The sequence below is a fragment of the Halorhabdus sp. SVX81 genome (assembly GCF_029207715.1).
Taxonomy (GTDB): domain Archaea; phylum Halobacteriota; class Halobacteria; order Halobacteriales; family Haloarculaceae; genus Halorhabdus.
On sequence record NZ_CP104322.1, the window covers coordinates 2,696,686 to 2,812,028 of the forward strand.

At 60.1% G+C, this 115,343-nt stretch carries 97 protein-coding genes, 2 tRNA genes and 1 pseudogene (2 of these 100 only partly in view); 51 read left to right on the forward strand and 49 right to left on the reverse strand.

The window, feature by feature from the left end; genetic code table 11:
- The 4 genes from SVXhr_RS13575 to SVXhr_RS13590 all read left to right on the forward strand — a co-directional run.
- Positions 1-1,316, forward strand: the 3' portion of a protein-coding gene (locus SVXhr_RS13575) for a 2Fe-2S iron-sulfur cluster-binding protein (RefSeq protein WP_275737927.1). The gene continues 535 nt to the left of window position 1, outside the view; the window shows 1,316 of its 1,851 coding nt (coding positions 536-1,851); its start codon lies beyond the left edge, outside the window; the stop codon is at positions 1,314-1,316.
- Positions 1,313-1,888: an NADH:ubiquinone oxidoreductase gene (locus SVXhr_RS13580; RefSeq protein ID WP_275737929.1), complete on the forward strand. Its 576-nt coding sequence runs from the start codon at positions 1,313-1,315 to the stop codon at positions 1,886-1,888. Before SVXhr_RS13575 ends, SVXhr_RS13580 begins: the two co-directional genes overlap by 4 nt.
- 10 nt (positions 1,889-1,898) lie before the next feature.
- A complete protein-coding gene (locus SVXhr_RS13585; RefSeq protein ID WP_275737930.1) occupies positions 1,899-3,317 on the forward strand; it encodes a Ni/Fe hydrogenase subunit alpha in 1,419 nt (472 codons plus the stop codon).
- Positions 3,318-3,381: 64 nt separating this feature from the next.
- On the forward strand, positions 3,382-3,861 hold the full coding sequence (locus tag SVXhr_RS13590; RefSeq protein WP_275737932.1) for a hydrogenase maturation protease: 480 nt from the start codon (positions 3,382-3,384) through the stop codon (positions 3,859-3,861).
- A gap of 17 nt (positions 3,862-3,878) precedes the next feature.
- On the opposite strand, the gene SVXhr_RS13595 is transcribed toward SVXhr_RS13590, so the two are convergent.
- Positions 3,879-4,415, reverse strand: a complete 537-nt coding sequence (locus SVXhr_RS13595) for an Rrf2 family transcriptional regulator (RefSeq protein WP_275737934.1) — start codon at positions 4,413-4,415, stop codon at positions 3,879-3,881.
- 67 nt (positions 4,416-4,482) lie between these two features.
- Positions 4,483-5,493, reverse strand: coding sequence for an NAD-dependent epimerase/dehydratase family protein (locus SVXhr_RS13600; protein WP_275737936.1), 1,011 nt, complete (start codon positions 5,491-5,493; stop codon positions 4,483-4,485).
- 1,040 nt (positions 5,494-6,533) lie between these two features.
- On the opposite strand from SVXhr_RS13600, the gene SVXhr_RS13605 reads away from it, so the two are divergent.
- From SVXhr_RS13605 to SVXhr_RS13630, 6 genes and pseudogenes are all read left to right on the forward strand, one after another.
- Entirely contained in the window at positions 6,534-6,878 is a 345-nt protein-coding gene (locus SVXhr_RS13605; protein ID WP_275737938.1) for a carboxymuconolactone decarboxylase family protein, read from the forward strand.
- 22 nt (positions 6,879-6,900) lie between these two features.
- A pseudogene (locus SVXhr_RS13610) lies at positions 6,901-7,113 on the forward strand (biotin/lipoyl-containing protein); the annotation flags it as partial.
- Between the two features lie 264 nt (positions 7,114-7,377).
- Positions 7,378-8,751 (forward strand): dihydrolipoyl dehydrogenase, encoded by a 1,374-nt coding sequence (lpdA, locus tag SVXhr_RS13615; protein ID WP_275740956.1) that lies wholly within the window; start codon positions 7,378-7,380, stop codon positions 8,749-8,751.
- 25 nt (positions 8,752-8,776) lie between these two features.
- On the forward strand, positions 8,777-9,049 hold the full coding sequence (locus tag SVXhr_RS13620; RefSeq protein WP_275737940.1) for a hypothetical protein: 273 nt from the start codon (positions 8,777-8,779) through the stop codon (positions 9,047-9,049).
- Complete coding sequence (locus SVXhr_RS13625; RefSeq protein WP_275737942.1) at positions 9,042-9,827, forward strand: biotin/lipoate A/B protein ligase family protein; 786 nt, start codon at positions 9,042-9,044, stop codon at positions 9,825-9,827. The genes SVXhr_RS13620 and SVXhr_RS13625 overlap by 8 nt, the downstream gene beginning before the upstream one ends.
- Positions 9,828-10,295: 468 nt before the next feature.
- Positions 10,296-11,546 carry an MFS transporter gene (locus SVXhr_RS13630; protein ID WP_275737944.1) on the forward strand — a complete coding sequence of 417 codons (1,251 nt, stop codon included), beginning with the start codon at positions 10,296-10,298 and terminating at the stop codon, positions 11,544-11,546.
- 218 nt (positions 11,547-11,764) lie between these two features.
- Here the strand turns inward: SVXhr_RS13630 and SVXhr_RS13635 are convergent, their stop codons facing one another.
- Positions 11,765-13,738 carry an aconitate hydratase gene (locus SVXhr_RS13635; protein WP_275737945.1) on the reverse strand — a complete coding sequence of 658 codons (1,974 nt, stop codon included), beginning with the start codon at positions 13,736-13,738 and terminating at the stop codon, positions 11,765-11,767.
- 223 nt (positions 13,739-13,961) lie between these two features.
- Here SVXhr_RS13635 and SVXhr_RS13640 point away from each other — a divergent pair, with 223 nt between their 5' ends.
- The 14 genes from SVXhr_RS13640 (at position 13,962) to SVXhr_RS13705 (ending at position 31,488) form a co-directional block, all read left to right on the forward strand.
- A complete protein-coding gene (locus SVXhr_RS13640) occupies positions 13,962-14,426 on the forward strand; it encodes a deoxyuridine 5'-triphosphate nucleotidohydrolase (protein WP_275737947.1) in 465 nt (154 codons plus the stop codon).
- 385 nt (positions 14,427-14,811) lie between these two features.
- The gene (locus tag SVXhr_RS13645; RefSeq protein ID WP_275737949.1) at positions 14,812-15,480 is read left to right on the forward strand and encodes a helix-turn-helix domain-containing protein; all 669 of its coding nucleotides are present in this window, start codon (positions 14,812-14,814) and stop codon (positions 15,478-15,480) included.
- A gap of 185 nt (positions 15,481-15,665) precedes the next feature.
- A complete protein-coding gene (locus tag SVXhr_RS13650; protein ID WP_275737951.1) occupies positions 15,666-15,941 on the forward strand; it encodes a HalOD1 output domain-containing protein in 276 nt (91 codons plus the stop codon).
- Between the two features lie 62 nt (positions 15,942-16,003).
- On the forward strand, positions 16,004-16,375 hold the full coding sequence (locus SVXhr_RS13655) for a methylglyoxal synthase (RefSeq protein WP_275737953.1): 372 nt from the start codon (positions 16,004-16,006) through the stop codon (positions 16,373-16,375).
- Positions 16,376-16,432: 57 nt separating this feature from the next.
- Positions 16,433-16,506 (forward strand) — tRNA-Phe (locus SVXhr_RS13660).
- A 367-nt stretch (positions 16,507-16,873) separates the two neighbouring features.
- Positions 16,874-17,752, forward strand: coding sequence for a hypothetical protein (locus tag SVXhr_RS13665; RefSeq protein ID WP_275737955.1), 879 nt, complete (start codon positions 16,874-16,876; stop codon positions 17,750-17,752).
- A 196-nt stretch (positions 17,753-17,948) separates the two neighbouring features.
- Entirely contained in the window at positions 17,949-18,359 is a 411-nt protein-coding gene (locus SVXhr_RS13670) for a hypothetical protein (protein ID WP_275737957.1), read from the forward strand.
- Entirely contained in the window at positions 18,349-20,040 is a 1,692-nt protein-coding gene (locus tag SVXhr_RS13675) for a hypothetical protein (RefSeq protein WP_275737959.1), read from the forward strand. The genes SVXhr_RS13670 and SVXhr_RS13675 overlap by 11 nt, the downstream gene beginning before the upstream one ends.
- Positions 20,037-21,617, forward strand: coding sequence for a hypothetical protein (locus SVXhr_RS13680; RefSeq protein WP_275737960.1), 1,581 nt, complete (start codon positions 20,037-20,039; stop codon positions 21,615-21,617). The genes SVXhr_RS13675 and SVXhr_RS13680 overlap by 4 nt, the downstream gene beginning before the upstream one ends.
- The gene (locus SVXhr_RS13685) at positions 21,610-22,629 is read left to right on the forward strand and encodes a hypothetical protein (protein WP_275737962.1); all 1,020 of its coding nucleotides are present in this window, start codon (positions 21,610-21,612) and stop codon (positions 22,627-22,629) included. Before SVXhr_RS13680 ends, SVXhr_RS13685 begins: the two co-directional genes overlap by 8 nt.
- The gene (locus tag SVXhr_RS13690; protein ID WP_275737964.1) at positions 22,626-24,623 is read left to right on the forward strand and encodes a transfer complex protein; all 1,998 of its coding nucleotides are present in this window, start codon (positions 22,626-22,628) and stop codon (positions 24,621-24,623) included. The genes SVXhr_RS13685 and SVXhr_RS13690 overlap by 4 nt, the downstream gene beginning before the upstream one ends.
- A complete protein-coding gene (locus tag SVXhr_RS13695; RefSeq protein WP_275737967.1) occupies positions 24,620-28,645 on the forward strand; it encodes a conjugal transfer protein in 4,026 nt (1,341 codons plus the stop codon). Before SVXhr_RS13690 ends, SVXhr_RS13695 begins: the two co-directional genes overlap by 4 nt.
- Before the next feature lie 318 nt (positions 28,646-28,963).
- Complete coding sequence (locus SVXhr_RS13700; RefSeq protein WP_275737969.1) at positions 28,964-30,097, forward strand: hypothetical protein; 1,134 nt, start codon at positions 28,964-28,966, stop codon at positions 30,095-30,097.
- A 542-nt stretch (positions 30,098-30,639) separates the two neighbouring features.
- Positions 30,640-31,488, forward strand: a complete 849-nt coding sequence (locus SVXhr_RS13705; protein ID WP_275737971.1) for a DNA-binding protein — start codon at positions 30,640-30,642, stop codon at positions 31,486-31,488.
- 295 nt (positions 31,489-31,783) lie between these two features.
- On the opposite strand, the gene SVXhr_RS13710 is transcribed toward SVXhr_RS13705, so the two are convergent.
- Complete coding sequence (locus tag SVXhr_RS13710) at positions 31,784-33,535, reverse strand: MBL fold metallo-hydrolase (protein ID WP_275737973.1); 1,752 nt, start codon at positions 33,533-33,535, stop codon at positions 31,784-31,786.
- Between the two features lie 83 nt (positions 33,536-33,618).
- Positions 33,619-34,053 (reverse strand): hypothetical protein, encoded by a 435-nt coding sequence (locus tag SVXhr_RS13715; RefSeq protein WP_275737975.1) that lies wholly within the window; start codon positions 34,051-34,053, stop codon positions 33,619-33,621.
- 137 nt (positions 34,054-34,190) lie between these two features.
- Between SVXhr_RS13715 and SVXhr_RS13720 the strand changes: the two genes are divergently transcribed.
- Positions 34,191-35,117, forward strand: a complete 927-nt coding sequence (locus SVXhr_RS13720; RefSeq protein ID WP_275737977.1) for a transcription initiation factor IIB family protein — start codon at positions 34,191-34,193, stop codon at positions 35,115-35,117.
- Between the two features lie 131 nt (positions 35,118-35,248).
- The gene (locus SVXhr_RS13725; RefSeq protein ID WP_275737978.1) at positions 35,249-36,412 is read left to right on the forward strand and encodes a hypothetical protein; all 1,164 of its coding nucleotides are present in this window, start codon (positions 35,249-35,251) and stop codon (positions 36,410-36,412) included.
- A gap of 52 nt (positions 36,413-36,464) precedes the next feature.
- Here SVXhr_RS13725 and SVXhr_RS13730 read toward each other — a convergent pair whose 3' ends face one another.
- The 5 genes from SVXhr_RS13730 to SVXhr_RS13750 form a co-directional block, all read right to left on the reverse strand.
- Positions 36,465-38,426 carry a phospholipase D-like domain-containing protein gene (locus SVXhr_RS13730; RefSeq protein WP_275737980.1) on the reverse strand — a complete coding sequence of 654 codons (1,962 nt, stop codon included), beginning with the start codon at positions 38,424-38,426 and terminating at the stop codon, positions 36,465-36,467.
- A 64-nt stretch (positions 38,427-38,490) separates the two neighbouring features.
- Positions 38,491-44,097 (reverse strand): DEAD/DEAH box helicase, encoded by a 5,607-nt coding sequence (locus SVXhr_RS13735; RefSeq protein ID WP_275737982.1) that lies wholly within the window; start codon positions 44,095-44,097, stop codon positions 38,491-38,493.
- Positions 44,098-44,868, reverse strand: coding sequence for a hypothetical protein (locus tag SVXhr_RS13740; protein ID WP_275737984.1), 771 nt, complete (start codon positions 44,866-44,868; stop codon positions 44,098-44,100).
- Complete coding sequence (locus SVXhr_RS13745) at positions 44,865-47,927, reverse strand: hypothetical protein (RefSeq protein ID WP_275737986.1); 3,063 nt, start codon at positions 47,925-47,927, stop codon at positions 44,865-44,867. Before SVXhr_RS13745 ends, SVXhr_RS13740 begins: the two co-directional genes overlap by 4 nt.
- Positions 47,920-48,684: a hypothetical protein gene (locus SVXhr_RS13750; RefSeq protein WP_275737988.1), complete on the reverse strand. Its 765-nt coding sequence runs from the start codon at positions 48,682-48,684 to the stop codon at positions 47,920-47,922. The genes SVXhr_RS13745 and SVXhr_RS13750 overlap by 8 nt, the downstream gene beginning before the upstream one ends.
- A gap of 362 nt (positions 48,685-49,046) precedes the next feature.
- Between SVXhr_RS13750 and csa3 the strand changes: the two genes are divergently transcribed.
- On the forward strand, positions 49,047-49,706 hold the full coding sequence (gene csa3, locus SVXhr_RS13755; RefSeq protein WP_275737990.1) for a CRISPR-associated CARF protein Csa3: 660 nt from the start codon (positions 49,047-49,049) through the stop codon (positions 49,704-49,706).
- Here csa3 and SVXhr_RS13760 read toward each other — a convergent pair.
- Together SVXhr_RS13760 and SVXhr_RS13765 are read right to left on the reverse strand one after the other, a co-directional pair.
- Positions 49,703-50,587, reverse strand: coding sequence for a hypothetical protein (locus SVXhr_RS13760; protein ID WP_275737992.1), 885 nt, complete (start codon positions 50,585-50,587; stop codon positions 49,703-49,705). The two genes, csa3 and SVXhr_RS13760, sit on opposite strands and share 4 nt — an antisense overlap.
- A gap of 97 nt (positions 50,588-50,684) precedes the next feature.
- Entirely contained in the window at positions 50,685-51,437 is a 753-nt protein-coding gene (locus tag SVXhr_RS13765; RefSeq protein ID WP_275737994.1) for a hypothetical protein, read from the reverse strand.
- Positions 51,438-51,529: 92 nt separating this feature from the next.
- On the opposite strand from SVXhr_RS13765, the gene SVXhr_RS13770 reads away from it, so the two are divergent.
- Entirely contained in the window at positions 51,530-52,186 is a 657-nt protein-coding gene (locus SVXhr_RS13770; protein WP_275737996.1) for a hypothetical protein, read from the forward strand.
- 58 nt (positions 52,187-52,244) lie between these two features.
- Here the strand turns inward: SVXhr_RS13770 and SVXhr_RS13775 are convergent, their stop codons facing one another.
- The 5 genes from SVXhr_RS13775 to SVXhr_RS13795 form a co-directional block, all read right to left on the reverse strand.
- On the reverse strand, positions 52,245-53,402 hold the full coding sequence (locus SVXhr_RS13775; RefSeq protein WP_275737998.1) for a BREX system ATP-binding domain-containing protein: 1,158 nt from the start codon (positions 53,400-53,402) through the stop codon (positions 52,245-52,247).
- On the reverse strand, positions 53,395-54,294 hold the full coding sequence (locus SVXhr_RS13780) for a hypothetical protein (protein ID WP_275738000.1): 900 nt from the start codon (positions 54,292-54,294) through the stop codon (positions 53,395-53,397). Before SVXhr_RS13780 ends, SVXhr_RS13775 begins: the two co-directional genes overlap by 8 nt.
- The gene (locus SVXhr_RS13785; protein WP_275738002.1) at positions 54,291-55,325 is read right to left on the reverse strand and encodes a tRNA-guanine transglycosylase; all 1,035 of its coding nucleotides are present in this window, start codon (positions 55,323-55,325) and stop codon (positions 54,291-54,293) included. The genes SVXhr_RS13780 and SVXhr_RS13785 overlap by 4 nt, the downstream gene beginning before the upstream one ends.
- A 62-nt stretch (positions 55,326-55,387) precedes the next feature.
- Positions 55,388-56,092: a hypothetical protein gene (locus SVXhr_RS13790; RefSeq protein ID WP_275738004.1), complete on the reverse strand. Its 705-nt coding sequence runs from the start codon at positions 56,090-56,092 to the stop codon at positions 55,388-55,390.
- A 2-nt stretch (positions 56,093-56,094) separates the two neighbouring features.
- Positions 56,095-58,377, reverse strand: coding sequence for a queuine tRNA-ribosyltransferase tRNA-guanine transglycosylase (locus SVXhr_RS13795; RefSeq protein WP_275738006.1), 2,283 nt, complete (start codon positions 58,375-58,377; stop codon positions 56,095-56,097).
- 153 nt (positions 58,378-58,530) lie between these two features.
- Here SVXhr_RS13795 and SVXhr_RS13800 point away from each other — a divergent pair, with 153 nt between their 5' ends.
- The 9 genes from SVXhr_RS13800 (at position 58,531) to SVXhr_RS13840 (ending at position 65,086) form a co-directional block, all read left to right on the forward strand.
- On the forward strand, positions 58,531-58,983 hold the full coding sequence (locus SVXhr_RS13800; RefSeq protein WP_275738008.1) for a 6-pyruvoyl tetrahydropterin synthase family protein: 453 nt from the start codon (positions 58,531-58,533) through the stop codon (positions 58,981-58,983).
- Positions 58,984-58,985: 2 nt separating this feature from the next.
- Positions 58,986-59,762: a 7-carboxy-7-deazaguanine synthase QueE gene (locus SVXhr_RS13805; RefSeq protein WP_275738010.1), complete on the forward strand. Its 777-nt coding sequence runs from the start codon at positions 58,986-58,988 to the stop codon at positions 59,760-59,762.
- A gap of 88 nt (positions 59,763-59,850) precedes the next feature.
- Positions 59,851-60,546, forward strand: a complete 696-nt coding sequence (queC, locus tag SVXhr_RS13810; RefSeq protein WP_275738012.1) for a 7-cyano-7-deazaguanine synthase QueC — start codon at positions 59,851-59,853, stop codon at positions 60,544-60,546.
- A 50-nt stretch (positions 60,547-60,596) separates the two neighbouring features.
- On the forward strand, positions 60,597-60,887 hold the full coding sequence (locus SVXhr_RS13815; RefSeq protein ID WP_275738015.1) for a hypothetical protein: 291 nt from the start codon (positions 60,597-60,599) through the stop codon (positions 60,885-60,887).
- 108 nt (positions 60,888-60,995) lie between these two features.
- Complete coding sequence (locus SVXhr_RS13820; protein ID WP_275738016.1) at positions 60,996-62,015, forward strand: Cdc6/Cdc18 family protein; 1,020 nt, start codon at positions 60,996-60,998, stop codon at positions 62,013-62,015.
- 532 nt (positions 62,016-62,547) lie between these two features.
- Positions 62,548-63,213 (forward strand): RNA polymerase subunit sigma-70, encoded by a 666-nt coding sequence (locus SVXhr_RS13825; protein ID WP_275738018.1) that lies wholly within the window; start codon positions 62,548-62,550, stop codon positions 63,211-63,213.
- A complete protein-coding gene (locus SVXhr_RS13830) occupies positions 63,210-63,905 on the forward strand; it encodes a hypothetical protein (protein WP_275738020.1) in 696 nt (231 codons plus the stop codon). Before SVXhr_RS13825 ends, SVXhr_RS13830 begins: the two co-directional genes overlap by 4 nt.
- Before the next feature lie 534 nt (positions 63,906-64,439).
- Positions 64,440-64,589: a hypothetical protein gene (locus tag SVXhr_RS13835; RefSeq protein ID WP_275738022.1), complete on the forward strand. Its 150-nt coding sequence runs from the start codon at positions 64,440-64,442 to the stop codon at positions 64,587-64,589.
- A gap of 14 nt (positions 64,590-64,603) precedes the next feature.
- Positions 64,604-65,086, forward strand: a complete 483-nt coding sequence (locus SVXhr_RS13840; protein WP_275738024.1) for a hypothetical protein — start codon at positions 64,604-64,606, stop codon at positions 65,084-65,086.
- Positions 65,087-65,257: 171 nt separating this feature from the next.
- Here the strand turns inward: SVXhr_RS13840 and SVXhr_RS13845 are convergent, their stop codons facing one another.
- The 4 genes from SVXhr_RS13845 to SVXhr_RS13860 all read right to left on the reverse strand — a co-directional run bounded on the left by SVXhr_RS13845 (position 65,258) and on the right by SVXhr_RS13860 (position 70,281).
- Positions 65,258-66,451: a hypothetical protein gene (locus tag SVXhr_RS13845; RefSeq protein ID WP_275738026.1), complete on the reverse strand. Its 1,194-nt coding sequence runs from the start codon at positions 66,449-66,451 to the stop codon at positions 65,258-65,260.
- A gap of 4 nt (positions 66,452-66,455) precedes the next feature.
- Complete coding sequence (locus tag SVXhr_RS13850) at positions 66,456-68,159, reverse strand: hypothetical protein (RefSeq protein WP_275738028.1); 1,704 nt, start codon at positions 68,157-68,159, stop codon at positions 66,456-66,458.
- Positions 68,160-68,795: 636 nt separating this feature from the next.
- Positions 68,796-69,692 carry a hypothetical protein gene (locus SVXhr_RS13855; RefSeq protein ID WP_275738030.1) on the reverse strand — a complete coding sequence of 299 codons (897 nt, stop codon included), beginning with the start codon at positions 69,690-69,692 and terminating at the stop codon, positions 68,796-68,798.
- Positions 69,685-70,281, reverse strand: coding sequence for a hypothetical protein (locus tag SVXhr_RS13860; RefSeq protein ID WP_275738032.1), 597 nt, complete (start codon positions 70,279-70,281; stop codon positions 69,685-69,687). The genes SVXhr_RS13855 and SVXhr_RS13860 overlap by 8 nt, the downstream gene beginning before the upstream one ends.
- Positions 70,282-70,787: 506 nt before the next feature.
- Between SVXhr_RS13860 and SVXhr_RS13865 the strand changes: the two genes are divergently transcribed.
- The 5 genes from SVXhr_RS13865 to SVXhr_RS13885 all read left to right on the forward strand — a co-directional run bounded on the left by SVXhr_RS13865 (position 70,788) and on the right by SVXhr_RS13885 (position 76,975).
- Positions 70,788-73,538, forward strand: a complete 2,751-nt coding sequence (locus tag SVXhr_RS13865) for a UvrD-helicase domain-containing protein (RefSeq protein WP_275738034.1) — start codon at positions 70,788-70,790, stop codon at positions 73,536-73,538.
- 70 nt (positions 73,539-73,608) lie between these two features.
- A complete protein-coding gene (locus SVXhr_RS13870; protein WP_275738036.1) occupies positions 73,609-74,535 on the forward strand; it encodes an ADP-ribosylglycohydrolase family protein in 927 nt (308 codons plus the stop codon).
- Between the two features lie 347 nt (positions 74,536-74,882).
- Entirely contained in the window at positions 74,883-75,077 is a 195-nt protein-coding gene (locus SVXhr_RS13875) for a hypothetical protein (protein WP_275738038.1), read from the forward strand.
- Between the two features lie 364 nt (positions 75,078-75,441).
- Positions 75,442-76,413 carry a hypothetical protein gene (locus SVXhr_RS13880; RefSeq protein ID WP_275738040.1) on the forward strand — a complete coding sequence of 324 codons (972 nt, stop codon included), beginning with the start codon at positions 75,442-75,444 and terminating at the stop codon, positions 76,411-76,413.
- Complete coding sequence (locus SVXhr_RS13885; RefSeq protein ID WP_275738042.1) at positions 76,406-76,975, forward strand: hypothetical protein; 570 nt, start codon at positions 76,406-76,408, stop codon at positions 76,973-76,975. The genes SVXhr_RS13880 and SVXhr_RS13885 overlap by 8 nt, the downstream gene beginning before the upstream one ends.
- A gap of 95 nt (positions 76,976-77,070) precedes the next feature.
- On the opposite strand, the gene SVXhr_RS13890 is transcribed toward SVXhr_RS13885, so the two are convergent.
- Together SVXhr_RS13890 and SVXhr_RS13895 are read right to left on the reverse strand one after the other, a co-directional pair.
- Positions 77,071-78,321 (reverse strand): tyrosine-type recombinase/integrase, encoded by a 1,251-nt coding sequence (locus SVXhr_RS13890; protein ID WP_275738044.1) that lies wholly within the window; start codon positions 78,319-78,321, stop codon positions 77,071-77,073.
- 253 nt (positions 78,322-78,574) lie between these two features.
- The gene (locus SVXhr_RS13895; protein WP_275738046.1) at positions 78,575-80,695 is read right to left on the reverse strand and encodes a hypothetical protein; all 2,121 of its coding nucleotides are present in this window, start codon (positions 80,693-80,695) and stop codon (positions 78,575-78,577) included.
- A gap of 447 nt (positions 80,696-81,142) precedes the next feature.
- Here SVXhr_RS13895 and SVXhr_RS13900 point away from each other — a divergent pair, with 447 nt between their 5' ends.
- The gene (locus SVXhr_RS13900; protein WP_275738048.1) at positions 81,143-82,393 is read left to right on the forward strand and encodes a hypothetical protein; all 1,251 of its coding nucleotides are present in this window, start codon (positions 81,143-81,145) and stop codon (positions 82,391-82,393) included.
- A gap of 118 nt (positions 82,394-82,511) precedes the next feature.
- Positions 82,512-83,789: a protoporphyrinogen oxidase gene (gene hemG, locus SVXhr_RS13905; protein WP_275738050.1), complete on the forward strand. Its 1,278-nt coding sequence runs from the start codon at positions 82,512-82,514 to the stop codon at positions 83,787-83,789.
- Positions 83,790-83,795: 6 nt separating this feature from the next.
- Here hemG and SVXhr_RS13910 read toward each other — a convergent pair whose 3' ends face one another.
- The 4 genes from SVXhr_RS13910 to SVXhr_RS13925 form a co-directional block, all read right to left on the reverse strand.
- Positions 83,796-84,455 (reverse strand): metallophosphoesterase family protein, encoded by a 660-nt coding sequence (locus SVXhr_RS13910; RefSeq protein ID WP_275738052.1) that lies wholly within the window; start codon positions 84,453-84,455, stop codon positions 83,796-83,798.
- A 120-nt stretch (positions 84,456-84,575) separates the two neighbouring features.
- Positions 84,576-85,106 carry a hypothetical protein gene (locus SVXhr_RS13915; RefSeq protein WP_275738054.1) on the reverse strand — a complete coding sequence of 177 codons (531 nt, stop codon included), beginning with the start codon at positions 85,104-85,106 and terminating at the stop codon, positions 84,576-84,578.
- 31 nt (positions 85,107-85,137) lie between these two features.
- The gene (locus SVXhr_RS13920; protein WP_275738056.1) at positions 85,138-85,908 is read right to left on the reverse strand and encodes a 23S rRNA (uridine(2552)-2'-O)-methyltransferase; all 771 of its coding nucleotides are present in this window, start codon (positions 85,906-85,908) and stop codon (positions 85,138-85,140) included.
- Positions 85,909-86,051: 143 nt separating this feature from the next.
- Positions 86,052-87,317 carry a tRNA(Ile)(2)-agmatinylcytidine synthase gene (locus tag SVXhr_RS13925; RefSeq protein WP_275738058.1) on the reverse strand — a complete coding sequence of 422 codons (1,266 nt, stop codon included), beginning with the start codon at positions 87,315-87,317 and terminating at the stop codon, positions 86,052-86,054.
- A gap of 182 nt (positions 87,318-87,499) precedes the next feature.
- Between SVXhr_RS13925 and SVXhr_RS13930 the strand changes: the two genes are divergently transcribed.
- The 3 genes from SVXhr_RS13930 to SVXhr_RS13940 all read left to right on the forward strand — a co-directional run bounded on the left by SVXhr_RS13930 (position 87,500) and on the right by SVXhr_RS13940 (position 90,963).
- Positions 87,500-88,465, forward strand: a complete 966-nt coding sequence (locus tag SVXhr_RS13930; RefSeq protein ID WP_275738060.1) for a transcriptional regulator — start codon at positions 87,500-87,502, stop codon at positions 88,463-88,465.
- Positions 88,466-88,534: 69 nt separating this feature from the next.
- Entirely contained in the window at positions 88,535-89,911 is a 1,377-nt protein-coding gene (locus SVXhr_RS13935) for a UDP-N-acetylglucosamine 2-epimerase (RefSeq protein WP_275738062.1), read from the forward strand.
- Between the two features lie 77 nt (positions 89,912-89,988).
- On the forward strand, positions 89,989-90,963 hold the full coding sequence (locus SVXhr_RS13940; RefSeq protein ID WP_275738065.1) for an AAA family ATPase: 975 nt from the start codon (positions 89,989-89,991) through the stop codon (positions 90,961-90,963).
- Here SVXhr_RS13940 and SVXhr_RS13945 read toward each other — a convergent pair whose 3' ends face one another.
- The 12 genes from SVXhr_RS13945 to SVXhr_RS14000 form a co-directional block, all read right to left on the reverse strand.
- Positions 90,964-92,493: a hypothetical protein gene (locus tag SVXhr_RS13945; RefSeq protein ID WP_275738067.1), complete on the reverse strand. Its 1,530-nt coding sequence runs from the start codon at positions 92,491-92,493 to the stop codon at positions 90,964-90,966.
- On the reverse strand, positions 92,493-93,821 hold the full coding sequence (locus SVXhr_RS13950; protein WP_275738068.1) for a DUF58 domain-containing protein: 1,329 nt from the start codon (positions 93,819-93,821) through the stop codon (positions 92,493-92,495). The genes SVXhr_RS13945 and SVXhr_RS13950 overlap by 1 nt, the downstream gene beginning before the upstream one ends.
- The gene (locus SVXhr_RS13955; RefSeq protein WP_275738070.1) at positions 93,818-94,501 is read right to left on the reverse strand and encodes a hypothetical protein; all 684 of its coding nucleotides are present in this window, start codon (positions 94,499-94,501) and stop codon (positions 93,818-93,820) included. Before SVXhr_RS13955 ends, SVXhr_RS13950 begins: the two co-directional genes overlap by 4 nt.
- Positions 94,498-97,281 (reverse strand): transglutaminase domain-containing protein, encoded by a 2,784-nt coding sequence (locus SVXhr_RS13960; protein ID WP_275738072.1) that lies wholly within the window; start codon positions 97,279-97,281, stop codon positions 94,498-94,500. Before SVXhr_RS13960 ends, SVXhr_RS13955 begins: the two co-directional genes overlap by 4 nt.
- Positions 97,282-97,476: 195 nt before the next feature.
- Positions 97,477-97,731, reverse strand: a complete 255-nt coding sequence (locus SVXhr_RS13965; protein ID WP_275738074.1) for a glutathione S-transferase N-terminal domain-containing protein — start codon at positions 97,729-97,731, stop codon at positions 97,477-97,479.
- 101 nt (positions 97,732-97,832) lie between these two features.
- Positions 97,833-99,233 carry an NCS2 family permease gene (locus tag SVXhr_RS13970; RefSeq protein ID WP_275738076.1) on the reverse strand — a complete coding sequence of 467 codons (1,401 nt, stop codon included), beginning with the start codon at positions 99,231-99,233 and terminating at the stop codon, positions 97,833-97,835.
- A gap of 68 nt (positions 99,234-99,301) precedes the next feature.
- On the reverse strand, positions 99,302-100,048 hold the full coding sequence (locus SVXhr_RS13975) for a phosphoribosyltransferase family protein (RefSeq protein ID WP_275738078.1): 747 nt from the start codon (positions 100,046-100,048) through the stop codon (positions 99,302-99,304).
- Between the two features lie 116 nt (positions 100,049-100,164).
- Positions 100,165-100,695 (reverse strand): orotate phosphoribosyltransferase, encoded by a 531-nt coding sequence (gene pyrE, locus SVXhr_RS13980; RefSeq protein ID WP_275738080.1) that lies wholly within the window; start codon positions 100,693-100,695, stop codon positions 100,165-100,167.
- Positions 100,696-100,770: 75 nt separating this feature from the next.
- The gene (locus SVXhr_RS13985) at positions 100,771-101,349 is read right to left on the reverse strand and encodes a PH domain-containing protein (protein WP_275738082.1); all 579 of its coding nucleotides are present in this window, start codon (positions 101,347-101,349) and stop codon (positions 100,771-100,773) included.
- Between the two features lie 56 nt (positions 101,350-101,405).
- The gene (locus tag SVXhr_RS13990; RefSeq protein WP_275738084.1) at positions 101,406-102,575 is read right to left on the reverse strand and encodes a hypothetical protein; all 1,170 of its coding nucleotides are present in this window, start codon (positions 102,573-102,575) and stop codon (positions 101,406-101,408) included.
- Complete coding sequence (gene hisI, locus SVXhr_RS13995) at positions 102,572-102,988, reverse strand: phosphoribosyl-AMP cyclohydrolase (RefSeq protein WP_275738086.1); 417 nt, start codon at positions 102,986-102,988, stop codon at positions 102,572-102,574. The genes SVXhr_RS13990 and hisI overlap by 4 nt, the downstream gene beginning before the upstream one ends.
- A 78-nt stretch (positions 102,989-103,066) precedes the next feature.
- Positions 103,067-104,095 carry an A24 family peptidase gene (locus tag SVXhr_RS14000; protein WP_275738088.1) on the reverse strand — a complete coding sequence of 343 codons (1,029 nt, stop codon included), beginning with the start codon at positions 104,093-104,095 and terminating at the stop codon, positions 103,067-103,069.
- A 135-nt stretch (positions 104,096-104,230) separates the two neighbouring features.
- On the opposite strand from SVXhr_RS14000, the gene SVXhr_RS14005 reads away from it, so the two are divergent.
- A complete protein-coding gene (locus tag SVXhr_RS14005) occupies positions 104,231-105,997 on the forward strand; it encodes a histidine kinase N-terminal 7TM domain-containing protein (protein ID WP_275738090.1) in 1,767 nt (588 codons plus the stop codon).
- 112 nt (positions 105,998-106,109) lie between these two features.
- Here the strand turns inward: SVXhr_RS14005 and fer are convergent, their stop codons facing one another.
- The 5 genes from fer to SVXhr_RS14030 all read right to left on the reverse strand — a co-directional run bounded on the left by fer (position 106,110) and on the right by SVXhr_RS14030 (position 108,390).
- On the reverse strand, positions 106,110-106,499 hold the full coding sequence (gene fer / locus SVXhr_RS14010) for a ferredoxin Fer (protein ID WP_275738092.1): 390 nt from the start codon (positions 106,497-106,499) through the stop codon (positions 106,110-106,112).
- A gap of 353 nt (positions 106,500-106,852) precedes the next feature.
- Complete coding sequence (locus tag SVXhr_RS14015) at positions 106,853-107,248, reverse strand: hypothetical protein (RefSeq protein WP_275738094.1); 396 nt, start codon at positions 107,246-107,248, stop codon at positions 106,853-106,855.
- 410 nt (positions 107,249-107,658) lie between these two features.
- Positions 107,659-107,740, reverse strand: a tRNA-Ser gene (locus SVXhr_RS14020).
- 64 nt (positions 107,741-107,804) lie between these two features.
- Entirely contained in the window at positions 107,805-108,011 is a 207-nt protein-coding gene (locus SVXhr_RS14025) for a hypothetical protein (RefSeq protein WP_275738096.1), read from the reverse strand.
- Between the two features lies 1 nt (position 108,012).
- The gene (locus SVXhr_RS14030) at positions 108,013-108,390 is read right to left on the reverse strand and encodes a Rid family detoxifying hydrolase (RefSeq protein WP_275738099.1); all 378 of its coding nucleotides are present in this window, start codon (positions 108,388-108,390) and stop codon (positions 108,013-108,015) included.
- 82 nt (positions 108,391-108,472) lie between these two features.
- Here SVXhr_RS14030 and SVXhr_RS14035 point away from each other — a divergent pair, with 82 nt between their 5' ends.
- Positions 108,473-108,763 carry a hypothetical protein gene (locus SVXhr_RS14035; protein WP_275738101.1) on the forward strand — a complete coding sequence of 97 codons (291 nt, stop codon included), beginning with the start codon at positions 108,473-108,475 and terminating at the stop codon, positions 108,761-108,763.
- Between the two features lie 18 nt (positions 108,764-108,781).
- Here SVXhr_RS14035 and hisH read toward each other — a convergent pair whose 3' ends face one another.
- Positions 108,782-109,432, reverse strand: a complete 651-nt coding sequence (gene hisH / locus SVXhr_RS14040; protein WP_275738103.1) for an imidazole glycerol phosphate synthase subunit HisH — start codon at positions 109,430-109,432, stop codon at positions 108,782-108,784.
- Between the two features lie 186 nt (positions 109,433-109,618).
- Between hisH and SVXhr_RS14045 the strand changes: the two genes are divergently transcribed.
- On the forward strand, positions 109,619-111,178 hold the full coding sequence (locus SVXhr_RS14045; RefSeq protein ID WP_275738105.1) for a PAS domain-containing protein: 1,560 nt from the start codon (positions 109,619-109,621) through the stop codon (positions 111,176-111,178).
- Here the strand turns inward: SVXhr_RS14045 and SVXhr_RS14050 are convergent.
- From SVXhr_RS14050 to SVXhr_RS14060, 3 genes are all read right to left on the reverse strand, one after another.
- Positions 111,169-111,777, reverse strand: a complete 609-nt coding sequence (locus tag SVXhr_RS14050; protein WP_275738107.1) for a response regulator — start codon at positions 111,775-111,777, stop codon at positions 111,169-111,171. The two genes, SVXhr_RS14045 and SVXhr_RS14050, sit on opposite strands and share 10 nt — an antisense overlap.
- 36 nt (positions 111,778-111,813) lie before the next feature.
- Complete coding sequence (locus SVXhr_RS14055; RefSeq protein WP_275738109.1) at positions 111,814-112,284, reverse strand: CBS domain-containing protein; 471 nt, start codon at positions 112,282-112,284, stop codon at positions 111,814-111,816.
- A 133-nt stretch (positions 112,285-112,417) separates the two neighbouring features.
- Positions 112,418-114,421, reverse strand: coding sequence for a PAS domain S-box protein (locus tag SVXhr_RS14060; protein ID WP_275738111.1), 2,004 nt, complete (start codon positions 114,419-114,421; stop codon positions 112,418-112,420).
- A gap of 185 nt (positions 114,422-114,606) precedes the next feature.
- Between SVXhr_RS14060 and SVXhr_RS14065 the strand changes: the two genes are divergently transcribed.
- Complete coding sequence (locus tag SVXhr_RS14065; protein ID WP_275738114.1) at positions 114,607-115,158, forward strand: response regulator; 552 nt, start codon at positions 114,607-114,609, stop codon at positions 115,156-115,158.
- A 69-nt stretch (positions 115,159-115,227) separates the two neighbouring features.
- On the opposite strand, the gene SVXhr_RS14070 is transcribed toward SVXhr_RS14065, so the two are convergent.
- Positions 115,228-115,343, reverse strand: the end of a protein-coding gene (locus tag SVXhr_RS14070; RefSeq protein ID WP_275738116.1) for a DNA-directed RNA polymerase subunit epsilon. It continues 676 nt past the right edge of the window; only the last 116 of its 792 coding nucleotides appear in the window; the start codon falls outside the window, past its right edge; the stop codon is at positions 115,228-115,230.

A 115,343-nucleotide genomic window follows, 5' to 3' on the forward strand; every position in this document is an offset into this window, starting at 1 on the left:
ACCGGGGCCGGGAGACGACGATCGTCGCCGACGACGACGTCCCGCTTGGCGAGTCAAGTTGTATCTCCTGTGGGTCATGCGTCCAGGCGTGTCCGACCGGCGCGCTGTACAGCCCACTCAGCGCCTACAAGGGCCGGGAACGGGACTGCGAGGTCGAGACGACGACCTGCAGCGAGTGCTCGGTCGGCTGTGAGCTCGAGGTCTTCACTAACTCCGGGCGGATCGTCAAGATCGAGGGCAACGAGGACGGCCCGGCCGGGGGGCAGCTGTGTGAGATGGGGCGCTTTGAGTTGCTCGCCGACGGCCGCGAGCGGATCACCGAGCCGCGGGTTGACGGCGAGACGGTCGACCTCGCGGACGCGATCGACCGTGCCAGGACGGCCCTGACCGAGGCCAACGGCGTCAACGCGTTCGCCTCCGATCGCCTGCCGCGTGAGACCCTGGAGGCGCTGTCCGAGACGCTTTCCGAATACGACGCCAGCGTGGAGATTCCGGGGGCCGAACGCGCCGCACTCGAATCGGACGTCCTCGCGGCCCTCGAAGCGGAACTCGACGTCGAGACGGCCGATCTCCTCGTCGACTCGCTGCACGACATCGAGGACAGCGACACGTTGGTCGTCTACGACACGGGGATCGTCGAAACCCATCCGGTCGTCGCTTCCTACGTCCGCCGGGCGGCCAACGGCGAGACGACGCTGGTTACGATCGACGACGGGACGGATCGCCTCGAACGGTTCGCGGATCACTCGATCGAACTCGATGCCCCGACCGCGACGGTCACCGAGCAGGTGACCGATGTCTTCGAGGCGGGGACCGAGGCGCTTGCGGACGCGGCTATCGAGGATGTCGTCGACGTGTCCCTGGAACTGTCCGGGGATGCGACGTTTGTCCTCGGGCCGGATGTCGACGACGCCGAGACGATGGTCGACGTCTTCGGACTCGCGGCGACCAGCGACAACGATGTCCTCAGCCTCGGGCCGGGGCGTAACCGCGCGGTCGCGGACGTCCCGACTGACGACCTCGAAGCCGACGCCGAGGTCGCGTACCTGTTGGCCGCCGACGACCGTGGCGAGGATCTTGACCGTCAGATCGAACTCGCCCGGGGGGCCGAGACGGTGATCGTCCAGGCCACTCGTGAGTCGGCGCTGACGGAGATTGCCGATATCGTCCTTCCCGCGCTGGACTGGTTCGAGCGTGAGGGGACGACCGTCGACGCCGACGACGACCAGCGCGCGGTCGAGCGCGTTCTCGACCCGCGGGGGGAGATCGATTCCGACCGTGAGATCATCGCGGAACTACAGGAGGTGGCCGCATGAGCGCACAGACTGACGCGGAAGCCCAGGACAACGACCGGACGACCGTCGCGACGGTGTGTCTCGGCGGCTGTTCGGGCTGTCACATGGAGTTTCTGAACATCGACCACGGTCTCGTGGATCTGGTCGAGGACGTCGACATCGTCGCCAGCCACATGATCGTCGACGAGAAAGGCGTCCCGGAGGCCGACATCGGCATCGCCGAGGGCGTCGTGACCAACGAGGAGAACGTCGAGGTCGCCGAGGAACTCCGGGAACACTGTGACACCGTCGTCGCCTGGGGGGACTGTGCGGCACTCCGTGGCATCATGTCCCTGCGAAACTATCAGGATCGCGACGAGATGCTCGAAGAGACCTTCATGGGCGAGGCCGACGACGAGAGCGAGGTGCCCTTCGGAGATGACGAAGGCATTCCGAAACTCCTCGAAGACGCCCGACCGTTGGACGAGTACATCGACGTGGACGTCTACGTCCCCGGGTGTCCGCCCGACGCTGACGTCATGAAAGAGAGCCTCGAAGCACTGGCACGTGGGGAAACCCCCGAGATCGAAGGCGACAAACTGCAGTACGACTAACGAGGAAAACATGAGCAAGAAGGAAGTAATCGATCCGGTCACGCGCGTCGAGGGGCACGGCAAGATCACCATCCACCTCGACGACGAGGGGAGCGTCGAGGACGCACAGTTCCACGTCACGGAGTTCCGTGGCTTCGAGGAGTTCGTCGAGGGCCGTCCCATCTGGGAGATGCCCGAGATCACGGCCCGCATCTGTGGCATCTGCCCGGTCAGCCACCAACTGGCCGCGGCGAAGGCCGCCGACGACGTCATGGATGCCGACGTCCCCGAGAGCGCCCACAAGCTTCGGGAGTTGCTCCACATGGGGCAGGTACTCCAGAGTCACGCCCTGAGTTTCTTCTACCTCTCCAGTCCGGACCTGGTGCTTGGCTACGACGCCGACCCCGCCGAGCGTAACATCGAGGGCGTGTTGAACGAGAATCCACAGCTGGCCGAACGCGGGATCGACCTGCGGAGCTTCGGCCAGAACGTCATCGCCGCGCTGGGCGAGAAGAAGGTCCACCCCGACTTCGCGGTGGCTGGGGGCGTTTCGAACACGCTCGACCGCGAAGACGGCGAGGAATTGCTCGAAGAGAGCCAGCCCCTCCCCGAATACCTTCGGGAGACGATCGACCTCCTGAAAGGGATCTTCGAGGACATGGACGACGACACGCTGGATTATGCCACCTACCCGACGGGCTATATGGGCCTCGTGACTGAGGAGGGTGGCCTCGAACACTACGACGGCGACATCCGGCTCGTCGACGAGGGTGGTGACCAACTCGAAGAGATCGACGACGGCGCGTACCGGGACATCATCGCCGAGCGCTCCAAGGAGTGGAGCTACCTCAAGTTCCCCTACTACAAGGAGCGCGGGTTCGAGGACGGCCAGTACCGCGTCGGGCCGCTGGCTCGCCTGAACGCCGTCGACGACATCGCGACCCCGCAGGCCCGCGAGGAGTGGGTCGAGTTCATGGACGCGGCCGAGGGGGCCGTCCACGAACGCTCGACGTACTACCACTGGGCGCGGCTCATCGAGATGCTCTATTGCGTCGAGCGCATCCAGGAGCTCCTCGAAGACGATGATGTCTACGAGGGCGCGACGAACGTCCCGACCAAGCCCAAAGCGGGCACGGGCGTCGGCGTCATCGAGGCTCCACGGGGGACGCTCATCCACGAGTTCACGATCGACGACGGCGGGATCGTCGAGGACGCCAACTTCATCGTCGCCACCACGCACAACAACGGGGCGATGAACCGCGGCGTGCTCTCGGCCGCCGAGAAGTTTGTCGAGGGCCCCGAAATCCCGGAGGACATTCTCAACAAGATGGAGAGCGTCATCCGATGTTACGACCCGTGTCTGTCGTGTTCGACCCACGCCATCGGCGAAATGCCTCTGGAACTCGAACTCGAACAGGGAGGCGAGACGGTCGCCTCGACGAGTCGCTGAGAACGGCGGACACGACACCACGACACCGTCCCACGACACGACACCACAACACCGCATCCCCATCATGAACGCACTCTTACTCGGCCTGGGCAACGATATCAAGCGCGACGACGTGGTCGGTCTGGACGTCACGGAAGCGCTCGGTGAGCGATTCGGCGACCGGCTGGACGTCGAGACCTACACCTCCGGCCGGCTCATGCTCATCCAGGAACTCAGCGGGTACGACCGGGTGTTCCTCGTCGACGCGATCAAGACTGACGGCGGAACTCCCGGCGATTACTACGAGTTCTCCCCGAGCGAGGTCGAGCCGGGCGATGACTCGGGTGGGCTGGCAACCCACAACGTCGGGCTGGGGACACTCCAGACGCTCGGCGAGGCGATGGGGCAATCCATGCCCGAGATCACGATCTTCGCGATCGAGGTCGAGAACCCATTCGAGTACGGCGAGGGGATGACCGACGCCGTGAGCGAGGCTGTGCCGGCGCTCGTCGACGAAATCGGTGACGACATCGAGAAAGCGCTCGCGGCAACCGCGACGGCCTGACTGTTCCGGCGACCCTCTTATAGCCCCTCGTCGACGAACGGTGCTTCCATCTTGCCGATTTCGAGGATCACCTCGTCACCGGTGCCGAGTATCTCGATCACCTCGCCGACCACGACGAGGTCGAACTCGGGCGTCGGGCCGACGGCGAGGGCGTCGCCGATCTCGATCTCCTCGAGAATACTCTGGAAGTGCACCCGGGCACGACAGTCGGTCGGGTGGTGGACGTTCGTGAGCGTGACCTCGTCGACAGTGACGTCGACGCGCTCGTAGTTCTGGGCGACGACGACCTTCTCGCCGTCGGCCTCCTGGTCGCGCTCGAGCGCCTGGAAGGCCATCTCGGTTGGCTTGTATCCGCCACGTGGCCCCGGGACGCTATCCACGAGTCCGAGCGCTGACAGCTTCCGCATCTGATTTTTGACCGACCCTTCCGTTCGGTTTACCTTCTCGGCTATCCGGGCACTTTTGACCGGCGACTCGGACTCCGAATACTCGTTGACCAGGGTCGTCAACGCGCTCTGGTGTGGCGGGGACAGATCGAGCGTGTTCGAATCCATCAGTGATGAGTAATAATGATAGACAGCTATTTATAGGGTTCGACATGCGACATTCTGGCGCTGTCTTTCACTCGAAGTTGGCGAGGAAGTCCTCAGCCGACGCCCGCCATGCCTCGACAAGTTCGTCCTCGAAGGCGTCGCCCTCCCCGACCTCGATCCCGTCGTGGTCGTCGAGCCATTCGACGGTCCGTTCGACGCCCTCCTCAAAGGAAACCGTGTACTCGAAGTCCAGATCGCGTTTGGCCTTGCTGTTGTCGAAGACGGTGCTGTACTGGAAGTGATCCCGGAGCATCTCCGTGCGGTCGGGCGCAACCTCCCGGAGGACGTCAGTCGGGATGTGGACGAGGTCGGGTTCCGGTGCGTCGAGCGCGGCCGCGACCCGGCGGTGATACTGGTTCCAGGTGATGACTTCCTCGCTGGTGACGTGATAGGTCTCTCCGTAGGCCGTCTCGTTGCCGACGGCGTTGACGTACGCCGCGGCGACGTCGTCGCGGTGACACGAGCCCCACAGCGAGGTGCCGTCGCCGTGGACGACGATGGGTTTGCCCTGGCGGATGCGCTCAAGATAGTAGGTGTCACCGCCGAAGGTGTGGAAGATGGCCCCGCCCTCGCCGTAGGTACTCCACGGGCGGATGATCGTCACGTCGAAGGCTCCTTCGGCCTCTGCCTCCCGGAAGCGATCTTCGGCGGCGGCCTTGCCCTCGGCGTAGTCGCTGACCGGCGGCTCGCGGGCCGCGTCTTCGGTGACCGGATTGCGCTCGGGCGGCCGGTGATAGACGTCGACCGTACTGGTGAAGATGAACTGCTCGATCTCCCCGGAGAAGGCCCGGATATCGCTCTCGGCGTCCTCGCTCCCGAAACACATCATGTCGATGACGACGTCGACCTCGACGTCCGCGACTGTGGATTCGAACGCATCGTGATCGAAGCGATCACCGTGGATCTCTGCGACTGCATCGGGGATGTCGATGTCAGTCTCTCCGCGGTTGAAGATCGTCACGCCGTGGCCTGCCTCGACGAGCTGTCGCGTGATGCCGGTCGAGATGACGCCAGTACCGCCGATAATCAGTACGTCCATAACTCGGGTCCGGGCGGGAGCTACATGACGGTTTGGCCTCGGTTGGTCGTAGCGTTTAGTTTAGCAGGAATGGAATGTGAGAGCCAGAAAGCCCCGAGTGGCTCCGGTCGAAGGTAGCGAGGGACCGCCGGTCCCTCGGACAGTCGGACGGCGACGCCGTCCGACGACCTCGCTGTCTCCGGAAATCGAAGATTTTCGGGCGACCAGAAGACTGCGTCTTCTGGTAAAATGAAAGGGCGAGCCACGCGTGGCGGCTGCGAGGCGGTTGCACCGCCTCGAATGGAGACGGCGACGCCGTCTCCCTGCCGCCACGGTTTGAGGAGGTCGGCGTCGCCGACCTCCCTTTTCGGGAACCCCGACGAAGTAAGCACTGCAGGCCGCAACGCGGCCGAAGAGCGTGGTCCGAAAGAGCGTAGCTCTTTCGTCATCTCGGAAATCTTTGATTTCCGGCGACAGCGAGGCGCGGGATCGAAACTGGCGAGGGCTTTCAGGGCAGTCTCACTCTGGTTAGATCCTTATTTGAACACTACCCACCGCACCGGGCGCGAGCGTCGGAATACCACCAGTTTCCGAGCCTGGCTGTTGTACGTATGTCACAAGGATACGCAGGACCCTGTCACCAAGAGTAGCTATTTTGAGGGCGTCCTAACGGTGTTACGCCTATATTTATACGTATCCAACCCATAGTAATGGTCGAATAAGACAAGACCGGCGAAGGCAACCCTACCGGCATGCGCCGTCGCGTCCACGACTGAGACGTGGGATAGCAAGCGCGACCTCTCCCACCAGAGAAGAGAGCGGGCAATCGATACCGCGGCCAATGTGATCGTCACGCCGGACGACGGGTCCAAGTCCGACGGCGAATTGCTGGTCGCGACCAGTGGGATGGCGTCGGCGTGGGAGTGCCCCCGCGGATCGAACGCGATATCGTCGATCGGGACGGGGCCAACAGTCACCAGTATGTGCCGATTTCATGCGTTTTAGGCGCTCTAACGCCATATTTCGAGTAATTTATGCCGCTACAGTCGAATATATATGTGATGTCGAAATCCGACGAACTCGCCGAGATGAAGCAAAGTCTCCACCAACTCGTTGGCGAAGCCGAGAACCTCGAAGGGTTCGCCGGCTACGTCGAAGCCACAGAGAGCCCGGGGGCGCTCGATACGAAGACCAAGGAACTCATGTCCCTGGCTGTCGGGTGCGTGGCGCGGTGTGAACACTGTGTCCTCTGGCACATGGACGGCGCACTCGAGGCCGGTGCGACCCGCGAGGAGGTCATCGAGACGCTCGAAGTCGCCGTCCTGATGGGCGGCGGTCCGGCGATGACCTACGCGATCGAGGCCTACGAGATCCTCGAGGAACTAGAAGCCGAAAAGGACGCCTGAGGACTCCCCTCCATTATTTCAGATGTCAACAGCCTTTGCAGTCCCTGATCTCGGTGACGGGGCCACGGAGGGCCGACTCGTCGCCCTCGAGGTCGCGGCCGGCGAGACGGTCGCCGAGGGCACGCTTCTCGCCGAGGTCGAGACCGACAAGTCGATCGTCGAGGTGACCGCCCCTGAGACGATGGCGATCGAAGCGTGCGCCGCCGCGGAGGGCGAGGACGTCGAAGTCGGCGAGACGCTGTTCACCTACGAGGCCGCCGATCCCGACGACGTCCCCGAGAGTGGAGACGCCGAGGGTGGCGAACCCACCGAACCGCCGGAACCCACCGAGGACAGACCGTCGGAACCCGACGACGACTCCGCCGACGCTGTCGGTGGGGCCACCCAGCCGACAGGCGGGGCGTCCGAACGGACGGTCCGACCCGTCGGCGAGGGCACCCCGGCGGACGTCCCGAGTCCGGGCAGCGTCGAGGGCGTCCCCGAACAGACCGACGTCCTCATCATCGGGGCCGGTCCCGGCGGCTACGTCGCGGCAATTCGGGCCGGCCAGCTCGGCCTGGACGTGACGCTGGTCGAAGACGACGCCGTCGGCGGGACCTGCCTCAACTACGGATGTATCCCGTCGAAGGCGCTCATCCACGGTGCAGACATCGCCTACGAGGCCGCAAACGCCGAACACCTCGGGGTCAGCGCCGACCCGACCGTGGACGTCGAGCAGCTGACGGGCTGGAAGGACGACGTCGTCGACCAGCTCACCGGTGGCGTCGAGCAACTCTGTCACGCACAGGGCGTTACCGTCGTCGATGGCGTCGCCGAGTTCGTCAACAACCGGCGGGCGAAGATCACGACCGACGACGGCGAGACGGCCATCGACTTCGGGAACGCGATCGTCGCGACGGGGAGCCGCCCGATCGAGATCCCCGACTTCCCCTTCGACAGCGAGTACGTCCTCAATTCGCGTGACGCCCTCGCCCTGGACGAGCGGCCCGATTCGCTGGTCGTGATCGGCGCTGGCTACATCGGGATGGAACTCTCGACGGTCTTCGAAAAACTCGGGACCGACGTCACGGTCGTCGAGATGTTCGACGACGTGCTCAGCGGCTACGACGACGACATCTCCCGGCTCGTCCGGGAGCGCGCCGTCGAGTTCGGCATCGACTTCCGGTTCGGCGAGATGGCCGAGTCCTGGGACGAAGCCGACGACGGTATCGTCGTCCATACGGAGGACGAGGACGGCACCCGCAACGCGCTCGAAGCCGAGAAGGTCTTCGTCGTCGGCGGTCGCGAACCCGTTACCGACACCGCGAACCTCCAAGCGGCCGGGATCGAACTCGACGACGACGGCTTCGTCAAGACCGACGCCCAGGGCCGGACGACCTGCGAGCGCATCTTCGCGATCGGCGACGTCGTCGGCGAGCCCATGTTGGCCCACAAAGCCAGCCGGGAGGGCGAAGTCGCCGCCGAGGCCATCGCCGGTGAGCCGTCCGTCCTGGACTACCAGGCGATGCCCGCGGTCGTCTTCACCGACCCCGAGGTCGCGACCGTCGGGATGACCGAGGCCCAGGCCCGCGACGACGGGTACTACCCGGTCGTCGGCCGGATGCCCCTCGCGAGCAACGGCCGGGCGCTGACGCTTGGCGACACCGAAGGCTTCGTCCGCATCGTCGCCGACCGACGCACGGAATTGATCCTGGGCGCACAGATCGTCGGCCCGAACGCCTCCGAGTTGATCGCCGAGGTCTCCCTCGCCATCGAGATGGACGCCCGCCTGTCCGACATCGCCGAGACCGTCCACACTCACCCGACGCTCTCGGAGGCCGTCATGGAGGCCGCCGCGAACGCCCGTGGCGAGGCGATCCACACCGCGAACTGACTCTGCCCACGTCACTCTCCCCACTATGCCACCACGAGCTTCGAAGAAAGTACCCGACGGCAAACTCGTCCGCGTCGACGTCGCGGCCGAGAACCGGATCGACGACGTCCGACTCACCGGCGACTTCTTCGTCGAACCGGCCGCGGCGCGCGCCGACATCGAAACCGCGATCGAGGGACATGCCGTCGACGTCGACCGCGAGACGATCCTGGCGGCCGTCGAGGACATCGACGCGACGCTGATCGGCTTCTCGGCCGCTGACGTCGCCGACCTGACGATGGAGGCTCTCGATGACTGAGGAATCTACGGCTGGGGCACGCCAGACCGACGAGCCCTGGACGATTATCGACTCGGGGACCTACAGCGAGGCCACCCAGCAGGCGCTCGAACGCGTCCTGCTCGACCGCGTCGCGAACGGCGAGATCGGGCCGACGCTGCGGATCTGGTACCGCGAATCGTCGGCGGTCGCGCTGGGTCGCTTCCAGGCCTACGCCGACGAGGTCGCCCCCACGTACGTCGAACGCGAGGGAATCGACGTCGTCCGGCGGATCACTGGCGGCGGCGCGATGTTCGTCCAGCCGGGGGCGGTCGTCACCTTCTCGCTGTACCTGCCTGCCGGGATGGTGAGCGACGACATCCGCCAGAGCTACGCCGACCTCGATCAGTGGGCCATCGAGGCGCTTCGGGATCTGGGCGTCGATGTCGCCCACGAGCCACTGAACGACATCGCTCACGCCGAGGGCAAGATCGGTGGGTCAGCACAGCGTCGCACCGATGGCGCGGTCCTCCATCACACGACGATGAGTTACGACCTGGACATCGCGGAGATGTTGCGGGTTCTGCGCGTCGGCGAGGAGAAAGTCTCGGACAAGGCGATCGCGTCCGCCGAAAAGCGAGTCGCCCGGATCGCCGATCACGTCGAAGCCTCCCGATCAGCCGTCATCGATGCGCTGAAACGCGGGGTTCGCGAGCGGGCGGGCGCGACCGAGCGCTCGCTCACTGACGACGAACGTGCGAGCGCTCAGGTACTCGTGAAGGATCGATTCGGGACCGCAGCGTGGAACCGACAGCTCTGAGACCATGTTCTATCCGCGGTAACCGGAGGGTCGAAAGCCCCTCGGACGACCAGGCAAGGACGGCAGAACCAGTCCAATCAATACGGCAACACGGCCGCGAAAATGGTCGCATCCACGGGACCATTCTGACCGCCGACGCTACGGGTTCGTGTCCGAACGTGTCGTATCACCAGTTCGATAGATAGAGGCGCTTGGCTGTTCGACCCGGGGTACCACCGTTTTGGCGATAAACAATCGTGGACATTGCGGCAATCGTTGCCGTTTTCCGGGCCCAGCGACGACTCAGCAGTAATGACCGCCCACAGCGAGTGTCGACCGACGACAAGCCCCCGAGAGGGGGGCCACCGGCCGTGCGGACACCCCATTTTGAGTCGACCCGAGCGAATGTGGGACGCGGTCGATCGAACAGGAGTGTGACCGGGACATGAAAGCGACTCGGCCCGTCGAATCCGTCGGAAGTGAACGGCAATGACCGAGCGCGGTGGATCGGGCCGTGGGCTGATTCTCCTGAGCGTCGCCGCTGGGTGGCTGTTCGCCCAGGGGTTGCGCTTTGTCCTACCGGGGATTCTGCCGACGATCACGGCGTCGTTCCCGTCCACGAGTGATACCCAGGCCGGGATCGCCATCACGGTGCTGTGGGCGACGTACGGCATCATGCAGTTTCCCGCCGGCATCGCGGCCGACCGGCTCGGCGAGGCGCGGGTGCTGACGGCGAGTTTGCTCCTGGGAGCGGCCAGTCTGATCGCGTTCACGTTCACCCCAGTGTTCGGGCTGTTCGTGGTCGCGACCGGGCTCTTCGGGGGGGCGACCGGACTCTACGGCCCGCCACGGGGAACCTTGCTCGCCCGCGTCTTCGCCGATCGAGCCGACCGGGCGATCGGGCTGACGCTCGCGGCCGGCAGCCTGGGGGCGGCCGTCCTGCCTGCACTCGCCTCGCTCGTGGTCGACGGATTCGGCTGGCGGGCGACGCTCGGCCTCGCGGCCCCCGGTTTCGCTCTGGCTGGCATCGCGGTCCATCTCACGGCCGGGCGTGCCGAGAGCGAACGCGAAAGTGAGACGGAAGATGTCGACGACACCAGTGACACTACCGACGATTCGGCTGCCACACAGTCGATCGGAGCGTCGCTGTCGGTCGCCGCGAAATCGATCTGGAATCGCCAGGCGGGGCTGGCGACGCTCGCGGCGATCGTGATGTACTTCGGGTATCAGGGGATCACCGCCCTCGTCACCACGTATCTCGTCGATCACAAGGGCTTCGTCCAGTCCGAGGCCGGCGTGCTGTTCGGTGGCCTGTTTCTCGTGGGCGCACTCTCCCAGTGGCTGGCCGGCCGGATCGCCACGAACCGCCGGTCCGCGCGGGTGTTGGCCGGGATCGCCGCCGTCAGCGTCCTGCCGCTGGTCGGACTCGTGGTCTTCGATCACCGCCTGCTCGTCGCGGGGAGTGTGCTCCTGATCGGCGTTCGGATGGGCTTTGCACCCGTCTCGAACGCGTTCATCATCCGGTGTCTCCCGCCCGACGTCGAGGGGACCGCCTGGGGCGTCGTCCGAACGGCGCTGTTCGTCGTGAGTTCGCTCGCCTCGACCATGGTAGGCGTGTTCGCCGACGCCGGCCAGTTCGACGGCGCGATCCTGGGGCTCGCGGGACTCACCGGCGTGGCCGCGATGCTCTATCTCGGGTTGCCGTCGTGTCAGGCTCGCCGCCTGCTCGATCGCGTCTAGTGGAACGCCACCGCGACGCTCATGTGGTAGCAACCGACGGACGAATCACCGGTGGGTGACTGACTTGGGTCCACCCTATCGAGGGCGACGATCGACTCGCCGTCTTCGAAGACGGCGAGCCCCGAAAAGCGACTTGGCGTCGGCTGTGTCACCGGAGTGATGAATCGAGGCGGCCGAGCGGTGAATCGAGCCGGGCGAAAAACAGGGCAGCGACGCGTTCAGTCGTCGGCCGGCGTCGCGTCGCTCGCGTCGTCGGCGTACTTCATTTTCGTGTGTGGCAGCTTGCCACCGTCGGCCAGAATCTCACGTTCGCGGTCGGAGGCGTCGAGCGTCGCCGTGGCCTCCCACTCGTCGTTGACGCGAACCGTGAACTCCTCGGCACCCGACCGGACGGCAGCGGCGACGTCCTCGACGATCTCGATGTCGTCGCCCTGATCGATTTTCTCGTAAGTTTCCTCGTCGATCTCTAAGGGCAGGAGCCCGAAGTTGAACAGGTTCGCCTTGTGGATTCGCGCGAAGCTCTGGGCGAGGACGCCCTCGACGCCGAGATACATCGGGCAGAGAGCGGCGTGCTCACGTGAGGAGCCCTGTCCGTAGTTCTCGCCGGCGACGAGGAAGCCGCCGTCGGCTTCCAGGGCGCGGTCGGCGAAGGTCTCGTCGACCCGCGAGAGGGTGAACTCCGAGAGCTTCGGGACGTTCGACCGGTACATCAGGATGTCCTGGGTCGCCGGGATGATGTGGTCGGTCGTGATGTTGTCGTCCATCTTGAGCAGCGCCGACCCTTCGAGCCGTTCGTCCATCGGATCCTTCAGCGGCACCTCGCCGATGTTCGGCCCCTTGATGAGTTCGTCGTCGACCGCGTTCTCGGGCTCGATGATGTCCGTGTCCGCACCGTAGTACTCATCGGGGAGTTCGAAGCCGGGGTAGTCCATGTCGAGTTCGTCAGCCAGGTCGCGCGGATCGATGATCTCGCCGGCGATGGCCGCCGCGGTGGCGACCTCGGGCGAACAGAGGTAGACCTTGTCGTCCTCTAAGCCCGACCGTCCCTCGAAGTTGCGGTTGAACGTCCGCAGGCTGACCGAATCGCTCGCGGGGACGTGGCCGATCCCGATACAGGCCCCGCAGGTCGATTCGGAGAAGTTGACCCCGGCGGCCATCATCTCGGAGGCCCAGCCCTCGCGGGCAAGCATCTCGGAAGCCTGTTTGGAGCCGGGTGCGACGATCATCTCCGTGGTCGGGTCGATCTCGCGACCCTCCAGCATCTTCGCCGACGGAAGGATGTCCTCGTAGGCCCCGTTAGTACACGACCCGATGATGACCTGCTCGACGTCCTCGCCCGCGACCTCACGCACCGGGACGATGTTGTCGGGCATCGACGGCGTCGCGATCAGCGGTTCGAGTTCGGAAAGGTCGACGACGATCTGGTCCGCGTATTCGGCGTCCTCGTCCGGGCCGATCTCGACGTAGTCCTCGCCGCGACCGAGGCGTTCGAGGTAATCCTTGGTCTCCTCGTCGGTCGGGAAAATCGATGTCGTCGCGCCGAGTTCCGTCCCCATGTTGGTGATCGTCGTCCGCTCGGGCACCGTCAGCGACTCGACGCCCGGCCCGGAGAACTCCAGGACCTTGCCGACGCCGCCCTTGACCGTCAGTCGGCGAAGGAGTTCGAGGATGACGTCCTTGGCGGTCGCCCACGCGGGCAACTCGCCCTCCAGGCGGACGTTGACGATTTCGGGCATCTCGATGTAATAGGCCCCGCCTCCCATCGCGACCGCCAGATCGAGCCCGCCGGCACCGATCGCCAGTTCGCCCAGCCCGCCGGGCGTCGGCGTGTGGCTGTCCGAGCCCAGCATCGTCTTGCCGGGCTTGGCGAAGTGTTCCTTGTGAACCTGGTGGCAGATGCCGTTACCCGGCCGCGAGAAGTACGCGCCGTACTTGCCGGCCGCAGACCGCAGGAATCGGTGGTCGTCGGTGTTCTTAAAGTCGAACTGATAGGTCTGGTGATCACAGTATTGGGCGGCAAGCTCGGTCTGGGCCTCCTCTAGATCCAACGCCTCGAACTGCAGCCAGACGAGCGTCCCCGTCGTGTCCTGTGTGAGTGCCTGATCGATCTCGATCCCGATCTCCTCGCCGGGGGTGAGGTCCCCGTCGACGAGGTGATCGTCGAGAATCTTCTCTGTGAGCGTCTGTCCCATATCGTCCGGAGACAGGCCACGCATGGACATAAATCCCCGGTGTTGGCGCGAATGCTGCGGGTTCGCCGTCCGGCGGTTTTCCGAACCCCGGTGATCGACCGTGAAAATCGAGTGCGGGCGCACGATCACGGGACTGGAACCGCCGCGGCATGGTAGCACAGGGGTCGTCGTTGTGTCCGTGGGCCCGGAACGTTCTTTGTCGTCGTCCCCGATTCCGAAGACGATGTTCAAGAGCGGCCACTTCGTCGCTGCACAGCTCGGCGAGCTCCGGGACGACCAGTGCCAGCCCAACGGCGTCGACCTCACCCTGGACGCCGTCTTCGAGCAAACATCGCCGGGTCGGATCGGCCGGGACGGCAAGTCGATCGGCGAACGCGAGCCGGTCGAATCCGCGGACGGCTGGTATCACCTCCCGCCGGGTGGGTACGTGGTCCGGTACGCCGAGACCGTCCGGATCCCCGAGAACCACGTCGGCTTTTTGCTCCCCCGCTCGTCGCTGCTGCGCAATTCCTGCATGCTCGACACCGCCGTCTGGGACGCCGGCTACGAGGGCCGTGGCGAGGGACTGCTCGAAGTCCACCACGAGATCGAGCTGGAAGAAGGCGCTCGCATCGCCCAGCTCGTCCTCGCCGACGCTGCCCACTCAGGCACCTACGAGGGCGACTATCAGGGCGAACACCTCTCGTGAACGACCGCTGGCGTACCCCAGGAACGCTCTTCGGGGCGAATCGGCGCCACCGCCGTCAGTCCTGATCGTGACAGGCGGCTGTGAGCCCACCACCACCTTATATAGTGCATGAATACACAAGTATCATCATTATATTCCAGGGCGCTGGAGTAAGCGTACGGTGTCGGCACAGTTCGGGACCGACCGGAGCTCGTGCCTCTGACATATTCACCTGCTCCGGCAGTCGACACCGTTTGGGAAAGGGGGGAACCCTGAACGCGGTCCTACCCTTCAGGGATGACAACTGGCCAGCGATGCGGTCGTCCGCCGGACGTATGTTCGTTCGAACCGCGCGTTTTATGCCTCATCGATACGACCAGCCGACACGAATGAGGGCCCACCTCGAATGATCGCGTGTTGTACGTTCGACGCTGAGTTGCTGGGGCCGACGTTCGAACAGCATCCGGAGCTCTCGGTAGATGTCGAAGGGATCGACGCGGGTCTGTCGGTCCCCCTGCGGCTCTTCTTCTGGGCCCGTGGCGTCGCCGGGGACGAACTCCGGGCGGCGCTCCGATCGGACCGGACTGTCTCGGCAGTAGAACAGCTGTCATCGACACCGTCCGGGACGCTGTACCGATCGATCCACGACGCGAGCCTGCCGACAGTCGCGGTATACAATGCCGCGATCGAACACGACGCCCTCTTGCTCGCCGCCACGAGCGAGGGTGACGGCTGGAACGTCCGGTTTCGGATCCCCGATCGGAACAAGCTGTCGGCGTTCTGTTCGCACTGTGAGCAGATCGGCGTCGACGTCACTGTCGCCTCGATCCGTGACCACGACGCGGCCGCACTCGATGACGAGTTCGGATTGACGCCATCACAACGGGAACTCCTCATGCTCGCCTGGGACCGTGGCTACTTTTCGATCCCGCGGGACACGTCGCTGTCCGAACTCGCTGCCGAGTTCGACATCTCACAGCAAGCCGCGTCCGAACGACTCCGTCGTGGCCTCTGGACGCTCGTCTCGAAAACAGTCTGTGAGGACAATGCGATCGCGGACTGTGAGTCCTGCTGAAACGACACGAGACCGGAGAACAGTGGATGGGAAGAGAAGTCACGGAGAGCAAGCCCACAAGCCAAACGAAGTGAATTCACGGTCCCGGGCCCGCCACGATCCCACGGCCGTGGTACGGGGACGTTCTTTCAGGGCGCGAAACTGGTGGGTGTTCCTTTATACGCGAGGCCCATCCGGACCAATATATGAGTATGGGAGACCGCTATATCATTCCCGAAAGTGCGGGCGACGAATGGGTGCGCCCACAGCCCGTCGACGAACTCGTCGTCGACGCCGTCCTCGAAAACACTGACTACGACGAAGACGACCTGGACTCGCTCTCGTCGTACGTCGACATCGAAGCGCTAGTCGAGCTGTTCGACGACGACGACACCGACGCGACTGACCTCTCCTTTAGCGTCGAGGACCACGAAGTGACTGTCCATCACACCGGCGACGTCGACGTCCACGCCCAATCCTGAATCGGTGCCCGCGCGCCGTCGATTTCCTCAACGTCTTTACCCCAGGACATCGAGGATAGGGTATGACCCGAATCGCACTCATCGCCCACGACGACGAAAAGCCCGAGATGATCGACTTCGTTCAAGAGCACGAACCTCAACTCTCGGAATACGAACTCGTCTGTACGGGGACGACCGGCAAGCGAATCATGGAAGAGACCGATCTCTCCGTCGAACGCAAACAATCCGGTCCACTCGGCGGCGACACCCAGATCGGTGCCGAGGTCGCCGCTGACCGACTCGACGGCATTATCTTCCTTCGTGACCCGCTGACCGCCCAACCCCACGAACCCGACATTACGGCACTGCTACGTATCTGTGACGTCCACGACACGCCCATGGCCACGACGCGAACCTCCGCCGAGTTCCTGGTTGAAGGGCTGGCGAGCGCGTAACGGACCGCCGCCGGCTTTCGAAATCCTTTTTTCGCCCCTCGTCGTCTCTGGATATGCGCCGCCTTAGCTCAGACTGGGAGAGCACTCGACTGAAGATCGAGCTGTCCCCGGTTCAAATCCGGGAGGCGGCATGTTACTAATATTACACATTCCCACTTGAAAAGGGTGGGGTGTGCCTTAAAATCGACACCCGTGAGCGGGAGGTGTCAGGTGTGACGGCCCACTGTCCCCCGTGAGGAGTCTTGGAGGTTTGTACCAATCATGACGCTCGTCGCATACAGGCACGTTAGTCATGGTTGAGGAGTAGATACCAACCTCATTAATTCAAACGACAAATACCCTGAGCAGATTCAAATGCAGTCTGGGGATTTGACTTGGAGAGGAACCATTCGCTGAGCGTCTGGCCGTCCTTTCGGATCAGTCATGGTATGATTTGGCAAGGTCGAATTAATTGGCTGAGTACAGTTTAAGTAGGGCGAGACGGATTTAAAAACCAGTATGGTTGAAGCCGAGGGTGTCAGAGAGTTTTCGGACAACAAGTTACTCCGGAAGATAACTCTGTATCTTGTTATTATATCGATCATTGTAGGTGTTGCCTGGGCAATCACCGGGCATTACTTTGAACCCACACTCCAATTTGAGGTCCTTGGGATAGTCACAAACCTCCTTCTCACAGTCGCTTTAATTTCTATATACGCGATAATTGCAGATAATGAATCGGTCCAATCAATAGAGGCGCAAAAGCAAACGGATTTCCAAGAGAAGCAAACCACACTTAACGAAAAAGTCGCAACTATTCAAGAGCGACAGAATGAATTGATCGAAGCAAATCACATGCCCGAGCTCACGCCGCTTGAATTATATGCTAAAGAGACGACAAACGGGGACGACGTGCTAGTTGTGGTTTTAAAAAATGAAGGTAATGGATTGGCAAAGAAATTAGCTTTATCAACAAAATTATGCGTACGTCAGAAGTACCAAGATATAGAACTGAGTCTCCCCATTAATCAATATCTGAAAAAGTCATTTAGACAGGTACCAGAGGGTATAAACCCAAAATGGACGGCATTGGTTAGCCATACAACTATAGACACAGGGAAAGGCTCCGAACCGCTCCAAGCTGGCGAACAAAAAGAGTACGAAGCAAAAGCTGAATTTAATGAAGACGCTATTGATATGGGCCAGGGTTTAGTTACAGTTGACACTCATGCCTTTAGTGACGTGCTTTCACGAGTAGAATCCGGTAACACGTTAGAACTAACCCTAACAATATATTATGAAGATATTCTCGGAGAAGACTATAATGTAAAAATATATGAAGGAGAATTTGAAGCTGAAAAGAGAATGAGCTTGAAAGAAGCTTTGGATGTGCCATAAACTCTGCTTACTATCGTGTCTGGACCAATTGAACCCAACTGAATAGTAACTGAGCATTATCATAGAGGATTCTTCTAACAACTCTCGAATTTCCGGAATCACCACGCGCTCGCTTACGGTCATCCCGTGCTCAGTCCCGAGTGCATCGTTCGGCGGGCCCCTCCGCCGGACGTGCAAGGAGACGACTGATCCACCGATGACCGACGACACGCACCCCTCGACAGAGGCATCGCTTTCGATGACCGACCGACTCGTCCGCCATCTCCCGTTTCGGCGCCTGGCGATTGCCGCTATCGCCCTGTTCGTGCTGGCCGAGCCAGCGGCCGCTCAGGGGTCCGGCCAGGCCTTTTGCAACACGCCGATGGCAGACACGATTCAGAACGTCTTCACGCTGATCCAGTTCGGCGGGCCGATGCTCGGTGGCGTCCTCGCGCTCGGCGCGACGGTCGCCCTGCCCTTTGTCCGTCGGTCGGACTGGAAGAAGGAGATGAAGGGCATCCGGAATCAGGGCCTGCTCTGGGGCGTCATCGTCGCGCCGCTCGGGACCGAGATTATCACGTTCATCCTGAACAACGTCGTCGCCGGAGGGAGCGCGTGTGCGTTCTGAGCGGCGAGCAGGACTCCTCGCGATGATCGCCCTCGTTGCGCTGACCGCGCTGGCGGGGTCGGCGCTGGCCGATCCACCCTCCGAGCCCGACCACGGCGTCAACGAGACGCGATTCCCGATCCTGTGGTCCGGCGACGAGGACGGCACTGTCAGCACCTACGACGAGGGCGGACAGGACGTTGCGCTCCGGCAACTCGCCAACGGGACCGACCTGCCGCTGAACGCGCCGCCCCGTGACGTCGAGCGCTGGAATGCGGGCGACATCGAAGAGTTCCCCGAGACGAACCGGAGCGTCTCGATCCAGCCGAGCCACGCCGATACGAGCGACGGTGAGTTCGTGAAGGACGCCCACGCAACGCTGTTCGCCATCCAGCCTTCGACAATGCTCCGGCTGTCGGCTTCCCGGCAACCGCTGTACGTCGGGCGGTCGGGCGAGGTGCTCGCGACCACTGACTATCGCGTGCGCGTTCCCGAAGACGACACCACGGGCGACCGGCAGGTCTACTGGTCGCTGGAGACCCACCGGATCGAGGAGACCCGGCTGACGATCGACGGCGAGACCGTCGCAAGTGACGGCGGGAGCCACACGCCGCGCTTCGCGTTCGACGACCTCGCTGGAGGGCCCCATCGCATCTCAGTCGAGACGGAGGTGTTCGTCCGCCTCGAAAAGCACGTCCGGACCGAGGAGACCGACTGCTGGCAGAACGGCACCACGACGCGCTGTCAGACCGATGTCGATCATAACTACACCTATCCGACGGAGACGGTCACGGTCGAGGACGACCGGCGCGTCGTCGTGGAGGACCTCCAGATCACCGGGAAGCGCGCGGAATATCCGGACGGGAGCAGTGCGCTCGCGGTGACGGCGAACCGGCCCTGGCTGGGATACAGCACGGACCAGGGGAACGTAACGGGGACCTGGCGACTCTATTCGGCGCGCGATCCGTCGTGGGACACCCTCGTTTACGCTCAGCAGAACACCACCACACAACGGTACTCGCCCCTGCATCCGTTGCAGGTCAACGCCTTCCCGATAGCAACGGGTGCGTCGGCCGCGGAGCCGACGACTCGCGTTCTCGCCACGGACGGCCAGCGTTACGAGGCGCCGACGCTCCCCGAGAACGTCGAGTTGGGCGTCCCGAACGGCACCTACACGGGCAGCCGAACCATCGTCACACGCTTTCCCGAGCAGGTATCGGAGATCCGCGCCCGGGGATTCGTTCGCGGGCGTTCGACGACGGTCGATACGGGGGACTTCGACACCGTCCCGATTCACCGGAGCAATCTGACGCTCGCGGTCCGCAACGATTCCCAATTGACGACCAGGATCGAGATCCGCCTGCGTGACGCGGCGACGGGCGACCCCATCGACACCGCCGATCGGGACGGCGTCGTCGTGATCGACGGCGAGCGGGTCAACACCACCGACGACGGCACCGCGCTGGTCACGCTCGACGATGCTGGAACGTTCGTGTCGGCGCGATACGAACCCGGCGACTGGTGGCACCACGACCGAGGCTATGTCGAAGATAGCGTGACGCTCAGCCTCGGCGGGCCGTCCCTGCAGGTGCTCGCGGCCGTCTTCCGGTTCGCAGTCCCGGTTGGCCTGCTCCTGCTGGCGGTATACCTGATCGACCGGATCACGACGTGGCACCTCTGGCCGCCGTGGAGGGGACTGTGACCCGGACGCGAACCGACGGCGGTCGCGACCGGGCGGTGGACCTGCGGCCCGCTCTCGGTGTCCTGACGCTGATCGCCGCCCTCGGCGGGTCCGGTCGCCAGGCTGGCGTCCAACGCATGGGCCTGCTCGACGGTCTCGGCGACATCATCGTCGGCGCGCTCCAGGAACTCCTGCGGATCCTGTTCAGCCCGATCGAGACTGCGATCCAGAACCACGGCGACGCGCTGCTGGAGGTCGTGGTGCAGACACCACATCCCGACGCGGTGTTCGCTGCCCCGACGAACGGCCCGTGGCCGGCGGTCCATGGCTACTACTGGGAGACGATCGTGCCGCTCTCGCTGTCGCTGTGGGGCCTCGCGGTTGGGGTGGTCATCCTGCTGGAATCGACGAGCCACCTGTTCAGCAACTACCACCGCTCGAAGCTCAAGAAGCGGGCCTTCTCCGGGCTGATCGGGATTCTCTCGTGGTGGTGGCTCGCGGCGTTCTCGTTGCGGTTCATGGACGCGCTGGCGAAGTTCCTGCTGCCCTCGCTGGAGGAAATCGCGCTGTTCGAGACCATGTCCTTCGCGGCCATCGGCGTGATCGGCCTGGTCATCTCGCTGACGGTCGATCTCGCCCTCTTCGTCATCATCGGGCTGATCTACCTGATTCGCCAGCTGGTCCTGTACCTGTTCGTCCTGCTGATGCCGATCCTGATCGTGCTCTGGATCCCCGGCGTCGGGCCGTTCACGCTGGTCTCGCGGTTCATGAAGAAACTCGCGGGATTTTACGTGCCCTTCCTGTTCATGTCGGTCCCGGTCGCGTTGCTCTTTCGCGTCGGGGGCCTGCTCGGCCAGAGCGCGGGGCTCTCGGCCGGCGGAATCGGCACCTGGCTGACGGCGCTGGTCGTACCGTTCGCGGCGGTGCTCTCGCCGTTCGTGCTGTTCTGGCAGGCCGGTGCGATCATGTTCATGGCCGATCGGGCGGCCCGCCACGTCTCGGCGCAGCGCGCCCGCCGGCGGACGACGACCGGCAAGGAGCAGGTCCAGCGCGCCGGCCACGCCGGACGCAACTTCGCCCGTGGCGTCCGTGACAAACCGGCAGTCCGGAGCGACGGCCAGACCGTCTTCGGTTCGGGCGACTCGACGGCCCACGCGGCCGGTCGGCGGGTGAATCGTACTGGTTCGCGACTCGGCGATCGGTTCCGTCGTGGCGGTGACGACGGCGGTGGCGGCGGATCCGGCGGATCGAACCGGCAGGGCAACGGCGGATCTGATCGACGAAGCAACGGCGGAACCCGCGAGTCGGGAACTGGCGACTCCGCACGAAGTGGTGACGCTGGTTCTGGAAGAAGCGACGCCGATCGCTCGACGACCACGGACACCAGTCGAAGCGACCGAAGCGATCGGAGCGGCGATCGGTCCAGTCGTAGTTCCGACGACAGTGGCAGGAGCGATTCCAGAAGTGAGACGAGTCGAGACGCCAACAGGGGTCGGAGCGAAACGAGTCGCGACACCCTGCGCGACAGCGACACCACGAGCGAATCGAACGGCGACGCGAGCGATGACAGCAGTTCTGCAGGTGAGAGCAATGAGTAACGGAACGGATCCATCCAAACGCATTCCGAAGTCACTCGGTACCGACACGCAACTCCTCGGGCAGTACTCGCTGACCGACCTCATCGTCGCCGGCATGCCTGGCGTGATCGTCATCCTGCTGACGCAGGTCGTCCTGCCGTCGGACCTCGCGGTCGCCGGCGTCTCGGTGACCGTGCTCACGATCCCGCTCGCGGTCGTCGGGATCGCCGTCGGCGCGACGTTCGTCTACCTGACGCCCGGGTACACCAACAGTCTCGACTGGCTGGAGCAGTTCGTCGGCTTCCACCAAAGCGAGTCGAACCTCGATCACGAGCAGGCGAAGGCGTACACCCGCGTCGAGCGCGTCCTGCCCGAGCACGACGCCGTCGTGCGGACTGACGGCGCGATCGTGGGCGCGGTCCACGTCGAACCGGCGACGATGGCGCTGGCGACCGACGACCAGTGGCAGGCCAAGGCCGAGGCGTTCCAGGATTTCGTCAACACGACCGTCGAGTTCCCGGTGCAGTTCTACTCGACGACCCAATCGTTCCCCGCTGACGAGTACCTCGACGCCTACGAGTCCCGACTCGGAGATCCTGACGTCGAGGCGAATCCCAAACTGGAGGCGCTGATCGAGCATTACGTCGCCTGGTACGAGGACGAACTCGTCCGCCGGCAGATGACGATCCGGGACCACTACGTCGTCGTGCCGGTGACGCCGGCGGAGGTCCGCTTCGAGCGCGACGGCCTAATCCAGAAGATCGCCGACCTGCGCGTGATCGGGACGCTCGTCAGGGCGGCGACCTCGCCGCCAAAGGCCGCCGAGCGCGCCGCGATGGCGGAGGAACTCGACGAGCGTCTCCGGCGCGTCGAGCGTGGCCTGCGCGGGATCGAGGACGTGAACGCCAACCGGATCGACGCGACGGAGTTCACCCGCGTCATCGGCGAGTTCTGGGCCGGTCGCGACCTCGAACACGGTGATCTGGCCCACCGCATTCGAACCACGCCCCTCGTTGGAGGGGCCGACTCATGATTCGCGAGAAACTTCCATTCCCACGAATCGACGACGAACAGTCAAACGAGAACGATCACGGTGCCCCTGCCAGCGACGACGGCGACGAAAGCCACGAGACGCGAGAGGTCGCCGTCGAGTACGACCAGTCGGACGAAGAGATCGGCACCATCCCGGAAATCCACCAGTCGCTGGTCGCACCCTCAGCCATCGAGCGGACGCCCGCCGCGATCCGGACCGGCGATCGGTGGGCGAAGACGCTGTGGGCCGGCGAGTATCCCGACGCGCCGATTGACGGCTTCCTCGAGGAGGTCTACGCGGCCGCCGAAACGCGAAGTACCGACGTGAGTATCCACCTCGATCCGCGCGACACGCAGGCGACGCTGGACACGCTCGAAAACCGGATCGAGGACCTCCAGGCCGACCTCGAATACCTCACTGAGAAGCACCGGGCGAGTTCCCGCGGCGTCGAGAAGGACCTCGCCGACCACGAGGAGATGTACGACGTCCTCCGGAACACACCGATGGAAGCCTTCGACGTCTCGACGTATCTCGCCGTCCGGGGCGAGGACCGCGACGACGCGGACGCCAGCGACGTGATCACGACTGCGCGGCGGGCCCCGGCGAACCTCACGCCAGTCGCACCGCGCTGGTCACAGTTGGACGCACTCACCGCGGCGAGTCCGGTCGCGACCGACGAGTTCGACGAGACGCTCGACGCGACGACGCCAATGCTCGGCGGCGCGGTCGGCGCGATGTTCCCCTTCGTTTCCGGTGCGTTCGCCGAGCCAGGGATCGAATACGGTACCTACGCGCTCAACGAGAGCCCGCTGATCCTCGATCGCTTCGCGCGGGAAACCGGCTACTGTACCATGATTATCGGCCGCCTCGGCGCGGGGAAGTCCTTCGCCACGAAATTGCGCCTGGTCCGGCGGGCGATGTACGACGAGGATACGATCGTCGTCATGCTCGACCCGATGCGGGGGTTCGCGGGCGTCAGCGAGGCCCTCGGCGGCGAGCAGATCACCGTCGGCGGGACGCGCGGATTGAACCCGCTGGAGATCAAGCCGACGCCCGAGCACGTCCTCGACGCGGTGGAGGACCTCGACCCGTGGGGCGAGCAGATCACGTGGGTGATGACCTTCTTCGGGACGTTCTTCGAGCACGTCGCCGACAACCCGCTCGGCGAGCGCAGCCAGACGCTCCGACGGGCGACGCAAGCGGCCTATCGCCAGCAGGGGATCACGCGCGATCCGGCGACCCACGCGAAAGAGTCGCCGACGATCCGGGACGTGATCGCCGTGCTGGAGGAGTTCGCCGCCGACCCCGGCGAGTTCGGCTACGAGACCGACGGCGAGAAGCAGGCCGTCCGGGAGGACGCCGAGTCGCTGCTGAAGGACCTCCGACCCTCGTTCCGTGACGAGGGTGCGCTGGCCAACCTCGCGAAGCCCACCGAGTTCGACCTCGATTCGAAGGTCATCTACCTGGATCTCCACCAGGAGGAGGGCGCGCAGGGCCGAGCGGAGACGACGCTGACCATGCAGGTGCTGTTCAACAGCGTCTACGAGCGCGTCAAGCAGACCGAGAAGAAGGTCGTGTTCACCATCGACGAGGCTCACTACCTGATGAACGACGCCTCCTCACTGGACTTCCTCGAGACGGCCGTCCGGCACAGCCGCCACTTCGATCTGAGCCTCGAGTTCGTCACCCAGACCGGCGGCGAGTTCGCGCTCACGCCGGAGGCCCGCACCATCGCGAACCTCTGTTCGATCACGCTGCTCCACCGCGTGAACGAGGAGGACGACAAGATCGCACAGTGGTTCGACCTGAACGATCGGCAGGTGAGTTGGGTCACGTCGGCAAAGGCCGGCGAGGACGAGGACGGCTATTCGGAGGCGCTGATCGGGATCGATCAGGAGGGCTGGTTCCCGCTGCGGATCCGCGCGAGCGACTACGAGGCGAGCGTGATCGACGGCGGCGGGGACTTCGACGGAGGTGGCGAGTCGGGGACATGACGCGGGAGTACGTCCAGGTCACGCCCTCCCGGAGCGACCTCGCACCCGGGACGGTCGTCGAACAACTCGGCGCGCTGCATGCGCTCGATTCGGGCGGCGGTTTGCTTTCCGGTCTCGACTCGCTCGGAGACGGCGGGCCGCCGACCTTCGAGTTCCTCGCGATTAGCGCCGGCAGCGACGAGCCGGTCGAGTTCTACTACGGCGCCGACCGGCGTCTCGACGCGTTCGAGGAGCGCCTCCGGACGCTGTATCCCTCGACGTTCGTCGTCGAACGCGAGCAGGTCGATCCGGTGACCCAACTCGTTCCAGAGGACGGTATCGAGGTCCCCGAGAGCGACGTGATCGACGAGTTCGCACCACGGGGTGTCCGGTGGGTCGGCGACGCGATACGCACGCGGGACTGGATGACGACGATTCCGACGTTCACGGACACGGTCGGGCAGGGCGACGATCACTCCCGCGCACCGCTGGCGCCGTTGATCGATCGGCTCACCGCCGCCGACCATCCGATCGCGTTTCAGGTGCTCTTCGAGCGCAAGCCCGACTGGACGGCAGACGCCCGGGCCCGCGAACGACGCCTGCGCGACGGCGAGGATCGCCTCCTGGATCGTGCCCTGAGCGAACTCTTCGTCGGGGCCGAGACCGACGGCGCTGCAGTCGATGCGGACGAGTTCCAGGACCCTGGCGGTCGCGAACGCGTGGCCTCGATCGAGAACAAACGGCCCGGGCGGACGTTCACCGCGAACCTGCGAGCGCTCGCCCTCGTTCCCGACGAGAGGGATGAGGACGAGGAGGACGACGAAGCACTCGATCGATTGCTCGACGACCTCGTACCCATCTTCGATCACCTTTCCGGAACGCACTACGGCGTGACGGGGCGGCGGCTCCGTAGCGGGTGGTTGGAGGAGCGCCGCGCTACCCGCGCATTCGATCGCTTTCGCGAGCGCGAGATCACCACCAGTCGATGGGGATCGATCCGTCCCGACCTCGTGCTCAACGCCGACGAACTCGCGAACGTGACGGTCGTCCCGCCCGCATCGCAACTCACGACCGAGGGTGGCCGTGGCGCCGAGGCGAACCCCGAGAGTCGCTCGCCGCTACCCCGGCCGACGACCGATCACATGGACCAGTTCCGCGAGGGGATGGCGATCGGGTACGCCCTCGACGAGAACGGCGAGCCAGAGGACGACCCGACGCGCGTCCCGCCCGGGTTACTCACGACGCACTATCTACGGGCGGCGACGACCGGCGCCGGCAAGTCCAAGGCCTTGGTCAACGACGCGCTTTCGCTATACGAGGCAACCGACGGCCCAGTCGTGCTGATCGACCCGAAGGGCGACGGCATGAGCGAGAACTACATGCGCGCCCACGCCGCCCGCTTTGGGGCCGATGACCTCGCGGCGAACGTCCTGCACTTCCCTGTGCCGGAGGTGCTGCCGGGCTTCTCGTTTTTCAACGTCGAGCGTGACCTTGCTGCCGGCCGAGCGCGGGTGGACGCCGTCCAGAACGTCGCCGATCACTACGAGGAAATCCTGAAACTCGCGATGGGCGAGGATCGCTACGAGCAGGCCATCGTCGCGCCGAACCTGATCAAGTACCTCGTCAAGGCGCTGTTCGACGAGGAGTACGGCCGGGAGAACGGCCTGTACCGCGAATCCGTCGATTTCTTCGCCCACACGCAACTCGAACACGTCCTCGATCAACTGTGGGCTGCCGGCCCGCCGGACGGCGACGTCACCGAGGCGCCGCAGGCCAGCCAGAACGAGGTCCAGCGGAAGATCAATCGCCAACTCGAACTCGATTCGAACACCTTCGCGACGGTCATGGGCGGGGTGAGCAATCGCCTCGATTACGTCACGCAGGACGCCCATCTCCGGCGGATCTTCGACAACACTGAGCCCCGGTTCGACTTCCGGGACGTGCTCGACGAGAACACGGTCGTTCTCTTCGACCTCGGCGACCTCCGGGACGAGGCCGCTCGACTGATGACCGGCGTAATCCTGACGAACCTCGAGGACGCCCTGGAGACCCGCGATCGGACCGTCGAAGAGCTGCCCGACGACTACGTCGTCAATTTGCTCGTGGACGAGGCGGCGTCGGTCGTCGTCTCGGACGTGATGAACGACCTGCTGGAGAAGGGCCGGAGTTTCGGGCTCTCGGTCGGCCTCTCCCTGCAGTTCCCCGAGCAGATCGAGGCCGAGGGCGACCACCAGGTGTATCTCAACGTGCTCAACGACGTGGCGACGACGCTCGTCGGCAAGATCGCCGTCGATCGCGAGATCGCACGGGCCATGGCCCACGAGGAGATGGACCCCGCGGCGTTCGCCAACCGGATCCGGTCGCTCCCGCGCGGGGAGTGGATCGCCCAACTGCCGAGTCCGACGTTCGGCGAGACCGGGCCAGAACCGTTCAGTCTCGAACCGCTACCGATTCCAGACGGTCATCCCGAGAGCGACGACCCGCTCGATCATCGCCAGGAGCGGCAGTTCGCGGACGCTCTTGATCAGGTCCACGAGCGAACGGCGGGCGAGTACGGCGTGCCCGAGGATAGCGATCTGCCGGTCGATCGAACGCCCGACGCCGTTCGGGAGATCCTCGGCGCGGACGATGGCGGTCTGGATCGGGCGCTGGCGAGCGCGATCCGGATCGTCCAGATCCGGACTGGCGAGCACGAAACCAACGGCTGGGTGCCGGTCGCCGACGTGGACGACGAACTCCGGGGGTGTTACGACGCCGCCGACATCGAGGAGCCACCGCCGGAGTACGAGACGCTCGCCGACGTGCGCGAGCGCTCCCGACTGATCGACGTGGATCTCGACGAGTCGGGCGAGACGGTCGTTGCCCGGTTGACCGACGCGGGCGAGGAGGCCGTCGCTATCGACACCGGCGACGTTCGGGCGGCCGGCGGGGATCGCCACGACGCCATGCTCGCCGAGATCGAGCAGGCACTGACGCCGCTCGGATTCACCGTCACGATCGAGGAGCAAGACGGCGCCGATCGCCCCGACGCGAAGGCGTTCCATCCGGACCTGGACGTGGAATTCTACGTCGAGGCCGAGACGACCACGCCCGACAAGCCGGCGAAGGTTCTCCGGAACTTCCGCCGAGCGCAGGAAGACGGGTACGTCCCGCTGTTCGTCGTCGAGACGGGCGTCGAATCGGTGACCCACTGGGCCGAGCGCCTCGACGGGATTCTGAATCCGCCAGTCAAGCGTCGCGCGGACGGTGAGACCCACTTTTACATCACCGACGAGTCGGTCACGTTCGGTGGCGGGGCCCGAGCGGAGGGTGGCGTCACTGCCGTCCGGCCGGTGACCGATGGCTCCCGACGGACCGTCTGGATCGAGGATAGTGCCGAGTTCGTGCTCCGCGACGGCGACGGGACCGACCACGCTCGTGTTGACGATCCTTCCGACCCGTCGAAAGACCGATTCCCCGCGCTCTACAGCTATGACCCCGGATCGGGCGAGTTCACCGTTCGCGAGCACGGCGAAACGCACGTCTACGACTCCCGGGACGCCTTCGAGGCGGACTGGGTTCGCGTGCGTCGGCCCTTCGTTCCCGCGATCGAGTTGGGCGACTCGGCGTTCGGGCCCGAGGCGTACGCGACCGTGATCGTTGCGGGCGATGGCGGGGATCTGGACAAACCGGTCGTCTTCGAGGACGGAGCGATCCGGTCGCTCGACACCCTGACCGAGTTCGAGACTAAGACCACGGACTCCGCCGAAGAGGGTGATCGATGGGCCGACCTCGCGGACGATCCAGACGCGGCGATCGGCCTGTTCGCGGCCGAGCGTCTTCGGGAGGACGGCGACGCCACGGTCACGACGGCCGCCGTCTACGACACCTACTGCGAGTGGGCCGAGGCCCGTGACTTGCCCGTCGAGTCCAAGAACTGGTTCGCCCGGAGATTGAGCAATCACGTCTCCTTCGAGCGGACGGCGGAGAACCGCGACGGTACGACTGTCCGCTGTTACGCGGGGATCGACCTGCAGGAGGGATCCAGCAATGCCAGTGCCTGAAGCGTCGGTTTCCCCGGAGTTACGGTATCGAACCAGGGCTTTGAGTGCCAACTGGCGGCTCTACGCGCTGTATCGATCGATAGCGACGGGTTACAGCACTTCCTCGAATGCCGAAACACGACCACGAGGGGAGCGTCATCGCGTAATGCCGTCACGTCTTTCGATTATCGCCGTCTCGTTTCGCCAGTTACGGCAGAAACCGACCAATAATAGGTGGGGCAATAGCGTCGGAACGGAGGGAGTTATCCAGGGGAGTACGAGAGCGGTCGATCGAGCGCGGAGGCGAGTGTCTATCTCGGCAGGCGAGGGGTGGCTGCCATGAGTGAGCGTAGTGAACCGGCGATGGATCCGTCTGCGATCCCTGAGAGATTGCAGAATCGAGAGCAGTGGATCTGCTGGCGGGAAGAGACGCGCGACGGGAAAGCGACAAAGGTGCCGATCGAACCTGGATCGGACGAGTTCGCCTCGACGACTGACGCGGAGACGTGGATGAACTTCGAGACGGCCTGTCGAGAGGTCGAACGGGAAGACATCGAAGGAGTTGGGTTCGTCTTCAGTGAAGCGGACCCGTTCGTCGGCGTCGATCTCGACGACTGTCGCGATCCGGACGGGCAACTCGACGAGACGGCACGGAATATCGTGGAGCGACTCGACTCCTACACGGAGGTCTCTCCGTCGGGGACCGGAGTGCACGTCATCGTCGAAGGGGAGTTGCCGGACGGTCGGAACCGACGTGGAAACGTCGAACTCTACGAGACGGCCCGGTTCTTCACCGTTACTGGTGAGCATATCGACGAGACGCCGACTCGAGTGGCCCATCGACAGGACGCACTCGAAGCGGTCCATCGCGAGTACGTGCGAGAGGACGACTCGAATTCGGAGCGGGTAGACGCTCCGGGCTCTGTATCACCATCACAGCGAGAATCGTCGGGGAGTGAGCCACAGTTGGACGACGTGGAGGTCCTGGAGAGGGCTCGGAGCGCCGAGAACAATCGAAAGTTCGAGGACCTCTGGAACGGACGGACGGCGGGCTACGAGAGCCACTCCGAGGCCGACATGGCGCTATGCTGTCTGCTGGCGTTCTGGACCGGTGGCGATCGCTCGCAGATCGACCGCCTCTTTCGGCAGTCGGGGTTGATGCGCGAGAAGTGGGACGCGGTCCACTACGCCGACGGCAGCACCTACGGCGAGAAGACCATCGAACGAGCGATCGGGACCGTCGACGAATTCTACGATCCGACTGGCGGAGCGGACGCTAACGCGTCACCGACTGATCTCGAGGGCCAGCGTCGCCGGACTCATCTCGTCGAACAGAATCGCCTACTGAAGGAGCGAATCGCCAATCTGGAGACACGACTTGCGGAGAAGAACGAGCGGATCGAACAATTGGAGGGCAAACTCCAGCGACTCGGGCGTGGTTCCGATCTTTCTGCGAAACGGTCGAACGAGTGACGACCCGATCGAAAATTTGTTTTCGAGTCGGTGGCCACTCATCGCGGACACTGCCCGCGATAGAACCCGGATAGTGGTGATTTTCTGTATCATCGGTTGGTGAATAGAGCGGACTGAATATGGCTCGCCACGCTCGCCGCTGCCGCCGTCCGGTGAGCAAGCTCACCGTCGTCCCGCTCACTTCATTCGCGGGACCTCCGCGTCACTCGGCACCGACCGTTCCGGGCGGGCTTCCGCTCCAGTGGGAGCGGGTCCTGCCGGGCCTCCGGTTTGCCGCCAGCGGGTAAGCGCGGGGGATTGCGCTCCGGTCGGTGCTCATCCCGCCACGCTTACTCCGCTGGCCGTTCGCTCCGGGCGGGTCGGCGCGCGTGGCTGGTTGTAACACGTCCATCGGGCGCTCTCGCTCGCGCCCCGGTGGGGCGCTCGCGAAGGCGCGAGCGAGAGCGCAGAGATGGTTCTGTCGGTCGTCATCGTGGAAAACCGCGATGTAATGGCATCGCGGTGGTGGCGCGTGAGCGCCTTCGGAATCTGGTGTAATTCCAATGTCAGGTAAACAGCTATCGACTAATGAAGTTTCGGTCGATGCACAGGCACTCGAACCAACGCGCGAGCGGAGCGAGAGTGACGAAGTCGGTGAAGTCGTCGAGGACTCGCCGGAATTCAGGCCGTCGGTCCAACAGGAGACGCAGGCCAAGGTGGATTCGAATCATCCGGAAGGGATGGTGCAGGACCTCTCGCACCTTACGCTGGAGCAGGAAGAGCGAATCCGGGCCAGGGAGGCCGAACTCGAGCACATTAGCGCGCAGGCGGAACTCACGTCCCAGGACGGGCGAGCACGACGGACGCGAGAGGTCGTCGTGGAAGATCGGCGGGAGCTGCGGCGCGAGCGACGACGGTCGGACCCACGAGAGCGACTTTCGCAGGACGAACTGGCGTCGGTGAATCGCGAGGCTGATCGGATCGCGAAGCGGTTCGACGGTGGGCCTCGACGAGCGGCCATCGCCCGAGTGCTGGCCGAGCGGGTGGTCCGTGGACAGGATCTCACGGAGGCGGTCTTCGAGACGATCGACGAGTGGAAGGCCGAACCGGGTGTGATTTGCCCGATTGCGGACGTGCCGGACGTGCAGTCGAACGAGGTAGACATCGAGGGAACGATTCAGACGCTCTGGGAGCCAAGCAATCCGGCCATTCAACAGGTCGGACTCATCGCGGATGGAACGGACAAAATCAAGTTCACGAGTTGGAAGAAGTCGGATCCGAAGATCGTCCAGGAAGGCGATACTGTGCGGATGTACGGCGTCAAGAAGAACTGGTACGATGGACGGTGCTCGCTCGCCGTGACTTATCACAGTCGGATCGAGTTCCCCGAACGGGGCTGTTGGTGGGAGTAGCCGAAGCAGGACTTCTTTTTGCTGGTGTTGTCTCCGCCACCACCCAACCACCTCCACGGTCCGGGCTGCTCGCTGGCTCACGGGCGTCGCCCGTTCGCCCATTCCGAGACGCTCCAACCGGTCGCGTATCGCGCGCTGCGCTGCCGGGCTTTCGCCGTTGGCTACCCAATCCGGAGCACGAGATATCGAAAGTCCGAATTCTTGGCTACCAAGATGTCATCCCGGTATTTGTTGTCGGACAACTCGCGTTGTACTCGCTTTCCAGTTCGATCGGTTCGACAGCCAGGCCCGTCGATCAATCCGTCTCGATATCATCGCGTGCATCCTGCTCCTGGTCCGTCTGAATCACGAGGTCAACTCGTTCGCCGTGCGCCAGTGCCTCGGCGACCGACTCGTCGGTCACCCGAAGCAGCGTCACCCCGTCTCCAGCGTCGACGACAGTCGCACCGGTTCGAGTGCCGGTGACAGCGTCCTCGATCCGATCGAGCCGAGCGAGGACGTCCGCAATCGAGTCGGAACCGACCTCGACGTCATCGCCTGCCGTGGAATCCTCGATTGGCTGCTCACTCTCGGCACCATCTACCTGAGACGTCTCATCGACGGGGTCGGAAACCGACGCACCGTCTGCGACCGCGACAGGGTCGTCTGTGGATCCATCGGCGTCGACGACTACGGGCGCCTCGAGGATACCCACGTCGAGGCCGAGATCATCGGCCAGCCGATCTGTATCGATGCCTTCGGTGACCAGATCGACATCGTCGTGACGTTCCACCGTCGGCAGCGGGACGTCGACGGTGTCGAGCGATCCCCCGACATCCGGTCCGGCGTCCGTGTATAGTCTGGAGCGAACGCGTCGACGGGTGGCCTCGGTAACCCACGGTGGCCCGGACCAGCCGTCGTCGTAGAGGGTGTACTGCTTCGAGTCGTCGGTCGCCCAGACGAAACTATCGTACTTGTCCTTGTACCGATCGGCAGCGTGGCCCTGCTGATGGGTGATGACGACGTGGATTGGGCCCAGTGCTTCGACGACCGAATCGACCGTTTCTTCGGTCGGATGGTTACTTAGCTGGTAATCGTGGACTGTACAGCCCGCGGACCGCTCCGGGTCGAACGCGCCGCTCGTCACCTGCACGAGCGTCGCCCCCGCATCGTCTTCGATTGCGTCGAACAGTCGTTCACTGCTTCCAGCGATGGGAACCTCCGGCCCGGCAATCGTGATTCGGCCCGGACCGAGGACCTCGTCCGGATCCTCGAACGTCGTGACGCATTTGACGGCCAGATGGTCGTAGTCGAACGCCTCCCAGAGGGTTGCCACCCGACCCGCAACTGTCACGGGACGCGCCAGGTCGGAAGCGCGAGCGACGTGCGCCAACAGGTATGCAAGGTGGACACCGGTCGAGCCACTGGTCGTCGTCAGTACTGTCGAACCGGCGCTCGCTCGTTCGACGACGGTCGCGACCGCGCCGGTCAACTGGTCCCGGAAGTCCGCGTTCGTCGCTGCCGTGAGGAACACCGCGTCGACCGGCAAATCCGTCGCAAGACCCGGATAGCCGGCGGCCCGGCGCGTGGTAAAGTCGCCCGTTGCAAGCAGGTGATGGCGATCGTCGCCCTCGGCGAACCGTACGACGAACCCACAGGCGCCAGGTGCATGCCCGGCGGGTACCGGAGTGACGTGAATGTCACTCGTGACCGTCGTCCAGTCCGTGATCGGTTCTATCGCCACCCTCACGTCGTCGGGGTTGTCCAGATCTGCGTGTTCGGCGTCGGTGTCGAGTCGCGTCTCGATCGCCTCTGCCGTCTCCGGTGTGGCGTAGATCGGTGCTTCGTCCCGAATATTCGACCCGAGGGTCCGGTAGTGGTCGAGGTGGGCGTGCGTCAGCAAGATCGCAGAGAGGTACTCGTCTTCTCCGAGGAGGTCATCGACGTCGACCCCGGATCCGGAGTCGACGAGGATGCAGGTCGTCTGGTCGTGAATCTCCTCGTGGAATCTGAGGAGATGTGACTCTCGACCGTCGTGGGGGTTCGCGTGCTGGTAACTAACCTGCATCCATCAGTCGTGTCTGGCGTTGTCCCGACAGCGAGATATAGCTTGGGAGGCCGGATAAATGACAAAAAATGATTAAAGCGGAATTAGGTAGTTACTGGTTCCGTGCTAACTCGTTCAGCGCTCCACACGGTATTGCGATCGACGTCTGTATCGGCAATTTCCCCACTTTCGACAAACGAGGATTCAAGTTCAGTGATGAAACGGAATTTGACGTGGCAGGCCTTCCCGTCGGGAGTCTTATCAGTAGTTATCCAGACGTTATCGAGGTGGAGTTTGGTCGCATCTGTTTTTTCTATGACGTGAGCACTGGGTTGTCCTCCTGGCCTCGTTTTGTTTGCATCGCTGTTGTATTGGTCCCAGTCGAAATCAGGAATGTCAGCAAGTGTAACTTGCATGAACGCGGGTTCCTCTGAATAGTAGGTTATCTCAAGAGGTTCATCAAATGCAGGATGCTCTCTGAGAACTGCCCTCAACGCCATTTCCGGAGTGCTACCCTTTGCATAATCACCGGCGCCCATATGATGAATACCAATCACTATCACCATATCCCTTTTGATTGAATTAAAGGGGGTTACGGACCCTGCTTGTTTTTCTGCCCCTGCGATGGGCGAGGGGCTCGTGACGAACTGAGTTCCTCGTAACTCCAGTGATTCGAATGGCGACCAGCGATAGCTACGACCATCGATTCGACGAAGACGTACCGAACGGATCAAACACCGGCTGCCCGGACTGTGGTGGGCGGGTTCGAACGAATTCGATCGAGACAGTCTGTGAGGACTGTGGTCTGGTTCTCCACGAAGAACCGATCGATCACGGGCCGGAATGGCGGTCGTTCGAGGACGACCGGACGAACCCGGAACGAACAGGGGCTCCACTCACGCCGACGAGACACGACCGAGGGATTTCGACGGAGATCGGCCGGAAGACCGACGGAAAGGGCAACGATCTCTCGGGATCGAAACGCAGGCAACTCGGCCGGTTCCGACGGGAGCACAGCCGGGCGCGTTTCCGTTCGAAGAGCGAACGGAACCTCGCCCACGGCCTCTCCGAAGTCAGTCGCATCGTGAGTGCACTCGACGCTTCGGACGTCATCGATGACCAGGCGTGTGACCTCTTCCGGAGCGCACAGAGCGAGGACCTGTTTCACGGGCGGTCGATCGAGGCGATGGCGGCCGGCAGTGTCTACGCAGCCTGTCGATGCAATCGACTTCCGTGGACGCTCGACGAGGTGAGCGCGGTCGCACGGGTGAACAAGGAGCGAGTCGAGAACGCCTATCGGGCGTTGAATCGGGAGTTGGGGCTTCCCACGGTCCCGCCGTCACCGCAGCAGTACGTGCCACGGCTGGCGTCAGAACTGGGAGTCTCCCAGGAGGTGCGTCAGGTGGCGGAGCGATTGGCGAAGAAGGCGGAGAACCACCGTCTGGCGAACGGTCGGAATCCAGTCGGAGTGGCGGCCGGTTGTCTGTACGAAGCAACTCAGCGGCGTAGCGAGTGCGTGACGCAGTGTGAACTTGGAGCGTGTGCGGATGTCTCGCCGAATACGGTACGTGATCGCTGGCGAGAACTCAAGCAAATCGAGTAGTGAGGGTCAACGACAGAGGCTTCCTCACGGTGTTCTCCCGCACGATGGCGTTTGTTGTGCCCTCATAAAGGGTGCAGGGCGCGCGAGATGGGCTGGCCGACGACGAGAGTTCTTCGCGAGGTGACTACGAGATGAAAGACCCAGAAACCCGTACCGTATTCGCGGGTCTCGACGGCCGATCGGATGCACAGCTTCCCAACTGGTACGCGGAGCAGAAACCCGTGGACGATCCGGTGACGTTCACCGAAGCGATTCGTGATCTTCCCCAGGCGATCGAGACGACGGTGGCCTACCAGAATCCCTGCAGCGACGAGTGGGTCGAAACCGAGCGCTTCAACGCGGTCGTCGAGCCGTCGCGGCTTCGGGAGCAGGGGCGTGGTGGGGACGATGTCGAGCCACTGTTCCACATCCCGACGGACAGTTACGCGATTATCAATCCCGTCGACGTGTACGGCCCACTGGAGGAGGTGCTGCGTGAGGAGATGATCGACGGGCAGTCACTCGGCGACGTGATGTTCGGCGAGATTCGTCGATACCGCGGCGGTGGCGAGGTCCACATGGACGTCATGTTCGACGGCCTCGAAGTGACGCTCCCCGATCGCTCCGATCCGATCACGATGGGCGTGACGTCGGGGTATGACTTCTTCGGTGAACACGCAGTGTACGTGGAGGGGTTCGCCCAGGATGGCTACTGTTCGAACACGATGCGCTCGCTCACCGACAAGGAGGTCGTCAAGCATGTCGGCGACGTGGGAAACTTCCGGACCTGGTGGGAAGGCATTCTCGAACAGGTCGAACTCGTCGCGAACGACCTCTTCGAGTTTATTCGGGATGCTCAAGAGATCGATCTCGATTTTTCGGATCTTCCGTACACCATGACGGAGTTCTACACGCTCCTCGGCTTCCCGGAGTATCTCGCGGAACGGGCAGCGGCCGATGCCGAAGCCAATGCTCCGAATCCGTTCGAGATCGACATGTGGACGCTCCATTCTGGAGCGACGTATGCACTCACTCATTTCTTTAAAGGCAGGGAAGGAGCAGCACTGGACGAGTACGTACGCATTGCGAATGATATTCTTTTCAACCCTGAAGGAACAATCGAGCGGGCCAACCAGGCGTATAAGGACCAGATTGAGACCGAAAATAACGCCAGTAAACAAATCTCTCTTGATGGAGAACGGGGACTTGCCCAGATCGAGAGAATTAGCGAGAGTCTGCGGTCACAGGTCGAGCAATTTGAAGACCGTGAAGAAGTGTTGCGGGAGCGATTTCGACAAGTGATAGATTCGTCCTGATGACTTAGTGTTGGGTGACATTTTCAATATCCACAGCTGCTAGTTGACAGGTTCAGGGTCGGTATACCTTTGGGTAGAACTCGAAATTTGTTTGACCTGTAAATACGGACTTATCGATTTCGTCGGGTTCAGCCACGTCCCAGATTAGATCGAAGTAGTCTATGGCGGTCTGGATGACCTCTGGATGCCGAGTATGAAGCCCAGCCTCTGGATTGTAATAGAAACTGTTCTCCATGAGGTTGGCGCTACCCGCAAGCACGGCACCGGTCTCAGGATCACCGGCGATGAATAGTTTCGCATGGACACCGGTCTCGGAAACGAAGCTATCTCCTTCACTATCTGTTTCGTTCCGCTTGTGTCTGCGGAGTTGGGTGTGGTCTTTGAACTTCTTGTAGCGAGTGTACGTCCGTAATGTGAGATTATCGTGGGTGTCCCCCAGGCGGGTTAGAAAGTTCTGTTTGAGTTTGTTCCAGTTGTCCGGACTAGGTAATCGGAACAGAAGTTGAATTTCCACACCGTTTTCGAGAAGCCGTTGGAATAGTGCGGTATATTCTGTGATACTGAAATTGAGCCAAGGGGACATCACCCGTAACTTCGGAGCGACCGATTCATTTTCCAGCGGGTAGGCACAGACTTTCCGAACTTCCTCAACGAACGTAACGGCGTCATGTGGTTGATTTGATCGCCACTCCCGTATACGGTCGACCTCGTCTGCGAGATGAGGACTGTCGCCAATATATTCTTCAGTCTCGTACTCGTCAGCGTGAAATACTGGGTCGAACATCGAAAAGACGAACTCAATCGGAGCTATCGTAACGTCTTCCAATCGGTTTACAGATGACGCCAACAGATCTGTTCGCTGATCTGCCCATGCGGTGTCGAGCTTATTAGCTAACTGGCGGCTGGACGCTGCGATTGATCTCGCGCGAGTCTGTTCAATCTTAATGTAGTCCTCATAGGCGGCAACTGCATCAGGAGCAGTCGGCCCAGAATACGGTTTTTCGAACAGGAGCAGATTTTCCTCGAGCGATACCTCGAATCCAGCATCTCTAAGAATACGGTGGAGTTCGAATTTATTCCGGTTTTCCTTTTCTTTGGGTAACCATTCGACCGCCACCGGATGCTGGTGCTGGCTAGCTACAGCACACACTGCAGCTGCTTGATCGCTGATTGGCCACGTTGGAGTCTCGACAGGGACCTTTGGCTGACGGAGGCCGATTGTCTCCTCAAGTCGATCAGCACGGTCAGCACTCTCATTTTCGATATCAGTGAATACTTCCATCGATTCTTCAGCGAACAGCTTTTCAACAAACGCCGATACACGTTCGTCGCCAGCATACACCGGCAGGCTTCCTTGGATGTTAGCCGGTTTGCTATCTGGCGGAGTGACATCGAACCATCTCAGGAGTGGCGAAACGACGGTGTCAAGGTCTGTTACCCCATGGGTCTCGCAGATTCGAGCTAAAATTGCCCAGCACGCCTCAGATTCCGTAAACTTGCGACTCCCGTGCAACGTTTTGACGGCTGACCGACTGATTTCATAGCCATCTGTCGTTGCACGAAGTGCACCGAGCGTCCGGAGGAGTTTGATATCCCGGTCCTCAGCTATCGCTCGCACATCACGTCGGGCCAACAGTATAGTCGTCCCCTCGTGGTTGTCCTCAAGGGATTCTTGTGCCATTCGCAGGATCCGCATAACACCCCCCGCAGCTTCATAGCTTGCTCCCAAGACAAACTGCTGGGCAGTTGCTGACGTGGCATGCTGGGCTAGCAACCGTGTTTGGGGGTCTAACCATTCACTAACAACCATTTCGAGAGCATCAATATACGTCTCCCAGTCGACGGCATGGTTAGTCACGTACACTGTGAGATCATAGTAGCGATGGAGGGCTTCCCATGCCACGTCTGTCTGCGTTACAGTGGCATTATTGTACAGGAGAAGGCTCTCAGGAGTAATACCCCAATACTGGCCAGTAGTGTGTTCTTCAAGTACATCCGGGAAGTCAGTCAACATATCTCAGAACACCTGCGAGACTTATTTGAAACCTGGGGCTGATGGGGTAACGACATAGATGTTTTCAGTCGTCAGCAACGAGTTGGACATCTTCGGGGTCGGCTGCCAGTTCATCCACTATAGATAACATGTCCTCTTTGTCGAACGTCCGTTCGTCGTTCCGTTCGTCACATCCATACTGGTAGATGCATTCAGGACAACCCGTCGCGCAGTCACATCGACTGATATTCTCTTCCATAACATCAAGTGCATCCTCGAGCTCGCGGAGTACGCCCTCGGATCTATCGAACAAGAGCTTTGTAACGCCGTTACCGCCAATCGTTCCCTCAAAGATGAACGCTTCATTATCCCCGTCGTTATATGATTCGTTGAGTTGACGGATTTCAATACCGCCAATCCGCTGTAAGGCCAATCGGAAGCCGTGAACTAACGTGTGCAAAGTTTCAGGGCTGACGCGTGGACTGGCAGATTCCAACCGCAGGCCTTTGGTACGAAAAGTCCGCCCCACCATAATATCCTGCTGGGCGGACTGGTCGTGCTGCGGGTCTCGCAGACAGACACGGTCTTCGTCTTTCTGTTGGACGACCACGCTGTTGCAGTGACTCTCACGACAGATCGTCAATGGCTGTTCACCCGGATCCTGCGCGCCCCCACTGTACGAGGTGGTGTAGGAGTCTACTGTTTCGACGATCTCTAAATCACCGTGCTCAAGCGTTATTAGAGTCTCCCCACCGGGAGTTTGTAGCTCTAGGCGTTGTGAGGTAGTAAACTCCTCGACAGCAGTCTCGACATTAGCATATGTGCTCTGTGGGTTCGTGTGATAGTCCGAAAGTGGGTAAATCTCATTCGCACGGACGGCATCAAACTGACGGGCCTTGTCGGACAACTCGACTCTCTTGAGTGAGAGCGGTTCGATAGTCCGGACATCATCGGTCTCGCCACAGTCCGGACAGGCATCCTGGCCATCGTAATCGTCTTCAAAGCCGCAGTTCGCACACATTAGACGCTTGTCACCTAGTCGCTTCTTCAGCTCCCGCGTTCCTTCCGTATCCTCATGAATCCGAGTGGCGACATATCCACGTTTGCTTTTCAGACTGTAAGCGTAGGGATGTAGTTCGCGTAGCGCCATCGCCTCACCACGGTCCCAATTAGGATCCTCAGTCGGACGCGTTTCGCCGCTGTTGGAATCATACACATGGCGCGTGACTGACACGCTGTTGCCAAACGCCCGCATCTGGGGAACAAATGCCGACTTAGCAGACCGTTGATGAACTTCTGCGAGATCGGCCTCCTTGTAGTCGTCGAGAAGATCTTCAAGCGTCTGAAGTTGAGAGCGAACACGGTCTAGATCCTCTTCGGCTTCTCGGGCTTCTTCTTCCTCGTCATCATCATCCCAACCCCAATCATCGCCTTCATCTTGGACAACTTCCCGAAGGTTGGTCTTTCGTTCTTCAAGATGTTCAATCTCGTTCTCGATTTCGGATTTGTACTCACGAGCGAAGGTAACCAATCGCTGCTCAAACTGCTCGATTGCCTCATCAATCAACTCTCGGAATTCCTGGCGAGCGACGCTAAGTTCATCAGTACTCTCACAGTTATCGCAGGTACCCCGGACATCTGAATTGTACATGTGTCCGCACTGACGGCAATAAGCGTAATCAAGCAGATCTTCGAGCCAAGCACGAACCCCGTCGTCCTGGGTAGCGATTGCTTCGAGAGCCGCCAGACACTTTCCGTCAGTGACTTCCTCAACGTTCCGGTAGTAGACACTGGTAAACGTCTCGAACTCGTCCGGTGCCTGTTTGCGAGGTGAGTCCTTCTTGTAGCGATTCCACTCACTCGGATCGGGGGCTTTGATCTTTGTTCCCTCTATCTGGTCGATTTTCTTCCAGGGAACCGCATAGTAGGCCGCAATGTAATCCATGATTGCCCACGTGAGTGCTGATTTGAGAACGTGCTCGTTGTGCGGATTCAGTGGAACCGGTTTCTCCTCGGATTCAATGAGCTCGTCGGGGCGTTTATGATAGTAGAAATCGATCGGATTTCGCTTGCTAATCGTCGTTACTAGCGACTTTCCGCTTGATCGACCGGCCCGACCGATGCGCTGCAGATACGCATTCGTGTTCGGTGGCGTGCCTAGGAGAAGCAAACTGTTCAAGTCGCCGATGTCGATTCCAATCTCCATTGCCGGTCCAGTTGATAGGAAATTCGGTGTTGCATTCCGTTTAAATTCGTGTTCGATCCGTCTCCGCTCATCAGCAGGCAAGTCCCCTTTATACACCTGGCTGAGCAACATCCGGGTGTCCGTTCCAGCAGCCCAGTAGGCTGTACGCGTAAAGTGGGGTGACGTGAGATCTGCACGATCTTGATATGAGTCCGTGAAGTCGATCGCGTCGTCGTACGTTTTTTCGGGCGTTATCTCGGCCTTGAGATCGCTGATGAACGCATCGACCTCGTGAAGGTAGCGGATCGGTTGGTTATTGTCGACGTATCTGACTTCGATCGCTTCCGGGGCAAAGGACACACGGTCGGTCTGATCTTCAATTTCGATTACGTCCCGATCTTCCAATTCACTAAGCGTCTCTGTCGGGCTATCGATCCCTTCGTCTTCTTGGAGTGATTCGATAAGTCGTTCTTGATCTTGTCGGTTACCATCAAGGAGTTCTTGGCAGACGATCTGCTCAGCCGACGTTTTTGGCTGTTCGATGAGGCCGATATTTAGAAGTCCGTCACTGACCAGCCGGCCGTACTCCCGACCGTAATCACCATTGAACAACCGGTAACTCCCTGAGATAAGTTGGCCTGTGATCGTATGACGCCACTCAAGATAGCCGATAATATCGTTGATCAGATCCTCCTTGTTTTCGAAGACCGTCCAGTAATCGCGAGCACGCTGAACTGTCTCGTCGATGACCTCCCTCAGCGTGGCCTGCCGTTCGTCAGCCATGTATGACAAGAGAACCTGCTGAATGAACAGCAATCGTTCAGGTTCATCGAAGTCGTTTGCTAATCGCTCCATGTCCCGATAGGAATCAGCGAAGGACATGAGTTTGGCCTGCTGCTGATTCGCGGACTCCTCGTCTGCCAGTTCGCGGAGCATGAACTGGCTCATCGTCACACCTGTGTTGATGGGCGACCGCATCAGGGTGTCGTAGTCTCGATATTGGTGATAGCACGGAACAGCGTGTTTACCCGTCGAAGGAGTTTCCAGCCGGACGTTGCCATCCGAATCGAGGTACGCGACTTGGAGGTTGAACGACTTCTGAACACGGTTGACAGCATCGTCATCATGAATCGCACAGCCAGTCCCAGGGAGATAGTAAACATCTGATCGATCAGCGTTACATTTGGTACAGTAGTCGGCTTCCTGCGTATCAATATACGCCGCGAGAACGAAGGTACTGGTTCCGCAATCGCAGCCATCGTCCGGTGGGTTGCCCCCATGGTTTTCGCCGTGATCAGAGTTTGCGCAAACCCATGGTAAAACAAGCTTGGGGATTAAGTGACTATCACACTCTCCGCAGACGAGTCCTTCTTGGGATTTTCCATGCCGAGGACATTCGGGATCAGTACATTCATACGAGATATCGTCGTCGAGTTCTAGTCCACCACCGCAGTGGTGGCAGTCGTTAGCGGACTGGTCAATAGTGGCGCCACAGTCTGGGTTTTTGCAGACGATTCCTTCAGCAGTTCTAGTGAGATGCCCGCCACATTGCTGACAGTCACCAAGTGCCTCGGAAGGATGGGCTTCACGACCACATTCCGTGCATTCGTAGTCAGGTGTCCAGTAAACGCGCGTCAACTTGCCGTGGTTCTCGTGAGCACACTCGGGTTCGTCTGCATAGAGATACTCCCCTTCTGTCTCTTGAGTCACCGGGCGAACATCCCCACAATCGGCACAGTACCATCCTTCGTACACCTGTTCGCCACACTTGTTACAGAGACGAATCTTGGTGACGTACCGGCTGTGTTCACCTTCGCCCCCACAATCACATGACTGGGGTTTGGCGTAGATCCGGTGACAGTGTAAGCACTTATAATACCCATCAACTGGCCAATTAAACACGTGGATTCGAACCTCGAATCCAGCGAGTTCGAACAGCGTCAACGCGTTCTGTGCGACACGCTGCGCAGTGTCCTCATCAGGGACGGAGTCGTAGGTGTCCTGGATGTATTGGATGAAATCTGTTAATCGAGGGGCATCTGGAAGATCATACGCATCGTCACTTGGCTTTTGGAGCGCCTGGTGAAGGTGGACAAGACAGCCAAGCGATCCCTCCTTTGCGGCCTGCTCCAGAACCGCCCCGGGACCGCGGCCATACTGAGGATCGATATCTAATCTTGTGATCCACCGATGGCTACGGGGGTCGTCACCTTGCCGCCAACGACTAAGATCTTCTTCGACGGTATCCCTGTCGAACCTCCCAGTCCTGAGGAACTCTGGGATTTTGCCGGGCGATGCACGGTCGGTGTTGTCGTCTCCATCGTCGAATCCGACTTGCTCCTCGATTAGCTTGTATGGATCACCGCGTTGGACTCCCAAAAGACGCTGGAATAGCTCTTCCTTCTTGCCGATCGTCGCGCTCGCAGCGACAAGTCTCATCGGATCGTCAACGCCGCGGGCTTCACGAAGCTTCCGAAGCCGTTTGACTAGCATCGACGCATGGGCGCCGAACAGACTCTGATAAGTGTGCACTTCGTCAAACACTAGGAACTTAGGCTGATCAACAAATAGTCGGTGAGCCTGCCTGTCATTGACATTGAACAACCGATAATTGATCGCGTCAGGATTTGTCAATAAGATATCTGGCTGCTCATCTTCGATTCGATCCCGCGTCAAGTGGACAAACCGAAGAAATTCGCCTCCGTAGCCCCCCCTTGTCTTGAGATAATATTCTTGGCCTTCCTTCTTGACGTGCAAGTTAGGTGCTTCGTTCTCTCGGATTGATTCACTTTCCGCGAGCTCGTCGGCGATTTGGTCAGGGAGTTCGAAGTATTCAAACGAGTCCTCAAGATACTTGTGTGTACTCTTTCCGTCCTTTCGTTGACCACGCCGTGGCGTGTCGCCGTCATAAACGCCGATGGTGATGTACTCGTCTTCTGACAAGTTTGACTTCCGGTTGACAAACCAGAGGTACTCGATGAATCGCTTGAGCTGGTCTTGAGCGAGGGCCTTTGTCGGATAGGTTAACAGGGCTTTGATACTCTTTGGGGCAACACCATCGATCCGGTTCTGTTTCGCACGGAGGATATATTGAAGAATAGGAATAAACCAAGCCTCAGTTTTGCCACGTCCGGTACCGGCTGCGATAAGTGCGTGATTATCGTCTGCAAGCCACTCAATAGCCTCTTCTTGATGGATTTGCAGGTTCTCGAAACCTTCCGCTTCAAAGGCGTCAATTAGCGGTTTCTCCAGGCCGTTCGGTGCAAACTCACCCTCAACATCTTTGGCGAATTCCGGCCATGGTGTGTCACTCCATGCTGCGGAAGCGACGCCCTGGAGGTAGGGCCCCTTTGAACGAATGAACGCTTGTTCAGCTGTTTCCTCATCGTCATGAGCGAAGTTTTCCAGCAGACCTTGATACCCACGTTGGTTGTTTCCTATGAGGTAGTTCGCATAGTTCTCTTGAGCGTTAATTCCTAGATTTATCGGGTTGAAATTTGATGACATTTATTTTTCCTCCGTGAATTGGATTGTAAGCAGTTGACTGAACTCCGACAAGTTCTTTAGATCGTTGAGAACATCTCCGTCGATGTTCGCGAGTGTAACTCGCTCGTTATTCAGTAGTTTCTTGAGTTCCTCCATTGCTTTGTCTCCAATATCGTATTCCTCCTGGACCGCCTCAAAGCTAATTTCCACATCGTTGTACTCCGCTTCGAGTTCCTTATATCGGGTCGCAGCACTCTGATGTAGGTTCCCTTGTTTTTGCCTGCGAAGAAACTCTTGGAAATTGTCGATAACTGTCTCATCTTCCGCAGACCCAACGTCTGGGATGCGTAGTACGGTCCGTTTTGTGGACAGTTCCTCCAGAAGTGCCTCGCAACGCTCCTCGATATGATCCTGAATGCTCCGTTGTCGATCATTCAACTTCTGGTGGTGAGTTCCAAAGTCCGCTTCGAGATCACGGATTTCTTGGTCGTCTTCAAATCCTTCGAAATCTGTGTTGGAGACAATTCGTAGATCGTCTTCCATGTCGCGTTTGAGATGCTCGGTAGCGTCCGCATCGTATGACACACCCATGGCATCAGCTAACGATTGCCAATTGCTTAGCGTCTTATAATCACTCCGGAGTCCGCCGAGTTCAGATTGGAGGCTTTGAAATGCTTTGTTTTTCCGTTCGGCTTTCTCGCGACGCTTATTGTTTTGTTCAGCTTGAGCCTCGAGATCAGCCACATCTCTTTGGCGCTTCTTGATGCTTTTGGCTCGCTCAGTGATAGTCATTCTACTCCCTCCAGTTCATTGAGAAAATTATCGGCGACCTGCTGGCAATTTGTGAGTGGTTTTGTATCAATATCGATCTGGATTTCCTCTTCTAATTTTTCAGTACGACTTTCGAGTTTGTTATCCACCGTCTCGATATCATCACGGAAACCATCAAGGAGTTTGTACTGGTCACTGAATCTCCCATACTTGAGCTCTGCAACATTGTAATGAATGCTTAGGAAGTCCCAAACCGACGATACTGTTTCGAGCCGGTCTGTGATTTCGCTCATCTGATCGAGTGTCTGCTCGTATTGTTCACGTTGTTCGTCACCAAGATCCTGGAGCGTCTCCAGTGACTCAGGGGGATACGTACCAGGAAGCCTGTCGTAAGCAGATTCCACGCTCGATAAGTTAATCTCAGCAGGTGAACTGACGGGCCCGTAAAACTTCTCTAGATCCGCAAAGTGACCTTTCAGGCCATGCAGAGTCTCCTGGTACTCGTCATCTGCGGCGTATTCATGAATCGACCTGCCGATCGAGCGGAATCCGAAGTGTGCGGCCTCAGTAAGAAAGTTTTTGAGGTCGATTGCGTCCTTCCGCGTCGTCCCAATCTTGAACCCACGAATGCCTGCTGACATCCCGCTAACCGCTGCACAAAGTTTATCAGGAGAGGTGGCTTCTACATGTGACTCGAGCCGCTCGTAGTCGACCATGTTAGTCCGGAGGTGAAACCGAGCGTGAAAGAGCCCCAGCAGTGACTCACCATACGTTTCAAGTCCACTTGGATTAATATCCAAGTCCCTTGGCTTGGCTGATTTTGAGAATCGAGTCATGTTCACTGGTTCTGCGAGGGCCTCTGCGGAGAAGTCCGCACCGTTCCCTGTGAAAATATTCAAGAGATACTTCCCAAAGAGGGCAATTTGGTCGATATCGGCCTCGTAACGTTCTCTGATGTCTCCTTTCAGGCCAGTCCGAAGTTCGGTGACCGCATCATCGGCCCACGTACGGAGTTGATGAGCGTCGACGGCACCATTTTGGATATGTTCTTCCACTGTACTTTGATCGTAAATCCCTATCCTCAGGAGATCCTTCAGTACCGATTCTGGTAAACCACGTCTGATGATCACTTTCCGGTACGAAGGTTCGTCACCGTTGTCGATATGAATCGGAACCTTGCGACTACCCTTGTCCCACCAAAACGCGGCCGCATCGTCGGAACGGCACTCCGGTCGGACCAGACTTGTTGGTTGGTCATAGAAGAATCGAATCACTCGTTCAGCTCCATCTTCGATTTGTGATGTCTTGTTGAATTTAGCGTCTTCACCCCGCCAGTCAAGCAGTTCTTGCAGGCGATTCTCGAACAGTTCTTTTTTGCCACCAATAGGTTTCTGGTGTGTGGCATCCTCAGTACAAACCCAGAACTCATCGCTCTGCTCCATCGGTGCTCCACACTCATTACACGTTGTATCACAATTCAGACATACAAGAGCTCCGCTATCGGTTTCTTCTAAAGGAGCGCTACACTGAGGGCAAAGTTCCGTGTTGGTATCTGTAAGCGGGACGGTACCATCGCTATCGACTCCAAAGGTTTGTGGGATACGTTGATTGACGCGTTGCACACCGGCATCGGTATCTTCCTCTCCATACCATTTCAGAATGTTTCGATCGAGATCATCGTAGTCAGCGGTAATAAGACACCGAACCTTACCGAGTGTGTCTAATAGTTCTGCGTGCTGGAACGGTGGTTTGTCGTTGTCGAGCAAACCCTCAAGCACGAATTTCAGGTAGACGCGTGGCGTTTGCTTTCGCTGGTCATCCTCCTGAAGATTCTCGTAGATTCGTGTCAGGAACCGCTCATTGAACGGATAGAGTCCTTCACCGAAGATGTCGTCAAGCTTGTCGCTGGGGATACCGGGATCGGGTGCAAAGTCGGTATCAGAATCCTGCTTAATTGCTTTCAGATACGTCCGAGCCAGTTCGATGTGAACGTCTTCCTGCTCAAGGAATAATGTCTTCGAGCCATCGTCGGTCCGTTCAGTGAGTGCCACCCGGGCAGAAATCCGGTCATTGATCGTATCTTGAGAGGCGATATCAGCTCGACGCCCTTCGACAAGTTTCTGCTCCATGCCAGTTGTGATACCGATAACTACATCCCAATTGGATGCTCCCAGATCCGAAAAAAACGAGAGGATTTCGTGTTGGAATATCGTAAATCCCGTGAGATCTTCAATGATGAGGACGGGGCGTTCGTTGCGCTCTTGGAACCGTTCGTTTATTTGTCGGAGCGTCTCTTTGATATCTCCGACATACAGCATGTCCTTGATGGCTTCCTTTGCCTGCCTGGTAATAATGTCATATAATTCTTCTTTTGCTGTGGCGCTCTGGTTGCCGTATTCATCACCCGCAGACGGGTACCGGTCCAACAGTTCGGCTAAGTCGTCTTCGGAGATCGGTTCGAATTCAAGTTCAGATTCCGGATCGTCGAAAGATTCGACATACTCTTCAAGGTTCTCGCGAATTTTCTCCCGGAAGTCATCATCCTCAACTAGTTCGACCACGGCATCACCTTTCTCGAAAGCGACAGTGATTGTTCCTATCGTCTTTTCGAATACTCCACTCGGGGGGAGATTCGCCAACTGTTTCGCTTCATCCAGATTTTCATCGTCAAGATAGTCCGCAAGTCGACCGAGAACCTCTCGTGGTTCGCGAACTTGCCGTGGAATATGGATCGGGACATGTGTGAAGGATTCGCTGGCGTCGGCCCGATCCTCAAGTTCATACTGAAGCCATTGACACAGTTCTGACTTTCCGCTACCCGACTCACCTACCACAAAGAACATGCGGTTGTCGTCCCGAAGATCTGAGGCAACAACCCCCTCATGAAATGTGTTCTCGTCGATATAGTTGTCACCGAATCCGAGAACATTGTTGTTCCGAGTAACTTTGATGCGCCGAATCGGAACATGCGTCTTTTCGAAGCGCTCTCGTGACTTCTGTTGGGACTCTTGAGTTAAATACGCTTGAACCGCATCATGTGTCCAGCTTTTTGGGTATTGGACACCAACCGTCTCACTCATTTGCCATCACCTCGATTGCACTGTAGCTTGTTCCATCGATATCGACGCTCTGGCCGATATCACTGATCGTCTTAAGTTGCACATCGTTCGACGCTCGGAGCGAAAGAAGTGTCCGTTCAAAATACGGCACAACTTCTGAGTGTTCACTCAGTACAGGGAGATACTGTTCGTGGATATTCGTTAGAACTGTTGCCAACGACGCAGTGCCACTTCCTGCGACATCAGTCAGAATACGCAACCCGAGGTCTCGGTTAGGGCCGAATATCGTCGTCGCTTCGTCACCATTCACCTCTTTCGTGACACCTATCTCCTCCATTACTCGGGCCCAATATCGGAGTTTCTGCTCGTTCCAGTTAGCGTCAGGAACGCGATCTCGAAGATTGTCTAATAGTCCGCCAGTTCGGTCGGCCAGTACGTCGGACTGATCCGCAAGACACTCCATTACGTTATTATAGGCGGATTCTCTATCTTCGGCCGTTCTGATGCCGTGTAACAAAGCGAGATGTGCGTCATCAAACTGAGTTGTATTCTCTGTCAGATTATAGCCGTCGTCAGTTTCTTGGATTTGATTAACTTCGATCAAAAACTCAATTGCGTCCTTAATCGGTTTCCGCTGATCAGCCGTCTGTGGATCGGAAGCATCACCAGGGAAGTATAAGTCCAGGATGTCTTGTTTCGTGATGGGGCCGTCGTCGGAAACGGTCTTTCTGATTGCGAGCAGATCTGCGCCCGTGACATTCCGCGTGAGAATTGGCATGGTAGTTGATATCGATTAATCAGGCATTTGGTTGTACCGGCCCATTTCACTTAGCGATAACACCACGTTAACGTCATTCTCCATTTGTTGATGAAGTGGTATAAACGGTCATTTGATCCATACTGACTAGTTGACTGCCGCCCGTAATGAAAGTATTGAAATATAAATAATCATTCCATTTCTGCTGAATGCACGGGGTTGTATTTCGACTATTTGAAACAGGAATCCGACATTACTCTTAATATGGCAACGTCAATAGCCCTCTACATAAAATATCCAGTCAGTTATGATTGTTTTCTAGTGGTTGGATCTCATATATTTGCAACAAAACTCATTTGCTGGCTCGGACCCGAAAATATTGTATGACAGTATATATCTCTCCTATTGGCTACGACAGCACCCGGATTACGAGACCCATTCTAAGCGAAGGTATCAACGATGGCGACCAGATTATTTTGTTGCGGCCAGTCGGACATGGAGATGATACACGCGCACAGGAGGCAATCGAAGACATCGAACGAATGGTAAATCAAGTACAGCCGGAGGTTTCAGTGACTAAACGGACTGTTCCACCGGATGACTTTCAGGCAGCGGTCTTAGAGTGTAGTGCATTGATCAGAGACATTCGGGATGAGTTAATAATCAATTTTGGCGGTGGACCACGTGAAGTCTACCTAGCGGTTGCGATCGCAACATTGGTTCATCCAGGTGCGGTAGACAAATCACTCCAGTTCAGTGACATTGATGGAAGTGTTGAAGAAATCTCAATGCCACGGATTGTTGGGACGCCACCCGGGCCAACGATGGAGACACTGAAAGCAATCATTCAACATGGATCCGAGATCGGAATCCCCGAGCTTGCAAATGACCTCGATAAGGCGAAAAGTACAGTCTCAAGGCACATAAGACAATTAGAGAACGTAGACGCCGTCAAGTCAGAAATGCATGGTAAAACGAAGTATGTTACTCCGACGTTTTCGGGAAAGTTACTCTGCCGAAGAAACATAGAAGAAACAGACTAGTCCGGGCGTTCACCTGTTTCCCTGAATGTTTGGACAGTCTCCCGATCGTAATCGAACTCCTGCAATGCGTTCCTGATGTTCTCCTCTACTTTCGTGATGTCGGACTCGATCCAAGGCCGGATCGTTGCGTTAATGTGGTCGATTCCCTCTCGAGAAGTGTCTGACGCTAGAAACTCGAACATGTCCCAGGTTCGGATTCCTGGTTGGAGGACATCAAACTCGAATAGATCTGCGATACGTCGCGGCCGTTCGTCCATTATCTCGCAGTATTCAGTAGCGGCGCCATGGAGCCAAATATTGAGAGTTTCCCCCAAAGGCAGATTCGGACTCCCGAACTGATTTCGAATGTATTGTTTTGCGATCTTTTCATAAGAAAGAGTTTCTGCATGGTCGAGCTCTTCCCTGAGCGGTTTTTCCGAAACAGTATCGCTAATTGAAAACGAAGTATTATCTGTCACAATGAACAGTTCTTGAATCTGATTATTCATATATGCCTGCAGGAGTTTATGCGTAATCCGGGTGTTACCAGCCTCCTCAACCTCCTGATTAGTCACCTGACAGATATGCTGAAACGAGAGTTCATCGACTGTCTTCTCCTGGTTAATGATTGTGTACTTAAACGGGAAAGAAGACAGAGCCCGGTACTCAAACCACTGGTCGCTCGCCTCGTCGGATTCCTGAAGAACCTCATTAAATGTCTCGTTCGAAAGCATCCGGAGCCAACTTGGTGGAAACGTATAATTCAAGATCCCCTGTTCAAAAAGATATGGCAGTGATCGAAGGTATCCCATTTGGTTACCTAACGAGTTCGCGCTGGTGAGCGGATCTTTGAGAAAGATCACAGAATCAGTCCGGACACCCGTGATCTGTTCAACTTCCATAGAGGACGTACGTCGTCCAGCAGAAAGAACCCCCGGGATTGGACTGTAACTGCTCGGATGGCGCCACTACTTGAAGAAGATGACTTCTTGACCAAATTCAGCCACTTTCTCGCCTTTGTTGGAACATCTCTAACGCTTCAGGTTCGTTGTCGATACAGGTGTATTGGATACTATCTCCATACAACTGCTCAGCGGCAATTGCTGCGGGAGCGGTCCCAGCACAGGGGACCACTAAATGCTCCCCTTCGTTCATCAACCCATCTAACCACTTCCGGTAGGGTTTGATGGGCTTTACACTTCCCCAATCTCCGTCGAAAGAGGCCTGCTGTGCGAGTTGCCGAGCAGATGCGGAAGATTTCTTATCTGTTTCCCCTTTATGAGCAAAAACGACGGGATAGCCACCATTGGAGAGGTACATTCCTGGCGTACTTCGGTCCGGGTCACCAGACTGTGAGACATACGTGACACCTCCAATACGACGATATCCTCCGCCCTTGTAACTGGCGGCGACATCGCCCCACTCCTCACGAATGTAATTGATGAGTCTGGGGAGTAGCCAGTCATCCGCATCCGCAATCAACCACCCACCGTCGACTAAGGCTTCCTCACAAAGGTCCAGAATTTCGGTTGTTGTGATTCCATCGTATTCAGAGTCCTCATCGGGAGTGAAATCATGCGTATCATATTCGACCCCATACCAATCGGCGCGCTGTGGGCGGGCCCATGCATCATCGAGATAGATGATATCGGCATCTGAATTGAGATTTGGTAGAACGTCACCAACATCACCCACGATATATTGCTGGCCGTCGCGGATTTTATGTACGTCCTGATACGTACGCGAGTCCATTATCACTAAAGGGGGCAAGGACTCACCTATACGTTGCGCTCTGTTCGTATACGACCCCCAGGACTATTATCGGTCGGTGACAAGCAAAGATGATGTACGATCCGACAGCAATTGATTCACCGCATCTATCAGGGGCACAACCGACATGGGGAGATCTCCCGTATGCGTGTGAGATCTTGCATGCACACTGGGAAGCAACCGAGGAGCAGAAAGAAGACGTGTCTGCTCGACTGGCCTCTGAAGGTGAACAGAACAAAGTAAATCAGTTAATGACGCTGTTGGGACCAGAGAAATTACGGTTGGTTACCGAACATGGAACACTCAGTCTGCAAGGGCTATGGCTAGCGCGACACTTCGAACCGGCAAACCAACAGGGTCTCGATGGACAGCCTGGATTGGGGGCAAAAGAGGCGCTATCGCCAACAGAACAAGCAGTATTCGGACAATTACTGTTTGAACGTAACTGGGTGCCCATGCTTGCAACAGTCAATCTATTAGCAACGACAACAGTTGCGGATACCGAAACCGACGACCGGGCAGAGGGATTTCGGGATCGGATCGATCATCTCGACGGGTACCAAAACGTCAATAGCATCAACTCTTGGAAAAAGAAAGCACAGGCACATCTATCATGGGCATTATATCTCGGAATTGCAGATCAAACCCACCATAACGAACTTGGACTGACTGACTTTGGCCGAGAAGTCCACGAACGTCTTCTCCCGGACTATCATCCGGAATGGCCGTAGTAGAATTACTAAGTGGCTCTCATTTTAAATCGGGTATTTGTTCAGCGAAGTTACGTTGTTAATCAACAACGGTCTGTATCACTTCCGGTTCGATCTTCGAAATGTTGTTTTCAACTCCTTCATCCAAACATCTACTGCAAAGTGCAAGAGCCCGCCGAATATTCCCTTGAGACCGCTTAAGAATCAGGTCAAGACTCTCGTTAGTGAACGGATCCACCGTGCTGGTAGTTCCCTCTCGTGCTCTATCTAAGTATGATTTGACTAAATGATGGATGTTTTCAGCAGTTAACGGGCGAAGCGCAACCTCATTGCCGATTCGTTCACTGAACGCATGGTATTCACTCATCACGTCCTGCCAGACTTCTGGCGCACAAGCAAACAGGACAGACAGGCCAGAACCGTTCTGGTCCATCAGATGACGAATACTGTTTAATGTTGCCTGCTTATCCTTATTGTTCAGCCGGGCGATTGCCTCAAACTCGTCAATAAATATGAAGACTCCAGTGTATCCTAACTCCAAAAGCAGATTCTTAAACGAGGTGAACGCTCGGACACCCATCGTATCGTCATCCAACGCACTGTGAATTTCCATCTCTTTACGTTGTTCATAGCGGATACCCTCTGCAGTCAACCACTGCCAGGCGTAGAGATTAGTATCCTCGTAAACCATATGGACGATAGCTCTAGCAAAGTCGGCGAACTGTGTGATATCGCTTAAACGCTGAACAGCGTCTGGCACCAATTCGGACAAAAGCACTTCTCCGCTGTCAATGAGTGATTCCATCGCATCCGCTCCGATCGGATTTTTGTCGGTCTCGTCTCTTGTGACCTCCGCAAGGAATTCGTAGGCAATCGATTGCACTTCATCAAACCCGATATCATACATGAACTCGTGGTATATATCGAGAAAACCATCACCTGGCTGCGCCACGTATCCCACGAGTACATCTTCACGGTCCCGCACTAACGAGCGGGAATATTTGAGCGTATGCGACTTACCATTACCGTATTTCCCCGTAATCACGAGATGCTTGGATTTTCCCGTGCTTAGAAGCGTGGAGATCGTATCACTTACTGCGTCAGCAACGTGATCCTGTCCACAGTAGACCTCTGGATCTTTGTTCGGAACAGGGCTGTACGGGAATGGGTTCTCTTCCAGACCATACATCGAGTAGTCGCGCTTTTCTTCCGTGATGGTGAATGTATCGCTACTCATTGTTTACCTGTGAATGTGTGATATTCTCGTCGTGGACTGCGAGGTAATAGTACTGTTTACCGAACTGTTCGACACCGCGCATCACCGAATCAGTGGACTGATCGGTTGAAACTAACCCGCTTGTATCAGCGAGTTCAATCTGCTTGATCCCGAGCTTGGCTTTTTTTGCGCCGGTATCCATCGGCGCGCCCGATAGTTCGAGTTTGCCTATATTCTCTCTGACCAATGATAATAGGCTATCATCGAATCCGTTCCGGGTACAATTGAGATGCTCACAGACGTATTCGCGTAGTTTAGGGATTGACACATATCTCTGACTGAGGTTTACCCCGGCTGTCTCCTCGAGATCATCGAACACCGAGAGCAAGACAAACGGGAAGTTTGGTGGAGTGCTATTCCCATTCACTCGATAGTACGTCCCAGTGAACGCGTTACGTTGGATCGTACCGAGACGTTCCCCCCAATCACCGATAACCTCTATGCTGGTTTGATTGAAGTCGTACGGTGAGTGTTCGTGTTCGATCTCGAGTTCTTCGAGAATTTTCTGTGGTTTTTCTGGGCCGACTTCGTCGACAGCCTGCAAAAATGCCCCGTAATGAGGACTTCGAGTTTGCAGAATGCTACTGACTCGTCGCCAGTCCTCCGCTCGAACTGCATCGAGCAATGCTTTTCCGACCTTTGTCGTCGAATACTGGGGGTCGTCTTGGCCGTTTTCATCTTCGTCGATCAGACCAATGCGGCATGCTTCGAGAAGAGTTTCACGTGCCCGACGATGGCTAACCTCGAGATCAATCTCTACATCTTCCGTAGACTGTTTTTTCTTGCTACACGCATTGGTTACCTCAACGAGACGAGCAAGCGTCACAGGTCGGATTGTCGCTCTTTCGCTCATGTGAGCCTCCTTACCTGCTGTTTAGCTATTCGATATGCTCGCTGAGTGACGGAATTCCCCTGGAACCGAAGATCAAGGTAGGACTCGATATCTTGATCAGCGGCCGCCATATACCTGAACCGCCGTAATTCCGTAACTAGTGCCCATAGGTTATGTCGAGTCAGAAGATCACGATGAGCGCGTATTTCCGCGTAACTTCGTGAGCTACACACTGGACACGAACACGGAAGGCGATCGATTTCTTCGATATTTCTCAGTTCTTCGCCACCAAATCCCGGGATCAAATAGTTTCGATTTCCTGCACTACGGATGAACGCTGTCGAATCGAAACTATCAACACCAAGATACAATAATAGTGGTTGATACACTATCCCGCCAAGTCCGTATACATGGAGGTGTTTATCGGTCGATCTCCTCGCAGATAGTATCAGCTTTGTCACTTTTTCGTAATCTGTTCTGATTGGTACCATGCTCCCGAGGGCGTACCCATCGAACTCCCCATTCCGATCAAGGTGACGTAGCGTGTTCCGAACTGTTTCAGGGTCGTAACCGTGTACACTAGCGAAAAGCAACTCATCGCCGTCGTGGCGATCACTTGCTTCCAAAGCGTATTTCGTACTCTCCTCGATTCGCCGTTCGTTTTCTGCAGACCGGTTATTGCGTGACAACGGACGGTCGACAGTTCCGAAAATGTCGGCCCCGATCGCTCGTTGAGTCTCGAGTGTTCTTTTTGGGGTGGTGTCGACTTCGTCACTCTGGAAATCGAACCCACCACTGTCGGCAAATAGAATCGTCTCGTCAGGGACCTCCATTTCGTCTCGGATTGACGATCCTGCCTGAATCCGTTCCCATTGCGGATCTCGTTGTCTAATTGCCCGTGCGTTTATCATTCCCGTGTTGAGGTCCGGGATACTGTCAGCGTACTCTGGTGTGTTGTCGGAAGACCGTTTCCCCACATTCCGGACTGGGAAGAGGACTGGGGTGTCCACCGTCCCATGGGGAGTCTCCAACGTTTGCTCTCTGTACAGCATACTGCGACGCGCTCGATTAACTCGGACTGCCTTATAAAGATAAGTATAAGAAAAATTAGGTTCTATTCGTCTATTTGATCGAGACTGGTTTGAGTGGTATACTCGGTCGTACAGAACGTTTCAATATCCTCGAGATCGGTCACCTCTTTTCCCTTTGAACGGTGGGACGCAAAATGCTGGAGGTATCGTCCTTTAAGAGCAACTACGATGGTTTCCTGCTCTTTAGCTTCCTCTGTTCGAGCAGGTAATGAGACGACATTTTCGTATGAGTCGGTTATCGACTCATGATTGAAACAGACAACCCACGTCGTCGGAGAGACATCTTCCAGGATACTTTGGAGATCGAAACTGCGGTAGTAGTCACTGCCGAGTGCGAAAAAGATGAGATCGTAGCCATCAGTGATGAGATTACGAATATCGTCTTCAATTCCCAACGTATTGGCCCGTTCCCGGATTTCGGTTGCGGAGTGATCTGCGAACGTCACGTCGTACGGGGGGAGTTCTTCCGTCTCCTCGATAACCCCGAATCCAGCGCTGATGAAGAATCGGTCTACGGAGTCCCCGACGGACCGCAGCTGGTCAACGGCGTCACTGATGTACTGCTGTTGTCGGCCAGCATAGAGCTTTCGCGCTGCTTTGCTCAGTGATTCTGGATGCTCACGGAGCGTCTCCAAGCCGTGCTCATCTATATCACCTGCATCAAACGATCGCGCTTCCTCGCGGTACTCCTTGGCTTTCGAGCACTGGTCGATGATGAGTATATTCATTGTTAGAAGTCCGTAATACCGATCTGATCGGCTTCTTCCCGCTCTGGATGGGGCGGAATCGTTCGTTCGTCGTACTCCAGGCGATTGAATACTGCCCGCCGTAATTGACGTGGGTCATCGTAGATATGAACCTCACAGTCTGTCGCTTCGATCGTTGATCGGACCTCAGGTGAAACGTCCCAGTTCCGAGCATCGATGTAGATATCTTGATAGCGAACACATGCTTCTCTAAGATTTTCTTTGAGGTCACTGGGAGCAAACGAGATTTGCGAGGGTGGATCTTCCCACCACTCGGCTATTCCACTTGCAGTGACAGCCCCGATTTCGACTACAGGAAGGTCGTGGACTTGTTCCCAGAAACTGGATCTATGCTGAGTGAGGAACTCCTCGACGGTATCGACGGTTGAAAGTGACGCACCGCCTTTTGTAACGATCATGAGCTGGGGGAGTTCCTGCTCAAACTGATCGTAGAAGCGTTTCGTGTTGTGAAACCCTCGCCGACGATTTCGGTTGTTGCCCCGGAAGATTGCGACGTCAATCCCGAGGCTGGAGCAGATCGGGCAATCACATTCGTCCCACGGCCGATCGCTGAGCAACGCATGATAGCCATCCAGTTTATCTTCGTCGTCCATCCATGACGCATAGGCCTCAATAACTTCCCAGACTGCTGGTAATGAACTCGCTGAAACGCCAGATTCGAGTTGATCCTGGATCGCTTCCTGAGTTCGAGGAAATTCCGCAAGACGTTCTCTCGCTGTGTCGATAAGTGTAGTATATTCGTCGAAATCAATGGGGTCGTCAGGATCGTCTTGGCGGAGGAGTTTGATGATCCGCTTCCGGAAACGATCGCTGAAGCAGGCCTTTAATTCGCCGCTGTATTCGAAGTTTTCCTGAATGGCCTCGGTCATATCCCGAATACGCCATTGATCGTAGTGCTCGGCCCATCGTTGCTCTTCGAGATGAGGTTCGAGACTCGATAGGGCTTCAGCAGCAGTTTCATGCCGTTGGTGTATCCGTTCCGAGATTGATTCGTTTTGATCGTAGGCACGAAGGGCAGCTAATACCTCTTGACTCCAGAGTGCTGTATCGATCGCTTCCGATAGGTCGCCACTGTGGTTCGGGTAACGTACTCGAAGAGCATCGTACCGACGATCGTCGTCGGCTGTATCGAGATGATAATTCTTCCCACCTGTCCACGCCGAACGGAGCATACTCGCACTGTCGAAGCTTGCTATCCCGCTTCGTCCGACCGTGTCGAAAGCTCCAGCCTTCGCGAACCCGAAGAGATGTGAGTCGACACGAGTGGTGTGTGCCCGCTCGTAATCTTTGATGACTTCCCCAACGGCAGACACGTACCGCTTTACGTCTTCTTCGTTGCTTCCAGCAGCTCCGCCGATACCGACATGATCGTATCCCGCGGCTAACGCTGCTCGGGTCCCTTTCGCATACGAAGCTGAATCCCACCCCTGGATTGCAGCCATGAGACGGAACGAGTACTCGCCAGCTTCGTACAACTCTTTCATCTCTCGGAGGTTGTGAAGTGTCAATTCGAATCGGAATTCCATATCGTCGTCTCGATAGACAACCCGTGGATCGTCCGAAATCGATCGCAAGTGGTCTTTGACCTGTTTTTCGACATCTTTTGAACCGTTTTCCGAATCAAGTCCTCGAAGACTCTCGAATAGTTCTCTCAGAGGTTTTCGAGCGGGGCCGACTCTCGTGAGCGATGGTTCGTATTCGTCGACGTATTCCGGCCACTGTTCCGGCCATTCGTCGACCATGATATCAACGTGTTCGGTGAGTGCTTCGGGGAGTTCGTCCGAATCGAACCCGTCACCCATGGCGTTTTGGTCGATATATAGTCGAGCCTCGTGGCCACTGCCCAAAACGAGATGGTCAATCGTAACGCCGACGTCGACTTCCAAATGTTCGTAGAAGTCGAGCATTTCTGCGTTCCCATACGGGGGGAATGGGAGAGATTTGTATCCCCACGCGCCGCAGTCGCTAATGGTAGGCAACCATTCTGGAACGGCTAAGGTAGTTCCATCATCGGGAGCGTCATAGACACCGTATTCCCTGAGTCGTCGCGCCCGTTCTGGACTCTCTTCTATCTGTTCACGAGATATCAAGATTCCATCGACAGGCGTCTCGGCTGGATCTCGGTCGAAGATATCCCAGATATAGGCCAGATTCCGGTCGCTGCGACGGATAGCAGAGTGTTCGTCCGTCTTGAAATCGTACTCCGCATCAACGTGGTCTTCCCACTCCGGCACATAGAAGCGCACCTTCGTCAGTCACCATCATTTGATTGCACCGCTGTTGCTAATCAACGTTCGGATGTAAGCGGATTTGTGATAAATTGACGAGGATTCTCCTGCTCAGTCAGCAAATGGAGACCACAGGGGAAGGACTAAGTAATCTCTTGATAATACTGCAGTATGCTTCGGAGTGCAGTCGAAGAAGACAAAGAAACTCCAGTGCACCTCGGTGAACGAACGCTCGTAATCGGTGAAGAGAGTCCTATCCGTATCAGTACTGGCCATCGGATTCAACACCACAATGGGAAGTGTTCTAATCCACACGGGCACAACTACGAGGTTTCGGTGGAGATATCGGGGGAATTGACTGATGAAGGGTGGATCGTTGACAAAGGGGATATTACCTCGATAATATTCGATTGGGATCACAAGTTTCTTCTAGAGAAGGGCGATCCCCTGATCGAGGCGTTCGAAGAAAGTGGTGACGGAGATGCTGTCATAATTCTCGAATATCCTCCGACAGCTGAAGTCATGAGTGCAGTTCTCGAGGAACGTATGTTGGATGCTTTTCCCGAGAACGTCTCGGAGGTCTCGGTGACGGTCAGCGAGACTGATGAACTCTGTGCGAGATAACGATGCCAGTCAACGCTACAAACGTCGATATGCCTGATGGGGATCCACAGAATCCCGAAAATTCGCTCCCCATCAACGAGCTCTTCTATTCGCTGCAAGGTGAAGGGGTCCTCGCTGGAGTGCCAACAGTCTTTGTCCGTACGAGCGGCTGTAATCTCCGCTGTTGGTTCTGTGACTCCTACCATACTTCTTGGGAGCCAACTCACGCGTGGATGGACATCGAAAGCGTCGTCAACGAGGTCGAATCGCATGACGCGGAGCACGTCGTTCTCACCGGTGGCGAGCCGTTGCTACACGAAGACAGCGTTCAGCTTCTCGATGAACTGAACAAAAATGGATACCATGTTACTGTCGAGACGAACGGGACGATCTATCGAGATGCTCCAATCGACCTTGTAAGCATCAGCCCGAAATTGGCAAGCAGCACGCCGAGAAGCGAAAAGGATCCGCAAGGAGATGGCGAATGGGCCAGTCGTCACGAAGAGAATCGGATCGATATTGAGGTATTAACCTCTCTCGTGGAGAACTACGAGTTTCAACTGAAATTCGTCGTTACTGGCCGCGATGATCTCATCGAAATAGAAGAGCTTCTAGAAAGAGTTCGAACAGCAACGACGACCACGACCGCTGATTCCGATGTCCTCCTCATGCCGGAAGGGATGACGAGAGAGCAGTTAGACGAGACACGGAACAGAGTCGCCGAGTTGGCGATGGAGCATGGATATCGATATACTCCGCGGCTTCACGTCGACTTATGGAACGACGAACCAGGGACATGACTGGGAGATTTCGACCGAACTGTGAGCAAACCGTGATTCGGAGAGCAGTCGGTGTAATCAAGCGGAAACAACTCTCACCATACTAATTATGGATTCAAAACGCGCAGTGATTCTCGTTTCCGGTGGAATGGATAGTGCTACTGCGGTCTACGAAGCGGTGGACCGTGGATACGAACCGTACCTTCTACACACTTCGTACGGTCAACAAACAGAGTCAAAGGAGCGCGAGTGTGCCAAAGCGCTGGCGGAAGAAGTCGACGCGGCGGACTTCCTTCACGTTGAAACCAGACATCTCGCCGCGATTGGTGCCTCAAGCCTCACGGACGATTCAATCGATGTCGAAGACGCAGACTTAGAGAGTGATGAGATTCCGACCTCGTACGTTCCCTTCCGGAACGCGAACCTCCTCTCCATGGCGACGTCATATGCAGAAGCCAATGACTGCTCAGCGGTGTTTATCGGCGCTCATAGTGAGGACTTTTCCGGGTATCCGGACTGTCGGCCGGCATTTTTCGACGCCTTCGAAGACGTGATCGACGCCGGGACGAAACCAGAAACCGAGATCGACCTTATCGCGCCCTTTGTGGAGTGGTCGAAGACCGACATCGCCGAACGAGGGATGGAATTGGGTGTTCCCTACGAGCTCACGTGGAGTTGCTACCGTGAGTCATCTCCTGCGTGTGGGACCTGCGATGCGTGCGCATTCAGATTGCAGGCCTTCCAGCGGATCGGGGTGAAAGATCCGATCGAGTACGAGGAGCGACCAGAGTACGTCGACGGTTAGATTATCCGCCCTCGTGGTTTTGTGAGCCCTCATGGGTGAGGGCTCCACCAATGAAGAAAGAGCTCAAACTCCTCGATGAAGATGGAACAGAAACTCAGTTGATCGAATCGAAACACCCAGATTGGGAGGAACTCAGTGATCCCTGTCCGGAATGTGGCGGAACTGAATTCCGTCACTTCACAGCTGAGGGAGGAAGATACGGTATCGATGGTGACGTGGTCAAAAGACGAAGTGATTACTGGAACTCAAAACGCACGCTGCTTACGCAATGTCTGAGTTGTAAAGCAGTACTACAGCGTCATCCTGCCTTCGATCTATTGTACGAACTCGAGGAGCATTGACTATACTGACGAAGTGGAACGGAGATAGCTGAGTGGTTTGTTACTCTTTCTGGAAATTCCGGAATCAACCCGCCGCCATTTAATGTGTCGGCTGTTCAACCAACGATCATGATCATCGACGCCCGCTTCCTCCGGGAAGAGTTCGTGCCCCGGGAGGTGGTCCACCGCGATCCAGAGGTCAATCATCTCTCGAGTGTCCTCCAACCGCTCGCAGACGGTCGACCCGCTGATACTGCTTTGATCAGCGGGCCTTCCGGGTCCGGGAAAACCTGTATTTCGAAGTTCACTGTTGACCGACTCAAGCAAGAGAACCTCGACGTCGAATCCATCTACGTCAACTGCTGGGACGATCACTCTAGATTCCAAGTGTTGTTCAGGATACTGGACGAGGTCACGAGTACCGTCGATATTCATCGCCAATCCACACCGCGTGACGTCCTGTTTGAGCGACTTCGTGACCACGAGGAACCGCCCTGTGTTGTCATCCTGGACGAGGTAGACCAACTCGAGGACCGGGAAATCCTCTATGAACTACTGGGGTTGCAGTCGTTTTCGCTCGTTCTCATTGCCAACGATGTCGAAGAACTTCTTGCCGAGGTCGACGAACGACTGGCAAGCCGTCTTCGCAGTGCCGAGCACATTCGCTTTCACACGTACACGACCGACGAACTCGTGGACATTCTCCGCGAGCGAGCAGATCGAGCACTCGCCCACGACGCGATCTCAAGTTCGGAGCTCGAACTAATTGCCGACGAGGCCAGTGGAGACGCTCGTGTCGCAATCGCGACGCTCAAACTCGCAGCACGGCAGGCTGAGCGCGACGATGCTCAGCGAATTACGACCGACCATGTCAGACAGGCCGTCCCGGACGCCCATCAGGAACTTCGACAGAAGAACCTCGACGCACTGTCGGATCACCAGCGCAAGATCTACGAAATCATCGAAGAACATGGGTCGATCCCGCCCGGTGATCTGTACTCAGAATATCGGTCTCGCGTCGACAACCCGAAATCTGATCGAACCGTTCGGAGCTATCTCACGAAGATGGAGCGGTACAACCTGGTTACGGCTGAGGGATCAACTCAGGACCGCCTCTATCGATGTCTGGCATCGGCGAGTCCGTCGTGACTTATTCCAGATGATATCTATTAAATCTAAATGATTAGCTTTCAGTGTCAGTAGTAGAAAATTGCTTTCCAGTCCAGTCGCGAATATAACGATGAACTGATATCGCGACCAAACTCATCATCTACTCATGGAGGAGATTCCTCAGCCTTCAGATGATCCATACTCAGTCGGCGATCGAGTACAGGTATACATCAAGATGGATGACCCCGATTCCCAATATCATGGTACGATCTGTGAAGTTGTTGAGGTTCTTAACGATAATCTCGATAGAGCAACCGGGAGGGACTTAGATGCATATTCGTACAAAGTTCGAGACATTGAATCAAATTCGGAACTGCCAATCTCATTCCGGCACCGTGATCTAGTTCCAGTCACAACTCCGAAATAAACAGTTGTATTGGCTATTGTCTGACTTATGGCAAAGAATATACGACTTCATTTATCAGGCGATGAATTTCTCTTTGAGTTTGGACTGTGAGCGAATGATAAGATACTTTACTCTTGCATAACTATATGCAACCATAAGAAAAATATGTATACTGCATGCGGGGAGAAGGCGTTGAAGACGCTACTCGCGATTGATCCGGGCGATACGATCGTCGGCGTCGCCCGGAAGATCGACGAGAACCGGGAAACGATCCGCCGGACCGTCGATCGGCTGGAAGCCGAGGGGTACATCGCATACGACGATGGACTCACTGTCGTCGACGAGTCCGTCCGAGAGGCGGGACTGCAGTTGCTCGCGGCCTCGGCAGGCGTCTCACCACCGTCGATTTCCGAAGCGTATGTCCTCCCGCAGTTCGCCGGCATGGACTTCGCGTTTACCGGGATCGACGCGGTGTACGTCTGGACGCGCGGCGGTTACCAGGTCGCACGGGAGCCGGACGATTATCCCCTGTTCATCGCCGTCGAAGAACCTGACCTCGAAGCGTGGGAGCGGTTCTTCGAGCGGTTCAATATTCCCGTCTCCCGCGAGCGGCAACCGCGCGACGAGATCAACGGACCACTCCAGGTCGTCGTCGAACCTCGCGACGCGATCGATGCGGATTCGGTCGACGGCCGGCCAGTCATCACGCTGGACGAGACGGTCGCATTCGCCCGGGAACACTACGCCACGTTCCAGTCGGCCCTGTCCATGCTTGATCGCATGTACGACGAGGTCGATAGCGACGCGAACTACCGGATGGAGCCAGCATGAGCCAGGAAGAACGCAGCGAGGCCCTGATCGAGGTGCTCGAGGATATCCAGGAGTCGGACATCGCATTCGTGCTCGTCGGTGGCTACGCCGTCAGCCAGTTCGAAACGCGCTTCTCGACCGATCTGGACCTCGTCATCGCGCCCGACGAATACGATGAAGTCGTCGCGTTTCTCGAAGCCCATCACTTCGAGCGCCAGGACGCCCTCGAAGTCCCGCCCGAGGAGACCATCTACGATCGTGAGATCGAACTGTTCGAGCGCTCCGAGGACCTCGTCCATCCTGTTGGCGTCGACGTGCTGGTGAACGGCCTCGGCTGTCGACAGACCGACGCGGAGTGGTCCTTCGCGTATCTCCGCGACCACAGCACCGAACGCACGATTTCCGGTGGGTCGAAATCGACGACGGCGCGCACCGCGGATGGCGAGATTCTGGTCGCCGCGAAACTCCATAGCGCCCGTCCGACCGATCTCGCGGACGTGCTGGCTGCCGTCCCGGAGATCGACCTCGATGTCGTCGAAACGCACCTCCACCGTGGCGACCCGGACGCTCTACAGGCGCAACTCGAAGACGCACGGGAGTTCATCGCGGAGGGCGGTCTGGACCACCGCTTCAAGAGTCTGTTCGGCCAGTCTGCGGCGTCGAGTGACGACATCGACGACTTACTCGACTTTCTCGAAGGGCAACTCCTCTGATACAGGGGGCATAGAACCGTTCCCTACCTGAGATCGAGTATCAGAGTGATTAATACAGGTGAACGAACTGACATGATATTTCGCTATCTGACCGCTTTCTGTTAAGACCGGCGTGACCGATACAGAAGATGAGTACAACACAGTAAGTTCGTTATTTCCCTCTAAACCGATTGAATCAGCCGCAAGAACAACCGGACTTTCTGAGGGAAATCCCTGGCAATTGGAGATGACGTTTGTCACCCCCCATGAGGCAGATGAACCGCATGAAAACTGGATCAATGATCCGCATTGATCGCTGAGGAGACGGTGTACGTCGGCACGACCACAGAGACCCAATAGAACGACTGATAGGGATAGCCGTTCTTCGTTATCCGGTACAGTAATAGGACGGACACCAAAACTAACTGTTACGATGCCTGATGGCCTCGCCGACCAGCTTAATGAGCTAAAACCCGGGACGAGGAAGCACAGGAAACCGTCAAGCAAGTCATCGAGGACGCTCTCACCGAGACCGATCTCGTCTCCGTCCAGAGTGTGACCCAGAGCACCACGGAGGGATCGGTGAAGGTGAAGATCGACTATGGTGGTCTTGAAGACGCATTAGCCGAACGTGACGAGTTCGATGACCTCAATGTCAACGTCCGCTCCGGCGACATCCACGTGAGGCCCGAGGGAAATCCGTAACCGCTGATGGCCGCATGAGACGACTGACCGATCCGATCGGCACCCGCCTGCTGAACTTTATCACCAACGAGTCCGTCAAGGAGGACGCCAATGAACGGCTGAAAGACCCGGCAAGTGTAGTCCGGCAAGCCCGGGAAGAATTCCTAGACTACTTCGCCGGACGGACGAAGGTCTACCTCCTCGTAGCAGCCGCGCTCCTCGCGGCCATCGGCGTAGTCGACATCGGAACGTGCGGTGCGGTCCCTAACCAGTCCTATGGGTTGACTCTTGACCTGTTCGGCGCCATCGTTCTGGCACGAGGCCTTCTGAAAGGACCGTATGGTATGGCAGCCGAATCCGGCGAGTACTGGAATCAGTCCCCGCCGCTCCGGCGGGCATTGGCCGAGGATGCAGCCGACGGCATCTGGGGCGTCACGTTACTCGTTACCGGCATCCTGCTCCAGTTCCTCGCAGTCGCCGGCGTCGCTGTGTTCACTTACCAAAATTGTCCGTTCTGAATCTGGAGTATCCATGAAGTACGGTCTTACAAGGAATACGGCTCAATCGATACTGGCGAGTCAAGTCAGAAGAATGTCAAAGGGCGAGAGGGAGAAGTCGAACAGTGAGGAGAATGTAGATCTGTTCTGAATCATTGGTCGAACTAATTCCGGTCGGAGGGAAGTGCCGGTTTAGTTGGGAAGGTGTATTGCGATTACGCCAAGGTGTATTTCTCTGTCGGGGTTTTCGGGTATGTGGATTTTGTAGTTGTTCCAAGACTCGCCGGCTTCGCTGACGTGTTCTATGAAGTTGGGGTGGTTATGGATGATGGAGTCTATTTTTTCCAGTACGGGAGTGATTTCATTTCTCTTGACGAAGATAATGAGGGAGGCTTTGGATTCTCGCCAGGTGAGGTAGCTGAGTAGCTGGTTGAGTTTGTCGTTGCACCACTTTGGGCCGTCCCAGATGCCGCATTCTGCTACGAACAGGTTGCTGTTGTCGTAGCGGTAGAGGATGTCTGTCTTCCCGTTCTTGTTGAAGGTTTCTCCGGTGACTGAGCCTTCGAAGTGGGCTTCGAGGAAGAATAGGATGTAGTCTCTGAGGTCTTCTTCTCCTTTGTCTTGGAATAGGTGTGGTGAGCGCTCGAATCCTTTCCCGACATCGTAGATGACTTGGAGTATTTCGCGGTAGATCTCGGTGTCAAGTTCTGGTTCCAGCTCTCCGCTTTCTTTGAACTCGGTGGAATTGCTGTCGCTGAGAGAGACTTGTTTCCGGGATTCGGGCCCTGGTACGGAGAAGGTCTCTGGGACTTCGTCTCGCTTTTTAATGGGGATGTCGAGGTCGGAGAACTCGTCGTGTTTCTCTCGGGTATCTTCCTTATGTTCCTCGAACCAGCGGGTGACCTGGTCTCGGAGATCTGCGTTGAATTTCCGGACCTGCTTGGCGACAGGTTTCGCGTGGTCTCGGAGGTACTGGGTAACTCTCTGGATTTCTGTGTCGAGTGAGTCGCTGTCCTTGCGGTGGGCGTCGATCTTGTGGTAGATGTGGTCGCTGCCGACGTAGAAATCGTAGATCCCGATGTTGCTCTTGTGGCTACTTGGCTTCTTGTAGAGCATTTCCTGGTTTCCGGTGTAGGGGAAGTAGACGACGATCTGGGAGTCAGGGCCGGATCCTTCGGGTTCTGCGTAGCGTTCGTCGAACTGGATGACTGGCGGGTCAACAGAATATTTCTCCACGACCTGGTCGATATACTGTTGCTCGTTAGCCGTCAGGATGGTTTGGTCATCTTCGTCAATAATGTGCTCCTGGGCCTGGTCCTTTCGAGACTCGAGCTCTTTTCGGAGCCTGCCTTTGGTGAATAGCTTGACCAGGGGATCGCTTCTCATGATGTCAGTAGATCAGTCCGGCGATGATCCAGCGGTCACCGTTGTCTCCGAGAGGGATGATCTGCATATGGTAGTCGGTGTAGTCGAAGTTGTCTTCCTGTAGCTGTTCGTTGACGCGCTCCTCGATATTGGTCACTCTGTCGTCGTTCCAGGATTGTGTGTTGAGGCCGTCAAGCTCTCGGGTCTGTTCCGGGATCCCCCAGAGGAAGACTTTCTCACTGGAATCTTTCAGCTTGGTTTTGATGTTGGAGACGATTTCAGAGGCGGCGTCGTCCTTCTCGAGGTCTTTCTTGTTCTTGTATTCGATGAGTCCGCCGTATTCGTTTTCTTTACTGGAGACAACATCCCGGTTCCGGGCTGAGCCATGGTTGATGTTGATGAGCTGGGTTATCCCGTTCTGGAACTGATTGCCAAGTTCTCGGGAGAGAACGTGCAGTAGCAGGTAGGTTAGACAACGGCTGGCTGTTTCTCCGCTGAGGTTCACGATATGTTCGTGCGTGGTTTCGGCAAATTGCCGGAGTTCTGGTGTTATCTGATCTTCGTCGATGTTGAGGAAGGTGATAGTGTTAACTGTGAACTCATTGGCGGCAGCGGACTGAGAGGGATGGAAGAGCGAGATTTCTGCTCCGTTGATGATATCTGCGAAGATATGGTCCGCAAAACTGCTGTTAAGATCTATCTTGCCGTTCGCGTAGATGACGTATAGGTTGTCTGGCAGGCTTCCTTTGTCGAGGACTCGCGTATCTTCGTCTTCATAGTAGATCTCGACTCGATCCTGCTTGTCTTCCGCCTTCTCAACATCGTTGTCGAATATTGAGACGGAGGATCCCTCTGGAGAATCGAGGTCAAGTAGGTCCTGGTAGCGTCGGCGCTCTCCGTCAAGACTGAAGCTGTATTCTTTGAAATCGCTCTTGAATGAACGAGGGGATTCGTATTGCTCGCCGCCCCAACGAATTTCTTTGATGAGGTGTGGGCGTTCGTCGTTGAATGCGAACTGTTCTCCTCGAAGTGTCAGTTCGCTTCCGTTGAGCCATTTGTCCTCGAACTCTTCGTTGGTGAACTCGAATTTGCACTCAAGTCCAGTCTTTCCCTTGTAGTAGGTGATGATTTGGACGTTCTTTTTCTGGTAGTGGAATTTGCGCTTTGTGACCCCAAGAAAGGCTCTGAAGGAGTCTGATCCAGTGTCGGTGAAGTGTGAGAATTTGATTACGCCGTCATTGGTTCTTTCGAAGAGAGCAGCTGATAGGATGTTGTCGACGTCGAGGAAGCGTCTGATTAGTTCGATTTCGCCTTCTTCCTCTTTGATCGACATTCCACGTTCGGCTCGGACGTGTGCGAGGAGGAATTGCTGGCCGATGTGGATCAGCATCGCGTACTTGTTGGCCTGACGTTGCCTTTTGCGAAGGCTGTCGCAGAACTGGCTAAGAAGGAACTTAACAGGGTCTTCTTCTGGCCCCTTTTCGAGAACCTGTATAGCGAGATCTTTGGGAAGTTCGTCCATCTCGGTTTCTGAGACATCGATTGGGTACCGTAGTTTTCTACTTCGGATGTAGTCAAGCAGTTCGCCGACGTCGCTGAGTTCGGAGGGTGACTCAATTCGCTCGGAGATAGGGCTGGTAAGACGATCCTGTGATTTGACCCGTCGGTAGAAGATTTGTGCTTCCTCGAAATCGCCGTCTTCATTCCCTATTTCTTGTTGCCTTGACATCAGTTATTGTCCAGATTGATGCTGTTTGGGTAAATTTTTGTCGAGCGGTGTCATATTTCTTTCTGATAGAATAGCAGAGGTTGACCTTGCAAGTGACTAGGTTTCCCAATCTAGCGGCTACCTATCCTTTGCAGCCCCTCGTTAATAAGGTAGTCTGCGTACTCCATCTCTTCTTTTCCTGCTCTGAAAGGTTTTCCGCAGGTTTTGAGATGTCCTCACTACTTCCACGAGTTCCATCTCAATATGGTTACGACTAGAGTCGACTTTTCGTTCCAGTTTCTCCTTAGCCTCATCACCTGATTCGTGCATCACCGCGTATCCTTGGACGAAATTGTCGAACCGTGGCCCCGACGCAAGTAAACGCTGCAGGGGATTAGTAAGCGGAGGTACGTGTTGCTTTCCGCCTATGATTGGCACCAAAGTTATGGCCTCGGCACTCACGACTCATAATCTATCCATAGTGAATGTGTTTAGCGGCCCTATCGAGACCGTTCGTTCTGTTACTGGGCGCTCAACGCTCGATAATCCGACTCCAAGACTTAACAATACATATGAGCCCCCAGCAGGGCCATTCAATTTGCTGATTGCAAAGCCGGGAAACACTGCACTCGTTTCGGCGAGTAAAAAATGATAAGATCACTTATCATGAGCGAATGTTCCTGCCCGAACTTCATCGACACACCAAAACCAATAAATTGGCCACACGGTTTCGAATCCAGACAGCTCCTGATTGAGTATACGAAGAGTTTCGACAATATCTTCATCTACTTGATCAATAATAGCAGAGGCTTCTTCGGCTGCCGCCTCGCTCAACCTGGCTGATCGGTCAGACACTAGTTTCTCAATATATCGCGCGTAGCCTGCTGCTAGTGTAGGTCGTTCGGTAGCCAGCGCGTAGCGTTGCAAATTCATTATCGCTTCAATGACTGGCCCAAACTGTTGATCGCGAAGCCCTGCACACATCTGTGCTTCAGCGTAGTGACGGTCCTCATACTGCGGTTCGTTTGTGTCCTCGCGGCTGTCGTACCAGTCATGAAATATCGTGGACGGTGGTTCACTCAGAAGGCTTGCTTTCTCATGTGTATCCCGCCATTCAACCCAAGTATTGGATTCTGTGTTCACTGGTTGTCTCTCTTCGAGTTCCGGTGGACGTTTCGAGGTGTTCTGTGTCACATCGCTTGGTAGCGGTGAGAGTCCTTGATTCTCTCGAAGGTATGCAATTACGTGTCCAGCTGGAGCCCCCCCTTCGTGAAGAAATCCAAAACGAACCGCACTCGTGTGTACCTCGTCAAGCCCCCGCAGGAGTGAAGCTACTGCCGTTCCAGTAGGTTTTACATCTGCTGGATAAGTCACGTCGGCCATGTCTGCATAATCAATCATTTTCAAGCGGCCATCGTGCCAGCCGATATTATCTTGATGCAGATCGGGATTTACCCTTCCAGAACGATATAAACTAGCTAAAGCCGCTCCGAACTCAGTCCACCTATACAACCTCTCTAATGGATTTTCGGGGACATCGGACATCTCATTCATTTTCTAACAATAATATTAGGATGTATTGTGCTGTGACTTCCAGGCCTTGGTCTTGAGATGAAATATCGAACGGAACAAACAAGCCGTACGTTTGGTTGGATTCACTCATAAGAAGGTTGTTTAGAACACTACGGCTAACCCAGTTATCCTCCGATGTCGACCCAGTAATTGTGACACCGTCTGCCTCATGTTTCACAATAACGCCCCCTTCCTGAATATTATTTGATAACATAACACTACCAGCAAAGTAATGCGGTACTCCTACACTCGTTTCGTCAATGGAGTCAAGAGAGGGGAGGTTTGAGGCCTTAAGCCTCTCGGCAACTGCTAGTTCTTGATCAATGGTATCCGTCGTCTCAATGCGAACTTCTTCATTGATTGATTTAGCTTGGCCAGTTGCCTTTCCTTCGAGTTTGACTCCGGGTAAAGATGAAATAAGGTCAGACAGCCCGATCTTGCCTTCTACTCCTGCTTGGAACTCCTCCCCACTTCTCATTTGGATTTCGTCCGGTGTATCTTCGACTTGTCTATACAGCCGCGCTAAGTAATTCTCAGAGCGATATAGGATGTGAGTTGATCCCCATTCCATGTGGAGTAATTACTGTGGTTACACAAAGATTTTGCTCAGATTCACGGGGAATTCTAATCTTGGAAACGCAGTATGGTTACTCCTCCAACGGCGGGTCTTGCGAGGGGATGTAGATTCGTTTTGGAGGGACTGTCGCTTGATACTCGATTTGAGGTCGTCGTAGTGCTGACTTGCGAACTGACTGGGGCCTCTGGAGACCACGGCCCCAGACAAACTACCTTATTCCGTCGTCTAACCCTCAAAGACGGGGGCCACTGCACTCATAGGCCACTTCATCCCATCGATTTGCTGAATATGCGCACTGTACCTTGCACTGCTAGCAGAATATATCCAAATAGGAATATTTTCCAGTGGTCCATACGCATATCTACTGAGTAACTGTTTCACCCCACTCATAGAACACAATACCTCATGATCGGGTCTATATTAGGTTCCTTTTGACGCGGATCCATACCGGTCGCCGAGGTGCCGGACGTTTATTTAGGATCGTCGAGAGAAATTCCGCTATGGGAACCGTCGGGGAAGAGGAAATCGAACCGATCGACGAGCCGTCACTGCCGGTTCGTCTGTTCCGTCGGTATGCCCCCAGACCACTCGTTCGATTGTTTCTCGGCAATCCAGACGAACGACGTCGCGAATTCGAATCAGCACTTGCGACTCTCGAAGACGAACTCGCCTCTCTGAACGAGGAACAAGCAGCGCTCCTTGACGGTGAGCAGTACTTGACGACGCGGGAACGACGCGAGTTCACCGACAGCCATCGGCGTGCGATCGACGAGTACGACGAACTTCGATCGACGACGTGGCCGTTCCCCTACGCGGACGAAGACCGCGGTCGGTTGGACTCGATCAGATCGGAACTACAGGCAATTACAGACCATCTCGACGGATACAACGAGTCGTTCGTCGAGCGACAACTGGAGCAGTACGAGGACCTCTTCACCGACATCGACGAGGCGGGCCACGACCTGAATCGCGACCAGCGAAAAGCGGTCGTCCGGAACGACGAGTACAATCAGGTCATCGCCGGCGCGGGGACCGGGAAGACACTCGTCCTCACGCATCGGATCACCTACCTCATCGAACGAGGTGTCGATCCCGACCAGATCGCAGCCGTCACACTCACCCGAAACGCCAGAGACGAGATTCAGAACCGTCTCGCAGAGCGATTCGACATCACCGAGGTCACCGTGGAGACGATCCACAGCTTCGCCAACGGGATCGCACGGCAGGCGACGGACGGGAATCGCTCGACGATCGACGATCGCGACCGCCGGAACTTCGTCGAGGAACGGATCCGAGAAAAGCTCGATGGAGGCGATCCCACGTTCACCCGGCACTATCGCCAGTTTCTGACCCACTACTCGACCGAGACGCCAGTCCCCGACGATCACGAATCGCGAACCGAGTACGTCCGGGCGCGGTCCGAGCGGTCCTACGAGACGCTCGCCGGCGAAACGGTCGCATCGCAGGCCGAGAAGGCCATCGCGGACTTCCTGTTCACGCACGACGTCGAGTATCAGTACGAGGCGATCGCCGAATGGGCCGAGACGGGCGAGGACAGGGACGTCTACAGTCCGGATTTCCATCTGCCCGCATACGACATCACTATCGAACACTGGGGGATCGACGAAAGCGGTGACGTCGCGCCGTGGTTTTCCTGGACCAGCGAGGAGTACCGCGAGAAACTCGCGTGGGCACGCCAGCAGTTCGCTTCGAGTGACCACACCCTGGTCGAAACCTACGATTTCGAATACTGGGCCGGCACCCTGGAGAAAGCCCTCACCCATCGTCTCGCGAGACGTGGCGTTCGACTGGATCCGATGAGTTTCGACGACCTCGTCGATCACGCTCTCGACGACCACGAGCGCGAGCGACACCTCGTCGGACTCTTCGCGAAGTTCATCGACAACGCCGGGACCTTCGATACCGATCCCGACGAGATCCGAGACGATCTGTCCCGGCACGATCCCCGCGAGTATCACTTCGGTGTCTGTGGGTCGATCCTCCTCGAGGAGTACAAAGACTGGAAGCGACGGAACGGTCTCGTGGACTTCGACGACATGATCTATGACGCCGTCGCGGCCGTTCGCGAGGATCCGGACCGGTTTCAGTCGCAGTTCGAGCACGTCCTCGTCGACGAGTTTCAGGACGTCGCGATCAGTCAGATCAGACTGCTCGACGCGTTGACCGACGGGCCCGACGCACCGCACCTCTTCTGCGTCGGTGACGACTGGCAGAGCATCTACGCGTTCCGTGGCGCTGTCGTCGAGTATTTCGTGGACTTCGAGGAATACTTCGGGCCGGCAGCGATCACGGAACTCCGCGAGACCTATCGCTGTCCGGAGACCGTCCTGGACGCGAGTACAGACCTGATCGCGAACAATCCCACGCAGATCGAGAAGCGCCCCGTGGCCTGCAGTGGCCGGGAGACGACACCACGGCTCCACGTGCTCGACGGGTACGACGAGTGGCAATATGCGGACCGAGTCGGCGAATACGCGGCGACTCTCGTCGAGCAGTACCTGAACGAGGGCAGTGATCCAGAGGACGTGATGATCCTCTCGCGGTACGATAGCGGGGCGCCGTTCGTCGAGCAGGTCAAGGAGGCGCTCGAAGAACGGAGCATCCCCTACGACGGGAAAGCAGACGGCGACCGATATCGGCCCCACGGTGCAACGGCCGGGAACGACGCTGGCGTGTCGGTCTTCTCCGCCCACCAGGCGAAAGGACGCGAGGCACCGCACGTGATTCTCCTCAACGTGGCTCGGGGCGAGGACGGGTTTGCACCCGAGGTCCGCAACAACGAGCTATTGAACCCTGTCCGTGACGTCTCGGCGAACACCGAAGCCGAGGAGCGACGCCTCTTCTACGTCGCCCTGACGCGCTCGGAAGCGACGCTCGATCTGCTGACGAAGGCGGGCGAGGAGTCCGCGTTTCTCGACGAAATTGGCGAATGCCTCGCACGGAGTGAGAGCGTCGTCGATCCCGGTGAGGTCGGCGAGCGAGTGCGCATCACTGCGACGGTGGCCACGCTGTGGGACGACCCGCACGAAAGCCAGGCACAGGCGGGCTTGCTCGAGGACGAGAGTGGCCGGATCAAGTTCGTCTCGTGGGCGCGAACTGACCCACCAGTCGTGGAAGAGGGGGCGACGTACGTCTTCGACGAGGTCGAAGTCAGCGAGTACAACGGTGATCGGGAGATCCACTTCACGAAGTCAACGACGATCCACGGGCGAGAGCAAGGGAATCGGTGATCCGGCGACAGTGGGATCGGAGTTGCCGAGTGGGAGTGGGTTTAACGGACTGGTCATCGTGGGTTCGCCCATGGTTTCGACCGACGCTGCCGAAGGCGTTCTCCTCGGGTTGGCCTGCGGTGACGCACTCGGACGACCGCTCGAATTCAGGTCCGGCGACGAGATCGATCGAGAGCACGGCACCGTCACGGAGATGCTCGCAAACGGCACGCACGGCAAGCCAGCGGGGACCGTCACCGACGATACCGAACTGGCACTCCGGATCGCACGGAGTCTCGTCGAGAACGAACGCTTCGACGGCCAGGATATCGCCGACCGGTTTCTGGAGTGGTTCGAGACCGATCCGTTCGATATCGGGTTGATGACCGCCGACGCACTCCGGGAGTACAGCCACGGGACGGACTGGCGGTCGGCCGGTCGAGCAGTCTGGCAACACCGCGCCGAAGGATCGAACGCCGGGAACGGGAGCGTCATGCGATGTGCGCCCCACGCGATCGCGTTTGCCGACGACCCCGACACGCTCGCCACGGTGAGCACGCAGTCCTCGGCGATCACCCATTACGACCCACGGTGTCAGTACGGCTGTGCCATCCTGAACGAGACGATCGCCGGATATCTCCGCGGCGAGGATGATCCGTTCGGTGACGCGTTCGCTGGTGTGGATAGTGAGGCGCCGGACGAACTGGTCGAGACGCTTCGGTTGGTCCCGGATCTGATCGACGAGGGCAGCCTCGAAACCAGCGGCTACGTCGTCTACACGCTGCAGACGGCGCTATACGACGCGTTGACTGCGGACTCGGCCGAAGCGGCGATCGTGTCGGCCGTGAATCGCGGTGGCGATACGGACACCATCGGTGCCGTGGCTGGTGCTGTTGCAGGTGCGCGATTCGGAGTGGAGTCACTACCCGATCGCTGGCTCGAACCGCTCGACTATCGCGAGGACCTGTCCTTGCTCGCACGGACGCTCGCGACGACTGAGATCAGCGCATCGGTCTGATTGTCTTCTCAATCAGGCATCCCGAGAAGGGGGCGATGATGGAGGGCTTTCTGCCGGCTGTCTCGCGAATATCTCCGATCAGCGAACTCGTGAAATTCCGGAAGTAGCGCGCCTTCGCTTACGTTTCTGGCAGTCCCACGTTGATTTGCAATGTCCCGAAATGACCCTGCGTTCGGGGACGGCTTCGATCGACCAGTCTGTCCAAACGGCCATACGGCGTGGACGCGGTCGAACGGCCACTACTGGTGTCACGACTGTAGCCGTCTCCACGGCGCAAACCCCGAGTTCGACTCGCTGCGAGACCCGGAAACCGGCGATAGGATCGACCCAATCGAGGTGAACGCCTCGTGACCGGCGACGTGCCGGAATCGACCCGGAAGTACGCCCGGGAGAACCGCGACCAACTCGAGTACATCCTCCGGCATGGCAGCAGCATCGAGATCCGGGCCTACGCGGCGGCGCTGCTCATCCGTGGATTGTCCGATCCAGAACTCGATCAGGTCGTCCAGGAACTGGAGACCGGTCGCGAAGTGCTGACCTGATGTGAGTTTTCGCGCCCTGTTTCCGGTATATCGTTCGCGACGTGAGGAGTGCCACTGTACAAGATCAGCCGGAGGGACTCCCGATCAGAAATAGAAATACTCTGAACATCATACTGAACTAAACGGGGAATTAGCGATATTTCCGACATTGGCAACGCATAGCATACAAGATACAAAGAGCAGATATACCACTATACCCTATTCAGAGCCATACAATCCATGCTATTGCCAGCGTTTGACCGGTGGCGATAGTATTTGCAAGGGTTAATGATTGATCTTCAGCGTACTATTATCGTAACTGGTCGGTTGGTACAATAAATATAGACTCTATGAATAATCAAACCATATTGAGTAATAGACACTCATGCGCTTAGACTGGGGCGCTATTGACGAGTTCTGGGAAGGGTTCATCAGAGATCACGATACCCTCATTGGCCCGACACCACTACAGGCTCTTCCGGACAGTTCAGAAGCCGATGAATGGAAGACGGTGGATGCATTCTGGGATGGATATGTAGAACAACAATTACCTCAGCTCAACCGGCTTGAAAATCTGTTGACGACAGTTCGGGACCGCTGGAACAATCGAATGGGTGCCTTCAATGCGGATCCACTCTCCGCAAATTGGGGACCAAACAGCACTTACGAAGGCCCCTTGCGGACCACTATCGACGAAGAAGATTGGTCACAGTGGCTCGCCCACCTTCTGCGAACATCGACTGGTCCATTCGTGGCGGAATTATTGGGTCTTCCAAACAAGCCACCGGAGACGGTTCGTCGTGAGGTCGAATTCTCGGATAACAAATCGACGCGTCGTATTGATATACTCGTAAAGTATCCAGATACTGCCGTCTCCATTGAGGTGAAAAACGGGGATTCAAACTATGGGAAGACACCCGAGACAGCCAGGCTCATAGAGGAAAAGGAAAACCAGACGTGGACACACATACTATTGTTACGACGAGTGAATAGCCCGCGATTGCGCCAGACATTCAGTGATGACTTGATCACTGACGAGCAAACCCGACCCACAATTCGATCCCAGAATGACCCTTCAGTGGAAGTCCGCTATTGGCAAGATGTAAGCCATGCTCTTCGATGGATATTGACTGAAGGGGACGAACCAGACAGCCACTGGCAGGCGAGTGCCTACCTGTTCGTTACGCTCATTGAACAGCGAATACTTGATCTTCACTCCATGGAATTCATCGATTCCGAGACGGGTAGCAACAATACATCGTCATCGGAGAATCTCCACCGGCTCGTTGCACTTGACCCTGAAAGGCAAATCCGCTATCTTGAAGCGTTGTTAGCGAAGGATACTACCCATGAATGAGGAATTCATCAGCAAAGGCATCCAAAATGATCGGTATTTGAAGGCTGTTCGATTATATAAAGAGTTTGAGGAGGAGATGTTCACCGTACTCAAGAACGTCTCAAAAGACGTAATTGAGGCCAAACCTGCGTGGTTCCCCGACGATCTCGATCAGGCGAAGAATCAGACGAGACGAAGGACGGAGCCATTGGGGCATATACGCCTGGATACGAAGATAGCCCGAGTTAATGCGTCTGGCGACCAGCTAAAATTCCATGTCTGTATCGAATGGACGCAACCAGAAGTCCATCGGCACGACGAGCATTCAGATGGGAGCTTATGCATTATATTCTACAAGATAAAGAATCTTGATAGAGCTGAGTACGACCAGATTCGACAGCAAACCAAGCAAGACGACAAATGGGATGCCATCCAGTTCGATGATGATCTCTGGAACGATGATCTTGGACTGTTCTATATCCCTGTTGATAGTGGATCCGCTGTCAAAGAAGGATTCGAAATTCTCAAAGAGCATTTTATTGAATTTGGCGATGAGTACGGTGAGCCCGCGGTAAAGGACTAAAATAGAAGCACTCGACCGCTTCTGGCACCTCCGGAACCACCACGCCCGATCTTACCCACTCTTACAGCGTACGAGCGCCGGGTGCAACCCGAATGTCAACTGTCGCTCAGCGCTTCACGGAATCGTTCGGCGTCTTCGAGGAGATCGGGCCGGTTCTCGAAGACCGTCATCGCCTCCTGGGCCTTCTCGATGTCGTCGAGGAGCTCGGGATCCTCCTTGATGAGGGTCAGAATGGAGTCCCGGAGGTCCTGCTCTTCGGCCTTGATCTCCTCGACGGCGTCGTGGGAGGTCGCCTGGCCGCACCAGACACAGAAGTCCTTCTCGCGGGGCGTCTCCTTCCCGCAGCGCGGACAGTCCATCGGCGCGATGGGGTCGGGTTCGTCGTCCTCGTCGATCTCGGCGCCGTGGATCTTCGCGAGTTCGCGGTCGGCGTCCTCGCCGAAGACGCTGACGTAGCGGGCGGCGACGTCGCTGCCGCGGACCCACCCGTGGTGATCCTCGATGTGGGCCTGGTTCATCCCCTGCGAGGCGAGATAACTCGCGGAACTCTTCCGGAAGTTGGTGAACGTGACGGGCTTGTTCACGCCCGCGTCCTCGGCGGCGCCCTCGAGGATCTTCGTGAACATTCGGTAGGAGAACTCCTCGGCACGGTTCAGCTTACACCACAGCGGCGCGTTCGGATCGTCCCGCGCGGGATGATCGGCGAGCCAGCGCTGGAGGTACGGGACCGAGGGTATCAGCGTGACCGTCCGCTGACCGGTCTTGCCCTGGAACGTAAGCTGATAGCCGTGGCGGTGGTCGGCGACATCGCCGATGGTGAGACTCCGGATTTCGCCACTGCGCGCACCGGAGTCCCACGCGACGGCGATCAGCGCGGCGTCCCGGCTGTGGTTCGTCGCCTCGATCATCGGGAGGACGTCTTCTTCCCAGTGGAGCATGTCGCCGGGGTTCGGCGCTGGATCGTAGTTCCGCGGCGTCCCGGACGGAATCCAGTCGATGCTTTCGGGCGGGTCGTCGTCCCCGTCGGTCACCCGACGACCGAAAACCCGAATCGCGACCCGGAAGTCCCGGTTGGTCTCGACGTTGTCGTAGGTACGATTGATCCACCGAACGAGTTCCTCGGCGGCGTCTCGATCCGCGAGTGCGTCGGCAAGCCCGCCGACCTTTTCGGCCATGTTCGTGCAGTGGCTGAGAAGCTTCAGGTGTCGGTGATCGCTGTACTGCTGCTGGAGAAGGTAGAGTTCGTCGCTGAACTCCAGGAGAACGTCTCGATCGGCGTCGCTGATGTCCTCAGACTCTCGAATCCGCTCGCGCATGTTCTCGATTTGCGTGTCCGGATCGGTCATACAGGTAGATGTGTCCCAACCCTCTTTAAATTAGGGCATGTGAACTACCAGTTCAAATCCGGGAGGCGGCATTTTATTGCGACCGAAGGGAGCAGTGAAAACGTCCCCCGACCGTGATTTGAACTAGACCAGAAAGGCGCAGCGAAGCGAGCATTTCTGGGCGTGGTTCACAATCCGGAGGCGGCACTCTGTTGGAGGCAGAACCACAAGCCGCAATCAGGCCGACAAACTCCGGCGTCGTTCAGCCGCCCGGTCAGAGCTTCTCGGCGTTCTTCGCTTGGTCGGTCCGTCGCCGGGCCTGCTCGAGTCGATGCTCGGCAGCGTTGGCCAACTCGTCCGGAAGCGAGCCCCGAGCCGCCTCGATGCGGGTTTCGACGCGGTCGAGTCGGGTCGCCACCGCCTCGAGCTGGCGATCCGCGTTACCCCGGTCGCCGGCCACCGCCCGTTCGGCCGCCCACCGGGCCGCGTCGACGATGGCGTCGAGCACTGACACCAGCCCCCGGACGGGACCGCCCTGACCGTCGGCTCCGTCCGCGTCGGTTCCGGATCCCCCTGCGTCGTCGGCATCGCCGTCGTCGGAATCGCCATCGACCTCCTCGGCGACGGCCGCCACCGCTGCCCGCGTCTCCTCGGCGAGGGCGACCAGATACGTCGCGAGCGACTCCTTTCCTGTCCGGGGTGCGTCGAGACGCGTGCGCGCCTCCTCGCCGGGATTGACGCGGAACGCACCGACCTCGTCGTCGGTGTCCCGAACCTCGGTCGTGAAGGCCCCGCCGCGGTGGAGATAGACGGCGTCGGGGCCCGAAAGCGGCGCGTCGTAGAGCCGGCCGGCGAAGTCGTCCTCGACGGCGAGGCGATCGAGGTCGCTGTCGGCCCCGTCGGGGTCGATCTCCAGTTTCGTCGCGTTTTCGCGCGCTACCACCGGAATCTCACCCGCCGATCCTGCGACGGTCGTGCCGCTGCCGTCCGCGACAGTGACAGGCTCGCTGTGGGGTGCGACACCAGCGCCGTTGATGGAAAGGCGGTGCTCGCCCGCGGGGACATCCTGGATGACGGCGATGCCCTGGAAGGTTGGCACGGCTTCGGGCTCGCTCTCGAAGAGGGCAAACAGCTCAAGCGGGGAGGGGACGGTCGTGAGTCCCTCGTCTTCGGGGGCGTCCTCGGCCGCGACGGCGTTGGTCACCCCTGCAACCACCTGGTTCACCGGCGACGGGTCGCCGATGGCCTCGTAGCGGTCGGCCAGCGCTTGCCGGTGGTCCGTCTCGCTGATGTCGCTGGCAGGCTGGTCGTAGCGGTCGTCCGCCCAGGGGACCCCGGTCGTCGTGATGTGGCTGGCGATCTGATCCTCGGCGAACTCGGGGATGGCGAACTCGAAGCTCAACTGTGGGCCGGTGAAGTCATCGATGTGTTCGAGTTCGGCACTCGAAACCAGATCGTAGGTCCGGTCGGCGTCGACGCCGTCGCGACCCGCATACTCAAAGTGAATACCCGTCTCCCGCGCTGGCAGCTCCGTCGGCGGCGACGTCAGGTCGTCGAACGACCGGATCGTGAGTCCATCCGGCAGGAGGTTCGAGGCGTCGACCGAGGGGAGGCGGTCGTGCTCGACCAGCGGGTCGCCATCGAGTTCCGGGACGACGAACGGGAGTCGCAGTCCCTCGTCGCGGGGAAGTCCATACGCCAGCGGGATCGACGCGATGTTCTCTATTCCCTCGAGAAGACTGTTGGTGATGTCCGCGCCGCTGTCGTCGAAGGCCAGTCGCTGGAAGGAATCGGCGTCGTCGTTGACCGAGAGCCCGCTCGAATGGGATCCCAGCTCCGAGAGGACGCGCGGCCGTCGGTCCGGGTCGGGGTCGAGGTACTCGTTGTTCGGCACGGATCGCGAATGGGAACTGGCGACGTACAGCTGTGGCTCGTCGGTCTCCGTATCGATGAAGACCTGCAGCACTTCCCAGTCGTGCCAGTGGAAGTTGGTCGTGAACTGATCGAACGCGGAATAGAGCCAGAACTGGACGACCGCAAGCGGCGACGCTGCGTACTCGACGACGTGATAGAACGCCGTCGGTGCCGGCGGATCGTCGCTGCCGCCCGCCCGAACGTACCCCTCGAGCGCGTCGAAGCCGTCGACGACGGTCCGACCGTCCTGCCGGCTCTCGTAGGCCCGCGGATCGGTCGGGAACCACCGCTCGTTGCGGTCGAAGTAAAGCGCCGGCGCGAACTGTTCGGCGAGCGAGCGCGCCCGCTCGTCCGCGACCGACTCGACTGTCGCGTCCGCACCCGATTCGAGAACCGAGCAGCCGGCGAGTGAAGCTGCTGCTCCCGTCGCGACGGCACCGAGCAACGCCCGCCGGTCCAGCGAGGGCGCGTCGTCCGCCATTCAAATCGCCTCACCGGCGAGGAATGGGGCCAGTCGGGACCGACAGTTGGCGCATGGCCACTGTGGTTGGAGCCGCATTGTACAGTCAAACAGGGAGCAACGCGGAATAGGCTTCCGGCAGGCTTGACCTCCGACTGAGGACGGAGATATGACACTCGATCTGTATCAGCCCCTGATTGTGCGTGTCCCCTAGTCCGTGCCGCAATCCCTCCTCGAATGCGAACGAGAATCCAACGTTCGAAAGGGTTCGAGTCGAGGTCTCGAAAGGGGCCGCCTCAAAGAGAGACGGCCCGGCGGCAAGCATCGGCTGGCTCGGTGGCTTCCTCGGCGGTTACCTGGCCAGGGACGACTGACAGAATGACGTCTCCCTGAACCCCTGTCCCCAGAGCGACAGTCGGACCGCTTTCCGGGCCGAAGATTCTTGCCGCCGTTGTCCGTGCGAGCAGTATGGCCACGAAAGCGGCGCTGTCCGAGCCGCAGGTGCTCGCTCACGCGAAACAGCGACTGTTCCCCGAACCGACGGCCGAAGATACCTACGCGGTCGTGGACACACAGTTCGCGAGCGAGGAGTGGCTCGCCGGCGAGCCGATCGAGCCGGCCGTTCGGGAGCAACTAGCTCCGTTCAACCACGTCCAGATCGGCTCCGGGTATCCCGACCTGGTCGGCGTCCGACAGCTCGAATCGGCGTTGCTCGCCATCGAACGCTTCGGCGACGATCCCCCGGTGGTCGCGATCGAGGCGAAAGGTTACACCGAAGGCCGGACAGTCGATGTCGAGCGCGGGATCGTCCAGGCGTACGATCGATTGCACGAGGCCAATGCGGCCTACGTCGCCGCCCCGAAGCCGGCGATCTCCAACTCCGCACAGACGCTTGCACGCGAACTCAACGTCGGCGTCCTGGGCGTCGATAGTGGCGGGACCGTCGATCCACTCGAAGTGCCCCGCGTCGTCGGCAATCGAACGGTCGACGAGGCGGCGGCGATCCGGTTCCAGGCGACGGCCCAGGGCGTCGCCGAGAAATCCTTCGGCCTCAACCATCCGAAGAACTACCTGGCCTATCCCCTCGCACTCTATCATCCGGACCCGACCGATCAGGTGCTTGGGGAATACGTGGTCAGCGCCACCGACGGGGCCAGACAGGGCGCGGCGTTCCTGGGGCTGATCGACGAGGCTCCCGACGGTACCACGCTCACCCCGCTCGGCAGGGAAGTCGTGCGATTCGCCCGGCATCGCTACGGGACCGTGGAAGACGCGCTCGTGGCGTTCGACGCCTGGCAGGGCTCCCGAAAGCGATTTGTCGAAATCGCGCCCGAATGGGGCCAGCTCACCAGGCGAGTGCTGTGGTCGTATCCGGCCACGAAACTCATCGTCGAGGAGCTTCAGACGATGCACGACGACGGCATCCCCGAGCCCTCGCTCGTCGAGCTGGTCACCTGGCTGTACGTCCACCATCCGACGTTCACCGTCGAGTTGTTCATCCGTGGGAGCGATTCGGCCCGCTCCCGTGTGCTCACGGAAGATGGAGAGCTCAAAGCGTCGGCACTCTCGGACGGGAACGTCTATCACGCGCCGACGGTCTTCCAACTCAAAGCCATGTGCTACCACGCGGGCATCCTGACGGAACGCGGCGCGGAACCCCACCGGCTGGATCCCGAGACGGACGTCTGGCAGTTGGTCGAGCCACTCGACCACGGTTGATGAGGCGGCCTGGTCAATAGCCTTCCAGGGGGATTAATACGACCAGCCCGTAGCTGGAAGACATGAACGACGAGACCACGCAGCGAGCGTCGTCGGAGAGACTCCACGGGGTGAGTCGATGACGGTCGCCGTCATCGGGGCCGGGATGTCCGGACTCTCGACGACGCACTTTCTCGCGGAGCAAGGGGCCGAGGTCAGGACCTTCGAAGCGGCGAGCGAGCCGGGCGGTATTGTCCAGTCGACGACCGTCGAGGGCCACGTCCTCGAACGGGGACCACAGCGACTCCGCCTCTCGAAACCCGTCGAATCGCTGGTCGAGACGCTCGATCTTCGTGACGAATTGCGCTTCGGCGACGACGACCAGCCCCTCTTTGCCTACTACGACGGACAGCTCCGCCGGATGCCACTGTCAGTCCGGGACGCGATCACGACTGACCTGCTCTCCTGGCGCGGCAAGGCCCGCGTCCTGCTCGAACCGCTGACTGGCGGGGCAACGCCGAACGAGACCGTCGAGTCGTACCTCACCCGGAAGTTCGGGCACGAAGTCGCGACCCGGTTCGCGGGCCCGCTGTACAGCGGTCTCTACGGCACGGACGCCGACGACATGTACGTCGAGTACTCCCTTGGCAAGGCGCTCGATCGCTTCGGCGTCGAGGGCAGCCTGCTTGTGTTCATGCTGAAGAAGTTGCTGCAGGGGACCGAGACACCCCCGATCGTCACCTTCGAGGACGGTCTCCAGACACTCCCGGAGGCGATGTATGCGGCTCACGAGGAATCGATCGACCTCGAAACGCCCGTGACTGGGGTCGAGCCGGACGGCGAAGACTATCTCGTCCACACCGAGGACGGGACCGAGCGGGCCGAGACCGTCGTGTTTACCACACCGGCCCCGACGACCGCTGCGCTGCTCGAAGACGTCGACAGCGAGGCCGCCGGGACGATCAGTCAGTTCGCCTACAACCCGATCGGCGTCGTCCACCTCCATTCGGACTTCGACGGCACGGGACACGGCTTTCACATCATCGACGACGGATTCAAAACGGACGGCAGCACCTGGAATCACAGCATGCTCGGCCGCGATGGCGTGTTCACGTCCTACGTCGGGAGCGGCGATTCGGAGTTCTTAGACGCCGACCCCGCGGTCATCGGACGACGAGCGGCCGAGGAGTTCGAGACCGTCACCGGCGCGGCGGCCACCGTCCTTGACGCGGCCGTCCTCCGGCCCGGGATGCCGGCCTACGATCGATCGTGGGCTGCGCTGGACGAGCTTTCGCTTCCGGACGGGATCGAGATCTGTGCGAGTTTCATGAGTCGAGCCGGGATCGTGGGTCGGATCGCCGGGGGCAAGCGGACGGCAGCCGCCATCGCCGGGGAATACCGTCACAACCGCCGGTGACAGCTGTCACTGCCCGCGTGAGAGGCGCGTCCCGACCCGCCGCGGAAGCCCGGCCTCGTCGACCGCGTCCATCACTGCGCCGACGTCGTAGCGCACCCGGCGTTGTTCGACGGTCATCGCGTCGAGATCGACCAGCGCGTAGGCCGCGCCCGGATCGCCGTCGCGTGGCTGGCCGACGCTGCCCGGGTTCAGGACGATCCCGTCGCCGTACTTCTCGTGGCTCTGGACGTGCGTGTGGCCAAGCACCAGGACGTCCTCGTCGCCGAGCAGTCCCGGACTGAACTCCGAGGGATGGGTGTAGTGATCGGGGTCGTCAGGGTGGCCGTGGACCATCTTCACGCGGCCGTCGAACAGCGTCCGTTCGGTCGGCAGTTGCCCGAGCCACTCGCGATGGGCTTCCGAAAGGTGGTCACGGGCGTGTTCGACGCCGGCCGCCGCCATGTCGTTGAAGCCCGGGTACTCACCGGTGGCGACCGCCCGGTCGTGATTCCCCTGGACGGTCGGCACATCGTGTTCCTGCACCCAGTCGACGCAGAACTCGGGCCAGGGATTGTAGCCGACCACGTCCCCGGCACAGATGACGCCGTCGACGTCCGGCATGTCCCCCGCGACGGCCTCCAGTGCCACTTTGTTCGCGTGAACGTCCGCAATTACGGCGATACGCATACCTCCACACAGGAGCCGGGGGCCTTAGAATCGGTCGGTTTGATCGCACGTTCACTCGACGGGAGCTGTCCCCGTGGACGTGTCACGTCGACAACTCCGCTCAGGAGTTCGTTTCTGTCGTCAACTGGCCCCCTGCGTGGATTGTCCGTCTTCTGTCCCACAGTCCGCTTCGTAGCTCCGAACGACCAATTCGCCGCTCTGCGTGAGTCGTACTCGTACGTTAACGCATGGCATGTTCTCGTCAGGGTGGTCGAGTTTGTTCCACTCGATCCCGTTCGCGGACGACGTTCGTCCCGTCCGCTCGCTATCGACGCGGGCGCTGACCGTGAACGTGATCGGTTCGTCGGGAAGGGCCACGTCCAGAGTCGTGTAGTTCTCGCCAGCGTCTTCCTGAGAAACGTCCTGCCCGGCGGGCCTCCCTGCAAGCTGATGGGTGTCCCAGTACCGGATCCCACTGTTGATCGAAACCACGACCTCGATCGTGTGTGGCGTCCCTTCCTCGAGGTTCTCTATGATGAGTTCGTTCAGGCGTAGCTTCTCCGTCTTCGCGTCGGTCTCGTCGCCCGAGGTCGAACAGCCACTGAGAGCCAAGGGGACCGAGACGCCGAATCCCTGGAGGAGTTGTCTCCGCGAAAGAGCGGATCTCTCCATGAAAATTTAAAAAATGCCTGCTCAGTTAAAGTTACTGAACGGGTTGGGCAAACCCGAACTGGGGTTTGACATCGTCGACACGGACCGTCACCGTCTCGCCCGCCTCGACACCGGCGACGAACAGCGTGAATCCCTCGACCTTCGCGATCCCGTCGCCCTCCTCGCCGGTATCGACGATCTCGACCTCGACCGTATCGCCCTCCCGGACGGGGGCTGTCAGGTGATGTTTGGCCACGAGATAAAGTTCCGATGAGGAGTCCCGCGAGGCGTCTGGCCTGACTTCCCGGACGTACTCGAACTCCCCCTCGATGTCGCTTTTCAAGTCATCCAGATCACGACCGTCGAAGACCTTCACGACGAGGTCGCCGCCAGCCCCGAGAACGTCCAGAGACACCTCGAACGCCTGGCGGGCGAGGTGGACCGACCGGGCGTGATCGAGGTCGTACTCGCCGGTGACGTTCGGGGCCATGTCCGAGAGCACGAGGTTGGCCTCGCCAACGGCGTCGGTGATGGCTTCGACCGTCGATTCGTCGGTGATGTCGCCGCGGATCGTCTCGACGGGAACGTCAGGATCCTCCAGCGGGTCGATGCGCTGGCGGTCGACGCCGACGACGCGGCCGCCGTCGCCGAGGCGCTCGGCGGCGACCTGGAGCCACCCACCGGGGGCCGCGCCCAGGTCGACCACGGTCCGCTCCGCACCCAGTAAGTCGGCCGTCTCGTCGAGTTGCCGGAGTTTGAACGCCGAACGGGCGCGATAGCCCTGCTGTTTGGCCCGGTTGTAGTACTTGTCCTTCCCGCTCATGGGAAACTCACCGAATTCCGTGTCGTCGTTCGGCGGCGAATCGACGGCGAATCTGCGTTCATACACGGAGAGACGCCGTCGACGCGGAAAACCACATCGGATGGGGTCGAGACGAGAGCGGATGGATTGGCGTCCGCTATCGGTCACCGCTCGGGATGGACGGGCGCGTCGAACCCGCCCCTGACGAGTGGCTTGGCGATGTGCCGACGGGCACACGTCGGGACCTCGTACCATCCGGCCTCCAGATCGCGGTCGATTTCACGCTCGGCTTTCCCGGCGGCCGTCGTGCCACAGTCCCGGCAGCGATAGCCCTGTCCCCGACCGGCGCTCTCCATCGTCCGACCGCAGTCGGGGCATGTTGGCGTGACGCGCTCAGTCTCGACGAGATCACGGACGGCGAACTTCTCGAGTTTGAGCGTGCCGTCGCCGACCTCGCCACAGATGGTGACGCGGTCGCCGACCCGAAGCGCGCGAACGCGGTCGCGAAAGCGCTTGGTCGGCTCGAAGGCGGCGCAAGGCAGGTCCTCGCCGTCCTTCCCGGCGACCGTGAGGAAGACGTGGCCGCCCTCACGGGTTTCGGGCGGTTCGGTGACGGTTCCTGTCACCCGGTAGGCCCGGCCGTCGCGAACGGTCTCGACTGCCCCCTCGCGCAGGTGGGCGTCAGTCCCCTGGTTGGTGACGAACAGCGAGGTTCGCTCGATGGGTTCGCTCTCGATGCCGGCGGCGACTTCGCGGACCACGTGAGGGGCGTCACCCCGGATGCCGTGGAGGATCGGCCCTGGCGCGTGGGGGACACAGACGAGTTCCTCCTCGCCACGGTCGACGGTGTCCCAGGCGTCGGGATAGCCCGCTTCGGCGGCCGCGAAGACGGATTCGGCGTCGACCTCGCGGGGTGTCCCCCGGCGGTCCACCTCGCGATAAGAAATATGCTCGTACGTCCATTCGTCGAACGCCCGCCAGGCCCCGAGCGCCGCGAGCGCACCGATCAGCCCGCGGCCGTTGCCCGCCTCCAGGGTATCGTACTCAAGCCGGTCGATCAGGGCGCGGGCGTCGGCGACGTCGTGGAAGTCCCGGACGGCGTCGCGAGCGAAGTCGCCAACGGCTTCCGGGATCTCAGCCGCCGACTCACTCGTGAGGACGACGCCGGGGTTCGTGCGTGGGTCGTCAGTCTCGGCCAGCGGGAGTTCGTCGCGGACGACTTCCCGGGCGGCATCGACGGGTGCGTCGGTGTGGATCGCGAGTGCGGCGTTCCCTCGTGTCTTGTGCTCGACAGCGGGATTCAGCCGGACGAGCACCCGCCGCTGGAGCGCCCAGTCAGCCGCCAGTCGATCGGCGATCCGGGCGGCGAGGTAGGTCGTACACATCCCCGCCGTCCGGGAGTCCGTGTCGTCGATACCGATGACTGTCACGGCCGATCGTACCTCACGGGCGAACTAACGGGTTTCGACTCCAGGGGGGGGACGGGCGGGCCGCCCACCACGGCAAGCCCGTCGAGCAACTCTAGTTCAAAGAGGAAAAACGGGCAAAGACGGCGTTACGAGCCGGCGGAACGCATTTATAGCAGGATCACATTACATACAGTAGCAAACTTATGTCACGGTCGGCACTGGTCGGTAACGTCATCGCCATGCTGGAGGACGCGGGATTCCTCGTCAGCGACCGGTGTGCGATTCGACCGAAGAGTTTCGACATCGCGGCTCGCCGGGGGGAGGACACCATCCTGGTAAAGATCCTCGGCAACATCGACGCCTTCGACGGCCACACCGGCGCTGAGATGCGACGCCTCGGGGAGTATCTGGAGGCGACCCCGCTGGTGATCGGCCTCCGGACACGTGACGAGGAGCTCAAGCCGGGCGTCGTGTACTTCCGCCATGGTGTGCCCGTGTTCAGCCCGAACACGGCCATGGACTACTTCGTAGAAGAGGTCCCGCCGCTCATCTATGCGGCCCCAGGCGGGCTGTACGTCAACATCGACAGCGACATCCTCGCCGACGCCCGCGAGGAGCGCGACTGGAGCCTGGGCAAGCTCGCCAACGAACTCGGCGTCTCCCGACGGACCGTCTCGAAGTACGAGAACGGGATGGACGCCAGCGTCGAGGTTGCGGCCGCACTCGATGACCTCTTCGATAAGCCACTCACCTCACCGGTCAACGTCCTTGAGGAGGGCGAGGACGTCCGGGAGGACGACTCGATGCCAGACGAACCGGAGATCGATCCCGACGACGAACAGCTCGTGACAGTGCTGACTCGCGTCGGGTTCGACGTCCATCCGACGAACCGGGCACCGTTCAAGACCGTCAGCGAAGACGAAGACGACGGCGAGGCCGATCGCATGCTCACGGGTCACTCGGAACTCAACGAGGCCGCCAGAAAGCGCGCCCGGATCATGGCGTCGGTCGGCCGGGTCACGGGTGCCCGATCGGTCTACGTCGTCGAGCGCGCCACCCGTGAGTCCCTGGAAGGGACGGCCCTCGTCGAGGAGGAGGAGATGGACGACATCGAGGTGGCCGAGGAACTGCGGGAGTTGATCCGCGAACGCAGCGAGAAGCCTGCCTGAACCGGCGATTTCTCTTCGTCCCTACCGAGAACCGGAACGCACTACCCCCTGGTCCTCCCAGAGGGTCGTATGCCCGGCGACCTGACGATCTACGACGATCGCCTCGCCCGCCAGATGGACGCGGGGGAGTTCGTCCTCGCGGTCGTGACGGCGACCAAACCAGACTTCTACAAACAGGCCCCCGTCGTGACGGCCGCCCGCGAGGCCGGCGTGCCCACGTTCGTCCTCCACACCGGCCAGCACTACGACGACGTCCTCGGCCACGGCCTCGCCGAGTACGGCATCGAGGATCGCGTCGCCGTCGACCTCTCGATCCGTGGCAGCCTCTCCGAAAAGACCGCCCAGGTCCACCGCCGGATCGACGAACTGACCGACTACCTCGCCGAGAAGTGGCCCGATACCACGGTCCTGCCGATCGTCCACGGCGACACCCACGCCGCCGGCATCGTCCCGCAGGCGTGGTTGTTCGCCACGAACCAGGCCGTCGCGCACAACGAGGCCGGCCTCCGGGGGATGTCGCCGGACTTCGAGAGCCACGCCGATCCCGAAGCCTTCGTTGAGGCCCAATGGAACGGCGAGTGGTCGATCAACCGCGCCGAACCCTTCCCCGAGCAGTACGACACCTTCGTCGGCTCGGCGGGCTCGATCTACCAGTTCGCCCCCGTCGAACTCAATCGCGAGCACCTCCAAAACGAGGGCTACCCCGCCGAAGTCGACGGACAGGAGCGCATCCCCGTCGTCGGCAACAGCGTCGTCGACGCCATCGAGATGAAGCGCGATGCCGATCTCGAAGAGAGCATCTTCGACATCTATCCCGTCCTGGAGGAACGCGACGACTGGATCCGGGTGGACATCCACCGCCGGGCGAACCTCCTGCCCGACCGCTTCGAAGCCATCGTCGAGGGCGTCATCGGCCTGGTCGAGGCCGGCTACAACGTCAACTTCGTCGAGCTGACCGCGACCGAACAGGCCCTCAAAGAGTACGGCTACCGCGAGAAGCTGCTGGAGCTCGCCGAGAACCGGGAGAACTTCCTCTTTACCGGCCTCTGGAAGAAACACGCCCACGTCTACGAGTTTCTCACCTCCGGGCAGTGTTTCGCGGAGTTCACCGACTCGGGCAGCATGCAGGAGGAACTCAACTACATCGACGAGGCGATCTGCCTGACGGCGCGGTTCAACACCGACCGCCCGGAGACAGTCTTCGAGGCGAAGACGAACCTCCTGGTGCCGCCGATCGACGGCGAGTTCGTCACCGACATGATCGAGTACGTCGCCGAGACCGACACCGTCCGTAAGCAGATCCAGACTGGGCCGAACCTCTACGGTGGGGACGTCGGCGAGACGATCGTCGAGTTCCTCCAGGAAAAGCGAGCCGAGTCGACGTTCGACTGGGCGCACGACCGCGTGGGCTTCTCGACGAGCGAGCAGGACTTCGAGTATCTCTGAATCGAGCGCATCGCCGTTCCCGAACCCGGACAAACGGTCGGTACACATAAGGGCCGATCGGCTATAGCGATAGGCGAATGGGTACTTCCTTGCGTGCCGAAGAGGCGACCGAGGCGATCGACGCCGTCATCGACCGGATCGGGAGTGCTGTCATCGTCGAACGGGAGTTCCTGGAGACGGTCGTGACTGGACTGCTCGCCCGCGGGCACGTCCTGCTCGAAGACGTGCCGGGGACCGGCAAGACACTGACAGCCGTTGCGCTCGGCGACGCGCTCGACCTGACGTACAACCGGATCCAGTTCACGCCCGACCTCCTGCCGAGCGACATCACCGGCACTCACGTCTATGACGAACACGAGGGCGAGTTTCGCTTCCAGCGCGGCCCGGTGTTCGCGAACATCGTCCTGGCCGACGAGATCAACCGCGCCCCGCCGAAAACCCAGTCGGCACTATTGGAAGCCATGGACGAGGGACAGGTGACCGTCGGCGGGGAGACCTACGACCTCCCGGAGCCGTTTTTCGTGATCGCGACCCAGAACCCGATCGAACAGGAGGGCACCTTCCAGTTGCCCGAAGCCCAGCGGGATCGTTTCGTCGTCAAAACGTCGATGGGCTATCCCGACCGGGCGGGCGAACTCGAACTCATCGACCGACGGGCGGGCCGGACCGCGATGATGCCGACCGTCGAGTCGGTCGTCACTGCGGAGGAAGTCACGCAGCTCCGATCGCTCCCGGAACACGTCGACATGAAGATAAACGTGCGTGAGTACCTCGTCGATCTGGCGCGGGCAAGTCGGGACGACCCACGTGTCGATGTCGGCGTCTCCCCGCGTGGTATCCAGCGGTTCTTCGAGGCCGCTCGGGCACGGGCGCTGGTCGCGGGACGGACGTACGTCGCCCCCGATGACGTCAAGGCGATCGCCCCCGCCGTCATGACTCACCGCCTGGTCTTGACTTCCGAGGCCGGCATCCGGAATGTTGAGGCAAGCGACATCGTCGCTGACGTCCTCAATACAGTCGAAGTCCCCGGTGCGACACCCGAAGCCGAGTGATTAGCCACGAAGTGCGGCGAGCAACACGAGCGAGGCGGCAAGCGTCACGAGGACGCCGACGAGCGTCCCACCGGGAACAGCGATATCGGAGAGGGCATTCGAATACAACAGCCACGCGACGGCCATCCCGGGAAGTGCGACCGAAAGCGCGGCGACAGTATGAACCACATCGAGATTGAGCCCAGCCCGGGTCCCGAGTTCGGCACGCGTCGTCACACCGCGTTCGCTCGCGTTCCAGGCGAGAATCGAGAGTGCCACGACGGCGAAGATGACGGCCGGCTCGCCACCGGAGACGCCGATCAGGATCGAGCCGACAGCGAGTCCGGCACCGGCGATTGCACCCCCAGCGTTGCGGGCCGGAACGTAACTGACGCCACCAGCACCGACCAGCGTCGCAAGCAGGACAGTCAGGAGAAACACGGCGACGGCGATGGCAGCGAGCAACGCCCCGGCCGGTGTCAGGGCGTCGAGAAGGGCGGCAACTGACGGGCGATATGTCGCCGGCACGTCGGGGAGCAGGCCCGCTACGAACGGCGAGGCGAGCCAGGCCGCCACGATCACCACGACCCCGCCGAGGATCGACGGGATGAGCCGCCGCAACAGGCCGGTCACGCTGCCAGTCACCCGCTGTAAGCCACCGACGACGAGGACGATCGCCCCGAGCGCGAGCGTGACGGCAACGAGCGCCCGACGAAGCGGTTGATTCTCCAGCACTGAAAGCACTGGCTGGATCGACTCCATCGCGAAGACACCCGCGTCCGGGTCGGTTGCAAAGCCGAGAGCACTGAGGAACGTCACCGCGACCACGGCTACCGTCGCCGATCGAAGCACCGAGTCGGCACGGTCGAGACCCGTTTCGAGTTGCGGCCGGCTCGACCGACCGGCGAGTTCGACCAGCGGCAGGGCCGACAGCGTTCGACGGCCCATCACGAGGACGCCGGCAACGATGAGCCAGAAGGTAACCAGCGCGACCCGCGGATCGGCCGGCCGCAGGAACGGATCGGCGGCCGCCGAGAGGTCGCCGGTCGGCAGGTCGAGCGCCGTGAGCGCGTCGAACCGGACGGCAACCAGCAGTCCCAGCGCCGCGACGAGGACGATCTCGGTGGTGATGGCAGTCTTCCAGAACCGTGCGACTGCGCCGTCCCCGATGCCGTCGGTGATCGTTCCAAGGACTCCAAAGGTACCAGCACTGGCAGCGACGGCCACACCGACGTGAGCGAGCAACGCGCGAACAACGACAGGAACACGAATTCCATTCCCGAGACTGCCTAACACTCCATCGAGTACCGCCAGCCCGAACCCACCGACCAGCAGGACAGCTGTCACGGGGACGAGCAGCGTCGAACCGGCCCGCCGAAGCGGCGTCTCACCGGCGCTGAGAAGGACCGCAATACCGAGTGCGCCGCCGGCGAGCGCGGACACCGCCGTTGCCCGCATCGATCCACCGGCCCGCAACAGCAGCCAGACACCGGCACTGACCGAAAGCCCCATGACTAGCGTCGCAATGCGGGTCGTTCCGGATCCCGGCATCACCGCACCCCCGTTTCGAGCGTTCGTGCCAGCGCGATCGGGAGTTTCTCCTCGCGTGACCAATCGACGACGGCCGCCCCGAGCATGCGCAGTTGATCGATTCGGCCAGCCCGTTCGAGGGCAGCGACCCGACCGCCGACCGTCCCGGGAGCCGTCTGGGGCGAGAGCACCGTGACCGCATGGCCCTCGGCCCGGAGCTGTTCGACGAGATCGACAACGGCGTCGTCAGCGACCGGCGAACACAACAGCACCTGGGCGCCGGCCGGGAGCTGTGCCTGGAGGCGTTGAAACTGCCGGCCCCCGTCGGTCGCCGGCGTTGGTTGGGCAGTCCCGGCCGCCCCGTCATCGGCCGCGGTCGCCCGTTGGTCGGTCGTCTTCGTCCCCGTCGCGGCGGCGTTGAACACTGCCCCGGCGTGGGCGGCAAACGACGCGCGTTCCTCGACGCCGACCCACGCGGGCGGCCCCGTTCCTGTTTCCGGATCGGGGATCCCGAGCGCACCCGCCGAGACGTGATGCCCCTCGCCGGCGAGCACCTCGACGGCGAGCGTCGCGGCATACGCCGACAGCGTCGCGCCGGTCGGCTGTGTCTGTGTGGCCGCAACGTGGGCGGGCGGCCGGCTGTCAGTGATCACCGCGACATGTGCAACACGCTGCTCGCGATACTCGACCGTCGAGAGCGAGCCGGTCCTGGCGTACTGATTCCAGTCGATCCGTTTGACCGGGTCGCCGGGCTGATACTCGCGTGTCGCGTAGAACTCGATCCCCGGGCCGCCGGTGTCAGTCGCCAATTGGCCGGCATAGGTGGTGGTGTCCTGACGGATCGGCACGTCCTCGATAGCGACACGACACTCGAAGCGATCCTCGCCGGACGGCTCGACGGTTTCAGTCGAGCGACGGGTCCCGCTGAGGTTGCGTGCCCGGAGGGTAACCGGGTCAAACTGGTAGACACCCCTGTCGGCAGCGAGCGTATAGGTTTGAGAGAGACTCGCCCCGGACCGAAGCGACCCGCCACCGATGGGTGATCCCGCCGTGACGCCGAGTTCGTCCGGGACGCCGTCGACGAACCGGAGATCGGGGATCGCCCCGTCGCCGACGTTCTCCACCGTGAGGGTGACCTCGACCGGTTGGCCGGGCAGCGGCGTCTCCGGGTCAAGGTCACGCCGGACGCGAACCTGCTCCACCGAGGGACTCCGGGCAACGGCACCCTGGAGGACGAACCCCAGTGGGAGCGTCGCGGCAATCACCAGCATGGGCGTCGCCGTCACGATCCCGGCAGCGATCAGTATGATCGCATACGCTCGCATACTCCGGAAGCGTTCGACCCTCATTCGTGCTCACCCCTGCCGGAAACCACCGACTGAAGCCGTTCGAGCCGGCTCGAAGACCGGTCCGGCGGATCGTAGGCCGAATACCGCTGGGCACAGGCAGCCTCGACAGCCCGCAACGTTCGACGGGCCCGGCGCTCGTAGGCCCGGCCCGGGTATAGCCACGCGTACAGCCGATGGACCAGCGGATAATCGACCTCGTCCGTCTCCGTGAGCATCGCGGCCGCGAGCGGGTCCCCGGTCCACTCGCCGCGATCGACATACTCGATTGCCGTCTCACGGTCGCCGAACTCGGCGGCGTAGACGTCAAGGAGGACATCCCGAAGTGGCCCGTCGAGTGAGCCCCCGGAGAGCGACGCCGCACCGTCACGCCACGCCTCGAACTGCCCCGTGAGAGCGGTACCTGCCATCCGCACGTCGCGGTCGGGCGCCTCGATGTCGTCGTCCGCAAGCCGCGCCGAGCGAGTCGTCGTCCGCCAGGACCACGACGAAAACAGCCCGAGGATGCCGACCATCACCCCGACAGCCACGAGGAAAAACGACGGGTCGAGGTCCCCGATGGCGGTCTGGACGGCCTGCTGGACGGCGGGAGGTAACGCCTCCGGGGCGTAGCCGATCAGGACGGCAAACCCAAGCGCCAGGAGGGCACCGAACCCGACGGCGATCCGCGTACCGGATGTCATTCGTCCTCACCCGCCCGAATCGAGTCGAGTGCGTCCCGAGCGCGTTCGATACGGGACTGATCCGGCTGCTCGCCACCGTACTCCGCCCGTCGATACAACGCCGTCAGATATCGCACCGGCCGCTCGGGCAACCCCCGCGCGACCGCACGCCGGCCGATCTCCCCGGGAGTCCGTGTCGACGGTCGCGACGGCCGGACCAGCGAGACGAACTGCCGCCAGAGGGCCCGCAATCCCGGCGGTGCACGCACCTCGTCGTCGGTCCCGTCTCCGGTCGTCGCCGCACCGGCGGCCCGAGCCGACTCCTCGCCGGTCTCTGCCTGTGACCCGACGCGCCGGAAGAGCCCCCGAAGCCACGCGAGCAGTCGTCGCGGGTCGAAGAGCCACAACAGCCGCCGCCAGGTCTCCGGGTGAAGCACTGACAGCGACCGCAAGGCCGTGAGGGCCTGCCTGAGAGCCGTCCCGAGGGACTGGGCGGCGCTGACGATAGCAGCCGAGAGCCGAAGGAGCGCATCCACACCGAACCGCGAAAGGGAGACGATACGGGTCCAGATCGACTGCAACGAGTGGCCACGGAGATGCAGGCCGACGAGCACCGCCACGACGGTCGAAACGAGCGCGGTACCGCCGCCGACGGCATTCGCATAGAGCCCGCGAACCGTCGTTTCGGCGGTCGATCCCCCCGGGCCAACGCCGGCGACGGTGACCGAATCGGCGATCGGGAACGTCACCCCGAGCGTGCCGTTGTCATCCGTGCGGCCCACTGGCGTCGAGTCGGCGGTCTCATCGGCAGACGATGGGCTGACTGAAACCGGAACGTCGGCGATCGGCTCGCCCTGTCGGGTGGCCGTGACCGTCGCCGGACCGAATGGAAGCGGGATCCCCAGGGACGGGGACACCGAGAGGGAGATCGCCTGGCTGTCCGTCGGCTCGGGTGTCGTCGACTCGGGCGTCTCGGACGGTTCGGCGACGGTGATCGTGGTGTTCGCGCCAACGGCTCCGCGAGTCGCAGTGACACGGTAGTCGCCCGGCGAAAGCGACTCGACGGGGAGTTCAAAGTGGCCAGTCGCGTTGGTCGCTCCGACACCCGTTCCGTCAACTGATACCGTCGCATTCCTGACCGGGACGTCCTCGACCGTGACCGAGAGCAGAGCCGCGTCGCTGACCGGCTGGTCGTCGAGGACGGCGATCGTCCCGTTGGTTTCGGCAAAGTATGTCTCCGCGGACTCGTTGCGGCCGTCCTCAGTCTGGCGTCTCGATCCCTGAAGACCGGACATCAGTCCGAACTGGGCCACGGACCCCGGGCGGGGATCGAGGGAGGATCGGGTGGACATCGCGGCCACCGGTGACGATCCCACCGGGGATGGCCCGGGCGCACGCCGGGAGCCGACCGCGACACGCTGCTCGTCGTCCCGATCGTCGTACTTGGTTCCCGACCCCGGCGGTCGTGCCACGATCGTCACGTTCCGGAGGTACGGCAATCGGGTCGTGATCCGCCCGTCCGAATCCGTCCAGCCGACGTGGTCGCCTGCTACGAATACCGGCGCGCCGACGACACTGCTGTCGTTTTTCTCGACGGTGACGGAAACCGGTGCCCCGGCCACGGCCGACCGGTTCAGCGAAATGTTGTAGGGTGGCTGGGGGATGTCGACGGGGAGGTCACCCGACGCCGTGGGTTCGAACGTCACCCAGCCGACGTCGGGGAAGTAGACTTCGACCCACGCGTGGCCCCTGTCGCTGGTGACGAGATACTGGTTCTCGTTGACCTGCTCCCCGCCGGCGAACCCGACGGCGTATCGCGCCGGAATCCCCTGGCTCCGGAGCATGACCACCATCGTCGTCGCGAAATGCTGACAGTAGCCTTTCTCGACCTCGAAGAGGAACTGGTCGGCGATGGGTTCGTCAGTATCGATCGAGGTGTTCAGCGAATAGGCTTTGTTCGTCCGAAGCCAGTCACGGATAGTCCTCGCGGCGTCGTATGGTGTCCGCGAATCGGCCGTCAACCGCCGGGTGAACGATTCGACCCGATCGGGCGTCTCGGCCGGCAGTTGGGTGTACGTCTCAACGATGGAGTCCGGGTACGACCGCCCGGCAGCCCGCAGTGTCGACGGATCATCGGGCGGCGTGGCACTCCGGGCCTCGTAGGTGGTCCCCGACGGCAAGGGCTGTGTGCTGGTGATGCCACCGACAGTCGACGCTTCGAGACGGCCAGCCGTCGACGCGTTCGAGAGGGTCACCGTGTCTGGCTGCCAGGCCGTCGGCAACGACCCCGCCCGGGTCAGCAGTTCGATCCGATAGTCGAACGTGCGGCCATCGACCGTTCGATTGTCGTACGGAATGCCGGCCTCGACCGGCCGGGTCTCGACCGATCGGGTCCAGCCGGTGCCCGTATAGCCCATGTACGCCGTCTGGCGCCAGTAGGTGTCCCGGGACGAATTGACGACGAACAGCGGGGTCTTTTCGAGCCCATCGTCCGGATCCCGACCGCCGGCGACCGGGAGTTCCGACGGCGATTGGGAGAGACTCAGACCGGAGCCGACGGGCGAACCGGCCCCGGATTCCGCAAGCGGAGTATCCTCACCGCTATCGGCGGGCGTCGTGGCACCGCCCGAGCCGCCCCCTTGACCGCCACCAATGCTCTCCGAGAGTTCGGCCCCGCCGAGCATGTCGAAAACATCGAAGACAGGCAGGAACGCGGCCGAGAGGACAACGGCGACGACCGTGAGAACGACGAACACTGCCTCACCAACCGCCGGACCGTCGGCCGAGTTGTCCTCACTCATTCAGATATCATGTGGTTCCATGCCGCCGGTTGTAAAGGTTACCGCCGGAGTCGGTCGATCTCTCTAATGAGAACGAAGACACATCGCAAAGATGTAATCCAGTAGAAGGGTATGAGTCTGGCTTGTGGCTACTCGTCACCCCGGTCGAAAACCGTCATGAAAACCCGATCGACAGGCGCAACAGGCCGAGGGGGTTCACGCGCCGCTGCCGTACGTTTCTTCGAGATAGTCGACGATGTCGTCGCTCTCGGGCATCCCTTCGACCCCGTTGTCGTTGTCGACCAGAACGGGGACGCCGCGCTGACCGCTGACTGCCTCGACTTCGTCGCGGGCGCTCTTTGCGGCGGGAACCATGTGGGACTCGTATTCGAGGTCGAGTTCGTCGAGTTTCTCTTTGACTTTCGCACAGAACGGACAGCCGTCCAGTTCGTAGAGTTCGAGGTTCGACATGTCCCATCCAACAAGCGGGAAATAAAAGAGACCGTCGGTGTCGGTTGTTCTCTCCCGTGTCTCCAATGTCGAGTCTCGATTCGAGCCCGTTCCCGTCCCGGTCAGACGAGGACGCGGAAGCGAACGGCGAAGTACCCGATACAGACCAGTGCCATGATCCACTGAGCGGGATGGACCTCTTCACGCCGATCAGCAGCGAAGGCGACGATCGGGTACGTCAGAAGCCCGGCAGCGATACCGTAGGCGATGCTCTGGGTCAGCGGCATGATGATGATGGTCAGGCCGGCAGGGACGGCGTGGACCGTGTCGCCCCAGTTGATATCCGTGATGTTTTGGAGCATCATCACCGCGACGACGACCAGCGCGATGTACGGTGCGAACGACGGGATCACATCGAGCAGCGGCACGACCGGCAGCGTAATGAGGAACAGCCCGGCAACCACCAATGCCGTCATACCCGTTCGACCCCCCTCGCCGATCCCGGTCGAGGATTCGATGTAGGTCGTAACGGTGGAGGTACCCAATATGCCGCCGACCGTTGTCCCGACGGCGTCAGCCATCAGCGGCTTGTTCATCTCGGGGAGGTTCCCCGACTCGTCAGTCAAGTCGGCAGCATGGCCAAGACCAGTCAGTGTCCCGGCGGTGTCGAAAAAGTCAACGAAGAAGAACGTGAATATCACGAGTGCAAACGCCAGCCCCTCAACGTTCTGTAGCCCGTCGACGAACGCGAAGGCGAGCGGTGAGATATCGAAGGCCGCGAAGTCAAAGGCAATGTTGTCGAGACCCGGCGCAAGCGTCGCCGTTTCAACGAGGAGGACGTCCTCACCGCCGTTGCCTGCCGGCATGACGCCAAGCGCAGAGACGACGTATGCCGCGACGCTGGTGGACAGAATCCCAAGAACGATCGATCCCTGGATATCGCGGGCCCACAGCGCGAAAGTGACAATGATGCCGGCGACGGCGAGGATAGCGATCGGATCAGTGCCGATCAGCGGATTGATCGTCTCCGTCTGGGTGATGACCCGCATCTGTTCGAGCCCCAGCAGTGCAAGAAACAACCCGATACCCGCCCCGATGGCGAGTTTGATCGGTTCCGGAAACAGTTTGATAACATACTCTCGAGCCCCGACTGCCGTCAGCCCAATAAACAGGAGGCCTTCAATAAGGACAGCAGCGAGTGCCGTCTCCCAGGGGATTTCCAGTTGTGTGACGACCACCACGAAAAACGCGTTCAAGCCCATTCCTGGCGCCAGGCCGAACGGTAAATTGGCGTAAAAGGCCATGACGAGCATGGCTGCGACGGACGCGATGATCGTCACGACAGCCAGCATCTGGAACGTGTTCTCCCCTACGCTGATTGCTTCTGAGAGTACCGCAGGATTCACGACGATGATATACGACATCGCCAGAAACGTCGTGATCCCCGCGATGATCTCCGTCCGGAGGTCGGTGCCGTGCTCCTCGAACTCGAAGTAATCGGCGAGTGTGTCTGTTACCGCCATGTATCTAACACATTCGACTACCTTGCACAGCGACGACTTAATGCTTTATATAGTTACGGAACAAGTATTCACGTTCGTGGATACATATCGGGTTCGCTGGCTTCGGGTAGCCTCGTGAACGCGACGACAGGGGCCCCAGTCGACTCGCGGACGGTATCGAGGCCGTCCTCGCCGACGGCGATCAGCGTGAACACGCTGGAAACCACTGCGCCGGCACGGTCCGCGAGATCGAGCAGGAGCTGTTGGGTGGACCCCGAGCGGACGAAGTCATCGACGAGCAAGACGTCGTCACCGGCATCGAGGGCGCTTGCTGGCAACGAGTAGGTGATCTCGATGCCGGGTGTGAGTCGCTGGCGGGCATCGATAAACTCCGAAACGCCGGTCTCGCGGGACTTCTTCGCGTAGACGACCGGGACGTCGAAATGACGGGCCATCGCCCCCGCGATCGTGATGCCGTCGGTCGCGGCCGTGAGGACGGCGTCGGGGCGCTCGAAGTCGAACGTCTCGGCTGCCACGCCGGCGACGAGGTCGAGCAGCGGCTGGTCGAAAACCACGTCAGTATTATCCACGTATCCGTCTTCGTTCCGTTCGATGCGGGATTCGATCTCGGCGGCGAGGGTCGCGCGGCCGAGGTCCTCGACGATCTCCCCGGCACGCTCGACGCCCGGCAGGACGTGGCCGTTGACGTACCGGTTGAGATCGCTTGCCGACAGCCCGGTCTCGGCGGCGAGTTCGTCGTAGGTCCGACTCGCCTTCAGCCGCCGGAGCACCGAGACGGCCCGCAGCTGGAGGGTGGTCTTTTCGAGGCGCTTCATACATGTCCACTGTCACGTCCCAACCGTGAATATTTCGATAGTAACAAGCCGCTATCTATACAGGATCGTCGGAACACTCACGGGGGAATCGGGGGGCGACGGGCCGTCAGGGGGCGTCAGGCCTCGCCGTCGACATCCGCGAGCAGTTCCTCGGCAGTCACCAGCGATTCGAGTTCGATGTCGTGCTCGGCCAGATTTTCACGAGCCCCTTCCTGGCGGTCCACGACGACCAGCACGCGGTCGACAACTGCGCCAGCCTCCCGAAGCGCCTCGACGGCGTCGATCGCACTCTGGCCGGTGGTGGCGATGTCCTCTAAGACGACGACCTCCTCGCCGTCGTCGAGTTCACCCTCGATCAGATTGCCCGTCCCGTACTCCTTCTGTTGCTTGCGGACGATCACGTAGGGCGTATCGGTCTCGGCGCTGGTGACGGCCACCAGCGGGACCGCGCCCAGCGCGACGCCGGCGAGTTTCCGCCCGTCGAGTGCCTCGGCGAACGCCTCGGCGATCAATCCGAGACAGGTGGGATCGGTCTCGAAGACGTACTTGTCGACGTAGTACTCGCTCGTCCCGCCGTGTGAGAGTTCGAACTCGCCGTAACGGACGGCGTCGGCATCGCGTAACGCGTCGATGAGCGCCTGAGTCATATCCGTGCGTGCGTGACGGCGGGGGTAATAGCCATCGGAATCCGACGGAGGAGCCAGTTGACCGCCCGGGAACCGTCACTCGAGTCGCTCGCGAATGGCCCGTACCTCATCGAGGAGCGCATCCAGGGTCGCTTCGTCGGCCGTCCCGGTATGTGTGGTGCCGCCAGTCCCCTCCGGTTCGGGTCCCCCCTCCCGGACGGATTCGAGAATCTGTTCACGGAGTTCCTCGTAGTCGGCGACCCCCTGTATTGTCAGTTCGGCCGTACTCTGTGCGCCTTGCCCGGCGGTCTGAATGGCGACGCTGCCGACGCCAAACCGGCGGGTGATCGGTCCCTGTTTGGTCTCGGCGTTCGTGATCCGCGAATAGGGGACGGTCGACTGGCTGTGCCACCAGACGCCGCCGCGGGACTCGATCTCGTCGTCAGTCAGCCGGAAGCCGACCGACCGGGCGTACGCGGCCGACCACCACCAGATGAACGCAAGCAGACCGATCGTCAGGCCAGCCAGCCCGGCAGGAACGTACCAGGGGATGTCTTCGGCGAGGGTTGTCACGGCGATCGGAATACCCATCGTCACCACCAGCGAGGCGACGAGATACGTCCGATACAGCGTGGCCAACGCGTCGGGGCCGAACCACTCGTGTCGTTGTCGCATGACCGCCGGTACAACCGGAGGGATCATAAGACTACACTGTCGCCGTCGAGCGGCCCTCAGCGCTCGGGATGCGCCTCAAGAGCCGCAGTAAGCTGGTCACGTTCGTCTCCCAACGCAGCCAGTTCGGCCTCGACGTCCCCCCGTGCGAGACGATCGCGCTCCGCGTCGGTGAGTTGCTCGCGGGCGCGGATACTCTCGCGCAGCCGCTCGTAGTCGCTCGTCCGCGCCAGCCCCCGGACCGTCCGGAGTTTGGTGACTACCGCCTCGGGTGCGATCCGACCCACGAGGGCGATCAGTTCCCGACAGCGCCATCGGAGTTCCTCGGCGGCGGGCGGCGGCCAGGAGACCGTCAGCGGGCCGGAATCGAGCCGCCGAAGGTACGTCTGGTGGGTGGCGACGTTGCGCTTGAGCCGTCTGGCGTCGGGGACGTAGTGTTCGAGTTTCGAGACGGAGTAATCAGCGTATTCGAGCAGCGTCGGGACCGGTTCCGTGCCGGCCTCGCTGTCCGTGACGTACGCGACCAGATCCTCGGGTGGCAGTCGATAGTCGACAAGCGGATAGGCCGCCGTCGTCTCGGCGAACGCCAGCAGTTCCCGGGCCGAATCCTCGTGTTTGCGGCGGTCGAACGCCTCGGCGATAGCCTGATTGTACGCCTCGATCGGCTCGCGAAGGGTCTCGACGGGCGCGTCGAGATCAGCGTCGCCGAGTGCGACCAGGTCCTCGAGTTCCGCAATGCGAGCCGCCAGTTCGCGTTCGCGAACGGCCACGTCGTGGCGGGCCTCGCGGTATCGTTCGAGCGTCCGCTCGCGCTCCTCGAGGCGTTCGACGAGGTCCCCGATGGGCTCCAGAGCCGCACGCGCCGTCTCGAAGTCCGCGCTCTTGAGCCACTTCTGGTGCATCGTCTCGTCGACGGTCTCGAAGGCCTCGCGATGATCGATGTCCTCCGGGAGGGTCTCGACGAACCTGGCGATCTCCTCCTGGAACTCGATGAACGCCTCCATGTCGACGTCCGTCTCGCCGTCACTGGTGACCTGCGCCTCGTAGCGGTCCAGGAGACCGGCCATCTCCTCGTAGTGCTCCCGGAGTTGCTGCAGTCGGTTCTCACCGGCCGCCTCGACGCGATCGCGTGCCTCCTCGTGGGCCGTCGCCGCCCGCTGAAGCGCCGTCACGAGCGTCTCGACGGACGGTTCGTCCCCCTCGCCCGGGTCAGTCGATTGCGTGCTCATTCGTAGACATCATCGGGATCGAAGACCCGTTCGCCGACGACCTCGCCGTCGATCGTCCGGTGGAAACACGATCGGAAGCCGGTGTGACAGGCCCCGCCGTCCTGTTCGATCAGATACAGCAGTGCGTCGCCGTCGCAGTCGACCCGGATCTCCTCGACGTGCTGGACGTTCCCGCTCGTTTCGCCCTTCTGCCAGAGTTCCTCACGACTCCGGGAGTAGTAATGGGCCAGGCCGGTCTCGCGGGTCCGGTCGAGTGCCTCCCGCGTGACGTAGGCAAGCATCAGGACATCGCCCGACTCGGCGTCCTGGGCGACCGCCGGCAGGTACTCGTTGTCCGCGAAGGCGAGATCGACGTCGGGGACATCGTGGGCGTCACTCGCAACCATACCCGGAAAGACGGCGTCTCCGCGCATAGGCCTTTTGTCACGGGAACCGGGCACGTCCGAGAGCGCCCGGAGGGCCCACTCGCCCAGCGATCGTGTCCCGCCGGATCACCCAAGCGCCCCGATCCCGACGGCGTCGAGCACCCAGAGCAACATGTCGCCGGCGACCAGACTCACCACGAGCCCGCCGAACATCGGCACCAGGAACGGGATGCCCGGCGTAATCCAGACGGTGTCGCCCTCGGCGAGTACTTCCAGTCCCTCCCGCAACTCCGTCGGCGTCGTGCCGTAGGCGGAGTGTTCGATGTCCGCGAAGAACGCCTCGGCTCCCCATGGGTCCTCGAACTCCCCGCCGTCGGTCTGGGTCGTTCCGTCGTGCTCAGACTGCTGGATCGACCCCTCACCGTCCGGTGGGATCGACCCGTCGCCGGGATCGTTGGGGTCGTCGGGAAGCGACGCCGGATCGCGGTAGGCGTCCGGATCGGAACGGAGTTCGGACAGCGAGCGGCCGCGCCAGGTCAGATACATCCGGAGTGCGTCCAGGTCGAGGCCACGACGGGTGAACCCGTCGGGCGTCTCCAGCAGGCGGCCGTACTCCTCGGTCGCCGCCTCGGCGGCGATCGGCCGGCCGATGACCATCGCTTTGTCGATATGGCCACCGAGAGCGTTCCGGACGGCGAGTGCGAGGGGATACGCAAGCCCGACGAGGACGGCGTTCGAGAGGATCGTCAGCGCGAAGACCCCAAGCGACGGCCGGATCGCCGGCAGCGCCATGTCCGCGACGAGATACGTCGGGTAGGTCGGAAAGAGGATCGCGAGGACGATCAGCGCCTTCGCATCGGCGCCGCCGAACCCACCCATCCACCAGAACGCGTACGCGAGCGGGACGAGCAACCCGAGGCTGAAGGCGACCTGGAAGACGAACAGGGCCGGCGTCGGCGCGAGCACGCGCGGATCGACGACGAGACCGTCCGTCCAGACCAGCCACGCGTCCCAGACCAGCAGGACGACGCCGAGACCGGCCAGTGGGAGCCAGGTGCGGTTCGGGACGCGACGCGTACGCACGTCACGCCAAGCCGCCCACCCGAGGACGGGGACGACGAGCAACCGCAGCAGATCCGGAAGCGTCGCGTTCACACTCGCCACTCTCGGGGGCGGGAGTTAGCCCTTGTGGAACTGCCCCCACCTGGTCGCCCCCACAAATCGCGGCCCTCAGTTCACTCCCCGGGTACGTCCCAAGAATATTATAGCAGTGCGACAAAAACGGGGTCGATGGAAGCGTCGCTCTACGTGGTCGCGGTTCTCGTCTCCAGCGGCCTCGCCGTTTCCGTGGCCACGTGGCTGTGGTCGCACGATCTGGACCGCGCCGCGCGGGTGTTCGCGCTGATGCTGTCGCTGTATCCGCTCGTGGGGCTGTTCGTCGTCGGCGAGATCGTCGCGACCGATCGGACGCTCGCGATCGCGTTTTTCGTCCTTCACGCCGCGGTCGTCGCCGTGATCGTCCCGCTGTGGTTTCTCTTCGCGATCCGCTATACGGACCGCGGGCACTGGCTCACACGTCCCCGACTCCTGGCGTTCGGGGGCTTGCTGGCGGTCCTCGCCGCCATCCAGCTGACGGACCCGATCCATGGCCTGGTCTACGAGTACGCGATCACCACCGACCCGTTCCACCACGTGGCCGCGACGCCGACGCCGCTGTTTCCGATCTTCGCGCTCTTCCAGACGGTCCCCTATCTCGGTGCGATGGGGCTGCTGGGCTATCACGCGGCGGTCGAAGCGCCGGCCAAGCGCAAGCGGACGCTGGCGCTGATCGTCGGGTTCCTGCCCCCGCTTTTCACCGTCGCCGGCTGGAACGTCGGCGTCATCCCGGGCCCGCTCGACGGCGCCAGCAACATCGCCTCGGCGTGGTCGCTCGCGTTCGTCGCCTGGGCGGTGTTTCGCTACCAGCTGTTCGACATCCTTTCGCTCGCCCGCAAACGCGTCTTCGAGGACCTGCGCGATCCGATCGTCGTCGTCGACCCCGACCGCCGGATCCTCGATGTCAACCGGGCGGCCGTCGGGACGTTCCCCGCCCTCGCTGATGCCGACAGCGCGAAACTGGAGGAACGCCTCCCGCCGATCGTCGAGGACGACACGATCGTCCAGTCGTTCACGGACTACGGGGAGGAGTCCCGCGAGTTCGAGGTCAGCATCTCCCCGCTCGTGACGGCGGGAGACACGCAGGGGTACGGACTCGTGATCCGGGACGTCACGGCGATCAACCGACAGATACGGGACCTCAAACAGCAGTCCGCACAGCTCGAACGGTTCGCGAGCACGCTGTCGCACGACCTCCGGAACCCGCTGAACGTCGCCAACGGGCGCTCGGAGCTGGCACTCGAAACGGGCGACCTCTCGCACCTCGAAGCGGCGCTCGACGCCCAACAGCGCATGGGCCAGATCATCGACGACGTCCTCGCGCTCTCCCGGGAGGGCCGCACGATCGACGAACCGGAACGAGTTCGGCTGAAACCCGTCTTCGAGGACGCCTGGGCGTCGACGGCGACCCCGTCCGCCACCGAGGAGATCGAACCGGACGCGGACGTGGTCGTCTACGCCGATCCCGGGCGCCTCCAGAACGTCTTCGAGAACCTCATCCGCAATGCGGTGGAGCACGCGTCTCCGACGGCCGACGACGGGGCGACCGACGACGAACCGTCGGACGACCAGCCGGCCGGTAGGGACGCGGCCGGCGTGACGATCACGCTCGGCCGCCACGCTGAGGGGTTCTACGTCGAGGACGACGGCCCGGGCGTGCCGGCGGACGAACGCGAGCGGGTGTTCGAGTACGCCTACACGACAGAGGAGACCGGTACGGGTCTCGGGCTCGCCATCGTCGACGCGATCGCGAGCGCGCACGGCTGGTCGGTAAGCATGACCGAGGGGTCCCGGGGCGGTGCCCGGGTCGTGTTCTCCGGGGTGGATATCGTCGAGGCGGGGCCGGAGGCTGTCGAGGAAGTGCCCGGCGTAGTCACGGACGGTCGAGAATCGACAGGGTGAGTGCCCGGGTCACGCCCGAGGCACTCGCCTGTTTGGCCTGTCGACTCCCGGCAGACGGTCGCAGTCGCTGATCGCGTTAGGATCGCAGAAAGCGGTTTTGGAAGCGAACCGATCAGATGACGCGGTTCTGGAGGTAATCCAGATGCTTGGCGTTGTAGACGATCTTGACGTCGTCCTCGGTAGGCGTCCCGACACACGTCAGGCGAACACCCTTGTCCTCGACTTCCTCGTCGGAGAGAATCTGCTGCATGTCCATGTCGATTTCGCCCTCCTTGACGATGGCAGCACAGTTGGCACACGCACCGGCGCGACACGAGAACGGCCAGTCGTAGCCTTGGGCCTCTGCGGCCTCCAGAATGTATTCGCCTTCGGCGACGTCGATTTCGCCGTAGTCGTTCTCACCGAGATCGGACGACTCGGCCTTCTCGAAAAGGTCGGCGTCGTCCATGTCCCATCCGTGATCGTCCAGCACTTCGTAGTTGAGGTATTCTACAGTGGGCATCAGGAGCACGGTACACACGCCTGACTGTTAACTTTGCTGTTCGAAACAGACTTCCCGGACAAATTCCCCGGTTGTTCGCCCGGAGATCCCCGCTCTACGGAAAATTCGCCACGGAAGCGGGACGAATATTAATGGTAACTGTTCACGAAACACACGGACGGCGAAGGAAGTCCCACGGGATTGGGACACCCCGGCCCTGAGACTCGCCCACAGAAACCGAGAACACGCTACGCGGTTCTCGCCTCTGAGCGTTACAGCTTGGGAAGCGTATCCGTCGGAAACCGGGCGACGAGGCGCACAAAGCCATCCGAAGACTGCGCTATGACGCCGCCGCGGATCACGCACTCGGGATTTTAGATGTCAACTCCATCAGGACTAGCTTCGACTGTTCTCTCATAACAGGACCATCCTGTCAAATGCCATATGCAGAGTTCCATCGTGGCCTCAGCCTCCTGTTCGTCCACATCCCCACCAATCGAGTATTCAAGAGTTGCGGCACCTAAATTCAGTTCGCCATCGCAATCACTGTCTCGGCCGATCCGACATGTGGTACTCTGCAGGGGGTGATCGATCGTGTATTCAATATACCCACTGCAGAACTTGACCTCAACGCCAAGTTCGATGCCGTTCCACGAGAACACTTCTCCGACAGTGTTGCACCGTGCTGCAGCCGGATTGGCGATGGCTGCGGCACCTCCGATACCTCCGATAGCACCGGCAGTCGATTTCAGGACATCTCGTCTTTTCATACATTAACTCCATTCATCATTATTCAATGATCATTATAATATTTTTCGATATTCCATCTCCACAGACAGTTTCTATCATCTATCAATTTCCTGGCGGTCATGGGTAGTTTTCAGATACGGATCCGAATTGAGTGAAGCGATTCTGAAACCCCCGTCAGTTCCGGTCCCGCGACGCTTACAGGTCGCTACGCTCCCCGTTCACTACTTCGGCGACCCGCACAAGGGTCGGGTCGCCCACGCCAGGACAGGGATTTGAACAGGTACGAGACGTTCCGGGGTGCTCACTCACGTCCGTTCGTTGCGCTCCCGGGGCTGCGACTCGCGTGCTCAAATCCCAGCGAAGACGCACAACCGCTCACGAGAACCGAGAACACGCTACGCGGTTCTCGGTAATGTGTTCGCGGTAGAAGCGCCAGGACAGGGATTTGAACCCTGAATCCCGAAAGGGAACACGCTTTCCAGGCGTGCGCCTTACCGTTCGGCCATCCTGGCTCGCATCTCCAGATGAGTGGCGGTGTGGTTAAGCGTTTTCGCTCTCGGTCGAGCACCGACCCCCTCAAAGCGTCTGTCGCAACCGGGGCTCGACGAACTTCGCCAGCACCGCCCCGATCCCGGTGACAACCAGCGCGACGCCGGCTTTGACCAGCGGATCGACGCGTTCGGGCGTCAACAGCTCGTAGCCCTGGAGCAACACAAGAAACGATAGCCCGCCGACCAGGCCCCACACCAGGGCTTGACGCCATCCCATGTCGTAGCCGGCCATCTCAGACGGCCGCCACGGCCTCGATCTCGACACCGACGCCTTTCGGCAGCGCGGCGACCTCGACGGCGCTTCTGGCCGGCGGATCTTCATCGAAGAACGTCTCATAGGCGGCGTCCATCGCCTCGAAGTTCTCGATGTCGTCGACGTAGACGGTCACCTTCAGGACATCGGCCATGCCCGCGCCCGCTTCGTCGAGAACTGCCTCGACGTTGTCCAGCGCCTGCTGGGTCTGGACGTCGATGTCGGCGTCGTCGAGCAAATCGCCGTCGGGGGTCAGCGGGATCTGTCCGGCGGTAAAGACAAGCTCATCGGTTGCGGTCGCCTGGCTGTACGCCCCGACTGCGGCGGGGGCCGCCTCGGTTTCGATCGTTCGCTTCATACGTCCGTTCCCGACCGGAGCCAGTATAAAACCGCTGGGGAGTATGTCCGGAACTTATGGGCGGTGACGACGACGATATCCCATGGAGACGCGCTTGCGGTACGGCTACGGCGTCGTCATGCTCGGCCTCGGCAACATCGCCGTCGGGGCGACACAGGTAGCCTTCGGCGGTCAATCCACGATCATGATTGGGATACACGCGGTCATCGGCGTCCTGCTGATCGGCTTCGGGTACGGCGTCGTCAACGATCCCGACCGGATCGATCCCGAGCAGCTCTCCCCACGAATCCTCGCGGCGGTCGGCTACGTCGGCATCGCGATGGGCGCAGCCATGCTGGTCTGGTCGGCACTCGTAGTCGTGAACGCGCTGTAAAGTGGACGAACCGCGACGCTACTGGTCGGCGCAGTACTCGACGAAGTTCCGGAGAATGGCAAGCCCCGTCTCGCCGGATTTCTCGGGGTGAAACTGGGTTCCCATCACGTTGCCCGCCTCGTTGGCGACGACACTCGCGAAGCGCTCGCCGTAGTCAGTCCTCGCCGCGGTGGCGGCCCCGTCGTCCGGTTGGGCGTAATAGGAATGGACGAAGTACGCGTGCTCGCCGTCGACACCCGCCAACAGGGGATGCTCGCGCTCGACGGCGAGTTCGTTCCAGCCCATGTGCGGAACCTTCCGATCGCCGTCAAATCTGAGATTCGTCCCGGGGATCAGGTCCAGCCCCTCGGCGTCACCTTCGCCGGCGTGTTCGGCCTCTTCGCTCGTGGTGAGGAGCATCTGCATCCCGAGACAGATACCCAGGAGGGGGCGACCGTCCTCGGCCGCCTCGACGAGGGCGTCCCGGAACGGACCGGCGTTGTCCATCCCCTCGCTAAACGCGCCGACGCCGGGGAGGACGATCCCGTCGGCGGCATCGAGTGCCACCGGGTCGTCCGATATCGTCACGGCTGCGCCCGCGCGTTCGAGCCCACGCGTGACGCTCCGGAGATTCCCCAGTCCGTAATCGACGACGACGACGTCAGCCGCCGCCTGCTCGCGGTCGCTCATGTCAACCCGTAGTTCGGCTCGGGTCTTGGGACTTTCCTTCGACCCAGATATCACCCAGCCGGGCCGGTCGAGCACAGCCAGTCCATCCGGCTGGTTCCGATCGGGCCCCTAGTTTGATTGGGATAGACGGAGACGTAGTCCTGTATCGCGCCTGTCGCCGATGACACGCGACAGAAAACCCAGACTATGCACGACCTGTCACTTCAGGACGCCCACGTCGGCATCGTCCCGGGCGTCGTCGATGGCGTCGACACCTATCGCTCCGTCTGCGAGCGGGTCGTCGGACGCGTTTCAGTGTACGATCCGTCCGCAGTGGAGTCCGTCGCGTCCGGGTCGAACCCGCCGGACTACCTCATCATCGAAGGGGGCCCGAAGGGACTAGATGCAGTGAAGACCGCGGCCGACCAGACCCCGCCGCATGCCGTCCTTTACGTCGACGATCGACCCCGGAAAGTCTCGGAAGCGATGCTATCCGGTGCCGATGTGTTCCTCCACCCTGCGGACAGACAGCACTTCGAAGCGCGACTCAAGAGCTTGCATCTGGGTGCGACAGTCCCGGTCGAACCAGCCGAGGGCCGGCTCGGTATGGAACCGTCGATCGAACCGCGGGCGTATGAGACGCTCATGGAGCAGTTCGAGGACCTCATCTACGTCCTCGATCGCCACGCGCGTTTCGTCCGGGTGAACGAGGCAAAAGCCGCCCTCCACGATCTCGACCCCGAAGTGATGATCGGCCAAAGCGAGTTCAACACCTTCCTGCCGGAGACCGCCATGGAGATCTACCGCGACAATCTGGCAGTGATCGAAGGTCACAGCGCGGTCGAGCGCAAGCCGGAGTGGATCGAAAACGCCCACGGCGAGCGGATCCACGTCACTGCGAGCAAGCACCCAATTACTGATCCGGAGGGGCGCGTGATCGGGCTGATCGGTATCTCGCGGGACATCACCGCGCTCACCAGACAACAGGCCCTCATCGAGAACGTGCGGGATACCATCGAACATCTCTATGGCATGTACGACCACAACTTTCGAAACCGCACGCAGATCCAGGTCGCCATCGAATCCCACATGAAACAGGCGTTCACAGCCGAGTCGACCGGCCGCGAGCGGCTGTCGGAACTCGGGGGGCTGTTCGGCCTGGACGTCCGTCCGGGGGCCGAAATCGAAGGCACGAATACCGACGGACGGGCCGATCGCGAGGAAGTGCGGACGTCACTCGAAGGGCTCGCGAACACGTGGGCGGAGATGCACCGGTCGTTCACCGAGGCGCGGGACGTCGAGACTGAGATGGTCGAACGTCTCACGGATCTGGTCGAGGACTTCAGCGAACTGTTCGCGGTCGTCAAGGCCGGCGGCGAACTCACCGAAGTCGACCTGAAACGCCTCGCAAAGCAGTACGCTGACTGTCAGGTCACGGGCGAGTCGGTTACGATCACCACCGATCAACTCCGGACGACGCTGCTGGTTGAACAGCTCAGTGCGGCGCTCGGGCCGGCAGGGCGGATCCGGCTTGAGTCCACCGAAGCGGGGGTGAGGCTACATCTCTCCAAGCACCTGACCGTGCCGGCCCTGACTGACCAGTATCGCGATCAGGATCTCCTCGAGCGGTCGAAACACCTGCTGAAGGTCCGACTCGTCCTGGAGACGCTGGGCTGGGACATCGAGACGGAGCATCCCGACGACGACACGACGGTCCTTTCGGTCGACGTCACGGCCTGGAAGCGCCAGGCGGGCGCTTACACCTGATACGTCGGTTCGTCCTGGCTGTCCCCGAGGTTCCTGACAATCGTCTGGAGCACGAGTTCGAACTCCTCGTCAGTCATCGCAGCGGAGATGTCTCCCAGTTCGGCCCCCTGTTCGGTGAGCCGGTCGCGCAGTGCCTGGTAGTTCTCGCTTGTGGTCAATTCGGCGGCTGGTTTGTTTGCTTCGAGACTGGCCTGTTTGATCGAATCGGCGACGTACGCCCTGACCTCGGGTTCGAGTTCACCCAGCGCGACCAGACGCTCGACAGTGTCTTCCAGCTCAGCGACGTCGACGGGCTTGGTGAGGTAGTCATCAAAGCCCATCTCGATGACGTCGAGATCCGGGGTCTTGGCCGTCACCATCGCGACCGGGCACTCGTACCCCTCCGCACGAACGGCATCGAGCGTCTCTTTCCCCGAGCGCCCCGGCATCATCCGGTCGAGCAGGACTACGTCGACATCGTCGTCGATGGCTTCCAGGGCTTGCTCCCCGGAGTAGGCAGTCTCGACGGTGTAGTGCTCGCGCAGGATCGACGCGTAGCCGTCCGCGATTTGCTGTTCGTCCTCGACGATCAGTACCGTCACGTCAGTGTCGTCTGTCATAGTTGGTGATCGCGATGTGAGCCGACATCGACCGCGTCATTCGGGTCCCCAGTCCTTGCGTTGTTCGACCGTGTTGAACGCCTCGTTGCGGAGGTTCGTGTACTCGTTGAGCATGTCCTCGCGGGTGACGACGCCGACCAGTTCAAGGCCCTCGACGACCGGCAGGACGTCCGTATCGGCGTTGATCAACTGACCGATGGCGAACAACACTGTCGCGTCCGGCTTGACGGACGTCGGAAACCCCGAGGCGAACCCCGAAACGGGGATTTCGCTGAGCGGATCATCGGTCTTGTAGCAGGCGATCAGTGCCGACCGCTGGGTGATCAGTCCGTCCGGATCGTCGCCGTCGGTGATGATGATCGACTCCCGGCCGTCCTTGAGCAGTATTTCGACGGCGGCCCTGAGGCTCCGGTCACGCGACACCGTCAGGTAATCGGTGCTCATCACGTCGCGGATCAACACGGCGCCATCCCCTCCGTCGGCGCTCGCCCGTTGAAGCGAAACCACGTGCTGGACTCCCACTCCGCCGGGCCGGGCGGGGGAGTCCCACCGGGACGGGCCATGGTAGATAGTCACTCGCCCTGCCGTATAAAACCTCGACAGGCGGCCACCTGCGCGATCGGGGTGGCCACACGCGTTGTTACCCCGCAACGAACTCGACGCCGGCGAACTCGAACCGAGCGCCGCCGTCGGCGCTCTCCGTGGCTGTGACCGTCCAGCCGTGGGCCTGTGCCGTCCGTCGAACGATCGCCAGCCCGAGTCCAGTCCCCTCCGTGGCGGTGGTAAACCCGTTGTCGAAGACCGCCTCGCGTTCGTCCGGCGGGATGCCCGGCCCGTCGTCGGCGACGTAGAAGCCGTCGTCCGTTCGACCAACCCTGACAGAAACGTCCTCACCGCTGTGGTCGATCGCATTCCGGAAGAGGTTCTCGAGGGCCCGTCGGAGCCGACGTCGGTCCGCCCGGATGACGGCCGCCTCCTCGAGAGTCACGGTCAGGGTTGCGTCCCGGGTGTGGACAGTCTCCCAGGCAGTCCTGAGGACGGCGTGACAATCGACCGATTCCGGATCGATGGACTCGTCCTCCCGGACGTACGTCAGGATGTCGTCGATCATGGCGTCGATCCGGTCGAGGGCCCCCTGGACCGTCTCGAGGGCGTCCGCCTCGCCGCGTTCGGCGAGCGTCGTGTGGATCTTTGCGACCTCCAGGGGATTCCGGAGGTCGTGGCTGAGAATCGAGGCGAACTCCTCTAAGCGCTCGTTCATCCGTTCGAGTTCCCGTTCTCGCTGCCGGCGCTCCGTGACGTCGCGTGAGGTGACGGCGATCGCTTCCACGTGTGGATGGTCGAGCAGGTTTCGGACCAGCGATTCGAAGACGCATTCCTCGCCGTCGGCGTCGATGACTCGATACTCGACACGGGGCTGGGAGGACGGATCCTCACGGACCGCCTCGAACTCCTCGCGGACGCGCTCGCGGTCCCGCGGGGCGACAATCGAGAACCCATCGCGTCCCTCCAGTTCGGCGGGCTCCCAGCCGAGGATTCGGTGGACTGACGGGCTGGCGTAGGTAATCGTCCCCGTCTCGTCCAACAACACGTTGACCTCGGCGGATTCCTCGATGATGGCCTGATAGCGTGCCTGGAGGGCTTCCTGTTCGGTGCGATCGGAGATGAATCCGATCTCGGCGTGGTGGTCCCCGGCAAGCGGGGCGACGCGCAAGCGGAGATGTCGCGGATCGCTCCCCTCGATCGTGACGTCGACAGTCACCCGCTCGCCATCCAGCGTCGGCCACTCCGGCAGCACCGTCTCGACGGCCGCCCCCAGGGCCGAGTCGTCGATCCCCAGCATCGACTTGGCTGCGGGATTGAGGTCGGTTATCTGCCCCCGCGTCCCCACGACCACGAGCCCTTCGTCCATGCGATCCAAAATGACCGACCGTGGGAGCGGGACCTCCCCGATGAACTCCTGGGTGAACACGAGATACGTCAGCGTCCCCGCGGTGATCACGAGCGCGACCGGCGTGAGGTCAAACCCCGGGCCGATGCCGAGGCGATAGACCAAGCCGGTCGCGACCGGGAGGGTAATGCCCCCCAGGATACCCGCGACCGCAAGGGAGGCCACCCGCTCGTGGCGTTTGGCGAAAGTCGCCAGGCAGGCCCCGCCTGCCCCCGTCGCCACCAGCAACACGAACTGGCCCATGACGTAGCCCGGCTTCGGATCGATATCCAGCAGGCGGAGGTCGCCGTCCGCGACGACGGTTGCATCCCACAGCCACCCGTGCAGCGGGTTCGTCACGAACACGCCGGCCAGGACGCCACCGACCGCAAGGATGGGGACGAGTCGGGACGGGGCAAGCCACGTCTGGCGTTCGCTGGCAGCCAGCGCGAACACCACCCACGCGACGACGAGCACGACGAAGGCACCGGACCCGATCGCAAACCAGATCCGCTTTGGGCCGCCGGTATTGGCGACCTGATAGGCCGCCGAGAGTGCCCAGGTCGCTCCCGCAAGACAGAAAACCAACAACGACCCGATCGTGGCCGTCATGCGGTTGAGCGTCACCAACAGTAACATCGACAGCCCCAACACCAACAGCAGGAACGCGGCAACGAGCAGCGGCACGATCATCCAGGTCGTTTGCCAGGCCATCGAAAAGTGCCTCTCGTGAATCCGTATTGGGCCACGTGGCTTAAGCCTATGCGTGGGATTATTTTGCATGATACTGTTCGGACCCCGGCATGCTCCTGTGTGTTCGGGGGCCGGTCGATCGTCGATAGCCACCATACGTCGTAACCAGCACAAGTGTTTTGGTACCAAAACACAATGTCAATAACGTGTCACCGACTCCCGAGTCCGACACGACCGTCCTCGTCGTCGAAGACGAACGGGCGACCGCCGAGGGATACGCACGACTGCTGGAGGCAGACTACGACGTTCGGGTGGCCTACGACGGCGAGCAGGCCCTGGATGCGCTTGAGGAAACCGTCGACGTCGTCTTGTTGGATCGCCGGATTCCTGGGCTCTCGGGCGTGGACGTGCTGGACGTTATCGAAGACCGGGGGCTGGATTGCCGAGTCGCCCTGGTGACCGCCGTGGCACCGGATTACGACATTCTGGAGCTGGGTATCGACGATTACCTCACGAAACCAGTCGGCGCGAAAAACCTCGAAGCCACCGTCGAAAAGCTCTGTGCGCTCGACGAGCACGAGCGGCTCCAGCGCGAACTCAGCAGCGCCCGCGTCAAGCGCAACGTCCTCGAAGTCGAAAAAGACGAGAACGAACTCGCAAACAGCGACGAGTTCGCCCGACTCATCGAGCGGATCGAAACGCTCGAATCCCGGCTCACCGAGATCGAAGACGCGTATCCGGCGCACTTCGAGACGTGACGCGGTCAGTCAGACGCCGGGCTCGAGATCACGGGTCAGGCAAGCTTCACAGGGCAGGCAGACCCAGCCTCACGTGTCCGGTTGTCCCGGGCCGGTATCCCCGGAGCTAGGACCATCGGATCCCGCAGTCGACGGGCCCGGTTCGCGTTCACGGGGCAGGTTCGGATCGTGGTACGGCGAGCGGC

What these genes read in the sequence shown, in the direction of transcription:
- SVXhr_RS13580 (WP_275737929.1), top strand. Translation starts at nt 1,313, where the DNA reads ATGAGCGCACAGACTGACGCGGAAGCCCAGGACAACGACCGGACGACC.
- SVXhr_RS13585 (WP_275737930.1), top strand. Translation starts at nt 1,899, where the DNA reads ATGAGCAAGAAGGAAGTAATCGATCCGGTCACGCGCGTCGAGGGGCAC.
- SVXhr_RS13590 (WP_275737932.1), top strand. Translation starts at nt 3,382, where the DNA reads ATGAACGCACTCTTACTCGGCCTGGGCAACGATATCAAGCGCGACGAC.
- SVXhr_RS13595 (WP_275737934.1), bottom strand. Translation starts at nt 4,415, where the DNA reads ATGGATTCGAACACGCTCGATCTGTCCCCGCCACACCAGAGCGCGTTG.
- SVXhr_RS13600 (WP_275737936.1), bottom strand. Translation starts at nt 5,493, where the DNA reads ATGGACGTACTGATTATCGGCGGTACTGGCGTCATCTCGACCGGCATC.
- SVXhr_RS13605 (WP_275737938.1), top strand. Translation starts at nt 6,534, where the DNA reads ATGTCGAAATCCGACGAACTCGCCGAGATGAAGCAAAGTCTCCACCAA.
- SVXhr_RS13620 (WP_275737940.1), top strand. Translation starts at nt 8,777, where the DNA reads ATGCCACCACGAGCTTCGAAGAAAGTACCCGACGGCAAACTCGTCCGC.
- SVXhr_RS13625 (WP_275737942.1), top strand. Translation starts at nt 9,042, where the DNA reads ATGACTGAGGAATCTACGGCTGGGGCACGCCAGACCGACGAGCCCTGG.
- SVXhr_RS13630 (WP_275737944.1), top strand. Translation starts at nt 10,296, where the DNA reads ATGACCGAGCGCGGTGGATCGGGCCGTGGGCTGATTCTCCTGAGCGTC.
- SVXhr_RS13635 (WP_275737945.1), bottom strand. Translation starts at nt 13,738, where the DNA reads ATGGGACAGACGCTCACAGAGAAGATTCTCGACGATCACCTCGTCGAC.
- SVXhr_RS13640 (WP_275737947.1), top strand. Translation starts at nt 13,962, where the DNA reads ATGTTCAAGAGCGGCCACTTCGTCGCTGCACAGCTCGGCGAGCTCCGG.
- SVXhr_RS13645 (WP_275737949.1), top strand. Translation starts at nt 14,812, where the DNA reads ATGATCGCGTGTTGTACGTTCGACGCTGAGTTGCTGGGGCCGACGTTC.
- SVXhr_RS13650 (WP_275737951.1), top strand. Translation starts at nt 15,666, where the DNA reads ATGAGTATGGGAGACCGCTATATCATTCCCGAAAGTGCGGGCGACGAA.
- SVXhr_RS13655 (WP_275737953.1), top strand. Translation starts at nt 16,004, where the DNA reads ATGACCCGAATCGCACTCATCGCCCACGACGACGAAAAGCCCGAGATG.
- SVXhr_RS13665 (WP_275737955.1), top strand. Translation starts at nt 16,874, where the DNA reads ATGGTTGAAGCCGAGGGTGTCAGAGAGTTTTCGGACAACAAGTTACTC.
- SVXhr_RS13670 (WP_275737957.1), top strand. Translation starts at nt 17,949, where the DNA reads ATGACCGACGACACGCACCCCTCGACAGAGGCATCGCTTTCGATGACC.
- SVXhr_RS13685 (WP_275737962.1), top strand. Translation starts at nt 21,610, where the DNA reads ATGAGTAACGGAACGGATCCATCCAAACGCATTCCGAAGTCACTCGGT.
- SVXhr_RS13690 (WP_275737964.1), top strand. Translation starts at nt 22,626, where the DNA reads ATGATTCGCGAGAAACTTCCATTCCCACGAATCGACGACGAACAGTCA.
- SVXhr_RS13695 (WP_275737967.1), top strand. Translation starts at nt 24,620, where the DNA reads ATGACGCGGGAGTACGTCCAGGTCACGCCCTCCCGGAGCGACCTCGCA.
- SVXhr_RS13700 (WP_275737969.1), top strand. Translation starts at nt 28,964, where the DNA reads ATGAGTGAGCGTAGTGAACCGGCGATGGATCCGTCTGCGATCCCTGAG.
- SVXhr_RS13705 (WP_275737971.1), top strand. Translation starts at nt 30,640, where the DNA reads ATGTCAGGTAAACAGCTATCGACTAATGAAGTTTCGGTCGATGCACAG.
- SVXhr_RS13710 (WP_275737973.1), bottom strand. Translation starts at nt 33,535, where the DNA reads ATGCAGGTTAGTTACCAGCACGCGAACCCCCACGACGGTCGAGAGTCA.
- SVXhr_RS13715 (WP_275737975.1), bottom strand. Translation starts at nt 34,053, where the DNA reads ATGGGCGCCGGTGATTATGCAAAGGGTAGCACTCCGGAAATGGCGTTG.
- SVXhr_RS13720 (WP_275737977.1), top strand. Translation starts at nt 34,191, where the DNA reads ATGGCGACCAGCGATAGCTACGACCATCGATTCGACGAAGACGTACCG.
- SVXhr_RS13725 (WP_275737978.1), top strand. Translation starts at nt 35,249, where the DNA reads ATGAAAGACCCAGAAACCCGTACCGTATTCGCGGGTCTCGACGGCCGA.
- SVXhr_RS13730 (WP_275737980.1), bottom strand. Translation starts at nt 38,426, where the DNA reads ATGTTGACTGACTTCCCGGATGTACTTGAAGAACACACTACTGGCCAG.
- SVXhr_RS13735 (WP_275737982.1), bottom strand. Translation starts at nt 44,097, where the DNA reads ATGTCATCAAATTTCAACCCGATAAATCTAGGAATTAACGCTCAAGAG.
- SVXhr_RS13740 (WP_275737984.1), bottom strand. Translation starts at nt 44,868, where the DNA reads ATGACTATCACTGAGCGAGCCAAAAGCATCAAGAAGCGCCAAAGAGAT.
- SVXhr_RS13745 (WP_275737986.1), bottom strand. Translation starts at nt 47,927, where the DNA reads ATGAGTGAGACGGTTGGTGTCCAATACCCAAAAAGCTGGACACATGAT.
- SVXhr_RS13750 (WP_275737988.1), bottom strand. Translation starts at nt 48,684, where the DNA reads ATGCCAATTCTCACGCGGAATGTCACGGGCGCAGATCTGCTCGCAATC.
- csa3 (WP_275737990.1), top strand. Translation starts at nt 49,047, where the DNA reads ATGACAGTATATATCTCTCCTATTGGCTACGACAGCACCCGGATTACG.
- SVXhr_RS13760 (WP_275737992.1), bottom strand. Translation starts at nt 50,587, where the DNA reads ATGGAAGTTGAACAGATCACGGGTGTCCGGACTGATTCTGTGATCTTT.
- SVXhr_RS13765 (WP_275737994.1), bottom strand. Translation starts at nt 51,437, where the DNA reads ATGGACTCGCGTACGTATCAGGACGTACATAAAATCCGCGACGGCCAG.
- SVXhr_RS13770 (WP_275737996.1), top strand. Translation starts at nt 51,530, where the DNA reads ATGTACGATCCGACAGCAATTGATTCACCGCATCTATCAGGGGCACAA.
- SVXhr_RS13775 (WP_275737998.1), bottom strand. Translation starts at nt 53,402, where the DNA reads ATGAGTAGCGATACATTCACCATCACGGAAGAAAAGCGCGACTACTCG.
- SVXhr_RS13780 (WP_275738000.1), bottom strand. Translation starts at nt 54,294, where the DNA reads ATGAGCGAAAGAGCGACAATCCGACCTGTGACGCTTGCTCGTCTCGTT.
- SVXhr_RS13785 (WP_275738002.1), bottom strand. Translation starts at nt 55,325, where the DNA reads ATGCTGTACAGAGAGCAAACGTTGGAGACTCCCCATGGGACGGTGGAC.
- SVXhr_RS13790 (WP_275738004.1), bottom strand. Translation starts at nt 56,092, where the DNA reads ATGAATATACTCATCATCGACCAGTGCTCGAAAGCCAAGGAGTACCGC.
- SVXhr_RS13800 (WP_275738008.1), top strand. Translation starts at nt 58,531, where the DNA reads ATGCTTCGGAGTGCAGTCGAAGAAGACAAAGAAACTCCAGTGCACCTC.
- SVXhr_RS13805 (WP_275738010.1), top strand. Translation starts at nt 58,986, where the DNA reads ATGCCAGTCAACGCTACAAACGTCGATATGCCTGATGGGGATCCACAG.
- queC (WP_275738012.1), top strand. Translation starts at nt 59,851, where the DNA reads ATGGATTCAAAACGCGCAGTGATTCTCGTTTCCGGTGGAATGGATAGT.
- SVXhr_RS13815 (WP_275738015.1), top strand. Translation starts at nt 60,597, where the DNA reads ATGAAGAAAGAGCTCAAACTCCTCGATGAAGATGGAACAGAAACTCAG.
- SVXhr_RS13820 (WP_275738016.1), top strand. Translation starts at nt 60,996, where the DNA reads ATGATCATCGACGCCCGCTTCCTCCGGGAAGAGTTCGTGCCCCGGGAG.
- SVXhr_RS13825 (WP_275738018.1), top strand. Translation starts at nt 62,548, where the DNA reads ATGTATACTGCATGCGGGGAGAAGGCGTTGAAGACGCTACTCGCGATT.
- SVXhr_RS13830 (WP_275738020.1), top strand. Translation starts at nt 63,210, where the DNA reads ATGAGCCAGGAAGAACGCAGCGAGGCCCTGATCGAGGTGCTCGAGGAT.
- SVXhr_RS13840 (WP_275738024.1), top strand. Translation starts at nt 64,604, where the DNA reads ATGAGACGACTGACCGATCCGATCGGCACCCGCCTGCTGAACTTTATC.
- SVXhr_RS13845 (WP_275738026.1), bottom strand. Translation starts at nt 66,451, where the DNA reads ATGAGAAGCGATCCCCTGGTCAAGCTATTCACCAAAGGCAGGCTCCGA.
- SVXhr_RS13850 (WP_275738028.1), bottom strand. Translation starts at nt 68,159, where the DNA reads ATGTCAAGGCAACAAGAAATAGGGAATGAAGACGGCGATTTCGAGGAA.
- SVXhr_RS13855 (WP_275738030.1), bottom strand. Translation starts at nt 69,692, where the DNA reads ATGAATGAGATGTCCGATGTCCCCGAAAATCCATTAGAGAGGTTGTAT.
- SVXhr_RS13860 (WP_275738032.1), bottom strand. Translation starts at nt 70,281, where the DNA reads ATGGAATGGGGATCAACTCACATCCTATATCGCTCTGAGAATTACTTA.
- SVXhr_RS13865 (WP_275738034.1), top strand. Translation starts at nt 70,788, where the DNA reads ATGGGAACCGTCGGGGAAGAGGAAATCGAACCGATCGACGAGCCGTCA.
- SVXhr_RS13870 (WP_275738036.1), top strand. Translation starts at nt 73,609, where the DNA reads ATGGTTTCGACCGACGCTGCCGAAGGCGTTCTCCTCGGGTTGGCCTGC.
- SVXhr_RS13880 (WP_275738040.1), top strand. Translation starts at nt 75,442, where the DNA reads ATGCGCTTAGACTGGGGCGCTATTGACGAGTTCTGGGAAGGGTTCATC.
- SVXhr_RS13885 (WP_275738042.1), top strand. Translation starts at nt 76,406, where the DNA reads ATGAATGAGGAATTCATCAGCAAAGGCATCCAAAATGATCGGTATTTG.
- SVXhr_RS13890 (WP_275738044.1), bottom strand. Translation starts at nt 78,321, where the DNA reads ATGACCGATCCGGACACGCAAATCGAGAACATGCGCGAGCGGATTCGA.
- SVXhr_RS13895 (WP_275738046.1), bottom strand. Translation starts at nt 80,695, where the DNA reads ATGGCGGACGACGCGCCCTCGCTGGACCGGCGGGCGTTGCTCGGTGCC.
- SVXhr_RS13900 (WP_275738048.1), top strand. Translation starts at nt 81,143, where the DNA reads ATGGCCACGAAAGCGGCGCTGTCCGAGCCGCAGGTGCTCGCTCACGCG.
- hemG (WP_275738050.1), top strand. Translation starts at nt 82,512, where the DNA reads ATGACGGTCGCCGTCATCGGGGCCGGGATGTCCGGACTCTCGACGACG.
- SVXhr_RS13910 (WP_275738052.1), bottom strand. Translation starts at nt 84,455, where the DNA reads ATGCGTATCGCCGTAATTGCGGACGTTCACGCGAACAAAGTGGCACTG.
- SVXhr_RS13915 (WP_275738054.1), bottom strand. Translation starts at nt 85,106, where the DNA reads ATGGAGAGATCCGCTCTTTCGCGGAGACAACTCCTCCAGGGATTCGGC.
- SVXhr_RS13920 (WP_275738056.1), bottom strand. Translation starts at nt 85,908, where the DNA reads ATGAGCGGGAAGGACAAGTACTACAACCGGGCCAAACAGCAGGGCTAT.
- SVXhr_RS13930 (WP_275738060.1), top strand. Translation starts at nt 87,500, where the DNA reads ATGTCACGGTCGGCACTGGTCGGTAACGTCATCGCCATGCTGGAGGAC.
- SVXhr_RS13935 (WP_275738062.1), top strand. Translation starts at nt 88,535, where the DNA reads ATGCCCGGCGACCTGACGATCTACGACGATCGCCTCGCCCGCCAGATG.
- SVXhr_RS13940 (WP_275738065.1), top strand. Translation starts at nt 89,989, where the DNA reads ATGGGTACTTCCTTGCGTGCCGAAGAGGCGACCGAGGCGATCGACGCC.
- SVXhr_RS13945 (WP_275738067.1), bottom strand. Translation starts at nt 92,493, where the DNA reads ATGCCGGGATCCGGAACGACCCGCATTGCGACGCTAGTCATGGGGCTT.
- SVXhr_RS13950 (WP_275738068.1), bottom strand. Translation starts at nt 93,821, where the DNA reads ATGAGGGTCGAACGCTTCCGGAGTATGCGAGCGTATGCGATCATACTG.
- SVXhr_RS13955 (WP_275738070.1), bottom strand. Translation starts at nt 94,501, where the DNA reads ATGACATCCGGTACGCGGATCGCCGTCGGGTTCGGTGCCCTCCTGGCG.
- SVXhr_RS13960 (WP_275738072.1), bottom strand. Translation starts at nt 97,281, where the DNA reads ATGAGTGAGGACAACTCGGCCGACGGTCCGGCGGTTGGTGAGGCAGTG.
- SVXhr_RS13965 (WP_275738074.1), bottom strand. Translation starts at nt 97,731, where the DNA reads ATGTCGAACCTCGAACTCTACGAACTGGACGGCTGTCCGTTCTGTGCG.
- SVXhr_RS13970 (WP_275738076.1), bottom strand. Translation starts at nt 99,233, where the DNA reads ATGGCGGTAACAGACACACTCGCCGATTACTTCGAGTTCGAGGAGCAC.
- SVXhr_RS13975 (WP_275738078.1), bottom strand. Translation starts at nt 100,048, where the DNA reads ATGAAGCGCCTCGAAAAGACCACCCTCCAGCTGCGGGCCGTCTCGGTG.
- pyrE (WP_275738080.1), bottom strand. Translation starts at nt 100,695, where the DNA reads ATGACTCAGGCGCTCATCGACGCGTTACGCGATGCCGACGCCGTCCGT.
- SVXhr_RS13985 (WP_275738082.1), bottom strand. Translation starts at nt 101,349, where the DNA reads ATGCGACAACGACACGAGTGGTTCGGCCCCGACGCGTTGGCCACGCTG.
- SVXhr_RS13990 (WP_275738084.1), bottom strand. Translation starts at nt 102,575, where the DNA reads ATGAGCACGCAATCGACTGACCCGGGCGAGGGGGACGAACCGTCCGTC.
- hisI (WP_275738086.1), bottom strand. Translation starts at nt 102,988, where the DNA reads ATGCGCGGAGACGCCGTCTTTCCGGGTATGGTTGCGAGTGACGCCCAC.
- SVXhr_RS14005 (WP_275738090.1), top strand. Translation starts at nt 104,231, where the DNA reads ATGGAAGCGTCGCTCTACGTGGTCGCGGTTCTCGTCTCCAGCGGCCTC.
- fer (WP_275738092.1), bottom strand. Translation starts at nt 106,499, where the DNA reads ATGCCCACTGTAGAATACCTCAACTACGAAGTGCTGGACGATCACGGA.
- SVXhr_RS14015 (WP_275738094.1), bottom strand. Translation starts at nt 107,248, where the DNA reads ATGAAAAGACGAGATGTCCTGAAATCGACTGCCGGTGCTATCGGAGGT.
- SVXhr_RS14025 (WP_275738096.1), bottom strand. Translation starts at nt 108,011, where the DNA reads ATGGCCGGCTACGACATGGGATGGCGTCAAGCCCTGGTGTGGGGCCTG.
- SVXhr_RS14030 (WP_275738099.1), bottom strand. Translation starts at nt 108,390, where the DNA reads ATGAAGCGAACGATCGAAACCGAGGCGGCCCCCGCCGCAGTCGGGGCG.
- SVXhr_RS14035 (WP_275738101.1), top strand. Translation starts at nt 108,473, where the DNA reads ATGGAGACGCGCTTGCGGTACGGCTACGGCGTCGTCATGCTCGGCCTC.
- hisH (WP_275738103.1), bottom strand. Translation starts at nt 109,432, where the DNA reads ATGAGCGACCGCGAGCAGGCGGCGGCTGACGTCGTCGTCGTCGATTAC.
- SVXhr_RS14045 (WP_275738105.1), top strand. Translation starts at nt 109,619, where the DNA reads ATGCACGACCTGTCACTTCAGGACGCCCACGTCGGCATCGTCCCGGGC.
- SVXhr_RS14050 (WP_275738107.1), bottom strand. Translation starts at nt 111,777, where the DNA reads ATGACAGACGACACTGACGTGACGGTACTGATCGTCGAGGACGAACAG.
- SVXhr_RS14060 (WP_275738111.1), bottom strand. Translation starts at nt 114,421, where the DNA reads ATGGCCTGGCAAACGACCTGGATGATCGTGCCGCTGCTCGTTGCCGCG.